Origin of the sequence: Segatella copri (assembly GCF_051861805.1) — a bacterium.
In the GTDB taxonomy this organism is placed as follows: Bacteria; Bacteroidota; Bacteroidia; order Bacteroidales; family Bacteroidaceae; genus Prevotella; species Prevotella copri_M.
In genome coordinates this window covers 1,472,572-1,570,000 of record NZ_CP146520.1, presented here as the reverse complement: position 1 = coordinate 1,570,000, position 97,429 = coordinate 1,472,572, and the positions used below count along the sequence as shown (strand labels likewise).

Here is a 97,429-nt window from a genome sequence, read left to right as displayed (position 1 = left end):
AACTGAGCTAATCCCCCAAATCGAGATATTATATAAGAATGTAGTCCCAGGCAGATTTGAACTGCCGACCTCCACATTATCAGTGTGGCGCTCTAACCAACTGAGCTATAGGACTGTGTTGGTAAAGAGTAGCATCTCTGCCGAACATTCTCTATCTCTTATTTAATTAAACAGATGGTGCGTACAAGAAGAGAAGCGAACTTTTAAGTCTTGTTCCTAAATCTTCATAGGAAATTCGTCTCTCCAGAAAGGAGGTGTTCCAGCCGCACCTTCCGGTACGGCTACCTTGTTACGACTTAGCCCCAATTACCAGTTTCGCCCTAGGCCGCTCCTTACGGTCACGGACTTTAGGCGCCCCCGGCTTTCATGGCTTGACGGGCGGTGTGTACAAGGCCCGGGAACGTATTCACCGCGCCATGGCTGATGCGCGATTACTAGCGAATCCAGCTTCGTGGGGTCGGGTTGCAGACCCCAGTCCGAACTGAGACAGGCTTTAAGGATTAGATGCGCTTTGCAGAACACCATCTCTCTGTACCTGCCATTGTAACACGTGTGTAGCCCCGGACGTAAGGGCCGTGCTGATTTGACGTCATCCCCACCTTCCTCACACCTTACGGTGGCAGTGTCCCCAGAGTGCCCAGCTTAACCTGATGGCAACTAAGGAGAGGGGTTGCGCTCGTTATGGCACTTAAGCCGACACCTCACGGCACGAGCTGACGACAACCATGCAGCACCTTCACAGAGGCCCCGAAGGGCGTCATTGTCTCCAAATCCTTCCTCTGCAATTCAAGCCCGGGTAAGGTTCCTCGCGTATCATCGAATTAAACCACATGTTCCTCCGCTTGTGCGGGCCCCCGTCAATTCCTTTGAGTTTCACCGTTGCCGGCGTACTCCCCAGGTGGGATGCTTAATGCTTTCGCTTGGCCGCTGACCTATTCAGACCAACAGCGGGCATCCATCGTTTACCGTGCGGACTACCAGGGTATCTAATCCTGTTCGATACCCGCACTTTCGAGCTTCAGCGTCAGTTGCGCTCCAGTGAGCTGCCTTCGCAATCGGAGTTCTTCGTGATATCTAAGCATTTCACCGCTACACCACGAATTCCGCCCACTTTGTGCGTACTCAAGGAAACCAGTTCGCGCTGCAGTGCAGACGTTGAGCGTCTACATTTCACAACACGCTTAATCTCCGGCCTACGCTCCCTTTAAACCCAATAAATCCGGATAACGCCCGGACCTTCCGTATTACCGCGGCTGCTGGCACGGAATTAGCCGGTCCTTATTCATAAGGTACATGCAAAAAGAGTCACGACTCTCACTTTATTCCCTTATAAAAGCAGTTTACAACCCATAGGGCCGTCATCCTGCACGCTACTTGGCTGGTTCAGACTCTCGTCCATTGACCAATATTCCTCACTGCTGCCTCCCGTAGGAGTTTGGACCGTGTCTCAGTTCCAATGTGGGGGACCTTCCTCTCAGAACCCCTACTGATCGTCGCCTTGGTGGGCCGTTACCCCGCCAACAAGCTAATCAGACGCATCCCCATCCATCACCGATAAATCTTTAATCTCTTTCAGATGTCTTCTAGAGACGTCATTGGGTATTAGTCTTACTTTCGCAAGGTTATCCCCAAGTGATGGGCAGGTTGGATACGCGTTACTCACCCGTGCGCCGGTCGACGCCTAGAAAAAGCAAGCTTTCTCTATCGTTTCCCCTCGACTTGCATGTGTTAAGCCTGTAGCTAGCGTTCATCCTGAGCCAGGATCAAACTCTCCATTGTAAAATATCATTTTTACTTCTTGCCTCATTGCTGAAGCAATCGGTGTTTGTTGTCTGTACTTAGGACGAATATCCTTTTCGTTTATTGAAGCTTAGTAAACCTGACTTGTCAATTTCTTGACGGTTCGTTTCTTTTTACCCAGTCAACGTTCTTATTTCTAAGAAGTTAACCGCTTCTTGTACTACTTGTCTGTTTATGTAAAATCTTTCAAAGAACTCTTTCTTTATCTTGCTTCAGAGTAATGCTTGATTTCTCAAAAGCGAGTGCAAAATTACAAACAATTCTTTAATCCACCAAATTTTTCTCGAAAAAAGTTTTATTTTAGCCAAATATTTAACAATTATAAACATTTAAACATTTTTTACACCTTATTATATATATAAATAGACTGAACTTTTGGCTATTCCAATATTTCTTCGTACTTTTGCCCTATCAATCAGTAAGGTTTAACAGAAAACGGAAATTCATCATGAAAATTATTGTATCAGAAGAAATCGAATCAGTATGTCCCACCTTTGTGGGTGCATGCGTAGAAGCCAATGTTGTGAACACCCATTATTGTCAGGAACTCTGGGATGAGATTCATGCACTTGGCGAGAAGTACAAGGAGACGCTGACCACGGAATCCCTGAAAGAGATGAGCGGCATCGCTGCCACTCGAAAGGTATATCGTGCCTGCGGCAAGGATCCTTCACGCTATCGCCCTGCTTCAGAAGCCCTCATCCGAAGAATGCTGCAGGGCAAGGAACTCTATCAAAGAGATACGCTGGTGGACTTGGTAAATCTGGCAAGCATTGCATACGGCTACAGTATCGGCGGTTTTGACGCCGATAAGTTTGAGGGAGACACTCTGACCCTAGGTGTGGGCAAGACAGGCGAACCATACGAGGGCATCGGCAGAGGCATAATCAACATCGAAGGCCTGCCTGTTTACCGAGACAATATCGGTGGTGTGGGAACTCCAACCAGCGACAATGAGCGAACCAAGATGAATAGCGACACTACCCACCTGGTGGTTCTCATCAACGGATATGATGGAGACGAACAGCATGTTCGCGAGAATGCTGAGTACATCATCCAGCTTCTGAAGAAATATTGCCAAAGCGATGGAGGCAACTACTTCATCTATCAATAGTACTTCATTTATAAAGGAAGAAATCTCTCTAAAAAGAAAAAGGGGACCGGCCACTGCCGGTCCCCAAGACGAGAGAGATATAAGTGTTGACATTGTCAACAACGAGGCAAAATCACTTTGCCTTATATCTTTATATTCATTATCTCTTATATGACAAGCCGCCTCACAAATATGACTTTTTGTCATACATCATCCCTCTTTTGTTTAACAACTTACAAATTCGGGTACAAAGATACATACATTTTATAAAACAAACAAACTTTTTGATAACAAAACTCCACAATTACCTTATTTTTCTATCTTTTTCGTATATTTTCCGCATGTTTATTTACTTTTAGAAACTATTTATAACTAAAAAGAGACAAAAGGTAAGGATTAATATCAAAAAGCTGCACTTTAGATTACTCCATACTTCAGCAGGGCATTCCTAACCCCATCCTCATCCACATGGGTGGTAATATAATCGGCCACCTGCTTCAGTTCTTCGCCGGCATTGCCCATTGCCACACCCACTCCAGCTTCCTTGATGATAGAGATATCGTTGCCGCCATCGCCGAAGGCCATCGTCTCTTCAATGTTCAAGCCCAGATAATCTGCCATGGCATGAAGTCCCTTGCCTTTATCAGCACCACTTGCCGTGATGTCGGTAAAGGCAGGATGCCATCTGCCGGAAGTACAATTTTCGAGCGTAGGCATCAGGAGCGCCTCCTGCTCCACGGTACAGAAAGGAGTAACCTGCAGGATAGCCTCATCACCCAAACTGTTGATATCGGTGACGAAAACGCTGCTGTCTACCCCCAATCCCTTGCAGAAAATCTCATAAACCTCGTCCGTATAATGATGAATGGCAAAATAGCTCTCGCTTACCACGATGGCAGGATAGTTATCTCTATCAGCAGCCTCGATGATTTTCTTCACGTCAGAAGGAAGAATGGCGTGCTGGCTCACCAATGTATCCTCCACAAAGCAGCGGGCACCATTGGCTGTGATGTAACCATCGATGAGATGCTCTATCTGACCGAGGTTATTGATGATCTGCTTGGGGCGTCCCGTAGAAATATACACCTCTACCCCATTCTTCTTAGCCTGTTCCAAGGCGTCCACTGTGCTCTGCGAAATCCTGTGGGTCTTGAAACTCACCAACGTGCCGTCGATGTCGAAAAACAATGCTTTTATCTTCTTATCCATAAATATGTCTTTTAAACCTTAATATATATAGAAGAGGTGTAAGCCTCATCTTACTCTGATTTTCAGGTGCAAAATTACTAAAAAACAGATAATTAGCAAAAGAAATGCAGATTTTTTAAATTTTCCTTGCCACTTTCGCAGAAAAAACGTATATTTGCTTCGACTTTCATGCACAAGAAAACATCTTGACCCATGCATAGGAAAGCAATCCAAAAACCTAAAAAGATTATGAAGAAGAAGAACTACGCTCTCGTAGCATCCTTCCTGATGATGCTAGTAGCGACGCTTACTTCATGCGAAAAGTTTGCACTCGATGAAACGAGTACTGACCCACATGATGCAAACGCCAATGTAACCTTCCATGTCTCCATGGGAAAGAACCAGTCGACAGAATTCAACACCAAGGCTGCTGAATTCAACACTCAGTTGTCTGGATTCAACACCAAGGCAACCGACAGCAATGCCATCCCGCTGGAGAAAGTATGCTCCCGACTCTCACTCGGCATCTTCGACGAAATAGGAAAGGTGAAGACCCTCAACACCCTATCTACAGACAAGGAATACGGCAAACTCTCCGTCGCTCTGGACGAAGGCGAATACCGGGTAGTCATCATCGGACATAACGGAGCCGGCAACTGCACCATCAGCTCTCCGGAAAAGATAAAATTCAGCAACAACAAACTCACCGACACCTTTTATTATTACGGCAGACTCAACATCACCAGCGAGGAAACCGAAGAGACGATAGAACTGAAACGAGCCGTGGCACAATTCAAGGTCCACATCACCGACTCCGTCATCCCTGCCAATGCCCGAAGCATCAAGTTCTACTACACGGGAGGCAGCAGCACCCTCGACGCCACCAGCGGTTACGGATGCGTGAACAGCCGCCAGACCGAAGTCTTCAAACTGACTAAAGACCAGAGAGACTATTCCGTATATACCTTCCCGCACGAAGACAGTCAGGGACTGAACATGAAAATCAGCATTCTCGACGCTGACGGCAAAACCATCAGGGAACTGGATAAAGACAACATCGAGGTGAAGTGCAACTACATCACCAAGGCAAACATCAGCATAGCCGAAAGTTCCGGCGACAATCCGGGTGGCGGCGATGGAGAAGATGAAGACGATAAAGGAAATGGCGGATTCAACATCCTATTCAATCCGGAATGGGCAGGAGAAATAAACGTTGAATTTGAATAACTTATCAAAGATAAAGAGGATAACTTATCAAAGATAAAGAGAATTACTTACCATATTATTCAGGAGAAAAAGAACAACGAGAATTCATCTTGTATGTTCTTTTTTTCCATAATATAATATATTTTTCGATTCTTAAAGATTTGATAATTAAATTTTCTTTGCCATTTAAGAATAATTCCATAATTTTGCATCCGATATTATATAATATTATTGTAAAAGGATGAAAAAAATATTAACTCTTATCATGCTGATGGGAGCAATGACTGCCGCCGAGGCTCAATCTCTGGAATTGAACCTGGACAGTTGCCGTGCCATGGCGCTGCGCAACAACAAGCAGCTCAATGCCTCTAAGCTCAAGAAAGACGTGGCGACCAACCTGAAGAAGTCGGCACGCACGAAATATTTGCCTAAGGTGGATGCCTTGGGCGGATACGAATGGTTCAGTAAGGAGATTTCACTGCTCAATGAGGGTCAGAAATCAGCATTCAGCAATCTGGGATCCAATATCCTGGGCGGCATTTCAGGCAACGCCAACAATATGATGACCGAACTGGTGGGCAAGGGATTGCTTACCCCGGAACAGGCGCAGAAGATTGGCGGATTGCTCAACGAGAAAGGTGGACTTATCCAGCAGCAGGGCAACGCCCTGGGACAGAGCGTGGTGGATGCCTTCCGCACCGACACCCGAAACATGTGGGCGGGTAGCGTGATGGTGCGACAGCCTATCTACATGGGTGGAGCCATCATCGCAGCCAACAAGATAGCCGACATCGGTGAGCAAATCGCCGACAACGACCTCGACATGCAGACCCAGCAGACCCTCTACAGCATCGACCAGGCCTACTGGCTCGCCGTTTCCCTGAAACAGAAATACAAGCTTGCCACCAGCTACCATGACCTGGTGAAGAAGCTGAACGAAGATGTGCACAAGATGATTCAGCAGGGAGTTGCCACCAAGGCCGATGGTCTGAAGGTAGATGTAAAGGTGAACGAAGCCGAGATGAAGATTACCCAGGCAGAAGACGGACTGGTACTCTCGAAGATGCTGCTCTGCCAGCTCTGCGGCATCCCGATGAACCAGCAGATAACCCTTGCCGATGAAGACAAAGAGTCACTGGCACTGTCAGGAACACCTGTGGATACTGAGCAGCAGCGGGTAGCCGCATCCGATTCTGCCATGAACACCCGTCCGGAGTTGCGCATGCTGCAGAACACCCTCGACATCTCGAAGCAGGCCACCAATCTGGTGCGTGCCGTCTATCTGCCACACGTGGCTTTAACCGGCGGATACACCATCTCGAATCCGAATGTATTCAACGGTTTCGAGAAGAAGTTTGCAGGTGTATGGAATGTGGGCGTCATCGTTCAGGTGCCGGTATGGAACTGGTTCGACGGAGCCTATAAGGTGCGTGCCGCCAAGGCTGCCAGCAACATCGCCCAGATGAATCTCGACGATACCCGCGAGAAAATCCATCTCCAGATTACCCAAAGCCAGTTTAAGGTAAAGGAGGCACAGAAGAAGCTCAGCATGGCGATGAAGAACATCGACAGTGCCGAGGAAAACCTGAGATGTGCCAACCTGGGCTTCAAGGAAGGCGTAATGGAGGTGACCGATGTGATGGCTGCACAGACTGCCTGGCAACAGGCTCAAAGCCAGAAGATTGACGCCGAAATCGACGTGAAACTGACCCAAGTGGGCTTGAACAAGGCACTGGGAATCCTGCAGTAATTATAAAAACATAAAATAAAAATCAGAAGAATATGTCTAAGAAATCACAGCATAATAACATATTGCTCGCCGTTATCGGATTTACGGCAGTAGTCATCCTCGTGGGTGTCATCGGTTTCTTCACCCTGGAACAGAAGGATGACACTATCCAGGGCGAAGTGGAAGTATCAGAATACAGAGTATCCTGCAAGTTGCCGGGTCGTGTAGTAGAGTTGAGAGTGAAAGAGGGCGACTACGTTCACGTGGGCGACACTCTTGCCATCCTCGAAGTTCCAGAGATGAAATCGCAGGAGCAGATGCTCCAGGCTACCAATGCGGCAGCCGAGGCGATGAAGGATTTGACTGATGCCGGTGCCCGCAAGGAGCAGATTCAGGGTGCCTTCCAGCTGGTTCAGCAGGCAGAAGCAGCCGCTACCATCGCCAAGAAAACCTACGACCGCATGCAGAACCTCTACAACGAGGGCGTCATCAGCGGTCAGAAGCGCGACGAGGCTTTTGCTGCCTACAAGGCTACAGAGGCTCAGGTGGCAGCAGCCAGAAGCCAGTATGAGATGGCGAAGAACGGAGCCCGTGAGCAAGAGAAGCGCATGGCAGCCAACAACACCCAGGCTTCGAAGAGTGCCGTGGATGTAGTGAAGAATCTTTTGAAGGAGACCGTCCAGGTGGCTCAGTGCGAAGGCGAGGTAAGCAATGTCTATCCTAAGGTAGGCGAGCTGGTAGGTCTCGGTTCCCCAATCATGAGCATCTCTATCATGAGCGATATGTGGGGCACCTTCAATGTGCGCGAAGACCATCTGCAGGGCTTGAACAAAGGCGATGAGTTCACCGCTTTCGTGCCAGCCTTCAACAAGGAAATCAAGATGAAAGTGTATTACCTGAAGGACCAGGGCTCTTATGCCACCTGGAAGGCCACCAAGGACAATGGCGATTACGACCGCAAGACCTTCGAGGTGAAGGCACGTCCTATCACCAAGCTCGATGGTTTGCGCCCGGGAATGTCACTCATCATTAAATAACTTCTATGTTCAAGAGATTATATCATATAGCCCTCAGAGAATGCGGCATCATGTGGAAGAACCCCATCTATCTCTTCTGCATGGTCATCTTTCCCATCGTGGTGGTGATTTTCTTCACCTCCCTGATGAAGGAAGGTGTGCCTACAGACATGCCTGTGGGCATCGTTGACCAAGACCACTCGGCCACCTCCCGGCAGCTGGTACATAAGCTCGATGCCTTCCAGACCACCAAGGTGGTGTCGCATTACGAAAACATCGCTGAGGCAAGACATGCTATACAGAAGAACGAAATCTATGCCTTCCTGCTCATCCCCGATGGTACGGAGGCAGGATTGATGGCTTCCCGACAGCCTAAGATTTCGTTCTATTACAGCAGCGTGTCGCTGGCGGCAGGTTCCCTGCTCTTCCGAGATTTGAAGACCATCTCTACCCTGGGAGGCGCTGCAGCAGGAATGGCAAAGCTTTCGGCACTGGGAAAAACGAATGATGAAATCATGACCTTCCTGCAACCCATCGCCGTGGATCTGCACATGATTGGCAATCCATACGCCAACTACAACTACTATCTCTCCACCGTGATGGTGCCGGGACTCATCATGCTCTTCATCTTTCTGCTTACACCTTATTCTATAGGAACAGAATTGAAGTTCAATCGTGCCAGAGACTGGATGCGCATGTCGGACAACAACCCATATCTCGCCATCGCCGGCAAGATGCTTCCGCAGACGCTCATCTTCCTGAGCATCTTCCTGCTCTTTGAGTTCTACATCTATTACGTGTTGGGATTCCCTCATCCGGGCGGCGTACTGCCTATCTTGCTCCTGGGCGTGATGAGCGTACTTGCCTGCCAGTGCTTCGGCATCTTTGCCTTCGGACTGATGCCTTCGCTCCGCATGTCGATGAGTATCTGTTCGCTGTGGGGCGTGGTGAGTTTCTCCATCTGCGGAGCCACCTATCCGCTCTTTGCCATGGATTCCCCTATCGAAGCCATCGGTCAGCTCTTCCCTATGCGTCACTACTACATGATTTACCAGATGAACATCTTCAACGGATTCCCGATGAGCGATGCCGTGCTCCACTGGGGTGCGCTGGTGCTTTTCTGCGCCCTGCCTATCCTCACCGTCTGGAACATCAAGAAGGCAATGCTGGTATATAAATACTTACCGTAATGAAGAAAAGTAGTTTATTATATAAGATTATCAATGGCATCTGGGACATGTGCTTCATCTGGAAGACGGAGATGCGCAATGTGTTCCGCGACGAGGGTGTGCTCATCTTCTGCATCCTGGTGCCGCTGGGTTATCCGCTGCTCTACTCGTGGATTTACAACAACGAGGTGGTGAGAGAGGTGGATACGGCGATTGTGGACCTGAGCCACAGCCATAGCTCCCGAGAGTTTATCCGCGACTACGATGCCTCTCCCGATGCCAAGGCCACCTATTACTGCAACAGTCTCGACGAGGCGAAGCAGCTGGTGCAGAAGCAGGCGGTGCACGGAATCATCTATATTCCTGCCGACTTCGACACCCGATTGAACCGTGGCGAACAGGCACATGTGGGCGTTTATTGCGACATGAGTCTGATGCTTACCTACAAGGCAATTTACCAGACGGCACAGAGTGTGGCAAGCAAGATAAACTCGGGCATTCAGATTTCGAAAGGTGGAGGTTTCACGGATAGAGACGATGAGCTTACCGCCCATCCATTGGAATTCGATGAAGTGCCGATATTCAACACCACCGGCGGATACGGCAACGCCATCCTGCCAGGCGTGCTGGTGCTCATCCTGCAGCAAACCATGCTGCTGGGCATCGGAATGGCGGCAGGAACATCGAGAGAGCTCAACAGAAACCGCGAACTGATTCCGGTGAGCAAGCATTATGGCGGCATTTTCCGCATCGTATTCGGCAAGGCTCTGGTTTATTTCATGGTCTATGCCGTATTGGGCATGTATCTTACGCTGGTAGTGCCGAAGATGTTCGGCTTCGTCAGCATGGTAACCTGGACCACCATTCTGGGTTTTCTTCTGCCTTATATTCTGTCGTGCGTATTCTTCGGACTGATGCTATCCTGCTTGGTAAGATACCGTGAGAATGTAATGCTTCTGGTGGTTTTCACCTCAGTACCATTGCTTTTCATGACGGGTATTTCATGGCCGCAGAGCAATATTCCAGCCTTCTGGCAAGGATTTGCGTGGGTTTTCCCATCCACTTTCGGTATCAGAGGATTCCTCAGAATCAGCAGCATGGGAGCATCGCTAGCCGACATTCTCCCTGAATTCCGGGCATTGTGGATACAAACCGGCGTGTATTTCCTCGCCACCTGCCTGGTTTTCAGACTTCAGTTGCGCTCAGCAAGACTCAAGGCGAATCTTCCTGCCGAAGTTGCAGAAGAAGAGGATGAGGCAGAAGAGCTTCTGGAAGCAAAAAATTAAAAGTCAGAATTGAAGAATCGGAGGGTTGACCATACAAAAAACAGCTGTTAACTGTTAACCCTGTTAACCCCCGATAGAAAAAAGTAAGCCCCATACGCCCTGAAGCTATAACGTTAAGGGGATTGGCTTCATACGCCCTGAAAGGGCAGAAACTCCTAGCCCAGGGCAACCGCCCTGGGTAAACACGTAATCAACAAAGACGCCCTGAAAGGGCAAAAGCTTTAAATATGAGAAGCTTTTGCCCTTTCAGGGCGCTTTTGTATTTGTCAATAATCCCCAGGGCGATGCCCTGGGCTAGGAGCTTCTGCCCTTTCAGGGCGTATGGGGACAATTAGTGCGTACTCACAATCTTGGTTGGAGCCTTCTCGGCATTTCTGCGGTTCACCACGGTAACGATGCTCTGGGCAAGGCTCAGGAAAGCCTGACCGGTGATGGAATCTACCTTGGTTGCAGCAGGCGCACCATCATCACCACCCTCGCAGATGCTCTGAACGATAGGAATCTGCGCCAGCAATGGCACATTCATCTCCTTGGCGAGGTTCTTGCAACCCTCCTTACCGAAGATGTAATACTTGTTCTCAGGCAACTCGGCAGGCGTAAAATAAGCCATGTTCTCAATGAGACCCAGGATAGGCACATTCACCTTGTCGTTCTGATACATGTCAATACCCTTTCTTGCATCGGCAAGTGCCACCTGCTGAGGAGTACTTACTATCACCGCACCCGTAATGGCGAGCGTCTGGAGCAAAGTAAGATGAATATCGCTGGTGCCAGGAGGCGTATCGAGGATAAAGTAATCCAACTCACCCCAATCGGCATCCGCAATCAGCTGCTTCAGGGCAGAACAAGCCATACCGCCACGCCACAAGGTAGCCGTAGTAGGACTTACGAAGAAACCGATACTCAGCAGTTTCACGCCATACTTCTCGACTGGTTCAATCAAATCCCTGCCATCCTTGTGAACAGAATAAGGACGCTCCTCCTCTACGCCAAACATCTTAGGCATGGAAGGACCGAAGATATCCGTATCGAGCAAGCCCACCTTGTAGCCCAACTTGGCAAGTGCGATGGCGAGATTGGCAGAAACCGTACTCTTGCCTACTCCACCCTTGCCCGAGCTTACGGCGATGACGTTCTTCACCTGAGGAAGCATTTTGCCCACCTCTGGACGAGGAGCCGACTTGAACTCAGTAACAATCTCCACTTCTACCTCCTTAGAGATATGATAATGGATGGCAGCCTCAGCCGCCTTCACGGTACTCTTCAGGAAAGGATCCGTATCACGAGGGAAAAGCAAAACCACCTTCACTTTCATACCGTTGATGCTAGGCGTATCCGCCAGCATCTCGCTCTCGATGAGGTTCTTCTTGGTGCCCGGATAAATCACCGTAGCAAGAGCCTCTTCTATCAATTTTGGATATAATGTCATAATTTTTAATTTTGTCTTGTGCAAAAGTAACAATAAATAATGTAATAAGCAAATAAAAACTAAATTATTTCAGATATTAAACGCCCAAGGCACCGCTTTGCCATCTCTACATCTTTATTTTATTGTTTACGGAATATAATAAGTCCAAAAATTGAGCCCTATCTTTTGGTGAAATTAAAACACTTTTCCCATCAACAAATAAGATTCTTATCCGAGATAACGACAATGCAGGAGCACTTTCCCAGGTATGAGATTCCTCAATTTGCTTTATTTTTTTTATATCATATTTAGCCCTATAAAATGAGCCACACTTGACTATAAGTATGTGATTAGACACAACATACTTGGTATTACAAAAAATATCAGCTAAAAATACAAATAACAAAGTTGGCAGTATCAAATCCCAACTATTAAAATCAATAAAGAGAATAGGAATTATGGCAATGGTTGAGAAACCAAAGCAAAATATTACCAACCACATATCAATTTTCGACTTGAATACCATAGTTCCTACTTTTTTAAACTGTGCTACAAACATAAAATCTTCTGCAAAAGTAATAATAAATAATGTAATAAGCAAATAAAAACTAAATTATTTCAGATATTAAACACTTTTATGTATCTTTGCAGAACTGCAAAATGTGAAGTTTCGCACTTAACGACGAACATCGGTTCAAATATCGAAGAACATCGGTTCAAAATATCGACGAACAACGTCATTTAATGAACAATCAACGTTTAAAAACGAAGAAAATGAATTATAAGAAGATTATAATATGCATCGCCTTGGGCTTGGCTGGATTCACTTCGAATCTTTCGGCAGCCGAACCTGCCGCAGCCATCAGGAGCCACAAGGCTGTGGATGCTTCAGCACCCAATGTTTACTGGACAGATGCCAATGGCCAGGTAAGCTACAACATCAACGCCAAGACTGCCCCTGTGGTAAAAATCGCTCTCAACCTTTTCGAGAACGACATGAAGGCAGTAACCGGAAATGCTGCCCGCCAGAAAGCCGCCGCTCCTATCCAGATATTCCAGCTCGACCAGCTCACCAACAAGGAGTTTTCAGGTTTGGAGAAACTCGGTGCGCCCGTTCAGAACATCATCACCACCAAGGACGCCTACTTCATCGGAGTAAGAAAGAACAAGCTGATTGTGGTGGGAAGCAACGCCCGAGGCACCGCCTACGCCATCCTGGAACTCTCGAAGATGGCAGGAGTTTCACCCTGGAAGGACTGGTACGATCTGAAGCCTCAGCCACGCAAGAGCCTCTTCACCCCCGTAGACCAGCAATGGACAGGCATCCCGAGAATCGAATTCAGAGGTCTTGCGCTGAATGGCAGCAAGTGGATGAATCCGCAGAACTACAGCCGCATTGCCCGCCTGATGCTGCGTCTGAAATACAACACCCTCTGGCAGGTGGATGGCAAGCACGACGCCACCTACAACAAGGCAGTGGTAGACAGTTTCGACATCTGCATCGCCGACAACTACAAGGTAACGGAATGGACGGGAAAGAAACACAAGAAGAAGCACAGAAAAACCATCGAGAACATGAAGATGGTTTGCGATAACGCCGAAATGCCTATCGAGAATGTGGCTCCGGGCCTGGTACTCGATATGCTTAACAACAGGGATTATCTGGAAACCAAATCAGAACGCCACGAGAAATCCCACCGCCACGAGGCACACAACGACGAGGACTGCGCCTGGATAGCCAACGTAACCAATCCCAAGAAGGCACCCTTGCAGCTTGCCATGATGTCGGATCTTGCCTGGAACCCGTATGCGCTCAAGGCGGGTATCAGAAACTATCTGCAGTCGTGGCTCAACCAGCTTTTCGGAAGCATTGCCGGCAAGAAGATCCAGCCGCTCATGGAGGAGTACTACCGGCTCACCAGCATCCGCCAGCCAGCCTACATGGCCATGCCATACGGCGACACCAAGTTCCATTCGGGCGAGTTCGGCAACGAGCTGGAGCGTTTCCTCTACAACTATGATTTATTGAAGACGAAGACGGTGAACATCGAGAAGACCCTGCCAGCCAACCAGCGCGACGGTTTCTTCGAGATCGTGAAATACCCTATCTTCTCGGCTGCCCTCATCGCCGAAAAGGAGCTGGAGGCACAGGAGGCAAGAGACATCGCACGTCCGGGACTGTTCCCCAATGACGATGAAGCCAAGGCTGCCGCTGCCGTGAGCCTCAGCGCCTACAACACCCTGAAGCAGCTCAACGCCTATTATATGAAGTTGGGCAAGGGCAAATGGAGCAACTTCATCAGCATCAATGGTGCCGAGATGCAAGCCCCACAATTGCCGGGAACCCTTACTGCCAACGAAATCAAGCAACTGAAGGGGGAAGCCTTCGACAGAGATCAGGACCTTCAGCCGCTGGTAAACTTTACCAAGCCGATCATCGCCAAGAACGCATACGACTATACGAGTTATACGAAAGCCCCAGTCCTGAAGGGTCAGACAGCTCAGGATATAGAGCTGAAGCCTCTGCTGGGTCACAGCAACAAAGCCGTGAAGTTGCCTAAGGGAGCGAGTCTGCGCTATAGATTTGCAAGCAGTCAGTTGGGCGATGCCCGCTTCACGCTGGCCGTGATTCCGGGTTATCTGTCGAATAAGAAGGATATGCGAGTGAGCGTGAGCATCGACAATGCCGAACCGGTGGTTTGCCAGATGATGGAGGATAACAGCAGCAAGGACGGCAAGTTTGGCATCTGGCGTGGTCAGGTGCTGAAGAGTTTCTACGTCACCCTGCTCGACGGTTATCACACCATCGATATCAAGGCATTGGATGACAACGTGATTATCGACCAGTGGGCATTGGATTTCGACGTAGATAGAGAATACTATGTATTCCCTGTGTTGAAATAAGATGGGTTCCTGTGGTGAAATAAGGAAAACGTTAAAAAAAATAACTCGCTCTAAATTGGACTTTGATTGAAAATCAAGAAGTTGGGCGTTTGCCTATATTATATAGGTAACAATATGGAAACGAGCGACCTTCTGCTCGTTTCTGTATTTTGCAATATGCAAAGAACGCCTCAATTCGGGGACAAAGATACGATATTTTTCTTAATATCCCATAATTTACAAGAAGAGAAATATGGAAATTAGGACTTTTTTACATAGAAATTTAACTTCATTTTTTCGTAAAAGCAACCAAACATAATCACTCAGTGATAGCTACATACATAATAGTTTTGCTTTTCCCACTACATATTCAAAATAGCATCAACAGAAAGGTGTTGTATATTGCTAATTGCTGTTGTGCTTTAATTTAATATCCCGTAAGGAAATTCGGTAGAATCAACATTAAAATAGTAAACGTTATTTGTGTCTAAATCAAAAGCAGTCATAACGACAGGTGATACATCTCGTGCATTAGTAGTTGTAAGACCTTCATTCGTCCATAAAAACTCTAAATAAGTAGGAATGGCTCCCCATAAAAAAGCATGTGAACTGTTTGAAATATTATAAAAACAAACCTTATCTGAAAAGACTAAAGAAAGAAAATAATTTGAGTTTTTCACAAACAGTTTGTAATTGCCAGTAGCTTTTAAATTAAAAGATTTATCATATAAATAAAATGATTTACTTTTATTATTTACTAAATAAAGTCTGTCATCTTCGTTATAAACAGAATAGTTCGGAATTGGTTTGCCTAATTGCAAACCTAAGTAACTATCCACGACCTTAACCCTAATAGTAACGCTAGTATTCTCCGTCTTATCCTTTACAACAAGATAAACAATCCCATTCTTTTTTGTCTTTATTTTTATTTTTCCAGCACCAATAGTGGCTTCCAAAACATTATCATCTGACACTTCGACTGAAAGATTGTTGCTTCCACCACTAAACATAATTTCCGATGGGTTTTCTAATAATGGCTTTTCGTAATACTCTTTTTCAAAACACAATGATGAAACATCAGTACCATTACTACAGCCATATACTATAGAAAACACAAAAAAAAGAAAAAAGTATTGAATTATTTTCATATTTGCCAATAGAATAAAGCATTTGATGTACATAACTTTGTACACCAAATGCAATTAAAACTAATTATTTCTTATGAATTTCTGTTATTTCCCAAAAATTTATATTATAAGTGCCTAATGTTGTCTCAAAATCAGTCGAAGCATCTGCATTTACCTTATAAAAGCCATTGTCAGGTCCACCCCATCCCATATTAGCATGAAAGTACAAATCGTTATTTCGTAAAATTTCTCTGCTTGTCTTAGTGCAAATTGCATATCCATCTATAACCCAAGCATGAGAACCTTTTTCTGCCTGTTCATTTGCAGTATGTGTTCCACCCATTATTGCAACGCAAGGCATCTGGCGGTTTGCATTTATCGTATTTAACAATGGATCTGGGGCATATTTATTATAATAAGTGCCACAAGAAACATACTTCTTTAAATAATCCAATAAATTAGAAACTGAAGTTGTACTACTTTTTACATAAGGTATATTCGGATCATCATAAGGCCCATACTTAAAATCCTCATCAATATTTGGTGTTGTATTTGTTTCTTCATACATATGCTTAACTACTTTGGAAATCATCATAGCCTCCTCATAATCTCCGCCAAAATACGAATCATACTTCAATTTCGGTTTTTTAGTAACAAATGCCCAGTCTATGACTGTTCCATCAATCGTCATGCTCGGAGCGATAGCTGCTAAAGTTTGAACTCCTGCTGTAATAGCACACCCCATAGGGTAATTTGTTTCCGTATGATATTCATTATAAGTTTTAGGCAACAACAAGTTATAAGGATTGTCTTGACCCCACTCGGTCTTTAAAACAGCTCCACCATTTTGAGGCATTAACGATATAATCTGGCTCAAAGGTTTGTCATAAGCTGTAGAACGGGAAGTTGTTTCATGGCTTTTTACACCATTAACCTCAATCAAATCTTTTATTTCTTCATATGTTACTGTAGATTTACCCAAACAAGAAGCTACTTTCTTCAAGGTTTTCTCTCGTAACTCAACTTTGAGCCTTTCTATTTTATTTATCTCTGAAACAGTTGAAGCTTCTGCCAATTTTAACATCAAACATGCCCCAGTACTATCTTTTTTCTCAAAATTACCATTTTCTATATATGCCAAAACACCAGCACTTCGAGAGTCGGCAGAAACTAAAGCATACCCACTCTTTTCTCCAGACTGTAAACACACCTCATAAACAGGAATACTATCAGTCGTAGTCCCTCTTGTTGTCTTGCTTGATATAATTCCGCCAATGCGATATGAGCCCACAATAGACATTCTTGGATTGGCAGCACTTCTTGTTTTTGAGCCCAACGAAGTGGAAAAATCATTTACCATTGCCAGAATCTCATCCTCTGATAAATTTGTAGGATTATCATTTGCAATACTCTTTGCCTCATCCATAGACAAATTAACATTCACGTTCTCAATAACAGGATTACTGTCATTAAGAATTTCATCTTGGCACGATGATACAATCACTGCCAATAATATTAAAACTAAATACTTTTTCATATTTATACTGTACTATTGGTTAAATGATGCAAATTTACGAAATTTATTTTAAATCGATATATAACGAATGCGTTATTTATGTATTATTAACAGTTTTTATTGTTAAGGCATTAAAATATATTGCATTTGGGCATTTTTTACTTTATTAATATATAAGAACTAACATCCTTTGCTTTTGGTTCATTACCAAACGAATCTATCAGAAAAATATGGTTGGCATCCTTCACCTTGTAGAAGGTATGCTCACCACATGAAGGATGCACAAGCATCAGGATGTTGTAGTCAAGCACTTGGAAAGTTCCTCTTAACCTTTCCTGTTTGTTCTACTTTTCATTGTATGACTGTATCAACAAATAGGTACCATCAGCATTTAACGTGAGTGTTGTTTCAACATTAGGTGGTAACACACCGTAATATGTTCCAGTAATAGAATCCAAGCTGGCTCTATTTTATAAAACATATCATTCGATTTTAATTGAAATATATGCATATTGCCAAGTTTTCTATGATGATTTAAATATAGCGTAATACGTATAAACCATTGAAAGATCAGTATTTTGAGGTAATGCTGCAATTCTATGCAATAAAATCAAATGTCAATCGTTCTTTAGATAAAACATAAAATAAAGACGTATGAAAGTATCAACAAAACAAGGCTATAAATCGCCTTAAAATTCGTCAGGGCTTATTAGAGGATATTTCCCTTGTATCTTTGAAAGTTTTTCCATGTTCAGGCAACCCATACCAATGGCAGTGGCAAGACCTTGAAGACCATCCAGAAGAGCGGTCCTGACGGTGAGATTACCACCTCGTTTGAGTATGACGGCATACAGCGCCTTGTCCGTGTCACCGACACGGAGGGCAATGTAACGACCTCTACTTACGACATGGGTGAAATGTGAATGAAAGACCTCAAACTGTAAATGTAACCATAAAATGAGAAATCACATTTGTTTAATTACGCTTTTACCTATATTTTATACTCTTGCTCTATGGAGCAAGAGTATAATTCTTTCAATATAATATGATTTGTGCAAAAATAGTTAAATAATATTATATGTTTTTAAAATTACAGTAGTCTACGTCCTCTTCTTATTAAAAAGTTGTATATTTGAAGCCAAAACAAAATAGGTTAGTGATAGTGACCTTTGTAATTTTCATTTTTGTCTAACATAAAAAATAATGAGTATGAAAATTAATTTTATTTTTTTGCTAGGATGCATGATGATTGCATTTAGTTCATGTTCTGATGATAATTTGGATTTTAAAGCGGAGAAAATGTTGGTAGAAGCATCTTCTTCAGAACAAGTCGTCTCCAATATGGCTAATGAAATGCCTATGGATAATCAATTAGAAGCAAACGAAGTGAATCAAATATTATTAAATAATTTGGTTCTTGATGGTAAGTTTATTATGCGGTCTAATCATAACAAGAAAGATTATCCTTCATTTTGGGGTGGCTCATATATCACTCCGAGTGGCATGTTGACCATTTTATTCAAAGGTGACTCTTTGGAGGTTGCTAGACGAATTTCAACAATAAAATCATCAAGACTATATCGTTTTGAACGTTGTAAATATTCTTATCAGGAATTACAACAAGTTATGGAGGATCTAGACAGACATGTAGAAAATGCAGAAGTATTTATCAAAGACAACATTTGTGGATATGGAATCTTGGATGCTCAGAACTGTGTTGAGGTAAGTCTAAAGCATAAGGATGATAATTTTATAAAGAAATTCAAAACGATATATAATCATCCTGCCATAACATTCGTTGAGTCCGGACAACTAATAGAAGAAACAGATTTGAATCCAGGTGGATACTTGACATGTTCTACAGATGGAAGCCATGGGTCTTTCGCCTTTAGAGCTAGAGAAAAAACTGGTGCCAAAAGAAATGGTATGGTAACAGCAGGGCACGTTTTAAGTGTTAACCAAAAGGTTTATGTCGCAGGTAAAGTAATAGGTACTTGCTCTGCATCTCAAAACTCAGGAAGTGTTGACGCAGCTTTTGTACCTATTGTAGACTCAGCTTTTGAACCATCAAATTTTATTGTAGGTACAGTTTACGAACTCTCTGTGGCTACAAGCCTTCCTGGAGTTGGCACTTTTGTCAATATGAGAGGTTCAACAACAGGCTCAAATGGTAAAGGTGGATATATAAAGTCAACCAATTATACTTTTACAAGTAAAGGGATAAAATATACTAATATGACAACAGCCACATATCTAAGTCAATCAGGTGATAGTGGTGGTATTATATACACATATGTGAAAAGTAGCGATACTAGATATACGGTAGGAATACATCTGGGAACGACAACAGTTAGTGGAGTCAGGGTTTTTACTAAAGCCGATCAAGCTTTAGCTGCTTTGAATGTTGAACGATATTAGGTGGAAATATGAAATTGATATTTGCATGTTTATTGTTTCTTTCTTGCTCTGTTGGGGATAAAAGTAATAGTCAAGTAACGGAAGCAAGTGCTTTAACTAGTAATGTGCAAGAGAATAAATCCGAGCAAGAGACCAAAACAGCAAAAGAGGCCAACTCTGTACAAGGAAACCTTGGCTTGGAACTCTCGCAGACGCATTTTACGAATAAACCTCAAGTTGTTACGTTGACTATAACCAACAATTCACCATGGACTTGTATCGTTGGTTATGAGTACTTTATCGAGAAGGAAAATAAAGGTTGGAAAAAGATTCCATTGAAGAATGCTGCCTTTATAGAGATAGGTCTTGGCATCCGACCAAACACTGCCAGAAAATTTCAAATTGATCTGGGCAATGTACGTCAGAAATATACGAAAGGGACATATCGCATTGGGAAGAAAATGAGAATAGAGACAACAGAAGGCTACAGAGATACAACGGGTTACTGCTCGTTCAACGTCTTATAATTAATGCCACTTTGCGCACTAAAAGGTGTGTGAAGTGGCATTGTTGTTTATGAAACTATTGTAAAGAAGTTTCCTCAGGATTAAAATATAATAATTCTTGTGGAACGATAGAATATAGAGGGGAGAAATATACTATAACTCACTCTAAATTGGACTTTGATTGAAAATCAAGAAGTTGGTCGTTTGCCTAGTAACAATATGGAAACGAGCGACCTTCTGCTCGTTTCTGTATTTTGCAATATCCAAAGAACGCCTAAATTTGCGACAAAGATACGATATTTTTCTAAATATCCAATGATTTACAAGAGGAATTTTATGGAAATTAGAACTTTTGCGTAAAATCTGATGCTTACCAACACAATATGCATCCAAAAACAAACAGCAGGTATTCGGATATAGTTTATCCGAATACCTGTTGCCATAACGTTTTATTGCTGACGATGATTCTGACATCGGCTTTCATGTACTGTTGCAATATTGGGGTATTTTGTCCCTGTGTGCTCACAGAGGCTGTAGCCATAAAATAGTTGCCATCTTCCCTATGTATGAGCTTGGCATTATGGCTTATGATGTTGCAGTTATAAGATGCATTGTTGTTGCCCTCGAAAGAAACATGAGCCGTCCTTGGCTCATCGAAAAGATACAAATACTTGTATGGCACAAATACTTGCACTGTTCCTTGATTGATGACCTCACCATTAGCCTCTATGGATATAGGATAAGGTATCTTATAGAAAGCGACTGCGAGGGCGAGGACTATGATGGTAATGATTATAGTCCCCAAGCTGACGAGGCGAGGAGGAACTTTGCCTATCACATTCCTCACCTTTTCGCTTCTTAATTCGATATTATCTGTATTTTCCACTTTTCTATTTTATTAAATGTCTTTTTTGTGCATTTTCTATGATAAATGACTGCAAAGAATACTGTACATTATCAAATACACATGGTATTGGTCTGCCAGACTTCCTTGCCTCAAAATTTCTAATTATGCAAGGTCCCATACAGATAGGTAAAGCTTTGCAGTTTAAACAACGCTCATTATCGAATGTAGAATGCGCAAACAACTCGCTAAGAAGATAGTTGTTCCATTTTATTGTTCCATCGTCATTTAATCTACCAATAACCTTATCATCGCCATAATCTTGTGCCGTGCATTTAAACACACGACCATCATAATTTATTGCATATTGGTGCAGTTTATCTGCATAACAGCGAGTGTAATGATGTGGCTTATATGCCCAATAGCCAGAATCCAAACCGTTCTCATAGAAGATTTTCTTCACCTTTGCTAATTGTTGAATTTCTTTCTCTGTACAATTTATTTGCCAAACCTTCTGAAAATCTACACGAATATGCTTCTTGGTATTTTCACTAATAAGCGGTATGACATCTGTTATTCCAAACAAGGTCTTCTTATCATAATTGATTCTTAGTGTGATATGAACGTTTGGGATAATTTTTGGCAAAAGGTTCAAATTCTGTACAACTATATCAAAAGTTCCTTTGTTCGTATTTGTAAATTTGATGGTATCATGATGTTCTGCATTTCCATCTAAAGGAATTTGAAAACTTGTAAAATTCAAGCTTTGCATCTCAGACATCATATTTTCATTTAATAATGTTGCATTTGTGGTTACATGCTGGGTTAACACAACTCCTTGGGCAGTTGTGATTTCCTTTGCGTAAGAAGCAATAGGTTTCATAACTTCTTTATAATACATCAAAGGTTCACCCCCAAACCAATCAAGGTGTAATGCTGGGATACGAACTTTATTCACAAGATAATCAATGTGCTTTTTTAATGAGTTTACTATATGTTGTGACATTCCACCATGATGTATGGCTTGGGCATATTCTGTTGAACAATACCAGCATTTTAAATTACAATCCAATGTAGGGTTTATTGTAAGGTGGTATGAGCGATTTTCGTACACACAAAGTTTATTGTTGAACTTTACAAGCTCTTTCTCATCATAATTGTCAATGATAAAACCTGCTTTTTTCATCTCGGAATATAGTAATGGATATTCCTCCGAAAAAGCAGCTAAATTATTGAGTAAAGGCTCTATTACCGAATACTCTTCATTTGTAAAAGCAATCAAAGAGTCAGACATTGTGTTATAAAGGAGGGAGTAACCCTCAAAAGGTACACTTATATTGTAAAAACTAATCTTATCCATATTTCTATATGTTAAAAGTAGGCTATGTGAAGTACACACATAGCCTACAAGTTTAAAACTATGCCTGACAAGTGTCACAAGCATTTTGAGAAAGGCAACCACAGCCAGCCAAACATTCGTCTATTGGCTGTTGGAACTTGTCATTCAGACCAACACCTCCAAGAATATTGGAAAGTGCGCCATTACTTAAACGAGAAAGAATGGCTTTTTCATCTAACTTTTTTACCTGTTTCATAATTTCTTGTTTTATAATACACTATTCAACTCTTAATAAAGAGCTATTTATACTTTTACTAATATCTTTTTCTACTTTTTTCGTCTTCCATCCAAAGTCTAGAGAATAGGCTATTTTGATATTGGCATACTGCGATGCCGTTTGGTCTTTGATGCTCTTGGTATAGCTGTAGATTGGCAAGTCAAGCCAATAATGCTTTTCTTGTTTTTTGAAAGGTGATACTACTTGCATCTCCACGTACAGGTTGCCCTTGCTATAAGAACAACTCATGCCGTAATCAACAGGCGTCTTGCTGACTACCATCGTACTTTCATTCAATGTCTTCTTACCGAAATGTAAGTATGGCTTGATGGCAAAGTCACCAACAAACATATTCACGCCAAGGTTACCTGTCAAGTTGTTGTTAAACTTTTCCCAACAGTTCTTGACCCTTCCATGGTTATATCTTATATCTCCCGATAGGCTGGCAAACTTAGCTAGCTTATATTGTAAAGCCAGAATCGCAGAGTAATATTGCGAATTGCCATCATTGGAGTAGGTCTTGATAACTTTCTCATTGCTCTCATCTAAATAGTAACTATCCGTAACAGGGTGGAAGTTATAACGGAATTGTCCGATGGCAGAAACATTGAGTTTGCCGAACCGCCCCATATAATATAAATAAGTGTTGAGGTCATGCGACTTCTTCAAGTCAGACGAGCCCAATTGTGCCATGTGGGAGTTGATGTTTATCATCGCTCTGTTGATGACATCCATGCCATGGTTGGAATTGGCAAGATTGAGTGACCACATCAGCATTCCATTCTTCATTTGGTATTGAGCGGTCGTGTTGAGGCGAGGGGATAATTGACTAAAGCGACTGTCCCCATGCAAGCGGTATAGTAGCCAATCCAAGCCTATTCGTGTTTTCAAGCTCAACTTCTTGGTTGGCTTGAAATTATAGGAGAAGAATGCCAAGGTCTCGCCTTTCCATAGGTGTTGCCACAAGTCGCAATTGCCAGAATAATCAGCATCCCAGATGTCATGATAGTGATATGCTTCGATTGTCATGGAATGCTTTTTCGCAAAATAGTTGTAGATGGCAGATAACTGGAACGATATAGCCTTCTCGTCCTCATCCGTTCTTGCCTCATAAGGAGATTCTTGGTAGAGACGATTGTAGGAGTTGGCGGAATATTTTCCATGAACACCTAATGTGAGTGATTGGTTGTTGCCCAAAGGTAAGTTTGCGTTCAAATCAATCTTGGGTGACAAGCTCTTCTTCTGCATGTTTGAGAAGAAATCTGTCAAATTGTTCTCTTGGGCATAACCTGTAGAGATGTTTCTTGGCGTGGCAATATTCACAAGCGTAAACTTGCCGACCCAATATCTCTGTCCCTTTTGGTTTTGATAGCGGAACTGCATGTATTCCTGATGGTTTCGAGAAGAAATCTTGTCATAAGTGATGCGGTTTATTTCCGATTGAGGAAAGAGATATTGTTCATGATTCCAAGTCTCAGTGTTATTGACATGCTCATAGTTCTCGCCAGCAAACAGTGTGTAAGTGCTCCTGCCTTTCACATAGTTTGCTGCGACATTGTAATCACCATGGGCATAGCCAAGTGTTTGCTGACCATCCACCTGAACATATCCACCATACCGATATTGCTTGGAAACAAAGTTGATGGCAAGTTTGTCCTTGGCATATTTTCCCGAAGGAGAATCATAATACTCTATTTTTTCGATGTCACGAGGTCTGAGCATTTGGATTTCCTTGATGTCGCATTCTTGACCGTTCAGGTACAAGGTGGCATGAAGTCCCATCACATCCACCTGCTTTGACTTTGAGTCTATCATCAGTCCAGGAATATTCAGATTCTCCAATACCCCGAAACCACTTACAGCATGTTTCCGCTGTTGACTATTGGGATAAATCACAAGGTGGTCGCCTATGCGACTGATATTTGAGGCAGACACGACAACATCTTGTAATACTTTAGAAGAGACTATAGTATCCTTTCCGATATTCTGAGCGAATATTGGAGAAAAAATCATAAGTAATCCACAAGATAAAACTATAGTCTTCATACGCAATATGTTTTTATATTCACTTTTTCTGTGGCAAAAATACCTATTTTTCTTCAAAACATCAGCATTTGTGTCGTTAAATAAGTATAATTGCATCAATTTCCCAATTCCAATTGGTTCTTTACCAGATTATAGTATGCCCCTCGCTTGGCGGTCAAAGACTCATGGTTGCCTTCCTCAACCACTTTGCCATGGTCGATGACCACGATTTGGTCGGCATTCTTCACCGTGCTTAGGCGATGAGCCACAATCACAACAGTCTTGCCCTTGTAGAACTTATCCAAGTTCTCCACGATGCTTCTCTCGTTGTTAGCATCTAGCGAGTTGGTCGCCTCGTCAAGGAAGATGTAGTCGGGATTCTTATACACCGCCCTTGCTATCAAGATACGCTGTTTCTGTCCTTGGCTCAGTCCAACGCCATCACGCCCAATCTTAGTGTTGAACTTCAGAGGCAAAGCCATCACGTAATCCTTGATGCAAGCAATCTCGGCAGCTTTCAACAACCGTTCCTTATCTATATCGCCATCATCAACAGCAATATTTCTAGCGATACTCTCCGAGAAGATAACACCATCCTGCATGACAACACCACATTGTCTGCGCCACCACTTTTTGTTGAGTTTGTTGATGTCAGTATTTCCAATGTTGATTTTTCCCTCCAAGACAGGATAATAACCAAGCATCAAACGGATGAGGGTGGTCTTTCCACTGCCAGATGCACCAACGATGGCTGTTACCTTACCTTGCGGAACGTGAATGTTCACATCGTCTATGGTTTTGCGCAAAGCATGTGGGTCGTACTTGAACATGATGTTCTTGATGTCAATGCCCTCATTCTTATCTTCAATAGAAGTTAGCAAGCCTTCCTTTCCATTCTCATCATCCATCTGGTGAATCTCGTTGATTCGCTCCAAGCTAATCTTCACATCTTGCAGAGAATAGAAGAAGTTCATCAGTTGCTCCACAGGCGAGTTGAGCTGTCCGATGATGTATTGCACGGCAAGCATCATACCAAGTGTCATTTGCCCATGTATCACAGCGGTTGCAGCCACTACCGTGATGATGATGTTCTTCACCTCGTTGATGAAAATACTTCCTGCTTCCTGTGTCTGTTGGAGTTTGAGCGACTTCATCTGTACGCCGAATAGCTCAGCTTGCGTGTCCTCCCATTCCCATCTTCTGCGCTGCTCACAATCCTGCAACTTGATTTCCTGCATGGAGGTGATAAACTCATAAGTTTTGTTATTGTTGATGGCCTGCTGCTCAAACAATTCATAGTCGAGCACCTTTCTCCGTTTCAAGAACAAGGTCATCCATCCGCCATAGAGGATACTTCCCAACAGAAAAATGACAAACACCAATTTATTATAGAAGAACAGTACCACCGAGAATACCACGAAGGTGAGCATGGCAAACGTGATGTTGAGCGTCTGCTGCGTCAAGAAAGTATTTACTCGGCTATGGTCGTTCATTCTCTGCATCAAGTCGCCCATGAGTTTCGTGTCAAAGAAAGACATCGGCAACTTCAAGAGCTTGATGAAGAAGTCGCTCACCAATGAAATGTTGATACGTAGGGAAATGTGAAGCAACAACCATCTGCGGATAAAGTCTATTGCCGTTCGGCTGACTGTAAGCATCAACTGCCCCAATAATATAAGCCAAACAAAACCTATATCTTGGTTCTTGATACCGACATCTACGATGGATTGAGTAAGGAATGGCAAGACAAGCTGCAAGAGACTTCCGACTATCAAGCCCAAGATAATTTGTCCGAAATACTTGCGGTATTTCTTTACATACCCAAAGAGAAAGCGAAACGATCTTTTTTCTTTGATGTTCTCTTCGCCCTCCATCTTATAGGTAAAGAATGCAGGGGTGGTTTCCAAGAACATAGCAATGCCCTTGTCTTCGCCATTGGAACTCGTGCTTATCCAATGCTGCTTGAACTCTTCTAAACCATAAGTGACCAATCCCTTTCCTGGGTCAGCGACATAGAACTTCTTTCCTTTCTTGACTTTATACAAGACTACAAAATGATTCTGGTTCCAATGGAGAATACAAGGCAAAGGGACTTCACCTAGCACCATAGTTGTAGCTCTAGCGCATGTAGTATGCAAGCCAAGTGTGTTTGCTGCCTCATTGATACCTAACAGAGAGACTCCTTCCGCAGTAGCAAAACAAAGTTTCGACAGAGAATCCAAAGAGTATTCTCTGCCGAAATATTTACATACTATTTGCAAACTAGCTATACCACATTGCATGCTATCATACTGATATTCTATAGGAAAATGATTCTTCATTTGTTACTTTGAAATCTACATTACCGCACTATTTTTCTCTAAGAGTTTATAAGCGATTTCTTTCTTCAGAATTTGATGACTGAAAAGTTGGCTTTGCTTTGTTAAAAACATTTCCAATTTTTTTAATTAAAGTTATTTCCAAATGTTGACTATCATAATAGTTGTTAAACTTCTGTTTAATCCCATTGGAATAATAAGAGTATTTTGGATTCGATGTTTTGAATAAATCTTCAGCTTTAATGCTAACAATCATAGTCTTATTTTTGTTTGTATACGACAGCCCTAAGTTTAATAGAAAGGCATTTTTTGCCTTTCTATAATTATAATATCCAGGTATGTCATCTTCAATGTACAAAAAGCCAGTCAATCTTTTACTTAAAAAAAATGAATTGTTCAACGAAAAATCACTTCCCCAACCTTTTACATTCTTAAAGGATGTCTGATTTGAAATATAGCTTGAATATGTAATATCTCCAGTCAAATTAGTTTCTAACCAAGAACCCAACTGAAAATTATATTCGACATCAATCCCAAAAGTAGATATGTCAAAGAAGTTTCCTGCTCGTTCTACTTGATTTTGAATATTTTCTGAATCCAAGAATACCATTTTCCCAAAATCTTTGTTGGTCTTAGTAAAATACATTTTTGTATAAAATGAATTGTTGCACATATAAGACAAGCTTACATTATGTATATAAGACGGTTTCATGAATGGATTTCCCTCTGAGTAATCATATTTACTTGTATACCATCTAAAAGGGTCTAATAGTTGGAAATTGGGTCTCTTAATTCTTCCAGAATAATCAATACTTATAGTATTACTATTATTTATTAAGTATTCTATACCTACAACAGGAAATACCCTTAAATAATGGTTGTTATTGATAGTGTTTAAAGTATAAGAGAGTCCTTTTGTATAAGTATATTCTGCTCTCAAGCCCAAACTTAGTTGAATTGACTTTATTGAACTCTCTGCATTTACATATAAAGCATTGTTGGCTTCTCTATATCCAAACAAGTTGTGTGAAGTAGAATAAACCAATTTTTCATCCTCTTCATTATATGACTTTGTGTTGATATAAGAGAATTTATATCCTTCACTAAATTTCCAATTCTTAAACGAATTGTCGAAATCCATTTTGAAAGTATATATATCATTCTTTTGGTGACCTGCACTATAAAAATTTTCATCTAATGTTGTTAATGCCGTTTTTGTAAGTGAAAGCCAATTCCTATGGTTTCTTTCATAGCTGTTAATGTAGCCAAGTGTTATATTGAGATTAGATTTGTCATTGAAAGAATGAGCATAATTTATTTCTAAATTCGTTTGATAATTAGCTGACTTTCCATATCCTTTAGATGACATTATGGAATCTTCCTGTATATTGTTTATAGAAAAATATTTCGTATCATTAGCAATGTCTCGATTATTAATTTTACTAAGTAACGGCAACTGTAACATTGTTGATATATTATCATGTTGGCCTAAAGTTAAATTTAAATTTGTTAATATTCTAGCAAAATCATCCTCGTTTTTTTTAGGACAATTTGTAGATATTATATAATTTTTAAACATATTACTATATTGACTATGCGTGAATAGTTTTTCGCAACTACCTAATACCGCGGTCTCTACACTAAACTTTTTACCTGAATAGAGAATTTTTGCAGAAGCACCATAAGATAAATAGTGGGCAATACTCCCTTTCCCCAGTAAATTAGCTTGTAATCCTGGGTTTATTTTTTTCAGTGTTTCAATTTTTAAAATGCCAATATTCTCGTTGGCTTCATATTTTGCTGGTGGAGTTGATAGTACTTGAATTTTTTGAATGTTTTCTGCTCCTAAAGAATTCAAATAAGCTATTAATTCATCACCTTTTAAATAAAGTTGGTGATTATTCAAAAAAACAAGGACTTCATTTTTACCTACCATAGATATGATACTACCTTTAATGTTAATCAAGGGTATTTGTGGCAATATGTCAGAAAACAATTTCCCATTTTTATTAATCACATCCATGTTGATAATAAAACCACCATGTGACATTTGGATAGCCTTTCTTCTACCAATTACTTCAACTTCATTAAGATTTTGTACATTGTCATCTAGGCAAAAATCTATTGTTTTTTCATCCGAGATGGATGCAACTTTATCTGCATACCCAATATAACTGCAAGTAAGGCTGTCATTTTTGTTCACTTGGATTTCAAAATATCCAACGGAATCTGATAATACGACTTGTTGAGTATTACAATTTTTGATAGATGCATACGAAAGTGGTTGCGATTTGTCATGAAAATACACATGGCCATAGATTTTGTAAGACTGCGCATCTATTGACAAATTAGCAAAAAGCATCGTAATTATGAAAAATAATATTTTATTCATAGCTAACCTTCAAAGTTTACATTATTCTTAATATATGGTTGTATCTGTATGAAAATTCTAATAATTGCTTCCCAATACACCTTGTTTAATGCACAATGATATGCTGATGGTATAGTCGTATCCTTAGATTCAAGCCATTTTGCTGCAATACATGAACCAGAGCAAAGATGTCTTAGCCAACAATCTTTGCATTTTTCATACCTGTCAACTTCTTTTGGGTAAAAATTATGTTTGTCTATTTTCTCGTAATCAATACCATTATGAATATTTCCAATACATAATTCTTTACAACTATTATGACTAGAACAAACATAAATATCTCCTTTTAGATTGAAATAAAAGGAATTGATCCCAGCACTACATCCAGTATAGCTCGTTGTCTTACATTGGATTCTTCTTATGTCTTCTATAAGTTTGCGAGCGTAAACATACTTATTGTTCTTTATCCTAGATACATAATAATCAACTAAAAGACTAAATTGTTGCTTAAGATTATTATTTACATCTTCTATTTGAGGTAAATAACTGTCATTAAATGCTCTTGTAGCGAACCCATGATAGAAAGGAATTTCGTTATCTTCAAAAAAAGTGAACATCTGTACGATATTCTTATTCTCTGGCATAATTGTTGCTTTACACGCAAATTTTATTCTAGTTTTCTTCAGGGTAAGAATATTTTTGATGACTAAAGGAAAACTTGGTGTGTTATTTAGAAATACTCGTTTGCTATCATTTTCCTTATCTCCATCAAGACTAATAGCTACAGTAAATTTTTCCTCTTCAAAAAATTTAATAACAGAAGAAGACAATAATGTGCCATTTGTCGTTATTTCAAAATGACTATTTTCAAATCCGAATTCCTTGCATAGCTTTGGAATTTGTTTTAACAAATTGAAATTTAAAGTTGGCTCTCCCTCTCCTGCAAAATAAAATGTAACATTACTAGAATTATTTTTAGCAAGGAATTTTAGTATCTCTAAAAAGCGCTCTTTAGACATCATCTCTTTTTTATGATACCCTGCTGACAAATAACAATAAGAACATTTCAAAGTACATCCGTGAGAAATGTCCAAACTAACAACATCTATTTTTCTACTTGATTTATCAAAGTTATAACTTGAAGATATTTTTACACTATTTCTTTTAGGCATAATGACACTTTCATATAAACGCTCTATATCTAATGGAGAATATATATGATACAATTCCAAATCTAGTGGGTCTAATATGTATATTTGATTATTTAAATCAAATTCTTTCAAATCTTTTTTTTTGTAAACACTTGTCATTTTTGTTTATATATTAAGGGTGTGCTAAAGCATTAGTAGCACACCCATTATACATTTTAGAAAGTTGTTATACAATCTGATTCGCAACTTTTCTATAGTCAATCAGAATTGGTTTGAGAAAAATTTATGCTTCCATGTCCAATGCCTAAAGGATTTATTTTCTCATTCTATTTCTATTTGACTATAAGACTATCCTCTATTGATGAGCAACCCTGACGAAGATTGGCAACCATGACTTCCACACGCATGATCCGTTGACTGTGACATATGGGTGTGTTTTGTTGCCTCGCTTCCTCCTTTTACATTGGACAAAGATTCTCCATTAAGGGTTTCAAACTTAAAATCTCTTTTCATTGTCTGTTTCCTTTCTTTAAAAAAAACTAATAATGTTTTAAATCTTGGAATCTAACGTTTCTTGGAAAGTATACGCCTTTTTACCCAGACGGGGCTGTATCAACCTTGCGCAAAGGTTTTTGGAACAATTGCACCAAAACAAAAGCAAACTGCAATTATTTGCCTCTTTTTGTATTCCGAATGCAAAGGTATAAATACTTTTTGAAACAGCATAATTTTAGGAGGGTATTTAAATTACATTAAACAATGTTATACGTGCTTACACTTTGCATAATAATACAAAAATAACGTTTTCATTTACTTTTCTTACTGTTTATCTGCATTTTTATCCTATTTGATTCATCAATAAGTTGTCTTGCTATACTATCTTTATATGATGCTACCTCAATCATTTTATGGTGTTGATAGACAGAATCTTCATAAACATCAACTCTGGTTCTGAGCTTGTATATCACATCTTCATCTCGTTGCACATTGAAATGCTTTTCGATGTAGCGAATATTCGGGTCATCAGATGGAAGAACCATTTTCAATGCCCTATATTTCAAATCTGCCTCCTCCCAATCTTGATGCTCTCGCCATTGGGTGAGGTTGCCCCAAATGGAGAGAACGAGAGATAGAGCCAAGCCGCCAATGAAAAGAAGAACATACTTTGATGTAGGCTCGAAGCGATGGGTGACAAGTTTCTTCTGAGGTGAATTGTTCATCACTTCAAGTTTGTCTTGCAATGCCTTCGAGGAAACATCATTCTCTTGTCTCATCTGCTTGACAGCATCAACCAAGAACCTGTTTCGCTGCTCATTTTTGCCATGTTCAATCTTGATAAGGTCAGCGAAAACAACAATGGCATCTCTTAATTTGGATAATTTACCAATGACTTCCTCCTCCTTGCCAAACATAGCAATGATTGATTTCTCCAACTTGGTTATGTCAGTACTTGCAGGAACGGTTTCCGTTCCTGCATTCTTTGGTGAGGCAGAAAGTTCATCGACTTTCTGCTCCAATCTCTCAACAGTGCCGTAGATGGCTTCTAACATTTCTTCTTTCATTTTTCTTTTCTTGTTTGAATGGTTTGTAACTTGCATCAAAGGCTAAAGCCCTTTCTGCGTTTCTTCTTTTTCTTCTTGGCTGATTCATCCTCTGGGAATGGCTCAAAGGTCTGTGCGTTGGCAGAAGCAAAAAGCCCAATGGAAGAAATGCCGTTCCAAGGGTCTTGGCTGCTTTCCGACATGGATGGCAAATGCTCGTCCTTGCGACAACCTTGCTCATATTGTCGAGCAGAGTTGTCTCTTGCTGATACTTGATTCTCCGTACCCTCAAATCTCGCATTCAGCTTGCCAAAGCTATAGCCTCGGCTAATCTGCGTACCTTTGAAGCTATATCCATCCTTGCAGAATCGGATGCCTTGCACCTTGGTTCGCTCCTTGTCCTTATAGCCTAACTCCAAGAGAACACCTCGTTTTGCAAGTTCATTCTTGAACTTCTGCCAACTATCTGCGACTTCCAATGCATCTTTGACTGCATTGTGAATCTCATATTTGGCACGCTCCGCATTGCGTAACTTGCGAGTATTAGTATTGCTCTTGTCCGTTCCGTAGGTAAATCCATACTTGGATTTAAGAGCCTTGGTCACTTGCTCATTACGCCTGTAATCATTCCTGTCTGATATGAGCTTGCCCTCGTTATTGATGCGGTTATACACGATATGACAATGTGGATTGTCGGTGTTGTGATGCCTTACGATGATGAATTGAGTATCTTTTATCCCCATCATCTGCATGTATTCAAGGGCTATCTTAGCCATGAATTCATCCGTCAAACGTGGCTTGTCCTCGGGCTTGAAGCTCAAAGCTATGTGCCCCACAGGCTTCTTAATCCTTGGATTTAGTTGCCTTTGTAGCTCGAAACTTTGCATCATCTCGGCATTCGTGCCGAGTAACACACCATCAGAGGCAAGGATTTTCGCCTCGTCCTTGCCTGTAACATAGCGGATGCAACCAGCAAATGAGCTGCCCTTCTTTAGCTTGCCTATCATGTGGCATCCTCCTTTCTGCCTATTCCGCATGGCTTCGGTTTATAACTTGCTTGGCGATACTCGCCAAGGATGGATTTCAATCTTCTCAACAAGTCCACCACATACACATGGGTTTCGTGGAAACCTCTCTGATGCGACAGCTTGGTAAGTTGGTTGAGGTTGTTCGCCATGCCTATGAGATTCTTAGCGATGGCTATCGTCTCAGCGTTGTGTCCGCTGACCACCTCGCCGTTCAAGGCGGACTCACGAATGTACTCCGCCAATTTGCGGTTGGCTTTTCTCGCCCTCAGTCTCAATGCCTCGTAGCTTGGCTTCGAGAACTTCACCGTGACAGACTTCGACAACTTGCGAACCCTGCCTGTGGGCGGTCTTCCGCCCTTTTTCTTGTCCTGTTCATGTATGCTTGTCATTCGATATACTGTTTACAGTTGGTACACTTACTTTCTGCGACCGTTGGGAGCAAAAAATCTCCGCCCTCATGGTGGAGCGAGGCGTTTTGGGGTTCCCAAAACATAACCTCGCTCCCTCTCAGAACACGTTAGTTGGAATTACAGCCTTTCAGCTATCCACGTCCAAGGTCGCAGACCTTAATTCTCACAATTTGCGCCAAGCCTCGAAGTCCTCTTCATAAAGGCTTAGGTGGTGGCGCACGATGTTCTCGATGATGCCCGATACGCTCATGCGCCTTCCTCCGAGGATGCGGACGACACGATCAAGACGGTCTCGTACATCGGAACTGACGAAGACCGGCTTGCGGTCGTCAATCCTTGGAACTTGGAGGAAGGTCTGCTGATACTCCTCCAATGTCGCCTTGCGCTGCTTGCCACTGATGCGCTTCAGCGGATTCGGTGGCGATTGAGCCTCGTTCGTTGATGTTTCCTCTCTATAGGGAGTTGTTGCAGCAACTTTCTCTACAATTGCTCTCAACTCTGGGTTCTCTACATCATCATAGAGAGAATTACAACTACTTGGATTGGCTTTGTTGCCATACGTAGATGGTTTAACAAAATCCAAATACTCTTTTTCCATCAGCTCCTTTTGCTCAGGAGCCAAGACTGCATCTTTTGTTCTTGCCATAGCTTATGCTGTTTTATTTGTTAGTATAGTGGTCACGGTTTGCACCATTGACCGATTGTCGGGTGCAAAGTAAGTGTACTGAGTGCAGCCATGCAACTGATTGGGTGTAACGTGGCAATTTAGTTGTGGCTTGCTTATTTGCATACCGAGATAGTTGTGAGAACTTCAACGTATTTCTCAACTCATCATTGTTCATGTATTCGTTGCAGTCGTGCAAGTTTTTCTTGTTGTTTTTGGCGTTGAAGTCGGCAAACCCCGGCAACATACTGCCACAGAAATTGAAAACGCTTGTTTTTAGATTGCCGTGCCTTATCTTTGCACTCACAAGCGTGGAGCACAGCATATGCGTGGAGCTTTGCGACATATAACATAGTATTAACTTAGAAAAAAGAAAAGTATGGGATTCATCGTATTCGAGGAAGAGGCATTCAACTATCTTGATGCCCAGTTGGAGAACTTCGTGAAGCGCATGGACAGAATCCGTGAGCGCAGTGAGGACAAGACCATGAACAAGTGGCTCGACACGCAGGACGTGTGTCAGACGCTCAACATCTGCCCACGGACAGTGCAGACGCTTCGGGACAACGGAACTTTGGCTTATACGCAAATCAGCCACAAGACCTACTACAAGCCGGAGGACGTGATGGCTATCGTAGCAGTAGTGGAGGACAGGAAAAAGGACATGCGCTTTCGCAAGCGCACAGGTTAGGCTGTCATATACAACAGCCACTTAATCCAAAGCAGCAAGTAAACCGAGTAACGTAAGTATCAACAATAAAACGAGACAACTATGAGCAATGAAGTAATGACAAGAAACAGCGAGTGGATGAACCACATCGTGAACCACCTCAACCGAATGGTTGACAATTTTGAACGTGCCGTGATGAACTACCGCCCCATGCTTGACGGTGAGCGCTTCATGACGGACAAGGAGCTTTGTGCCAGGCTGCAACTGAGCCGAAGAACCCTGCAGGACTACCGAAACAACGGTGTCATCCCGTATATCCAGCTTGGCGGAAAGATACTCTACCGCGAGTCCGACATTCAGAAGATTCTGATGGCTAACTATCGTGAGGCGTACAGAATGAAGGGCTTGTAGAAGAAATACATGTCCTTGATGAGTGGGGTGAAATGAACAAGGCGACAACGTATAACTTACCGAGCGTGGTTGTTATAGGTTGTCGCCTCATTTTATTGGCTATACCGAGTTGGTCGTGTTTGCCGGGTGTTCTCCGTATGGTCTGTATAAAATCTAATACCATGCTAAAACACACTGCGGTGGTTCGCCCAAGTGGCTGGAGGCGCAAAGCCTCCAAGGAACGTTGCTTGAAGGATTCCTATACAATTAGGAATCATCTCTCTTCATTCTTTTGCATTACATACTACTCATGCAATGCCAAAATATTAACATGCACCAAAATATTATATAGACTATGGAGATAAGAAAAAACACCTTTTTCTTCTTCGATTTTAAAAGGTGAAGTACAAATCCACTATAAATGGAAAAAACAGGTATTATAAGTATTTTAAACCATCCTATAACATCATAATATGAATAAAAAAAAGTACAAGCGTATGTTGCCCAGTACAAACATATCACAAATGCCATTACAAATTTCAAAAAGACAAATGTCACTTGTTTGTTTTTTAGGTACAATAGGAAATATGCTATAGGAACAACTGTTGCAAATAGCATATCTCCTCTCCATATTATATAAAAATCCAAAAGTCTCATTTTAGTTCATTATTTGTTTGACACTGCAATTTTAGAGAAATAAATTGAATAAAGCAAATGAATTTAAAACCTTTATAAAATTTTAACACATTAGTTTTCTAAGAATAGAGGTCATTGATGAAAAATGTAATTGCTACACCATTATATTCTTCGACCACAGGCAGACCAACTTCGGGCGGTTGGTCTGCTTTTTGATGATGGCTTGCATGATGAACTCACGAAAGGCTCGGCTCTCAATGCTGTCAATACGGAAGGCTACCGCAATGACGAGTTCAAGGCTATACACATCATAGCTGATGCGGTCGTTCTTCCTGATATGACGGCGTACACCCTGCTCATTCAGAATGCCATCCTTGAATACAGCCTTGACAGCCTTGCGCACATAGCAGCCGAACACATTATACATGTCGGCAATCTCCTGCAAGGTCATCCATACTGTATCGGTCGGCATGGATACCGTTCCGCTCTCGCTGATAGTTATAACTCCTCTGTTCATTTTCCAATAGTTTTTTCGTTCGACAATCTGTTCCTTTCTCGCTTGGCAATAAGCTTATCCATGTCATTTGAAATCTTCTGCTCCGTCACCTGCGCATAGACCTGTGTGCTTGTGATGTCTGCGTGTCCCATCATCTTGGCTATGCTGCCGATGGGAATGTCCTCGTTGAGCATCAAGACTCCGAATGTATGGCGGCTTGCGTGGAATCCCAACTTATTACTTATGCCAAGCACCATTCCAAGGGTATGCACATCAAGATAGATGTCTTTCTTCTCACCCAGTGGAAAAACAGGCTTGCTGTCGTCCGTGGTATTGTAGAGCGAAAGAATCTTCTCGGCTATCGGATGGAGTGGCACGAAGAACTCCACGCCTGTCTTCTCTCTTTCCTTGCGGATGAACTTCCTGCCATCGGAGTTCTCACTGATATGGTGAGGGTACAGTTTCTTTACATCTATATAGGATAAGGAGGTGAGCGAGGCAAAAATGAAACATCTGCGTGCAAGCTCTGTTCGCTCGTCAGCCATCGGGGTAGAGAGCATCTTGACGAAGTCTGCCTTGCTGATATGGGTCATCTTCGGGGCTGCCTTCTTCTCATACCCTATCTTGGCTATGGGATTGAAGCGGATAATGCTCCTGTCCACTGCCTTGTACATCAACATGTTCAGCCAGAGAAGGCAATGGTTCACGTAGCTGTCGATGCGTCCCTGGTCTCGTTTCAGGAATAGCTTGTATTCCTCTCCGAAATTCTCGTCTATGTCCTCAAAGGCGATGTCGTCCTTCTCCAACGAATGGACAAAGGCTCTCAGGTTCTTCTGCCATGTTCGCTTGTGCAGAAAGGTTTGTCTGGCTTTTGAGGTTCGATACCATTCCACGATGGTATCACCAAAGTTCAGCAAGAACCTTCCTGTCGTGTCCTTGTCCTTCAACACAGCCTTCAGCATTTCCACGGTGATGATGCCATTGGTGGTAAGAAGTGAGTTGTATTTATCCTTGACCTCAGCAAGGAAACTTGCCAATCGTCCGTTGTCCCTTGCGTTCCGTACCTCTCCCTTCTTGGCGTTCCACTCCTGTGGGGTACAGGATATGCCTGTGGAAATGGCTGCACTTTTGCCGTCAACGGTGATGCGGCAAAGTATGTTGGCTGTTCCGTCTGCCTTCACCTTCTGTCTGTTGATGTAAGGCAAAATTGAAAATGTACTTCTGCTCATAGTTGTTGTCCTTATAATATAATAATGTAGTTGAACTGTAAAAAGAAAAGTTGAAAGCCTTGTTCATAATGCGAGAATAAAGTCCTTCTCGGTTGCAGCGATGAACTTGTCCATGTCCTCAAACAGCTTCTTTTGGGTTACTCTCGCATACCGCTGCGTCATCTTCACATCCTTGTGACCGAGCATCTTGCAGATGGTCTCCATCGGCACACCTGCCTCCAGCGTAATGAGGCTGGCGAACGAGTGTCGTCCCGAATGGTAGGAATAGGTCTTGCTCGTTTCCGCCAACTTGCAGATGGTGATGAGGTCGATACGAACACGATTCGTGCTCAGCAATGGGAAAAGGGTATCTCTTGCCCCGTCCTCGTATTTCGCCATCAGCTCCAACGCCTCGGGCAGGAGTTTCACCCTGGCAAGTGTTCCGGTCTTCTTGCGGTTATAGATGAGCCATTTGTCGCCATCCTCCAACACCCTGACATTGGCTTTCGTGATGGAAACGGTGTCTATGAAGGCTGTTCCTGCATAGCAGGCGAAAAGAAACAGGTCACGGCTAACGGATAGTCTCGGCTTGTCTTCGGGCAGTTCCACATCACGGATTTTTATGAAATCAGACATGCTGAGAGCCTTGGGGGTCGTAACCTTTGGAGTGCCAACCCGATAATGGGCGAACAGCAGGTTCTTGCACAAGCCTCGCTCAAAGGCAATGCGGCACATCTTCTTGAAGAGCGACACATAGATGGTGATGGTTCCTGATGAAAAGCCTTTCTCATCAAGCAAGTAATGGTGAAAGTCACTGATGAAAGGCTCGGTCAGCTGTCCGAAAGCCAAATCAGTCAACCTATACTTCTCCCCGATGAACTCAGCGAGATTCTTGCGAATCTTTCTGTAAGTCCAGACACTGCTCTTCGACATATCGATGCCCTCATGGGTGCTGAGTTCACTGATATGCTCGTCCACGAAGGAGAGAAGGGTGGTCTGTGTCTTGACGCTGCCCTGCAAGGCCTCCTTGACATCCTTAGCCTCGAAGTCCGTTCTCTTTTCCACAAGCACATCGAAAGCCTTTTGGATGGAAAGCAACAACTGCTCGATGTCCTTGTTGGTCTCCACGGCTTCCTTGCTCTTGCCCTCCAATCGGCTGGCACGAGGATTCCAAAGCGATGGAGTGCAAGACAACTTGCAGGAGAACTGCGCCATAGTCCTGTTCACCGTGATGCGTCCCATGATGGGAGCTTTTCCATTCTTGTCCAATCCGCTCTTTTTTAGGTAGAGCAACACCTTGAATTTTTCGATTTTCATAACGCTTACATTTTGAGTGTGCAAATATAATCATTTTGTAAGCGCTCCTTGATACGCAAATCATTGAGAATCAGTGCAATAAAATCCGTTGATGCACAAAGTTGCCTTTCCGTATTGTTACCTGCTTTGCATAGGTAACTGTGGCTCACGATTTAGTAACTGAACTACTTCAATATTCCTCACTCGCTTGCTTTATGCCGATTTGGCAACTTTGTGCAAATCTACTCATTCCCAACTGTTTACGTTCCAACCTCTCTTATTCTCCTTTGGCTGCTTTAGAGCTTTATGTTAAACAATCCAACTCATAGTTTTTCTGCCCACAACTCATAGTTTTTCTGCCCGCAGCTCATGGTTTTCTGCTAGCTTAAACTATATATGAAGCCTCTTTCTGGTCTTCAATGATGCCTCTCCTTGGTCTCCAATGATGACCAGGGAGAGGCATATTTTATTAGACAGAATTGACAGTTAACAATTGACAGTTGACAGTTGATAGTTGGCAGGGTTAACAGGGTTAACAGTTAACAGCCCAAAAATGCATGGTTACCCCTCCCCTTACTATAAAAGAAGTATATATATATTATAATATAATAATGTACGCGAGGGGGACCCTTGAAAAATCAGCTGTTAACTGTTAACCCTGTTAACCCTAGTGCAGAGAGAAAGAAGATAAGAGAAGAGAGAAAGAGGATAAGAGAAGAGAGAATTGAAAATAAAAAAGCACTCCAAGAAGCGGAAACTCCTCAAAGTGCTCTGATCTAAAAATTATCTCTTATTGGTTTTTTACGCAATAAAGAAACTCTCGGATTATCCGAAAGCTATCGGATTACTCGATAACTACGGTTGTCCAACCGTGCTTGTCCTCGATGGTACCATACTGGATTCCACGGAGGGTATCATACAGGTGCTTAGAGATAGGACCTGGCTTCTTACCGAAGTTGTAGCGTTTGCCTGTATCCAAATCGTCGATGTAGCTGATAGGACTGATTACGGCAGCCGTACCGCATGCACCAGCCTCCTCGAAAGTATCCAGCTCATCCTCAGGAATCTGACGGCGCTCTACCTTCATGCCCAAATCCTCAGCCAACTGCATCAAGCTCTTGTTGGTGATAGATGGGAGGATAGAGGTACTCTTAGGAGTAACGTATGTATTGTTCTTGATACCGAAGAAGTTGGCAGCACCACACTCATCCATGTATTTCTTCTCCTTGGCGTCGAGATAGAACTCGCAGGCGTAACCCTTTTCGTGAGCGATAGAGTTGGCTCTGAGGGAAGCAGCGTAGTTACCACCCACCTTATAAATACCTGTTCCGAGAGGAGCAGAGCGGTCGAAATCACGAATGATGACGTATGGGTTGGTAGAGAATCCACCCTTGAAGTATGGACCCACTGGGGTTACGAAAATCAGGAAGCAATACTCCTTAGAAGGATGCACACCCACCTGAGGACTTGTACCGATGAGCAAAGGACGGATATAGAGTGTAGCACCACTCTCGTAGGTAGGAATCCACTCCTGGTTCAGGCGGACCACCTTCTTGACCATCTCCTCAAACAGTTCTGTTGGCACCTCTGGCATCAGGATACCACGGCATGTGCTCTGCAAGCGGGCAGCGTTCTCGTCCATACGGAACACGCGCACCTTACCGTCTGGACAACGGTAAGCCTTCAGGCCTTCGAAAGCCTCCTGACCATAGTGCAGGCAGGTGGCAGCCATGTGCAATTTCAAATACTCATCAGAGCAAACTTCTATTTCGCCCCATTTGCCGTCGCGATAGTAACAACGAACATTGTAGTCAGTCTGGCGATAGCCAAATGACAAATTAGACCAATCTAAGTCTTTCATAACATCCTATTTTTAAAATGTTCTACTAATATTTATCTGCAAAAGTACAAAATATTCTACTAATCTGCAACTATTTTGCGATAAATTTAATAAAAACGTTATCATTTTATGGGTTTACACCATTTTCGGGCATGATTTTGCCATTTTTATGCCTGAATATAGCATTTTGAGGAATCAATCTTCGCTGAGCAGCTTCTTGATTTCCTCATCAGTCTTGGTGAGTTTATCCTTGCAGAGTTTCACCAGGACCTTGGCACGTTTCAACTGTTCGGAGAGCTGGTCGATGTCGAGTTCATCGTTCTCCATTCTTTCTACGATTTGTTCAAGCTCTCTTACGGCTTGCTCGTATTTCATTTCTTCTTTTGCCATAGTTTCATTTTGTTTTGGAGTTAACAGTTAACAGTGGATATTTTAAAGCTTTTGCCCTTACAGGGCGACAGGATTGCGGCCTTTATTACCCAGGGCGCTGCCTTGGGCTAGGAGCTTCTGCCCTTTCAGGGCGTGTGGGTGAGATACTTGCGAAAGTTCAGTTAACTATAAATTATTCATTACTTCTGCCTTCACGCTGCCTTCGGCGAATTTCGTTTCGATAATATCCCCGGATTTCAGCTGCGAGGCGGAGCGGACGCTCTTGCCATCTTTCAGCGTGATGCTGTAGCCACGTTTCAGCAGCAGGGCGGGGTCTTGCGACTGGATGCGCTGCTCAAGGAGCTGGAGACGATGGCTTTCGTTGAGCATCTTTCTTTCCAATACCGGCTGGATATTCTGGGAGATGATTTCGAACTTGCGCTGGGCATTTGCAACCCTGGATTGCAGATTCGTGGTGAGACGATTCATCAGACGGTCGAGATAGGCTCCCTGACGAGTCTTTACCAGCGAGAACTGAACGGGGATAGTGGTGCTCAATCTCTCTAGCCTCATCTTCTCTACCTGCAGGCGGTGCTTCACGTTCTGCACGATGGCTTCCTGCGCATTCATCACACGGGCATAGACCTCAGTGAGATGGTTGATGAGGAAGGCGGCTGCGGCAGTCGGCGTTTTGACACGCTGGTAGGAAATCATATCGAGCACGCTTTCGTCTCTTTCGTGACCTATTCCCGTGATGATAGGCAGCGGGAAGTTGGCCACATTCTCGGCCAGTGCCAGGGTGTCGAAGCCCGAAAGGTCGCTGGTGGCTCCTCCTCCTCGGATGATGACCACGCAATCGTATTCCTCCCATTCGGCATTGATGCTATCCAGGGCAGCGATGACGCTCTGCTCCACTCCCTCACCCTGCATCGTGGCAGGAAAGAGACGGGTGGTGAACTGCAAACCGTAGTCATTATCGGCTAGCTGATTGCAGAAATCGCCATATCCGGCGGCAGTGGCACTCGAAATCACGGCGATGCGCTGGCAGAACATCGGGAACACCAGTTCCTTCTGCAGGTCGAAGACGCCTTCTTCCTTCAGCGTATTGATGATTTCCAACCGCTTGCGCGCCATATCGCCCATCGTATAGTTAGGGTCGATATCGTCCACTATCCAAGAGAAGCCATAGTTTTCATGAAACTGGGCGTGCACCTTGAGCAGCACCTTCATGCCGGCATGAATGCGCTGTCCGGTAACCCGCTCGAAATTCGGCTTGATGAGCATCCAGCGGTTTCGCCAGCAGTTGGCATGAGCCTTGGCTACCGGCGTATTGGAACGCTCATCTTTCTGGATGAGTTCCAGATAGCAGTGCCCGCCGTAACCCTCGCGAGCCTCGGAGAGTTCCGCTTCCACCCAATAGCTGTCGGGCAAGGACATCGAAATGATTTCGCTGACTATCGAGTTTAATTCAAAAAGGGACAATCGAAGTCGTTCCATACTGTCTATAGTTTAAAGTTTACAGTTTAAAGTTTATAGTTTATAGCTAACAGAGCAAGTTGCCCTATAAACTATAAACTATTAACTATTAACTATTTTATCGCTTTCCCCGTCTGATAAGCTTTCCAAAAATCAGGAACACCATATCCAAAGACATTATCGGGATGCTGCTGATTATCGCCTGCCAATCTTACGAGTTTGATAATCTGCTTGGCAGTCTTGTGGGGAAGCGCCTGCCAGAGACAGGCTACCATGCCGGCTATCAGCGGCGATGAGAACGAGGTGCCGTTATCGTTGATGATGCTGCCCCTGCCCGTTATCACGCAGGTAGGACTGCCATACGCCATCACATCCGGTTTGATTCTGCCATCCGCCGTAGGTCCCACGGCACTGAATGCCGCATTCGTGCCCTGCTCGTTGATGCTGCCCACCGTCAGGATATCCTTGGCATCGGCAGGAAAATTGATTTTCTTCCAGGCACCCATGCCATCATTTCCGGCAGAGTTCACGCAGATGATGCCTTTGTCTGCACACATCGATGCCGTGTGTGAAATCATAGCGGTGTTGCCATCCTGCTCATAATAATGATGGTTCATCGAAGCATCATCAAAGCCATGATAGCCGAGCGAAGAGTTGATGATATCCACGCCACAACTGTCGGCATATTCTGCCGCACTCGCCCAGTAATCCTCCTCGGCAAGGCTCTCGGTGCGCTCATCCTCGCATCTTATCAGCAGGTATTCAGCTTCCGGCGCCACTCCCACATAGAAGTTAGGCGCATTAGCAGCCATGGTAGAAAGCACCATCGTGCCATGTTCCATCTCAGAAAAGATGTTCTTGGACTGCGGCACCACGAAGTCCTTGATGCCCGCCAACTTGATATCGTGCAGTGCAGGAATCTTATCCGCATTCATGAATCCGCCATCGAACACGGCAATCATCATACCCCTGCCCTGATGGTTGTTCTCGTGGAGCCGCTTGCCGTTCATCGCCTTCAGCTGGGCATCGGCAGCTCCATAGAATCCGGCACCGTTGCCCCATTCGTTCAACTCCTTTCTCACCCCCGACCGTATTCTCTGGCTCACGGAATCGGGAGCGACGAATACCTTCATCATCTTGCGGATGAAATCGAAGCCGTCCAGCTTGCGGAGTTCCTTCTCCTTGTGGATGCGGATGAGCAGGGTGTTGTTCCACTTGCTCTTGCCCACTATCTCGATGCCGGCATCAGCCACCGCCTTTTCGTAGGCAGGAGCCAGGGGCAGGTCGGTGAGGTCGACAGAAAGTCCCTGTCGCTTGCGCCTTTCGATGGATCGTGCCGAGAGGAACTCCTCCGGGCGGTTCACCGAATAGGGATTATGGTCGAGGTCTTTATCCTTGAGGTAAAGACGAAACAACATACATTTGCCGCCTGGGTAGGACACCATGTCGATGCCAGCCACCCTATTATTGTGGGCAAACAATGTAAATGCAGTTAGTAAGAATGCATAAAGCATCAAAAATCTTTTCATCATTATATCGGTCTTTCGATTGTAAATGTTGTCTGTTCTAAAATGCAAAATTACTGATTTTGCATGAGAATGCCAAAAGAAAAGGGAAGTTTTTATCAGGAAATGCAAGTTTTTCCTATATATATAATAAGGTATCAGATATTTTTTGTAATTTTGCAGACAAGTAGTCGACGCTGCTGCTTTCTGAAAGGAGCAGGGCGATGGGCTATGAGGAAAAAACAGATATAAATGGAAAATAAACAAGCGACATTAGAATTAGGGACGAAGCCGGTGGGCAAGCTGCTCGTTCAGTATGCCCTGCCAGCGATGATTGCGATGACCGCAGCCTCGCTCTACAACATTGTTGACCGTGTATTCATCGGTCAGGGTGTGGGAGCCATGGCCATCTCGGGTCTCGCCATCACCTTCCCCTTCATGAACCTCACCGCCGCCTTCGGAGCCGGCGTTGGCGTGGGAGCGTCCACAGCCATCAGCGTGAAGTTGGGACAAAAGGATTATGCCACAGCGCAAAACATTCTGGGTAACACGATTTCACTGAATCTCATCATCGGTATCGGACTGAGCATCATCTGTCTGCTCTTCCTCGACCCCATCCTGAGATTCTTCGGAGCCAGCGACCAGACGCTCATCTATGCTCATGAGTACATGGTCATCATCCTGCTGGGTAATGTGGTGAGCCACATGTATTTCGGCATGAACGCCCTGCTCAGGGCGGCGAGCAAGCCCAAGCAGGCAATGTACGCCACCATCTTCACGGTGGTGATGAACGTGATATTGGACGCCCTCTTCATCCTCGTGTTCAAATGGGGAATACAGGGTGCCGCCATCGCCACCATCCTATCGCAGTTGATGGCGCTGATGTGGCAGTTCAAGCTCTTCAGCAACAAGAACGAGCTGCTCCACTTCAAGAAAGGCATCTACAAACTGAAGAGGAAACTCGTAGATAACATCCTCGCCATTGGCATTTCGCCGTTCCTGATGAACGTGTGCGCCTGCATCATCGTCATCTTCATCAACAACCAGCTGGTGAAATTTGGAGGCGACCTCTCGGTGGGTGCCTACGGAATAGCCAACGGTATTGCGATGGTGTTCATAATGTTCGTGTTCGGCGTAAACCAGGGGATGCAGCCTATTGCCGGATACAACTATGGTGCCCAGAAACTGGATAGACTGATGCGCGTGCTGAACCTGAGCATCATTGCCGCCACCGCCATCATGGTGACGGGATGGCTGATAGCGATGTTCCTGCCTTACTATTGCGCAAGAATGTTTACTACCGATAAGCAGCTGATAGACTTGGGCATCAAGGCAATCAGAGTGGTGATGTTCTGCTTCCCGATCATCGGATTCCAGATGGTCATCACCAACTTCTTCCAGTGCATCGGAAAGGTGAAGATCAGCATCTTCCTCTCCTTGTCGAGACAGTTGCTCATCCTCCTGCCCCTCCTGGCTTTCCTGCCGATGATATGGGATATTGATGGCGTATGGTACAGTATGCCTATCTCCGACTTCTCAGCCGCAGTCATCGCCGCAATCGTGATGGTATGCTACATGAACAAGTTGAAAAGACAACATAGAGAAAACATGAAAGTTAACGGTTAAAGGTTAACAGTTAACAGTTAACAGCTAAATTTTTAAGCTTATGAACAAGATTATCATAAACGTGGGTCGCCAGATAGGAAGCGGCGGCCATATCATCGCCGAGAAGCTGGCTGAGGATTTCGGTTGCAAGTGCTACGACCGGGAACTGCTGAACCTTGCTGCCAAGGAGAGCGGTTTTTCGGAGAAATTCTTCGAGCAGAACGATGAGCAGAAGGGATTCTTCAAGTCTCTCTTCCATTCCCATCTGCCTTTCCTGAACGACAACAACTTCTATCACAACGACTTCTCGCAGGAAGGCCTGTACAAGTTCCAGAGCGACGCCATCAGAAAGGCTGCCGATGAGGGCAACTGCGTGTTTGTGGGCAGAACCGCCGACTATGTGCTGCGTGATTACAAGAATGTGATCAATATTTTCATCACCGCCAACATCGACGACCGCATCAAGGCAGTGTGCAAGCGAAAGAACATCGACAGAGCCACCGCCCGCAAGTTCATCGAAAGCCACGAGGAACAGCGCGCCTCCTACTACGATTACTACACTGGCAAGAAGTGGGGACACAGCGAGAGCTACGACCTCTGCATCAACAGCAGCCATCTGGGAATCGAAGAGACAGAGAAGTTTATCGCAGAATTTATCAGAAAAAAGTTCGGACTTAGTGATTAATTATTAGTGATTAATTATTAGGGATTAGTGATTAATTTTAGGGACATAAAATATTAAACATCATATAAATGAAGAAGATTATGCTTTTGGGCTCAGGCGAACTGGGCAAGGAATTCACCATCGCCGCAAAGCGAGCAGGACAGTATGTCATCGCTTGCGACAAGTATGACAATGCACCAGCCATGCAGGTAGCCGACGAGCGAGAAGTGTTCTCGATGCTCGATGGCGACGCATTGACCGCAGTGGTTGAGAAACATCACCCAGACATCATCGTGCCTGAGATTGAAGCTATCCGCACCGAGCGCCTCTTCGACTTCGAGAAGGAGGGCATCCAGGTTGTGCCTTCTGCCCGCGCCGTGAACTACACCATGAACCGCCGTGCCATCCGCGACCTGGCTGCCAAGGAACTGGGTCTGCGCACAGCCAAGTATTTCTATGCAAAGACTTTCGAGGAGTTCAAGAACGCAGCCGATGAAATCGGATTCCCATGCGTAGTGAAGCCACTGATGAGCTCCAGCGGCCATGGTCAGAGCTATGTGCACAACGACGATGAGCTGATGGAGGCTTACAAGGAGGCGATGGAAGAAGGCCGTGGCGACGTGAAGGAAGTGATTATCGAGGAATTCATTGATTTCGACTCTGAGTTCACCCTGCTCACCGTAACCCAGAAGAATGGTCCTACCCTCTTCTGCCCACCTATCGGCCACGTACAGAAGGGCGGCGACTACCGTGAGAGCTGGCAGCCATTCCACCTCCCTGAGGAGGCTCTGAAGAAGGCAGAGCACATTGCCGGCGAAGTGACCAAGGCATTGACAGGTGCCGGACTCTGGGGTGTAGAGTTCTTCCTGAGCAAGCAGGGCGAAGTAATTTTCTCAGAGTTGAGTCCACGCCCACATGATACGGGTATGGTTACCCTCGGTCACACCACCAATCTGAGCGAGTTTGAGCTCCACTTCCGTGCCGTGATGGGCTTGCCTATCGCCGGAATCCACCTGGAGCACATCGGCTGTTCTGCCGTGATCCTCTCGCCAGAGGAAAGCACCGAGCCATTGAACTACAACATGCTCGATGCCTTGAAGGAAGACCACACCCGCATCCGCATCTTCGGCAAGCCAGAGGCTCACGTGGGCAGAAGAATGGGTGTAGTGCTCTGCTACGGCGAAAAGGGCGACGACCTCAATCAGCTTCGCGACAAGGCAAAGCGCCTGGCCAAGACCGTATTGGGCACAGACCCTTATATGAAGAAATAAGATTCATGAAAGAAATAGGAAAAATCATCAGTTTCCAGAACACGCATCAATCTGAAGGCTTCCATACCAAGGTGGAGGATTTCAAGGATGTGCCGTTCGACATCAAGCGCACCTACTGGACTTACGATATTCCAGCAGGTGCGGCTCGTGGCGGTCATGCCCACAAGGAATGTCTGGAAGTAATCATCGCTGCCAGCGGATCTTTCACAGTGACCCTGAACGACGGAAAAAAACAGGAAGACTATCTTCTGAACCGCCCAGACCAAGGACTGCTGGTAAACACGGGCATCTGGCGCACCCTCCACGATTTTTCATCGGGGTCGGTCTGCTTTGTCTTGGCTTCAGAGCTATACGATGCAGAGGATTACATCTATGAATTCGAAGATTTCCTGGAATACGCAAAAGAGAACAATGGCATTTGAGATTAGAAGATACAACAAGACAAGTGATCAAGAGGAATGGAACCAGTTTGTGGCATTATCCAAACAAGGAACCTTCCTTCTGAACCGATTGTATATGGATTACCATAGCGACCGTTTCACAGACCATTCGCTGATGATATGGAAGGATGGCAAACTATACGCCATACTCCCCGGCAACCAATCGGGACAAACTTTTTATTCCCACCAGGGGCTAACCTACGGGAGTCTTCTTACTACCGGCAAGGCTTCGGCAAAGGATGTTTGCGACATCTTCGTAGCCATCAACTCCTACCTGCAATCAGAAGGTTTCCAAAAGGTAGTCTATAAGGCAATACCCTGGATCTACCAGCAAATACCGGCTGAGGAAGATTTATACGCCATCGTCAAGGAATGCCATGCTCAACTGACGGTACGCAACATAGCCTCCGTCATCGACATGAGCCAACCACCGAAATGGAGCCGCGACCGCCACTATGGTGCCAACAAGGCACGCACAGAGGGCATCATCGCTGAAGAAAGCAATGACTTTGCTGCGTTTTGGAAGATTTTGGAAGACAACCTGATGCTGACCTATCAAGCCAAGCCTGTGCATAGCCTGGAAGAAATATTGCTGCTGAAATCAAGATTTCCAGAACAAATACGTCTTTATGTAGCCAAACTGGGAGAAGAGATTCTAGGCGGTTCGTTACTTTACATCACGCCTCAGGTGGCTCATTCCCAGTACATATCAGCCACCCCAAAAGGCAAGCACATGCATGCTATCGATGCGATATTCAGAAAGATTCTTCAAGAAGACTACAAGAACTGCAAATACTTTGATTTCGGTACGTCCAATGAAGAAGGAGGAAAGGTTCTCAACACCAGCCTCATCTACCAGAAAGAAGGTTTTGGAGGAAGAGGAGTGGTTTATGATACCTATGAATGGACATTATAAGAAAATGTAAAATCCCGAAGTTCACCAAGATGATGAGCTTCGGGATTTTTTATGGCTGGAGTTAACAGGGTTAACAGAGTTAACAGTTAACAGCTGTTTTTTTATACTAGCACTACGGTTACGCCTCTGGCTGCCTGCGCACCCATCACCAATGCCTGCTCAATATCGGCAGTTTTGGAAGGACCCGAGATGAAGGTACCGAAATTGTACTTCGGATCCATCTCGATGCGGGCATAAGCCTCGTGCATATTGTTCACCACCTTATCTTTCTCTAAGACGATGACGAGATATTCAGAGATGAAAAGCACGGCTTTCTCCTTCATGGTCTGAGGAATCCAGATGCAGCCATTCTCGGCTACACCCACTTCTCCACGGACGACACCTACATCGGTACCATTCAGATCGTTGGCCTCAGCCACGGTATCAGGATTCTTCTGTGCGATGGTGATTTCAGGCAGATGAGAGGCAAATACCTTGGCTTCAGGATAAGCCTTCTTCACCAGTTCATCCAGGCTTTCGCCCTCCTTCGCCTCTATCACATGACCTCCCACAGACTCAGTCATCTCAATAAACTGCTTCAAGGTATCCTCATACTGGATTCCCTTGACATCTACGGCAGGCATATCGAATTGAACGTGCGTATTCTTACGCAACTTGTTCAGGAAATCTTCTTTTTTCATTTTACCTTACCCTCCTTCCATAATTGATGAAAACTCTTCTTCGCAAACTCAGGCATGGCGTGACCGATACCCCACGCATTCCAATTGCTGAAGTGCGTGCAGCATTCAGGAACCAGGTTGACAAGCGGAGCAAACTTCAGGGCGGTGGTGTAGAGCGCAGGACGATCGAAGAGATACTTCATACCATTCGACATCGCTCTCTTCACAGGATTAGCCTTGCCCAATCTCTCCAGACTCTGGCGCCAAGCGTAAATCTGAGAACCAGGGCCCACCTTGGAAGGGCAGACATTGTCGCAAGACAAGCACAAGGTGCAGGCAGAAACATTGTCGCTGTACTTCTGAGGATTCTTCAGCATTCCCAGGTTCACACCGATAGGACCCGGAATGAAATAGGTGTAACTGTATCCGCCCGAACGGCGATAAACCGGACAGGTATTCATGCAGGCTCCGCAGCGCATGCACTTCAAGGTCTGCCAGTGGTCCTTGTCGGCAAGAATATCGCTTCTGCCATTATCCACCAATACCACATGCATCTCAGCACCCGGACGAGCCTGGCGGAAATGAGAAGTGAAGGCGGTGGTAGGCTGACCGGTTCCGCAGCGGCAGAGCAGACGCTGGAATACAGCCAGTGACTTATAGTCAGGAACCAGCTTCTCGATACCCATCGCCACGATGTGGAGCTTAGGCATGGAAGTGGTCATATCGGCATTACCCTCGTTGGTGCAGACCACGCAATCGCCAGTGGCAGCCACGCCGAAGTTGCAGCCAGTCATACCTGCTCCTGCTTCCATAAACTGGTCGCGCAGATGATGGCGAGCGCAGCGGGTCAGATAAGTAGGATCGTAGTTTCCGATTTCCTTGGAGATTCCCTTCTCCTCGAACATCTTTCCCACTTCCTCACGCTTCAGGTGGATGGCAGGCATCACGATGTGACTTGGCTTCTGGTGCAGGAGCTGGATGATGCGCTCACCCAGGTCGGTCTCCACCACGTCAATGCCGTGCTGCTCCAGGTAAGGATTCATCTCGCACTCCTCGGTGAGCATTGACTTCGACTTCACCATCTTCTTCACATTGTGATCTTTCAGAATGCCGAGCACAATCTCGTTAAACTCCTGTGCATCCTTTGCCCAGTGCACCTTTACCCCACGGCTCTCCAGGTTCTTGGAAAACATATCGAGGTAATCGGCAAGATGGGTGATGGTATGCATCTTGATTTCAGACGCATGCTCGCGTAGGTCTTCCCACTCAGGAAGTTCCTGCGCCATCTTATCTCTCTTCTGACGAACAGACCAGAAGGTAGCGTCGTGCCAGGTGGTCTTCTCTACATTCTGCGTAAACTTCGCAGCTCTCTTGGAATGTTCTGTACTCATAATCCTGCAGCTAAAATTTGAACAACATGGATAAACTTAATCGGCATCTTCTCCTTCTTGGCAATACCCGCCATGTGCATCAGACAAGAAGAATCCGGTCCGGTGACATATTCGGCACCCGTAGCCATGTGGCGCTTGATCTTATCCTCTCCCATTCGGATAGAAACGGCAGGCTCCTCGATAGAGAACATACCGCCGAATCCGCAGCACTCATCCTTGCGCTCCGGCTCGTGGATGGTAATGCCTTCCACCATATTCAACAGGTCGATAATCTTGTTGAACGGCTTGATGTGTCGCTCAGACGGAGACGACAAGCCCAGTTCCCGCACACCATGGCAACTGTTGTGCACACTCACCACATGCGGGAATTTGCCCGGCACATGATCCACCTTCAGCACATCGTGAAGGAACTCCACAACATCCATAATCTTCTTTGATGAAATACACTCGTGCTTACCCTCCAGAATCTTAGGGTAATACACCTTTACGTAAGCGGCACATGAAGCTGAAGGAGCTACGATGTAATCGTAATCCTTGAAAAGCTCATCAAATGTCTCTATGACCTTCTCCGACTTGTCCTGAAAACCCGCATTAGCCATCGGCTGACCGCAGCAAGTCTGCTTTTCGGGATAGCCGACATCCAGTCCGTAGTGCTTTAATAACTTGTATGTAGCCACACCCGCTTCAGGGTATAAAGCATCCACATAACAAGGGACGAATAATCCGACTTTCATTGTTGTTATCACTTTATCTTGTAAGCTATTGTTTAATCTAATTCTACATTGACTATAAGCCGCTGCAAAAGTAATAAAAAAAACGGAAAAGACGAATCTTTTATCTCAGAAATATGAATAATTCATGTTATTTAACTGTAAAGATTTGCAGAAAATTTGGAGAAACGAAATAAATAGCGTATCTTTGCATACCGAAATAGAAAATAAACTTATAGTTAAATAACATGATGAAGAAACAGCTTAAGAAAGTCCTCGTTCTGGGTTCCGGTGCTTTGAAGATCGGCCAGGCAGGTGAGTTTGACTATTCCGGTTCGCAGGCTCTCAAGGCGCTGCGAGAGGAGGGTATTAGTTCCGTCCTTATCAATCCTAATGTTGCTACAATTCAGACGAGTGAAGGTATTGCTGACAAGGTTTACTTCTTGCCGGTGACACCTTTTTTTGTAACTGAAATTATCAAGAAGGAGCGCCCAGACGGCATTATGCTGGCTTGGGGTGGACAGACGGGTTTGAACGTGGGTACAGAACTTTACCTCAGCGGCGTACTCAAGGAGTATGGTGTAGACGTACTGGGTACCTCTGTCGAGGCTATCATGAACACAGAAGACCGCGACCTCTTCGTAAAGGAGCTTAACAAGGTTGACCTCAAGGTTCCAGTAAGCCACGCTTGCGAGAACATGGAGGAGGCTGTGGCTGCGGCCCGCAACATCGGCTACCCTATCATGATCCGTTCTGCCTATGCGCTGGGTGGTCTCGGTTCTGGTGTCTGCAAGACAGAAGAGGAGTTCAAGGAGATTGCTGAATCGGCATTCACTTTCGCACCTCAGGTACTCGTTGAGGAGAGCCTGAAGGGATGGAAGGAGATTGAGTTCGAGTGCATCCGTGATGCGAACGACCGCTGCTTCACCGTTGCCTCTATGGAAAACTTCGACCCACTGGGTATTCACACGGGTGAATCTATCGTTGTGGCTCCTACCTGTTCTCTCACCGACGAGCAGGTGAAGATGTTGCAGGACATCGCCGTGAAGTGCGTACGCCACCTCAACATCGTGGGTGAGTGCAACATCCAGTATGCTTTCAATGCTGAGACCAACGACTACCGTATCATCGAGATCAACGCTCGCTTGAGCCGTTCTTCTGCCCTCGCTTCTAAGGCTACAGGTTATCCGCTCGCCTTCGTTGCTGCCAAGATTGCCCTCGGTTATACACTCGACCAGATTGGCGAGATGGGTACTCCTAACTCAGCTTATGTGGCTCCATCACTCGACTATATGATCTGCAAGATTCCTCGTTGGGACCTTACCAAGTTTGCCGGTGTAAGCCGCAAGATTGGTTCTTCCATGAAGTCTGTAGGCGAAATCATGTCTATCGGCCGCTCATTCGAGGAGATGCTCCAGAAGGGTCTCCGTATGATTGGTCAGGGAATGCACGGTTTCGTTGGCAACGATCACACCAAGTTCGACAACCTGGATGAGGAGCTTTCCAACCCTACCGACCTCCGTATCTTCGCCATCGCCCAGGCTCTGGAGGAAGGCTACACCATCGAGCGCATCGAGGAGCTGACCAAGATTGACCCTTGGTTCATCGAGCGCATGAAGAATATCGTAGATTACAAGCACAAGCTTTCTGAATACAATACTCTGGAGGAGATTCCTGCCGAGGTATTGCGCGAGGCTAAGGTATTGGGCTTCTCTGACTTCCAGATTGGCCGCTTCGTATTGAAGACTCAGAACACCAATATGGAGAAGGAGGTGCTCGCAGTTCGTGCCCAGCGCAAGAAGCTGAACATTCTGCCTGCCGTAAAGCGCATCCCTACTGTGGCTAGCGAGCATCCTGACCTCACCAACTATCTCTACATGACTTACGCAGTAGAGGGTTACGACATCAACTACTACAAGAACGAGAAGTCTGTCATCGTTCTCGGTTCGGGTGCTTACCGCATCGGTTCTTCCGTAGAGTTCGACTGGTGTTCAGTAAACGCCATCAACACAGCCCGCAAGTTGGGTTACAAGTCAATCATGATCAACTACAACCCGGAGACTGTATCTACCGACTACGATATGTGCGACCGTCTCTACTTCGATGAGCTTTCATTCGAGCGTGTACTCGATGTCATCGACCTGGAGTCACCACGTGGTGTGATTGTTTCTGTAGGTGGTCAGATTCCAAACAATCTGGCTATGAAGCTCCATCGCCAGTCTGTGCCAATTCTGGGTACATCTCCTGTCAACATCGACCGTGCCGAGAACCGTGGTAAGTTCTCTGCCATGCTCGATAAGCTGGGCATCGACCAGCCTAAGTGGAGCGCCCTCACATCAATGGAGGATGTTCAGAAGTTCATCGACGAGGTAGGCTATCCTGTTCTCGTTCGTCCATCCTACGTTCTTTCTGGTGCAGCCATGAACGTTTGCCACGACGATGACGAGTTGCGTCGCTTCCTGGAGGCAGCATCTGAGGTTTCCAAGGAGTACCCAGTGGTTATCTCTCAGTTTATGACAGAGACCAATGAAATCGAGTTCGACGGTGTGGCTCAGAACGGTGAGATTGTAGAGTATGGTATTTCAGAGCACGTAGAGTATGCAGGTGTTCACTCCGGTGACGCTACCATGACCTTCCCTGCTCAGCAGATTTCCTTCGCTACAGCCCGTCAGATCAAGAAGATTTCACGTGCCATTGCCAAGGAGCTCAACATCTCGGGTCCTTTCAATATCCAGTATTTGGCTAAGGGTCGCGATGTAAAGGTTATCGAGTGTAACCTCCGTGCATCCCGTTCATTCCCATTCGTGAGCAAGGTATTGAAGCGCAACTTCATCGAGACAGCTACCCGCATCATGCTCGACGCTCCATACCAGAAGCCAGATAAGTCTGCCTTCGATATCGACCGCATGGGTGTGAAGGCATCACAGTTCTCATTCGCCCGCTTACAGAACGCCGACCCAGTTTTGGGTGTGGATATGAGTTCTACCGGTGAGGTAGGTTGTATGGGTGATACTTTCGAAGAGGCATTGCTCAACTCATTGATTGCCACCGGCTACAAGATTCCTTCAAAGGACAAGGGCATTATGCTTTCAAGCGGTGGTGCGAAGGAGAAGGCTTCTCTGCTCGACGCTGCCCAGGCGCTGGTGAAGAATGGTTACACCATCTACGCTACTGCCGGCACAGCGAAGTTCCTGAACGAGAACAACGTGAAGGCTACAGCCGTAGGATGGCCTGATGAGGACCACAAGGATATTCCTAACGTGATGCAGATGATTGCCGACCACAAGTTCGACCTCATCGTCAATATCCCTAAGAATCACACCAAGCGTGAGTTGACCAATGGTTACAGAATCCGTCGTGGCGCCATCGACCACAACATTCCTCTGTTCACCAATGCCCGTCTGGCTTCCGCCTTCATCGAGGCATTCTGCACATTGAGCCAGGATCAGCTTCAGATTAAGAGCTGGCAGGAATACGAGTAATCTCACGCAAGGATTTACCCACACGCCCTGAAAGGGCAGAAGCTCCTAGCCCAGGGCAGCGCCCTGGGTTAGATAACAATCAGCAAGGTCGCCCTGTAAGGGCAAAAGCTTTATATATTTGCTAGGTATTTTAAAGCTTTTGCCCTTACAGGGCGACTTGTTTGCGCCATAAGGTTACCCAGGGCGCTGCCCTGGGCTAGGAGCTTCTGCCCTTTCAGGGCGTGCTGCCAAAAACTTGCTTCTGTCCTTTCCCTTCAACAGATGACCATTGGTTCAGGGCAGCAACCTTACGGGGCTTTTTTATTCCCCACCATGAGAAAAAGAAGGCGAAATGATGGCTATCTCATTATTTTATTGTACCTTTGCAAACAGAAATAAGAATAAAGAATGATAGTTTGTATAGCAGAGAAACCTAGCGTGGCTAAGGACATCGCCCGAATCATCGGAGCTACGTCGGCACGCGACGGTTATATGGAAGGTAATGGTTACCAAGTAACATGGACTTTCGGCCACCTTTGTGAGCTGAAAGAACCGGATGATTATACTCCGATGTGGAAACATTGGAGCCTTGCGGCGTTGCCGATGATTCCACAGCGCTTCGGCATCAAGCTCATCAACGATGAAGGCATCAAGAAGCAGTTTGCCACCATCGAAAAACTGATGCAGGCTGCCGACAGCATCATCAACTGCGGTGACGCCGGACAGGAAGGAGAACTCATCCAGAGATGGGTGATGCAGAAGGCACAGGCAAAATGCCCGGTCAAGAGACTGTGGATTTCATCCATGACCGATGAGGCCATCAAGCAGGGATTCCAGGAACTGAAAGACCAGGGGGAATATCAGTCGCTCTATCTTGCCGGACTTTCCCGCGCCATCGGCGACTGGATTCTCGGCATGAACGCCACCCGACTTTACACATTAAAATATGGTCAGAATCGACAGGTGCTCAGCATCGGTAGAGTGCAGACCCCTACCCTTGCCCTCATCGTAAACCGCCAGAAGGAAATCGACAACTTCGTTTCCGAACCTTATTGGGTACTCGCCACCATCTATCGCGACACCCAGTTTACGGCTACCAGCGGCAAGTTTACCAGCAAGGAGGAAGGCGAGAAGGCTTTCAGCACCATCGCCGGCAAACCCTTCACGGTTACCGACGTAAGCAAGAAGAAGGGAAACGAGGCACCCCCTCATCTCTACGACCTCACCTCACTGCAGGTGGATTGCAACAAGAAGTTTGCCTACTCTGCCGATATTACGCTGAAGCTTATCCAGAGTCTCTACGAGAAGAAGTACACCACTTATCCTCGTGTAGATACCCAGTTCCTGACAGACGATATCTATCCGAAATGTCCGCAGATTCTGAATGGTGTGAGCCAGGCAAGAATAGCCAGTCAGCAGAAATACCTGCCGCTCATCCAGCAGCTCGCCGCCACCGGAAAGAAGTTGCCTAAGAGCAAGAAGGTATTCGATAACAGTAAGGTGACCGACCACCACGCCATCATCCCAACCGGTGTTCCGCCAACCGGACTCACCGATATGGAGGCGAACGTGTATGATCTCATCGCCAAGCGATTCATCAGCGTGTTCTATCCGGATTGTAAATTCTCTACCACCACCGTATTGGGCGAGGTAATCAACGAAGACGGACCCAAACCGGAAAAGATAGAGTTCAAGGTGAGCGGCAAGGAAATTCTGGAACCAGGCTGGCGAGTGGTTTATGCCAAGGATGCGAAGAATGCCGATGATGACGATGCCGATAATGCCAACGGAAACGATGGCGGAAATGCAGGCGATGGAAACGGAAACGGTGCCAAGAAGGAAGTGGTAGAAGAAAGAACCCTCCCCTCTTTCGTGAAAGGCGAATCGGGCGACCATCAGCCTACCCTGACGGAGAAATGGACCACGCCGCCTAAGTATTACACCGAGGCAACCCTGCTCCGTGCGATGGAGACAGCGGGTAAATTCGTGGAAGACGAGGAACTTCGTGCAGCCTTGAAGGAGAACGGCATCGGCCGTCCATCCTCCCGTGCCGGCATCATCGAAACCCTCTTCAAGCGCCACTACATCCGCCGCCAGCGCAAGAATCTGATGGCAACTCCAACAGGCATCGAACTCATCGACACCATCCACGAGGAACTCCTGAAGAGCTGTGAGCTGACGGGTATCTGGGAGAAAAAGCTCCGAGACATCGAGCACAAAACCTACGACCCTGCCGAATTCATCAATGGTTTGAAAGAGCAGATTAACCAGATTGTCATCGATGTCTTATCAGATAACAGCAGCCGAAGAGTCACCATCATGACGGAGGAAGACCTAAAGAAAAAGCCGGAAAAGAAGAAAACGGCGGCGAAGAAGGCTGAAGCAAAGAAGGCTGAAGCAAAAAAGGTTGAAACAAAGAACGCTGAAGCCAAGAAGCCAGAAGCAAATAAGCCAGAAGCCGACCCAATGGTAGGCAAGCCATGTCCGCTCTGCGGCAAGGGCGTCATCATCAAGGGCAAGACCGCCTACGGTTGCAGCAACTGGAAATCAGGCTGCCAATATCGCCAGCCATTCTCGCAGATGTAATAAGATATAGCTCAAGTTTCGCATATAAGCTCCACACGCCCTGAAAGGGCAGAAGCTCCTAGCCCAGGGCAGCACCCTGGGTAATCATGGACGCAAGCCTGTCGCCCTGTAAGGGCAAAAGCTTCAAAGCACGAGGCAATTTATAAGGCTTCTGCCCTTACAGGGCGACAGGCTGACTGCTACTATACCCAGGGCGATGCCCTGGGCTAGGAGCTTCTGCCCTTTCAGGGCGTGTGGGAGAGTTGCTTGCGAAAGTTCTGTAAAATAATTAAGTTGTTCCATTATGAAGCAAATAAGATTTTATCAAATCACAACAGCCGTCTGTTGCCTCCTCCTGATCAGTTGCGGCATCGACAAGAACCTGAAGAAGGGAGAGAAGTTCCTGGCTTTGGGCGAATACTACGATGCTGCCGACCAGTTTAAGCAGGCTTACACCAAGACGCCTTCCAAGGAACGTGCCAGCCGTGGCAAGATAGCCCTGAAGATGGCGCGCTGCTACGACAAGATTAACTCCACCCCCAAGGCGATTGCCGCCTATCGCAACGCCGTGCGCTACAACCAGGCTTCCATCGACGACCGTCTGGCTTACGCCCGTCTGCTCCTGAAAAACGGAGAATACAAGCAGGCGGAAAAGGAATTCAGAATCCTCGTCGATTCGCTTCCCGACAATGTGCTTGCCCGAAACGGCTTGAAATCAGCACAGCTCGCCCCTACCTGGAAGAAGGAAGGAAGCCGATATAAGGTGAAGAAGATGGATGTGTTCAACTCCCGAAGAGACGATTATTCGCCGATGCTTCTGGGCGATGAGGCCGACCAGCTCTATTTCACCTCTACCCGCAACGAGGCGCAGGGCGATGAACTCAGCGGAATCACCGGCACCAAGGCAGGCGACATCTTCCTTTCTGAAAAGGATGACAAGGGAAAATGGAGCAAACCGGAAGCCATCGCCTCGGGCCTCAACACCGCCTACGACGAGGGAGCCTGCTGTTTCGCTCCCGATGGCAGGGAGATGTATCTCACGCAATGCGTCACCGATGCATCTGCTCCCCGATTCGCCCAAATCGTCACCTCCAGCCGCTCGGATGCGGCATGGGGAAAGCCGAATCCACTGGAACTCACCAAGGATACCCTGAGCACCTACGCTCATCCGGCTGTCAGTCCGGATGGCGAATGGCTCTATTTCGTATCAGATATGCCGGGCGGCGTAGGCGGATACGACATCTGGCGTGTGCGCATCACCGCTGCCGGACTGGGTGGTGTGGAAAACCTCGGCGAACCCATCAATACCCCGGGCGACGAGATGTTCCCTACCTTCCGTCCTAACGGCGACCTCTATTTCAGCAGCAACGGTCATGTGGGCATGGGTGGTCTCGACATCTACATCGCCAAGGTGGATAAGAAAACCAAGCAATATAAGGTAACCCATCCCGGTTATCCGCTGAATTCCGAGGCCGATGATTTCGGAATGACCTTCGAAGGTCCGCACAACCGCGGTTTCTTCTCATCTAATAGAAAGGATGGACGCGGCTACGACCACATCTATTCCTTCGAGAATCCGGAGATTGTTACCACCATGAAGGGTTGGGTTTACGAGATGGATGGCTACGAATTGCCTGCCGCACAGGTTACGGTGGTGGGCAACGACGGAACCTACAAGAAGTTGCCTGTAAAGAGCGACGGTTCCTTCACCATGCCTATCAACACCAAGGTTGATTATCTGGTGATGGCATCCTGCAAGGGATTCCTCAACCACAAGGAGGAGCTGCGCGTGGATTCGGCGAAGGAAAGCAAAGAGTACGTACTCCAGTTCCCGTTGGCTTCCATCACCGCCCCTGTGCTCATCGACAACATCTTCTACGATTTCGACAAGGCTACGCTGACACCAGCCAGCACCAAGTCGCTCGACGAACTGGTAGGACTGCTCAAGGAGAATCCTAACGTTACCATCGAGTTGAGTGCGCATTGCGACTACAAGGGCAATGCCGAATACAACAAGCGATTGTCTCAGCGCCGTGCCCAGTCGGTGGTCAACTATCTGATAGCCCATGGCATCGAGAAGGAGCGCCTTACCCCTGTGGGATATGGCAAGGAGCGACCAAAGAAGGTTCGCAAGAAACTGACCGAGAAATATCCTTGGCTCAAGGAGGGCGATGAGCTTACCCAGGAGTTCATCCTGAAGCAGAGCAAGGAACATCAGGAAATCTGCAACCAGATCAACCGCCGCACCGAGTTCATTGTGCTCCGCACCACCTATAATATGTTTGATGAGAAGGGTAATCTGAAGAATCCTCCAAAGCCGAAGCCAAAAAAGGAGGAGGAATCCGAAGGAAACGGCTTCGATTTCGAATTTGATTTGGAATAAAAAAGAATGTGCTGAAGTTTGGAGGAGGGTGTGTCATAAGTCCATGACACACCCTCTTTTTCTTTTCTTTATCGATTTTCTTCATCGGATTGCGCGGAGTTAACGGAACATTCTTGCTTCACGGATTACGCACGGAATTTAAACGGATTTGGCCTTACGGCCATTGGGCTAGCGCATTAGCGTTCCAGCTTTAGGGGGTATCGCCACGACCGTCAGGTCGAGTTTCCGTTTAAAATCCGTGAGTAATCCGAGGAAGGTGGTTAAGGTTCCGTTTATTCCGCGTAATCCGATGAATAATGACACACCCTCCTCTTATTTTTTTCCTTAAGGCTAAATTTATTTTCCCTTAAGGCTAAATTTATTTTCCCTTAAGGCTAAATATTTCGTGCAATCCGTTCCTTATCTATTCCTGGCATCCGCCAGTTCATTATATCCCCACACCATGATGAGGACAACGATGCCTGCCAGCATCATCCAGAGATTCTGCGAATTTCCGAAAGAATCTATCCCGTGCCTGATGGCATGGAAACCCGTAAGCAGGAAATCAATCTTCATGCCATAGAGCCAGCCCTGAATCTGCTCCCAGCCCTGACAGAGCACGGCAGCAATCACTCCTATCGCCACGCACACAGCCGTCCACAGATGTTCCAGGCGATGGCGCTTCGCCAACGCAATGTGAAATTCCAGCAACGACTGCTCCGTTTCCATAGCCGGCAAAGCCTGCATCACCCTGTCTGAAAAACCATCGTCAGGAATCTCAGCCATCTTGTTATCGGCAAAGAATGCCTGCAAGAGTTGCTCGTCTGAAGCACCCAGCAGGTCAACATCCATGCTCTGTATCTTATCATTCTTTTTATCGGTCATAACCATTATGCTTTAAGTAACTTGCAAGTTTCTGTTTTCCACGCGAGAGATGCGACTTGATGGTGCCTTGCGCCATCCCCGTCACCTCCGCAATCTTATCTATAGAGAGTCCATCCATCAGCTGCAGCGTGATGCATGTTCGTTCATTCTCGCTCAATATCTGCAGGGCATTGAGCAAATCCATCTTCAATCCGCTATTCACGCCCTGCGCATTCTGCCGGGCCACCGCCGGCGTATCAATATCCTGCGTCGCCTTATGACTGCGGTTGTAATCATACCACACGTTATAGGCGATGCGGTAAAGCCAAGTGGAGAACTGTGCCGTACCCTTGAAACCAGACAGATGGGTATAGGCCTTCACAAAGGTATCCTGAGCCAAGTCGTCACTCAGCTGCACATCTCCCAGCGTCTGACGCAGGAAAAACCCACGAATAGGTGATTGATACTTCTTGACCAGCAAGTCGAACGACTTGCGGTCGTGAAGCATCACCACCTTCGTGACGAGAGAAATATCGGATAACTTTTCCACTATATATTAACTAATAATTATTCTATCTTTGATTCTTTATACCGGAGTTCCATTATACCCCGTACCCTGGTTGCCATGACGGTTCTTCCACCAGTCCTTGATGGCTGGAAGCAAGCCTATCAGGGTCTGCCCCAATCCATAGAAGCCTATCAAGGCTCCTATGCCGGCAAGGAAATCAACAGACCACCACGAGAACATGGCGCACAAGCCGGCTCCCAGGAAGACGTTTCTCAATCCGCGCTTCACCAGATATTCATCACTCTGCTTGTCTATCGGACGGTCGCTCTCCGGAACATTGATGCCCTTCTCCATCGCCATCTCAGCCAGTTTGATTCGGTCGTTATGGCGGCGAACCAGATATCTGATAAGCAGGATGAAGACAATCAGCGGAGCCAGGATAAAAAGCAATCCGAAGATGACGCAAAAGATGACCACCACACCCAGCATACCGCTGCCGAATACCGAACCGATGAAATCGAACGGGTCATCATAATTTTCCAAACTGTACTTGGAATGATAAGCACGGGTATCATCATAGTCGCAAGCATCATTGATGGCAGTATCCGCACAGGCGGTATCCGAGTAAGCCTCCAGCGGCCCGTCATCCTGGGCAGAAGCTTTCTGCTCAGCCGAAGCAGTCTTCCCATCTGCCGTCTTTTCCTGCGCATCCTGCTGATCCACCTGCTGCGCAGTAGGATGATAACGATGTTTCGGAGCAGAAGACGCCCAAGACACCTGCGTAGCTCCCATGCTCATAACGAGCGCCAATGCTAATATTGCTTTCTTCATATCTATCAATATTTTTATGGTTTTACCTTATTTTTTATTAATTTTTCTATGTCTTAGACGCATCTCTTCCCGATTTAGTTGCAAAGGAACGAAATTTTTCTTATTTTTGCAAAGGATTAGAGATACTTTTGCTCTTTTTGGGGCTTATTTATACTCTTCAAATAGATATTTACACATTATTATATATAATAGATGGCTAAGATTTTACCAGAAGATTTCAGAAAATATACCCTTGGGCTGATGGGCGAGGAATTGTACCAGCAGCTGGAACAGGGAATTACAGAGGGCGAAGCACCTACCAGCATCCGACTCAATCCTTTTAAATGCAAGGAGGGAGAGGATGTTAAAACTCCTAAAGAGGAAAAGGATGTTAATTCTCAAAAAGAGGGAGAGCAGAAAGTGATGGGCGAACCTATCCCTTGGTGTCCTTCCACGGGCAGATACCTGGCTACCCGCCCCAACTTCACCTTCGACCCATGGCTCCATGCCGGAAAATATTACGTGCAGGAAGCCTCATCCATGTTTGTTGACCTGGTGATTCGCCAACTGGTTCACGAACCCGTGATGATGCTCGACCTCTGTGCGGCTCCTGGCGGAAAGTCCACTGCCGTACGTGCTGCCCTGCCAGAAGGAAGTCTGCTCTTCAGCAACGAACCGATGCGCACCCGTTCGCAGATTCTTGCCGAGAACATTCAGAAATTCGGTCATCCCGACATGATTGTCACCAACAATTATCCACGTGACTACAAGAAGTCGAAGCTTCAGTTCGACGTGATTCTCACCGATGTGCCTTGTTCGGGCGAAGGCATGTTCCGCAAGGACGATGGAGCCATCGCAGAATGGAGCCTGCAGAATGTGGACAACTGCTGGCATCTGCAGCGCGAAATCGTGAGCGACATCTGGGGTAGTCTGAAACCGGGCGGCATCCTCATCTACTCCACCTGCACCTTCAATGCCCACGAAGACGAGGAGAACATCGCATGGATTTGCGAGGAACTGGGTGCTGAACCTGTAGCCTTAACCGGCATCGATGATTCCTGGAACATCACGGGCAATCTCACCGGTTCCAGCATCCCCGTCTATCGCTTCCTCCCAGGCAAGACCCGAGGCGAAGGCATCTTCCTCGCCGTACTCCGCAAGGAAGGCGAAGAAGAGGAAAACGTGCTCCTGAGCTATGCTGCCAAAGCAGAAAAAGACAGAAAGAAAGGAAAAGCCAAGAAGGGAATGAATGCCGACCAGAAGGGAAAAGCTGGAAAGGGAAACAAGAACAACGCAGGAAAAACTGGAAAAAGCAACAAGAATGTGTTGACGATGATTCCCGGCAACTGGATTCGCAGCACCAGCGATGCGCTGGAGGAAGGCGAATATGGCATGGGCTACGACTATCAGAAGACAGAAGATGGCGATGTCTATGCCATTCCGCAAAGATGGCAATACATCCACGAACTGGCCAAGAACAGTCTGAAGGTGATTCATGCCGGCATCAAACTGGGAACCGACAAGGGCAAGGGTCTCATCCCCGACCAGTGTCTCGCCCTCTCCACCATGCTCAACACAGATGCCTTCCCGCAGGAGGAGCTGTCGTACGAAGATGCCATCCGCTATCTGCGCAAGGAAGCCGTCACCCTGCATGTGGATTCTCCTAAGAAATATGTACTGGTCACCTATCAGGGAGTGCCGCTGGGCTGGGAAAAGAACATCGGCAACCGTGCCAACAACCTCTATCCGCAAGAGTGGAAAATCAAGAGCACCCACGTGCCGGAAGAACAAATTATAATTAATAGTTTATAGTTAATAGTTTATAGTTTATGCTCAGCATCATCGCCTGCATATCGCAAACCAATAGAGCAATCGGCTATCAGAACCGGTTGCTCTATCACATAAAATCCGATTTAACCCGCTTCCGCGAACTCACCACGGGACATACTATCATCATGGGCCGCAAAACCTATGAGTCACTCCCCAATGGTGCCCTGCCCCATCGCCGGAACATCGTTGTTTCCAATAGTATGAAAGAGATGGAGGGCTGCGAAGTGTATCCCAATCTGGATGCGGCATTAAAGGCTGCAGAAAGTCCCCAAGAGATTTTCATTATCGGAGGCGAAAGCATCTACCGCCAAAGCCTTCATGTTGCCCGCAAACTCTATCTCACCGTGGTAGATGATACCGCTGTAAATGATGCGGAAGTAAATGATGCCGCTATAGATGCTACCCCGCAGCAAGCCGATGCCTTCTTTCCGGAAATCAATCCCGAAGAATGGGAACTGATAGAAAAAGAAATGAGGAACGAAAACGGATTATCGTTCTCATTCCTCACCTATTTAAAAAAGTAACTTCTATTTTCGCAAGAAAGCCCACACGCCCTGAAAGGGCAGAAGCTCCTAGCCCAGGGCATCGCCCTGGGTAATCATGGACGCAAGCCTGTCGCCCTGAAAGGGCAAAAGCTTTAAAGAATCTACAGAAAATCTCTTTATTCTGCAGAAGTCTCGCCCTCTTCCTCCTCATTCTCCTCTTCAGGAGCCATCGTCTTAAGGTCCTTCATAGACAACTGACGGTTGATGGCTGCATTGAAAGAGATGATGGTCTCGCTGCGAGACAAGCCCAGAGGCTGCAACTTGTCATGGATAATCTCCAACAGATGATGGTTGTTGATGGCATAAATCTTGATGAACATATCAAAACCACCCGTGGTATAATGACACTCCACTACCTCAGGAATCTTCTTCAGCTCTTCCACTACCTGGTCGAACTTCTCCGGTTCCTTCAGGAACAAACCCATGTAGGCACAAGTCTCATAACCGATCTTCTCCGGATCGATGATAAACTGTGAACCCTTGATAATGCCTAGGTTTGATAGCTTAGCCACACGCTGATGAATAGCTGCACCGCTCACATTGCAAGCGCGTGCTACTTCCAAAAATGGAATACGGGCATCCTGAGAAATCAGCTTCAGGATCTGCCTATCTAATGAATCTAATACTTGTTTTGCCATTTCGATATTATTATTTGAGTGCAAAGTTAGCACTTTTTTTTAAAAAATGCAACTTTTTAAAAGAAAATGACAACAAATTAATATTATTTTTCCTTTCTGACCACTTTATTGCCCTTTTTCCACCGCCGAATAACTAATTTTTAGTGCTTTTGCCTCGCGCAAAGCCTGCTTCACATCGGTAATCACACCCATCTTCGTCTCCCTGTCGGCCTTGATGGAAACGGTCATCAGTTTCTGGTCTTCCGGCGACATGCGCTTCTTCTCGGCACTGATGTAATCCATCACCTCGGGAGCCGTGGCAAACTTATCGTTCAGCTGTATCTGCGTTCCCGTTCCCACCTTGCCCTGCTGGTCCTTGGTAGGCTTACCTATATAGATATGGCTCACCGCCGATTTCTTGGTCAACCGAGTAAGATGCTTTCCCTCGGGCATGCGGCATTCCACCTTCAGGGTAACCTGTCGCATGTGGGTAACAATCATGAAGAAGAAGAGCACGGAGAAAATCAAATCAGGCAGGGATGAAGTGTTCAGTCCCGGCACCTCGTGCGATTTCTTGCGGAAATTCATCATTTCGTGCCTCCTTTCTGCTTATTCTGCCCAGACTTCTCAGTCTTCGCCTCAGCATCCCCCATCTTCGCCTCATCGCCCTTTTTCTCCTCGGCATTGGCATCAATGCGCTTGTCAGAATAGGTTGTGGCATTGGCATACGATTCCGTGATGCGCTGCGGACAGAGCTTTCTCACCTCCTCCTTCTGGTCATTGCCCAGTTGGGCATAATCCATGTGATATTTCTTCTGCGAAGTCTCGTTTCTCAGTTGGCTGTAAGCCTCCATCAGTTCGTTCTGCATCTGGAAATAGAGATTGTAATCCGCATCCCTGTCGCTCTCCACGGAAATCAGATGCTTCTTTCCCAGGCGATGCACCAGTCGGATTACCTCGTCTTTCAGCTGTCCCACCTTCATCGGGCGGTCGTTAACCAGCAGGCTATCTCCAGCCGTAAGATGGATAGCCAGCAGATTCTCCTTATCCACCACCGATTCCTGTCGCTCCTTGTTCTGAGGCTCAGGCGAAGGAAGCTGGCGCAGCAATCCCTTATCCACATCCATCGATGTGGTGACAAGGAAGAATATCAGCAGCATGAACGAGATGTCGGCTGTTGAGGTGGTATTCAATCCCGGGGTTTCGTGACTTTTCCTTCTAATCAGCATTTTCTTGAATTATTTTTTCTTACGAATATAACGGGTGGCACCAAAGCACACGGCGCCGATGCCTGCCACCAGCATCAGAAGCGAGGTGATGACAAACATATCTGAAAGCTTCAGCCATATCCAGTCGGCATAGTCCTCACCATTGATCAGCATCGAATCAGAACTGCCCAAGAGGAAGGATAGCACCAGGATGGCGAGTGTGCCCAACCAGGTGATGCGGAAGATGCGGCGCACAGGCACCCCATTCACCACCGCCTCCGACTTGGCGCCCCGATAATCCCTGACCATCGAATAGACCGCCAGCCCCACGCCTCCTATCAGAAAGAGCCACATCAGGATGATGAGCACATCCGTAAAGAGCGGCGCATTGAAGTCGGGATTCTCCAGGAAAGGCATGTCGTAGCCCACCAGGAAGAACAGAGCGAACACTACCACCGACAGACCTATCAGAATGAAGAACACCTGCTGTGATATCTGCTCGGCAGACTTATGCTTCGCATTTAATTTCGACTTTGAAAATTGAAATTTACCCATTTCTCTCTTCGATTATTTGCTCGTTTATTTGCCCTAGGCAATCATTATTTGCTCTTGGCAATAATATCCATTAACGTTACAGCCGATTCCTCCATCTGGCTGGTAAGATGCTCCACCTTCGAGAGGATGTAGTTATAGAACACCTGCAGAATCAGCGCCACGATGATACCGAAGATGGTAGTAATCAGCGCCACCTTCATACCCGAAGCCACAATGGTAGGACTGATATCGCCTGCCTGCTGAATCTGGTCGAACGACATCACCATACCAATCACCGTGCCCAAAAATCCGAGCGATGGTGCCATGGCAATAAAGAGCTTGATCCAGGAGCATCCCTTTTCAAGGTTGGCAGCCTGCACCGTGCCATAACCGCTGACAGATCGCTCGATGTCGTCGAGGCTCTCGCTGATGTGCATCAGTCCCTGGTAGCAGATGGAAGCCACTGGTCCGCGGGTGTTGCGGCAGAGGTCTTTCGCCCCCTCCAAATTACCAGCCGTCACCTTCTGGTCGATATCCGCCATCAGTTTCTTGGCATTGATTTCCGAAAGACTGAGATAGATGATTCTCTCGATACAGAACGCCAGACCCACGATAAGGGCGATGGCAACGAGCGACATAAAGCCGGCATTACCCTCTATAAACTTCGTTTTAAGAGCCTGATGGAATCCCATGTTCTCCTCCTGTGCCATCATTGGCAGAGAACACATACAAGTGAAAATGAATATTGCGAAACGCGCAATAGCTGTATTTTTCTTCATAATCATATATACCTTATTATATATATAAGCGGAAAGAGGGGGATTCGAACCCCCGATTCCCTTTAGGGGAATACACGCTTTCCAGGCGTGCCTCTTCAGCCACTCGAGCACCTTTCCGTGTTTCGGATTGCAAAATTATCACTTTTAATTCAAAATGCCACATATTTGCTGTATTTTTATATATCTTTAACCAAAAGGAAAAAACATGGTGATTCCTGAAGAAAAACTAGTCAACAAAAAATATGACTAAGTTTTAACTAGTCAACTGGTTTTATAAATAAGTATTAACCGAGTCAACTCGTCTTATAAGTAATTGAAGTTTCGCAAGTGGTTCAAGTACGGGCTGAAGGCCCAAAAGCTCCAGAAGCAGCACGCCCTGAAAGGGCAGAAGCTCCTAGCCCAGGGCATCGCCCTGGGTATAATAGCAATCAACAAGGCGCCCTGTAAGGGCAAAAGCTTTGTAAATTGCCTGATTCTTTTGAAGCTTTTGCCCTTACAGGGCGACAAACTTGCGTCCATGATTACCCAGGGCGCTGCCCTGGGCTAGGAGCTTCTGCCCTTTCAGGGCGTGTGGAGCTCACTTGCGAAACTTGAGTAAGTAAGATAAAAAGTGGTCAACCAAAATCGTTAAACCACAAGGCATAATTTGCCCGTGTACATGAGGATTCATGCCCACGGACGTGAGCACAGACGCCCGAGAACGCGGGTACACTTAACCGACAATTTCGGGCATAAATACCCAAAGCCTTGGGCAAAGTTGGGCAAAGCCTTGGGTAAAGTTGTTCACTGCCTTGGAGTAGTTTTGTTAACATAATCTGCCAGTATGGATATACGTGTCCCATAACTTTTTCTCAACTTTTATAAGAAATCTCTTGCAGATATGAAAATAAAACCGTAACTTTGCGCAAAAGTTGATTTTAAAGACAGATTAGGAATTATGGTAGAGACAAACGATAGAATATTGCCAGTAGGCATCCAATCTTTTGAGAAAATCAGAAAGGGTGGATATTTGTATGTTGACAAGACAGATATTATCTGGCAACTTGCCAACAGAAATAAAACGTATAATTACCTGAGCCGCCCACGCCGCTTCGGTAAATCCATCCTTGTCGATACGCTCGAAGCCTATTTCTTGGGCAAGAAGGAACTCTTCGAGGGATTAAAGATTATGAAGCTGGAGACGGAATGGGTAAAGAGACCAGTCATCAGACTGGATATGAGTCAGGCAGGAGCAGAGCCGGAAAGTATACAAAGCTACTTGGACGATATTTTCAATACTCTTGAAACGGAGTACGGAATAGTTGTGCGCCAGAATAGTTCTCTTGCCGTAAGATTCAAGAATATCATTGAAGCAGCTTACAACAAAACCGGACAGCAGGTTGCCATTCTTATCGATGAATACGACTCCCCTTTGCAGCATTCCTGGAAGACTCCACAACATAAAGCATGTACCGATATCTATAGAGAAGTATTTGCAGTCTTGAAAGCACAGGATAAATACGAAAAGTTTGTCTTCATCACCGGTATCACCAAGTTTACGCAAATCTCTCTCTTCTCTGTGCTCAACAATCTGAGCAACATCAGCTTTGAGCCGGAATATGCTGCCATCTGCGGTATTACCAAGGAAGAACTATTACGTGATTTCAAGCCGGAAATCAACAAGTTGGCAGAATATGAAGACTGGACTTACGACGAAGCAGTAGCCAATCTGACGGCATATTATGACGGCTATCATTTCAGTCGCCGCAATATGGTGGATGTCTTCAATCCGTTCAGCCTCATCAATGCCTTGGCAGATTCTGATTTGAAGAACTACTGGACTTCATCGGGTGCCACCACGCTGCTGCCAAAGTTTGTGGATGACATGGAAATCAAATTGGGTAATTTTGACCCATGCGCCATTCTCCGTCAAACCATAGAGACATCGGATGTGACAGGTGGCGGAGCTGAATTGTTTCTCTATCAGTCGGGCTATCTTACGATTAAGGGTTATCAGATGGGAGTCTATATTCTGGGGTTCCCTAACACAGAAGTAAGGCAAGCACTTTATGAGACGGTGTTGCCTGCACTTACTCTGCGAAGCAATGGTGATATCCAATCTACCCAGTCTGCTTTATTTCTTGCTCTTCAGCTTGGCAATCTATCCGAAGCCATGAAATGCCTGAAGGCGCTCATAGCGGACGTTCCCTACAGCAACAAGAAGCTTGCCAGCATGGATATGGAGGAACGCTACCGCCTGATTCTGAGCACCATCTTCAATGCCATCGGTTGCCGGGTGGAAGTAGAGAAGATGATAGCTACGGGCAGGATTGATATGGTGGTGGAAGTCACCAACTTCATCTATGTGCTGGAGTTGAAGTTGAGCAACAACGGTGGCGTGGATGCTGCCGAGGAGCAGATGAAAGCCAGGCAGTATGCCGAGCCTTTCAAGGCGGATAAGAGAAAAGTTATCGCCCTTGCCATAGAACTGGATGATATGGGAAAGGGATTGGTAGATTGGAAGGAAGTATAATATTGCAAGAAGGGTCTATACGCCACCTGTTCATCGTGGCATATAGACCCTTGTCGCTGTATCTGTGTAAATCTGTGTAATCTGTAGGACAAAGAACAAGTCCCACAGATTTACACAGATATTTACCTTATAATATAAAATATGTGGGTTCCTAACTTTTCCTGAAACTTTTCCTAGAAATCTCTTGCGGGTTTGAAAATAAAGTCGTAACTTTGCGGCATGGATTTTTAAAACAGATGATTATGAAGCAGGTAGAAGAAAGATATATCAGCTTGCTGACCGACTTCGGTTTCAAGCGAATTTTTGGAACAGCAATGAACAAGGATTTGCTCATTTGCTTCCTCAATAGCTTGTTTAATGGCAAACAGGTTGTCAAGGACGTGAAGTATCTGAACCCAGAGCATGTGGGAGATGTCTATTCCGACCGCAGAGCCATCTTTGATGTATATTGCGAAGGCGAAAACGGCGAGAAGTTCATCGTAGAAATGCAGAATGCCTACCAGACGTATTTCAAGGATCGCGCCCTTTTCTACTCAACCTTTCCTATTCGTGAACAGGCACCTAAGGGGAATGACTGGGATTTCAAGATCAATCATGTCTATACTGTTGCGCTGCTCAATTTCAACATGTATGAGGATACCTTCGACAAGGAGAAAACCCGCCATCATGTACAGTTGTGCAATACCGCTACCCACAAGATTTCCTACGACAAGCAGGAGTTTATCTATGTAGTACTAGCTAAATTCAATAAGACACTAGGAGAATTGGAAACGCTCTACGAGAAGTGGCTTTATGCGCTGAAGAACCTCTATAAACTTACCCAACGCCCAAAGGAGTTGTGCGACAAGGTTTTCGACCGTCTATTTGAGGAAGCCGAGATTGCCAAGTTCACACCTCAGGAAATGAGGGAGTATGAAGCAAGTAAGATGGCATATCGGGATATCAAGAACTGCATTGATACGGCGAAGCAAGAAGGTCTTGCGGAGGGTATAGAACTAGGGAGGAAAATATGTATGGAATTAGGAATGAACCAGAAAGCCCTGGATATTGTCAGGAACATGCTTGCTGATGGCGTTGACATCAATCTGATTATGAAGTATTCCGGACTTACCCAGGAACAGATAGAAAATTGAAATAAGATATTATCTTAGAGGTAACAGATAAGAATTTCCCCCATCCTGCTTTCTCAAGCTGGATGGGGGAAATTTCTTTAATCATATCTATGATATCAACTTTCTGATTTCTTCTTGGGTTAAACCCGTTATTTCCATGATGGTATTTTCATCCATGCCCTTTGCCAACATTTTTCTGGCAATTTCCAGGCTTTTATGATGGCTACCTCTTGCTTCACCTTTGGCAATGCCCTTGGCTTCACCTTCATCAATACCATTCATGTAATAACTCATCAGGACGCCGTAGTAATCATCGGCAGCCTTTAAGCTCTCATCATATTTTTCTTGCTCTTCCTGACTCAGGCAGTGGGAATCTGCCAGTTCAGCGAGGCGCTTGAAAATTTTCTTCTGTGCCGTAAAAGGCATTCTCTCTAATGCTTCCATATGTTTTAATACATAAATCCATTTGTCAAAATCACTATCACATTCTTCTGCTTTCTTGTCGAAGAAAGGAAGAGATAAGTAGATGAAGTGAAGATTGTCAGAAAAGACATCTCGACTTCCTTTTTCATACAGGGCAACATCGGTTCTGAATTTCGTCACCGTATTGTCTTTTGGCATGAAGTTCATCAGGCAGACTACATACACGGGCATAATCTGATAGAGTGCAGGTTTCTGCTCTTTTGTTTTCTTACGTTGCCCGACAATAGCCTTGCTGGCATAATAGATGGAGCGGTTTACGAAAAACGGAACCCATCTGTTTTGCATCTCAACGATGAAATGTTTTCCATCGTCGGTTTCACAATAAATGTCAAAGATGCAGCCACGCAAATCTTTTGCATCTGCCAGCTGCTCTTTGTCCTTGAAGGTGACATCCCTGATATGCATTTCGTCAACCAACAAGTCGTTCAAGAAACTAATCAGCAAGTCTTTGCTGAATTCTTGTCCGAAGAGGCGTTTGAAGCCCCAATCGGTAAAGGGGTTAATATATTTACCCATGGCCAAATATTGAGATAATTAATATCTGTTGGCAAATATACGATTTTTCTCTGAAAATACCAAGGAAAAACTGTTTTTTTTGCAGAAACGCTAGTATATAGTTTAAATTTTCCATCTGTCAGGAGAGTCTGACAATACTATAACAGCCCTGAAAATTTGGAAGTTACAAATATTCAGCGTATCTTTGCAGAAGATTGTGCGGCGCTCGGCAATCAGAAAGCAAGCTTTCATTGCGCTCGCTGGCATAATCTTTGCATAACAAATAAAAACATAAAGCGTATGAAGCAGGTAGAAGAAAGATACATCAGCTTGCTGACCGACTTCGGTTTCGACCGCCTCTTCGAGGAAGCCGAGATAGCCAAGTTTACTCCGCAGGAAATGAGGGAGTACGAGACCAGCAAGATGGCATATCGCGACATTAAGAATCTGAGCAATTCATAATAAATATAATAGCGGAAATATAGATTACGAAAATCTCCATATAATCAAGGGTCTATACGCCACTTGTCATCGTGGCATATAGACCCTTGTCGTTTCCCGTGAGGTGCGGGTAAATATAATTGCTGAGCACCTAATACTCCTGCCCAGCTTAGGAGTTTATCTAATGTTATTAATTTCTAAATTGTTATTTAGGATATGTATTACGTCCACATTTTATGGAGTGGAATCTTTTTCCAAGAAATTGTGGTCGTTTATGATCCGAAGAATTTGCATACGGCTCAGATTCATCAGATTTCCACCCATCAATATCTCTTCCTGTCATAACCTTTTGATCTTTTGACAAAGTTAAATCTACAGCTTCAGTATATACATTATCAAAGATACTGATACCTGCAGCGGAAATATTACCTAATGTCACCGATCTTAGTTTTGGACAATCGGCAAAGGCAAAGTCACTTATAGATGAAACTCTCGGAGCATAGATTGTTTCAAGATCAATACAATCCTGAAAAGCCACCGACTCTATACTCTTTACATCTTGCAAGTTAATAACTTTCAGCGGTTTACAATTCAAAAATGCACTAGACGGCAAAGCCTCAACTCCGTAAACAGTTAATTCTATACTGCCATCATTTGCACCTTTTAGAGCTTCTCTTATAGCATCAAACACACTCTTATCTGCATTTGCAGGCAAATTTCTGATTACAATGTTCGTATTGCCCACAGCCAAAGCATTTTTTATAATTAGTACGGCATTTTCTGTAGTTGTTACAGCATCGCCACCGGTAATTGCATCTCCTTTACCCCAATCCGCAACACTTACACTTCCGATTGTAGCTTTGTCCTTACCTATTCTTACATCATAGGTATAGCTCTTGGCTTTTTCTAGAGCAGGAATTCCAGTTACATCCAGAACTTTAGTCTGAGTAGGTTTGCCCTCACTATCATTGTATGTCACAGTGAGTTTGAGGAATTTCTCTGTAGAATTGGCAGCTCCAGGGGATACCAAAGCATAGAATACATTTTTGCCACTTTCGTCTGTTGCTTGATATGCTTTGATAGCTACGTAGCTGTCACCATCTCCTGCAGGAACTTTCAGCTTAGAATAAACTTCTACGGCAGAAAGTGTAGGGTTAAGATCTTTGAACTCATCTCCAAACCCACTTACATTGACAATGACACGAGCCGTCTGACGTTCCAAGTTCAATGTCAACTGTCTGTCGGTAGGAATATCTTTCTTTTCTATCTCTTTTCTGCATGTCATATAATCAGACTTCTCTATTTTGTCAACTGTAGATTGGTCTGCTGAGACATAACCTACAGAGAAAGAATTGGTGGTACTTTCATCCGCCTTCTCAGGATAACATGCCTCGAAAGTCTGGGTATTACCCGTCCAGACCAGATAGTCACCAGCATTCGCAGGTGCCCATACCTCGCCCGTCTTCTTATAAATCACGGTTTTACCCTCAGTAGTTACGCTGACAGCATCGTTCTCATTAAAACTCGTTTGTTCCTCTTTTGTACCCAATGGATTACTACGGGTAAAAATACTGTTTCCACCAACGGTGGCAGCAATCTTTACCTCATTGGCGGCAGTGTTAGCGCTCTGCTCGTCATCAGTAGAGCAAGCGGCAAGCATTGCTATAACTGCAAATGCTCCCATATATCTTGTAATCTTCATATCTTGTCTATTTTAAATATCAAACAAATCTTTAATCAGTCTCTCCTTGGGTAATGTTTTCTTTTCCCCAAGGCGTTGCAGTTATACCTTTTACCTGCACTACATCCTTACCAACCAGCAGACACAACTCATGTTTCTTACCAGATACAAAATTCACATCGCTGGTGGATGTCCAGATGTAATCATTGCCATTCACCTTAAACGAGATACAGAATGTTCCTGCCATAATCATCTGTGGAATCACAATGGCAGAATATTTGAAGGTGGCATGGTCGGTTGTTTTATCCGCCTTCGTGAAGGCTACAGTTTCAGGAGTAATGGCTGCTGATTCCTGACCGTCACGTAGAACACTTATAGGGTCTGCTGCAAAATTCACCTTACTGCGGATAAAGGTGCCATCCACCTTGACATCAGTTACGGTTGCTGACGTAACAGGCTTTTTTTCATCCTGATTAAACTGGTCTCTCAACTCGATAGTGAGATTCAGCTGGCTGAGAAGATGGGTGAATGCGACATCAACCGCTTTGCTGGTATTCAATTCCGAACCAGGCGTGAATCCTGTTTGCTTATATACAATAAGGTCGGAAGAATAGTCTTCAGCATTGCTTTGGTCTTCTTTTACAGAAAAGGCATAATCAGTCTTTCCGAAGACTTTAACTTTGCCACTTGCATCTTCTGTAGTCTCCTGATATGGCGCATAAGCCAGAATATCAACAGCGGTAGTTGAATTCTGCCACAACATCTGGGTAGCAGGAATCCAATTGCTGCCTTCCTTTGTTACCTTGATATTATCATAGGTATATTTTTCGCTATTAGCATTCTTGATGCAGAAGCCAAACGAATTAAGGTTGTCGGTGCTGTTTCCGTAAGAGGCACGGGTATTCATGCCATCTACGCTTGTCATGATTCTGACCACATTGTCCATTGGATAATTACTCTGTGGTAATCCATCCTCATTTGAGCAGCTGGCAAAAACTGCCGTTGCCAAAGCTGCCATTGCTAATGTTTTAATTGCTTTCATATTGTCGATTTTTATGTTTTAATTTTAAGAAAGTTAATCATAAGCCTCACCCTTGATAGGTTCGCCTGTAGAACCCCAGTCGGAGATGCTTACATCGCCAAGTTTTATGACATCACGTCCTACCTCCAGGTTGACGGTGGTAATCTTGCCACTCTCAAATTTGAAAGGTGTGCCGTTGTCGTAGATGAAGTCCTTGCCGCCAATGGTGATGGTAATCTTCTGAACGCCATCCTGCGGAATGATGATGGAAGCATATTGCTTGTTAGCGGTTAAAGCAGGCATGTCGAAGTCGGCTTTGTCTTCTGCTACAGCAGATGGGGTGACAACCTTGGTCAGATAATTGACGGTTGCTTTTTTTGCGGCATTGCCTACAGCTACCTTATCTACGGTAGGTCCCTCTGTTCCCCACTGGTTCTTATAGGTAAGGTTCACCACAAGTTTTGCCATTACATGGGTAAAGGTAAGAGGAACTGTTTGCGGTTCATCGACATTATAGGATAAGCCATCTTTGTTGACTGCCACCAAGAGGTCGCTTTCCACTTGCTTTGTCTCATCGAATGTATATTCTCCGGCAGAAAGGTCGGATATTGCTGCAGTTGGATACACACCGATGAAATAATGCTTGTCACGGTTGTTCTTCCAAAGCATCTGTGGAGTGGATACCCATGAACCGTTAGTCAACTTGTTGATGGCGTTATTCACCACACGCTCGCTTGTCTCTGGAGCAACAGTTGCATCGCCAGTCCAGGCATACACACTGATTTCATCACCCTCCTCAAAGGTTTGACCGCCTTTCGCATCTGTGGCAACACGTGTCATATTGCCGATACTGGTAGAAACGGTGATGTACTTGGAGGTCTCGCCTCCGATACCATTCTCGTTGTCAGAACAACTGCCCAATGTCAAAACCATTGCCATCAGGGCAAAGAGATAAGTTTTCTTTTTCATTGTCTTTTACTATTATATGTTTATATTCTTGTTTTGATTCTTGCTTAAATGAGAGGGTCGCTTAATCTTCAGGATTCAGGATTTCACCACGGTATATCCATTCCTCAGTCCAATCATCTATCTTCGTGCTCGTAAGATACATGTAAGGTTTCATCTCCTCAAATTCCAAGTTTATCTTGTACTTGCCGCCAGATTTCATGACGGGTGCTTCGATGTCGTAGTTGCTAACTACTCCCCCAGGAGAAATCAGTTGGATAAACAACTTGGTGGTATGTAAACCGTTGGCTGTCGGCATCAAGCGTAATGTTTCCGTTTTTAAAGTTTCGCCAGGCACTGCGATTCTCAAAGGTATATCACACTCTTCCTTGGTATAGCTTGCCGTCCCAAATGTTCCATCCTCATTCTTTTGCAGGGGAAGGAGTCCGGTTGCCACATTCAGAACCTTGCCTATCATTGCAAAATTGTCAGGAACTCCTTCAATGAAGATGGTCAATTCTGCAAGTATATGTCGCATTTCATTTTTTGTTATGTAGTTGACATTTGATTTGTCTATACCGATGTCCGTGACACCATAATAGGCATGGTCGGGAGAGGCACTTGGATTAGACAATCCAAACATGAGTTGGTTCATGTTGAGGGTCGCCCTTGTAGCCTCACCGATAAAGAATGGTTCTATAAGGTTAGTGGCAGCCAGAATCTGATAATGCCCTACAGGAAGAGCAAAGCGTTGGCTTGCCACCTCCTTAGTACTACCATCATGTTTTTCCTCAACTAAGGAACCGTCATCGGCATTGAATATCCAGAGCTTCACGTCTTTCACTTCCGTACCTTGGTCGGCCTCATCTGCCCAAGTGAGCGATACCGACAAACCACCCTCATCCTCATCAGAATGAACATCATGGTCGCAACTTGCCAACAGGCATGGGACGCATAACAGCACCCATAACCAAATATTAAATCTTCTTTTTGCTTTCATTTTCTATCTTGTTTTATGGGTTACTGATGTCGTGTCCGAAACTCGAGAAGGTAGAGAAGCCGAAAGGCATTCCTGCCTCTACACCGGCATACCAGCCTTGCGAACCAGTCATTCCATCTTCTTTTTCTTCTGCTTGCGCAACCGAAAAAGGAAGGATGATTGCAAGCATCGCTATCAATAGCTTAATCTTTGTTGTCAAATAATTCACCATTTTCATTTCTTTAGTTTATATTGTAAAGGTAAGAAACGTTGTTCTAACTTTCATGTTGCAAATATACAAAAAAAAATTCAAAAGTGGCGTCAACAAAATATACTTAGGTGTCCATTTGCCTAGGAATGCGACAGCAATTTAAACAGAATTTACCCCCCCACAAACAAAATTTCCCCCTCTTTTTCTGCGTTTTTCAAATTAAACAAAGGGGCTATACACCACCATTTTGTGGCATATAACCCCTTATCAAAACAAAAAAGATGACCTGGCAAAATGCGAGATCATCATTTTTGTTATATAATAATCCTATTTCTCAGGAATAATCTCGAAGATTTCGGCAGAACCATCCAGCTGAATCTTCGCTGCCTTCTTCACCAATTCTATCTTGCAGAACGACTGGTCGATGAGGGTTGTTGCCAAAACCTTGCCCTTGGCATTCAGCTGGCGACATACCAATGATTTGCCTGGAGCCAACTTCAAGAGCAGGGTGTAACCCTTTACATCCTTCTCAACACCAAACGAAAGTACACCATCGTTGGTGAAAGAAGTGCATGGATTCTCATCAAAACCATACATCGCTGCCTGCAGATTGCCAGCCTCAACAGAGAAGTTCAGACGCTCTGGGGTGGTTGGGTTCACCTCGAAGGTACGGACAGCAGCCCAGTTGCGCTTGTCTGACTTCAACTTCTTGATGCGGATATAGCGCGCCTCAACAGGGGTGTCAGTCTTCCAGTTGATGATATACTGTTTTTTCAACTCGCCTGTGAGCGCCTTCCATTCCTTTCTGTCCAGAGAATACTCCAATACGGTGTTGTCGAAGTAATCTACATCATCCACGGAGTTGCGGCCCTGGAGGATTCTTACCTCTGATACCTGACGCACGCAGCCCAGGTCGGCACCAATCCAGTCGCCTGTATTCTGACCGTTGCCCGATGTATAATAGGTAGTAGAATCGTTGTCGAACATCGCCTTGCTCTGGGTGGTTCTCAAAGTGGCATAGGTACCGATGCCCTTATAGAAGGCAGGAACCTTGCCGGTCAACTTCTTGAAGAAGCCAGATGCCATGTCATCCATCGACTGCTCGTAGAATGGCTGCAATACCATGGTTCCAGACTTATGCTTCTCGTAGGCAGCCACATCTTCCTTGCTCATGCGGTTGTTGACATAGCCATCCCAGAATGCCTGGTCGTTGCCAGCCTTGTATTCCTTGATGAGAGTCATGGTCTTCAAGCCACGGTCGCCCAACTTGCCAAACTCTGTGAGCCATGGGCGGAGTTCCTTCATCAGCAGGGCATTCTTGCAGTTGGCCTCCATTTGGGCAGGCGCATTCTTCACTCTTACAAACTCACTCTGCAGGGCATTGAACTCTGCATCTGTAAAGTTATCGATGCGGAAACTCTTGGTCTCCCATGATTCGATGCGGCGATAACCGGTCTCGGTATCGCAAGAGTGCATGGCGAAGGTGCGATATGCCTCGTGTGCTTCTGGGGTGAGATCTACCAGACCACGCTCCCAGTTGTCGAGCGGATTATAGTTGGCGATGTTCCAGGTATAGTCGGCTACACCATAGAGTGCCAGTTTGGATGCCTCTCCGTGCTCCATCGGGTTGCTGACGAATCCGCAGAGATCCTTGTTGGTCAGGTCGGTCTGCAAACCGTAGGTAGGACCCTGCATGATGATATGGCGGGCATAATCGGTTACAGGGAAGTTCCACCAGTAGTAAGCTGGGCGCTTGATGCGGGAATTCACCCAGTCGAGGGTTTCGCGGGTCAGGTCGCTGCAAACCACATCACCCGTCCAGAATACATTGATGGATGGGTCGAGGGTGTTGCCGAAGATGGCGAGAGAACCGGTTGGCTTTGGATTCGCCCAGAGACGGGTGTAATCGGTAGGACACATCACGAGCGGAGTAACATCGCCCTTAGCCTTCACAAATTCCTTTTCGAGGCGGTTGAGAAGTTCCGACTGCTTTACCGGGTTGGCACCCTCGCCGGAAATATCATCGAAGAAGATGGCGAAAGAACGCACACCGAGGTCGTACATCAGATCGAGCTTGTGAACCAGATTCTGATAGTCTTCCTCGTTCCACTTGATATCCTGTCCCGGATGGATAGCCCACACGAAGTCTACTCGGTTGCGGCGACAAGCCTGAACGAGTTCGCTGATGTTCTTAGCCTCTTTCTCCGGATAAGGCAAGCGCCAGTTTGGACAACTGTGATATGGGTCATCCTTTGGACCATAGAGATAGGTGTTCATCTTGTTCTTTCCATAATAATCAATGAGGGAAAGACGCACCTGATGAGACCAAGGCTCGCCATAGAAACCTTCTACCACACCACGGTTTGGAAGATCAGGGTAGTCATTACAGGTGGTGTAAGGCATCTGACCCTTCGCCATCTCGCTGCTTACAATCTGGCGCAGAGTCTGCAGACCATAGAAGGCACCACGCTCATCGTAGCCCACAATCTGGATTCCCTTGGCATCAGCCTTCAGGCTGTAGGCACCGGAAACAGGCTTAACGCCAGCCTTGGCTGCCAGTTTTCCACCGAAATCGATGGTCAGGCGAACGCCCTTGGCGTTGGCGGTAAGGAACTTCACGTCGTCGGCAAACTTGCCTTTCTTGTCGATTACCTTGACTCCATTCTGCAGGTCGAGTCGGTTAGCAGCATCCACATTCAGGAGATGTGGTGTAGGACTCACGATGAGTCCGTGATGATTCAGTTTCTTGCCCGGAATCATGTTCACGTCCTGCTTTTCAGAACGCTGGCCGCTCAGGTCTTGTGCCTGAGTGCCCTGTGCAAATGCAGCCATCAGGAGGGCTGCCATCAACATTTTTCTAGTCATAATGAATAGTTTGGTTAAGGATTTATTTTTATTAAATTTTATATATTTACTAAAGCTTTTGCCCTTACAGGGCGCTTTGCTGATTGTCATTATACCCCAGGGTGTTGCCCTGGGCTAGGAGCTTCTGCCCTTTCAGGGCGTGCTGCTTCTAGAGCTTTGAGTCTTCAGGGCGTGTGGGGCATTTCCCTAGAAGTGAAAGACGCTTTCTACATTTTTATTCGTCTGTTCTGCAAACTCTTCTTCGCTCACGTTGTAGGCTTTCGCCAAGGTTTTAAGAACTTCTACTACGAAGGCGCTCTCATTGCGCTTTCCGCGATATGGAACGGGAGCCATGTATGGAGAGTCGGTTTCCAAAACAATACGGTTCATCGGAACCACGGCAGGGAGGTCTTCACGCAGATGACTGCTCTTGAAGGTAGAGACTCCACCGATGCCCAGCACGAAGTTGTCGAACGAGAGAAGTTCCTCGGCTTCCTTCTGATTGCCGGTAAAACAATGGAACACGCCGCCCGGCAGGTCTTTCTGATACTGTTTGAGCAGATGTACCATCTCGTTCTGCGCCTTGCGGCAATGAATCATCAATGGCAAGCGGGTATCTACCGACCACTTCACCTGCTCTTCGAAAGCCTCCAGCTGCTCATGTTCGAACTCACGGCTCCAATAGTAATCCAATCCGATTTCGCCAATGGCGATAAAGTCAGAAACCTGTGGAGAATCGCCTGCAGGATTAGCATTCCCTGTTATGCGATGTTCCTCTAATATTTTCCTGAGTTCAGCCAGCTGCTCCTTCCAGTCAGCCTTCACCTCTTCGGGATGCAGACCAATCATAGGATAGGCGTAGCCCGGATATTCCCGGCTCAGGGCGAGCACAGCGTGCGTAGTCTTCACGTCGATGGCAGGCAAGAACACCTTGCCTACCCCCGCTTCTCTGGCACGAGCGAAAGCTTCCGCTCTATCCTCATTAAACTCTTCTGCATCGAGATGAGTATGCGTATCTATTACTTTGAACATTGAACTGTCAACTATTAACTATCAACTTTAAACTATTAACTAGTACTGGCGCTTCATCATTTTCTGTGCATACTTCGCCAACTCCTCCTTGCGCTCGGCAGGCACATTCACGGCATCCAGATACTTCTTGCTCTGCTCGAAGTAGTAGGCTATCTTATCCTGCGCCAACTTGTCTATGCCAATCTCGTTATAGAGACGGGTTACGGCTGCCACCTTCTCCTCGCGGTCGAACTCCTGGGCATCCACCCACTTCTGCAGTTCCGCACGCTGGGCATCGTTGGCATGATTGAAGGCGTTGATGAGCATGAAGGTCTTCTTGTTCGACGTGATGTCGCCACCAATCGCCTTGCCGAATACCTTTGTATCGCCATAGACGTCCAGGTAATCATCCTGCAACTGGAAAGCCAGACCAATCTGCTCGCCAAACTTATAGAGATTATCAGCATCCTCCTCAGAAGCATCAGCCAGGATGGCTCCAATCTTCAGGGCACAAGCCAGGAGTACGCTGGTCTTGAGGCGGATCATCTCGATATACTCCTCTTCCTTCACGTCGTTGCGGGTTTCAAACTCCATGTCATACTGCTGCCCCTCTCCTATTTCCAGGGCTGTGGTGGTGAAGAGCTTCATCACCTTGGCAAGATGCTTGTCGTCGCACTGAGCCATGCGGTCGTAGGCGAGCACCAGCATACTGTCGCCCGAAAGGATGGCGGTATTGGCGTCCCACTTCTTGTGAACGGTTTCATGACCACGGCGAAGATCGGCATTGTCCATCAGGTCATCGTGGAGCAAGGTATAGTTGTGATAAGTCTCCAAAGCGATGGCGTTCATGAGGATTTTCTCCGGGTCTTCCTTGAAGATGTTGTAGCCCAGGAGCATCAGAACCGGACGAATGCGCTTGCCTCCCAGAGAGAGAACATACTTCACTGGCTCATATAGAGAATATGGTTTGCGGTCGTATGGCAAGTTAGCCAGGAACTCATTCACCATGCTTAAGAATTCATCAGATGTCTTCATAATCAAATATAATTTAGAATATATAGTTTATAATGTATAAAATGTACAATTTATAGTTTGAACACCACAGGGACGGCAATCATCGTGCGGCATACCTTGTTGCGGTCCATGCCCGGCTTCCACTTCGGCATCATCTTCATCACCCTCAGCGCCTCGGCATCGAGCACGGGGTCAGCCGATGTGCTTACCTTGGTGCTGGCGATGCTGCCATCCTTGTTCACGATGAAGGAAACCACCACGGTGCCCTGAATCTTGTTCTTCCGTGCCGACTCAGGATATTTCAGGTTCTTGGTAAGCCACTGCATGAAAGCCGACCAGCCACCAGGGAACTCCGGGATTTTCTGCACCACGGTAAACTTGATGGGCTGTTCCTGTCCGGCGGCGTTGTCTACTGCCGTTTCGGGAGCCGCCTCCTTTACGTCGGCACCTTCCACCACTCCAGAACCGTCGCCAATCACCAGTTCGCTGGTGGTGGTACTTATCTTCTCGGGAGCCTTCTGCACCTGCTGCTGTTCGGTGGGCTTCACTTCCTGCGTGATAGCCTCCGAGGCAGGAGCCTTCGACATAGCCTCAGCACTCACCATATCCTTCTGGTCGGGTGGCGTCTGCATATCCAGGTCCTGCGCCAGGTCTTCAAAGTCCTCGGTCAGGTCTTCCTCTCCCTGCGGTCCTCTCTGATACTGGAGTCCCACGAAGAGGAGTGTGAATGCGATGAGCAATCCGATGAGGAAGAAGGTAAGCCTCTTGTCCTCCAACTGTGCATTATTTGATTTTTTTATTTCCACTTTTCAATCGTCATTAACTTAACCTAATTGCATGTCCGCAGCTGCTTTTTCAGCCGGAATCTGCAATATTTATCGATTCATTTCGTTATTTTCTACGAAAACAATGCAAATTTACGTCTTATTTCTCAAAAAAGCAGTATCTTTGCCAAAGAATTAAAGTATTTAAATGAAAAAAATCGTTTTTTTCCATTATATTGACGCTTTTTGCGACAAAAATGGGTGCTCAAGAGAGCCAAACTGGATATAACTTCCTCCGACTGCCCGTAAGTGCTCATGCCGCAGCCTTGGGAGGCGACAACATCACCTTGATAGAAGATGATGAGGCCCTCGTTTTCCATAATCCGGCACTGTTGGCTTCGGTAAGCGACAAGACCATCAACCTCAACTACATGAACTACATGTCGGGGGTGAACGTGGCATCGGCTTCCTTCAACCGCATCGTGAAGGAGAAGGCGTCGTGGGCGGTATCGGCAAACTATGTGGATTACGGAAAGATGAAGCAGACCGATGAGAACAACATCCAGATGGGTGAATTCTCGGCGAAGGATATTGCCCTGGCAGGACATTTCTCCTACATGCTGGGCAAGAACTTCGTGGGTGGTATCACGGCAAAGTTCATCACATCATACATCGGCGACTACAATTCCATCGCTGTGGGCTTCGACCTGGGTCTGAACTATTACGATCCCGACCAGGAGCTGTCGCTTTCTGCCGTGGCAAAGAACCTGGGCGGACAGCTGAAGGCTTACAACGAGGATTACGAAAAGATGCCGATAGACCTGCAGGTGGGTGTAACCAAGGGATTCGAGAACATGCCGTTCAGGGTATCGGGCACACTGGTGAACCTGAACCACTGGGACAAGGGATTGAAGAACCATCTTGTGGTAGGTGCCGAACTGCTGCTGGGCGACAACCTCTGGCTGGGCGGCGGCTACAATGCCCGCAGAGCCGACGAGATGCAGATTTCTAACGGCACCGAAGGCGAGGAAAGCAGTCATGGAGCCGGTTTCTCGTTTGGTGGCGGTATCAACCTGGAGCGCTTCCATCTGAACGTGGCTTACGGAAAATATCATGTAAGTAGCAGCAGTCTGCTGATAAACGTAAGCTATAAACTGTAAATTACTGAACTTTCGCATGTGGTTCGAGAACGGGCTGAAGGCCCAAAAGCTCCTAGCCCAGGGCATCGCCCTGGGTATAATGGCAATCAGCAAGGCGCCCTGAAAGGGCAAAAGCTTTGTATATTGCCCAGTATTTTAAAGCTTTTGCCCTTACAGGGCGACAAGTTTGTGTCCATAATTACCCAGGGCGATGCCCTGGGCTAGGAGCTTCTGCCCTTTCAGGGCGTGTGGAGCTTACATGCGAAACTTGAGTAAATTATAAACTATAAAATAATAAACTGTAAATTATAAACTATAAATAATAATGAAGAAGATTACAATCGCAATAGACGGTTACTCTTCCTGCGGAAAGAGTACGATGGCAAAGGATCTTGCCAAGGAGATAGGTTATGTGTATGTGGATACAGGCGCCATGTACCGTTCGGTAACCCTCTACGCCCTGCGCCATAACCTCTTTGAGGAGGATGGCAAGGTGAAGGTGGAGGAACTGGAAGCCGAGATGCCGAATATCCAGATTTCGTTCAAGTTTAACGCTACTACCGGTCGCCCAGACTGCTATCTCAACGGCGAACTGGTGGAGAAGGAAATCCGTTCGTTGGAGGTTTCCAACCACGTAAGTCCTGTGGCAGCCGTTCCTTTCGTAAGAGAGGCGCTGGTGGCTCAGCAACAGAAGATGGGCGAAGACAAGGGCATCGTGATGGATGGCCGTGACATCGGCACCACCGTATTCCCTAACGCCGAACTGAAGATTTTCGTTACGGCAAGTTCGCAGGTGAGAGCACAGCGCCGCTTCGACGAACTGAAGGAGAAGGGCATGCCAGCCGACTTCGACGCCATTCTGAAGAATGTGGAGGAAAGAGACTACATCGATACCCATCGTGAAACCTCCCCACTCCGCAAGGCAGATGATGCCATCACGCTGGACAATAGCGAGATGACGATTCCTGAGCAGAAGGCATGGCTCATGGAGCAATATCAGAAAGCTATCGCAGAATAAAAGATTGAGAATTCAATCGCTATCGCAGAATAAGCGGTTTTCCCGTAATATTTTTGCAAAAATATCTTAAAATAAAATATTTGTGCTTTAAAAATGCCATTTCAAAGAATGAGTGTTGTGGATACCCAAATTATTTTTTATTTTTGCAAACACAATGACAAGGTAGTAATGATATAGATTATAAATTTTGAGTTAATTACTGTTTTTTAAAGGTGATAAGTCCTCGGGAGAAGATTTATCACCTATTTTTTATTTTATACTTTTTCTGTCTATATCTTATTATAATGTTTCGTTGATGATTTTCTCCTTGCATTCTTCCATCAACCATTTTGGTGTACTGGTAGCACCACAGATGCCCACGGTGTTCACACCCTTGAACCAATCCATGTTGATTTCATCAGCACTCTCTATCTGATAGCTGTTGGCATTCACGCTCTTGCATTCCTTGAAGAGCACCTTACCATTCGAACTCTTCCTGCCGCTGACAAAGAGGATGACATCATGCTTGCTAGCAAAGTTGGCAATATTCGGCATGCGGTTGGCCACCTGTCTGCAGATGGTGTCGAAGCTCTTGAAGCTGGCACCCTCCACAATATGTTCCTGGCAATATTCAATGATGCGATGGAACTCGTCGAGACTCTTGGTGGTCTGGGAATAGAGAGCGATGTCGCGACTGAAATCCAGTTTACCTATCTCCCCTAGATGCTCCACATCCTCCAACTTCTCTACCACGATGGCATGTCCCTCGGTCTGACCCACCAAGCCCAGCACCTCGGCATGTCCCTTCTTGCCGAAGATGATAATCTGCGCCTCGGGATTGTTGACATACTGCTTCTTGATGCGGCGCTGAAGCTGGAGCACCACAGGACAGGTGGCATCGATAATCTCGATGTTGTTGCGTTCGGCAAGGGCATAGGTCTCGGGTGGCTCTCCGTGGGCACGAAGCAAAACCTTCACACCGTGGAGTTCCTTCATCTCATCATGGTCGATGGTGGTCAGACCAGCCTCATGCAGGCGCTCCACCTCCATACCGTTGTGCACGATGTCACCCAGACAGTAAAGCTTACTGCCCTTCTCCAACTCTTCCTCAGCTTTCTTGATGGCAGTGGTCACGCCAAAGCAGAAACCACTGCCGTTATCTATTTCTATCTGCACGTTTTTTAAAGTTTAATGTACATGAATCTTTACTACAATCTTGGCATTGTCCGGATCATTCGTAATCATCAGGATACGTGGATTCTTCTTGGCACGCGACTTCTTCAAGTCGGCCTTCACCACGGTCACCTTCATCTTCACGGATTCTCCCGGTTCAATCTTGCTCTTCTTCAAATTCACCTGCAAGCCCATGGTAAACATCTGCATGCTTCTGATTTCGAGCGTCGACTTACCGTTGTTGGTAATCAGCACCTCGCCCTTCAGTTTCTTCTTGCTGCCGAAGCTGCCCAGGTCGAGGTCGGTGGTTGAAAGTTCAGCCTTTGGAGCCATCTCCTTCTTCTCTGCCGTCATGTTTTCGAAAGCAGGCAGGAGAACGGAAGAAACCACGATTTCCTTCTCTGGGGCAATCTTGTCGCCAGGGCGCTCACCCAGATAGATGGAAGTCTGGTTCAAACCGAAGTCACGCAGTTTTTTGGAATCCAGCATCAGGATGACCTCGGCAGCACGATGCGGTGCCACCTTGGATGGAGACACCTGTGCCTGCAGGTAGCTAGGCAGATGCATTACCACCGGCTCCATCATCTGCTCGGTAGGGTTGAAGATATGGATGCGCTGAACAGGGCGGTCGCCACGGTTCACGTCATCAAACTCCACCTCCTGGGCATCCGACTTGATCTCTCCCAGCATCTCGTCATACGGACCAGCGAAATCCACCACATTGCTCACCACTTTGCCTCGCATCGTAAGAATGAAAGGTTCGTCGGCGGCATTGGTGTAGAGGCATACCTGCTTGTTGAAGGTACCCATCTGCTTGGCATCATACACCGCCTTTACCACGAAGCTCTCGCCTGCAGCAATGCTCTTCTTAGGGTATTGCACCTCGGTGCAGCCACAACTTTTCAACATGTTGTGGATAACCAGAGGTCTGTTGCCCTCGTTCTTCATCATGAACTCAGCCGTTACGGGATGGCGAAAAACCACCTGTCCGCAGTCTACCACCTCGTGCTGGGTTGCAATCTTCTGTGCCGATGCCGGCAGCGCCAACAGCGCTGAGAGCATCAATATATTCATCCGTTTCATACTATTCTATTCTTAATTATCAATCTAATAACTATTAACTTTTAATTGTTAACTTTCAACTCATAACCCTCCGTGCGACCACCAAATTCCGGACTGTAGGCACACTTTGCACTGCAAGTTCCGCCCTGATAGTCGCCCTTTCTATCCACGTAGTATTCCATTTCTACGACGTGCTTACCTTTAGATAAACGATCGAAATAGAAATTTGTTGTGTTGTCTCTTGGAGAAACATAGCAGCCCAGATTCCACTGATAGCCACTCAGCTGGTTGACTGGTTCCAGGCAGGCGGCACGCTTATCCATGATTTGCACGAAGTCGTAGTCACGGTCGGCAGTGATGATGAGTGTTACCTTCACCTTCTCTCCCACCTTCGCCTGTGCCGTTCCCCTGCCCTGCGATTCGGCAGGAACGATGACACGGCGCACCTTGATGCCCGATTCGGCAGAGGCTATTTCGCTAAGCGGCTGCTTAAACTCCGCATACACGGCACCCCAACTGGTGTAATCGCTCTTCTTGCTGATGCTCAGGGTAGATGCCTTACCCACCTTTTCGGTCTTGACATAACCCAGCGTAGTAGAATCCTGCGGCATTGGCAACAGCTTGCCATCCAGTTTCAGCACGGCATTCTCAGCCTTCCTGCTCCAGTTGCTCTCATTGCCCTTCATAAAGGCGTAGACAGCATCCACGGTGTTCACCGGCGTATCCCAAACCTGAGTACGCTTCGACATCAGGAGCCAGCGCTGCAGTTCCTCAATGGTCTGCTTGTCGTTTGGCTTCAGCATCTGCATCGCTTCTATCACGGATACCTGGGTAGGAATCTTATAGTTTCTCCAGCTGTAGAGTGCCTTGCGGGTATCGTAGTAGCGGCCCATCTCCTCTCGGTAAACGGCATATTCGTTCACGCTCTGCAGATATTCGCCTGCCTTTTCGCGATAGGCAGCATTCTGCTGGCAGTTCTTGGCGAGCACCACGGCAGCACGTGCCTTGCCATAGATGGTGAAATCGCCGGTCATCTTCGACATCTTTTCCAGCAGATAAGCCTTGTCAGCTTCCAGATTCTGCTTCATCTTTCTGCCATCCATCGAGAGGATGTAGAGATAATGCAGCGCCTGCTCGCTAGGACTCACCTTGTGCTTTTTCTCCTCCTGCTTCTTCATTTCTCTTACTTCCTGAGCGGTCTGAAGAGAGAGATAGTTCAAGGCGGAAGTCAGCATCTTGGCGGTGGATTTCTGAACACCGGCAACGGCATTCAGACGAACCATCATTTCGGCTACCGACGTTGTCATATATCTGCTGCCCTTCATCCCCTTCCACCAGGAGAAGGAACCGTTAGGGTTCTGCAACTTCTTCAGCTTCTCCACCTGATTCTGCAATCGGATAGTCTCCTGAGAGAGATTCTTCTCTGACTGATTTTCCAGCGAGAGATGCTTCTGGATATGGGTGGTGATGGTATTGGCGTAGATGGCAGACATCAGCGAGATGGCATTCTCCTCATCCGGATTGCTGATAGCAGGCAGCGCCTTGATCATCAGCCAACTCGGGTCGTTGGTATATTCCACGGTCACCTTCGCATCCGCTGCTCCCTTCGCCTGCTTACCTTCCTTGTTTAGGAAGAGCTTGCTCAGGTCGAAACTCTGCTCGCCCTGCTGATGCAGGGTGATAGGCAGGGTATTGGTAACGAGTTCCCGGTTGCTCAACACAGGCAGATAGTGCTGCTCACCATCGCTGTAGCCATTGCCGGCAGCCACCACCTTATTTATATATACGCCCTCTTTCAGTCCCTGGACATCGAAGGCTACGGTAGCAGAACCATTGGCATCGATGTGATAGCCCTGGGTCTTCTGCCAAACCACCTTGTTGGTCTCCGGGTCGATAATCTGCATACGGGCGTTGCCGCTCACCTTCTTGCCGGAAGTATTGGAGAGCTTAGCCACGATGGTAGCCTTGTCGCCTTCACGCAGGAAGCGAGGCATGTTAGGCTGCACCATCACGGTTTTCTGAGCCACAGCCTCATCCACCAGCAAACCGTTGCGCATCTCCTTGTCATGAGCCAATCCCATGAACTTCCAGGTAGTCACGCTCTCCGGCAGGGTAAATCTGATGGCTACGTTGCCATTGTTGTCGCTCTCCAAGGCAGGATAGAAGAAGGCGGTCTCGTTCATATTCTCACGCACCTGCACCTTGTCGAGGAATTGTCCTGCATCTGAGCCAGAACCGCCGGCAAACTGCGGCATCTCCTCTACTACATCAAAAACCTTGTTGGCAGATGGAGCAGCCGCTGCAACACGAACCATCTTAGAACCGCGAATCCTCACGACTTTCGCTTCTTCTCGAACCACCTCGTCTTTTTGTATACGAACAGACTCAACGGTTCCGCCAGAAGAACGTTCCAACTTGCTCAGTTCCACCGCTTGCATATAAGCATAATAGCTAAAGAATTTGCCATCAAACTTATCTACATCCAGTCCCCTCTCGTCATAATACTTGGTAGGATAAACGCCATTCAAGTAAAATGAACGGAAAGTGAGGTTGTGCTTCCAGTAGCAGTTTGGCAAACTCTGAAAGAAGCCCAGGGAGAAATTCCAGGAATGCGGGGCTATCTGGTCGAGCGACTTGTCATAGAGTACACTCATCAGCTGCGCCTTGGCTGGCTTGCCGTCAGGGGTGGTAATCTTCAGCGTCCACTCCTCCTTCTGTCCTGGGGTCAGACGGTTGCGGAAGGTCTTCCAGGCGATGTTCAGTTTCTTCTCAGGCAAAGGACGGGCGATGCTCATCATTCGGGTATAGCACTTGCCTTGCTTCACGAAACTATAATTCAGTACGATGCCCGACGCATATTCCTCCTTGTAGGTGAAAGGCAAGGTCACGATGCTGTCGCCCAACTCCCAGGCGCCCTTCTCCAGCAATTTGTTGCCGGCGATGATGGAATATACGATGTGCGCTCCGTTCTCCGAAGAGCCCACCTGGATATAGACCGGCTTGCCATCACGAGGGAAAGTCTTCGCCGTCTGGTAATACCATTCGGTAGTTGGCTCCACCGGATGGGTATCCTTCATACTGAAGAGCGTGAACTTCTGCTGCAGGGTATCCTGTCCGCAGATTGCCTCCAACTGATGAACGCCAGATTTCCAAACGAGGGAAGAAGAGGCAGAAGATGCAGAAGAAGCATATTCCTTGATAGAAACCGGGATATTCGCCTCGGCGTCCTTCCATTCGCCTTCATCAATGCGATATTTCAACCTGCTCGAAATCGGCATTCCACTGGCATTGCGGTAAGCTAAGGTCACCATCTTCAGACTGTCTGTTTCGATACGCTTAGGAAGATCCACCGTGAGAATAGTTGGCTTGGTGCCCAGAGGCAGACTCATCACGCCCTCATGGCTCTCACCACTGATGTCGGTAACGATGGCTGAGACCTCGAAGTTGAAGAAACGGGCGATGCGCATGAAATCGCTCATATCAGCCCCGTCTTTTCCTGACAAGGAAGCCTCCAGCGGAATTTCTACGTCGAAGGTTCCGTCCTCACGAGTCACGCAACTGTCTGTCTTTACCAACTGTCCGGCAGAGCCTGCGCCCCACCACCAGAGCTGGTTTCTGCGGGTCACCTGATACGCTACCTTGGCACCCTGCACAGGCACGCCGGCGTAAGTCTTGGCTGTAGCTTTCACCACTACGGTGTCGCCCCAGTTATATTTCTCGTTCACCTTCGGGAAGGTAATCTCGAAGGTTGGACGCTTGTATTCCTCCACACGGAAGAAGCGGTTGGCCTGGTCATTCACGACTACATGATACATGCCCGTCTGTCCCTCCTTCGGCAATTCGAAATCTACCGAAGCCGTACCATACTCGTCAACCTTCGCCTTCTTCATCTCCACCTCTTTCCAACTGGCATTTACGAGTTGGAAATCCAGTTCATCTCTGCCAACAGGCACCTTTGCATCGACACCCTTCATGTTGACAAAACTGATAGCCGTAACATGCACGGTCTGTCCCGGACGATAGATGCTGCGGTCGGTATAAACCTGATATTTAGTCTCATTATCTTTCTGTTCATAATAGCGGGTACGGCTGAGATAGATGTACTTGGCAGGCATAAACTTGTCATTGTTGGTAGAAATCAACACCCTTCCATCCACATTCTTGAAGTAAGCCTCTCCGTTTTCATCGGTCGTCAAGCGGGCATGAACTGTTCGCTTGTCCTTCTTCGTCTTGAAATCATACCGCTGGTCATAAAGTTCAATCTTCGCCCCGGCGATAGGCTGGCCATCAGTAGCATTCACCACTACATAGCGATGCTTATCATCCGGCAACTGCTGGATCATCACCGCCAGATTGCTCACATAGAAGAGCTGTCGCTGCGGAGCGATGCCTGAATTATCCGAAGTCACCTCCATCAGATAGGCACCCAGCGGCAGATTGCCACCGATTTCGATGGAATCCTTCACCTCTTCGTAATCCGGGCGACCATAGTAGTTGCGACTGAAATCCTTCTGATGCAGCTTCGTGGTCTTCTTCAGGAGCATCTTATAGGTAGCCTCATTCTGGGCATCATATTCATTATCCGCCGTGATGTTGATACGGGAGATGCCCACCTTCAGGTTCTGCAGATTGCGCACGTTCAGATGCACCCACGCCTTCTCTCCAGGTCGCAACACCTGTGGCATTTTCTTCACCTGGAACATCGGTTCGGTGAGTCGCTTCTGCGCATTTCTCAGTTCGTTCATTCTCGACCATCCTCCCCAGCGGCTCAGCGCATAGTTGATATAGTTGAGCTTATCCAGCGGTTTGGCATCGGTGGCACCTTCCATAAAGCGGAAGTGCTCCACGGCAAGTTCGCCTGCCTCCGGAATATCCTGATATACGTGGATGAGCGAGTCGATGGTATGGAGATACTTCGACTTCTTCACCTCTCTCACGTCGTCCTGACGGTATTTCTCGATGAGTTTGTAGGCACAGAGACAAGCCGCACCTCTATTTCCCACCTTATTATAATAGGTATACAGCTGCAGATACGCCTCCTTGCTGTCAGCCTCGAAACCGATGAGATGCAGCAGATCGTTGTTGAAGGAACTGCCATCCACGCCCTTCAGCGTCAATGGTATATACTCGGTAGAAGTATGCTTGGCAAGAAGTTCAGGCTGCTCCAGGGCTTTCTTGAAGAACTCCTGGCTCTTCTTTTCGTCCATATCACGATACACCTTGCCCAGCACGGCATATCTCACAGCCTTCAATGCGGGGTCCTTCGCCTTCAGCACCTCGGCTTCCATCCGCTCCACGTTCGGTGTCAGCGAGTCGGCAGAAATCTCTTTCCAGAGAATCATCTGCCTCATCTCAGCAGCCAGCAGCTGTCCGTAGTCTTTAGCCGCAGAAGCCTTGGAGATGATTTTCTTCATCACCCCAATCTCGCTCTTAGGCTGGTCCTTCTGAGCGATGATGCCAGCTTGCTTCCACAAGTTGTCGTATGTCTGTGCCGCTGCTTGCATCAAGGCAAACACGGCAATGATGAGTGTTAGAATGTATCTTTTCATAAGCCAACTGTATATTATGTTAATTATAACCTGTTAAACATCAAACTTTCTACTGCAAAAATACAAAAAAATATCTGTTTTCTAACCTTTAAGCTGAAACTTTTTGCTATCTTTGCACCAAAATAATATAAATTACCTAAAAATAAACATTAAAAAAACAATGGTAGAGAAAAAGTACGGTCATTTTGATGACGCCAATCGCGAGTACGTGATTACAGATCCAAAGACTCCATGGCCTTGGATCAACTATTTGGGTAACGAGGATTTCTTCTCGCTCATCTCAAACACAGCAGGTGGTTATTCCTTCTACAAGGATGCCAAGTTCCGTCGCATCACCCGTTACCGCTACAACGGTGTGCCGATGGATAACGGCGGTCGCTATTTCTACATCAAGGATGGTGATACCGTATGGAACCCAGGGTGGAAACCTTGCAAGACACCACTCGACAGCTACGAGTGCCGCCACGGCATGAACTATACCCGCATCACGGGCAGCAAGAACGGCGTGGAGGCAAGTGTGCTCTTCTTCGTGCCACTGCACACCTGGGCAGAAGTGCAGAAGATGACGCTGAAGAACCAGTCGCAGGAGGTGAAGACCCTCAAGGTATTCTCCTTTGCCGAATGGTGCCTCTGGAACGCAGCCACCGACATGGAGAACTTCCAGCGCAACTTCTCTACGGGCGAGGTGGAGGTAGAGGGTTCTACCATCTATCACAAGACCGAATATCGTGAGCGCCGCAACCACTATGCTTTCTACACAGTGAATACCGAGATTCAGGGCTACGATACCGACCGCGAGAGCTTCATCGGACTCTACAACGAGTTTGCCGAGCCGGAAGCTGTGATGGAAGGCAAGCCACGCAACAGTTTTGCCCACGGCTGGAGCCCTATCGCATCTCATTATATAGAGGTTACCCTGCAGCCAGGCGAGAGCCGCGACCTCATCTTCCTGCTGGGCTATGTGGAGAACGAGCAGGACAAGAAGTTCAGCGCCAAGAAGGTGATCAACAAGGAGAAGGCTCATCAGCTTATCGCCAAGTTCGATACCACCGAAAAGGTGGATGCTGCCTTCGCAGAACTCAACCAGTACTGGGATAACCTGCTGAACATCTTCACCGTGAAGAGCGGCAACGACAAGTTAGACCGCATGGTGAACATCTGGAACCAGTATCAGTGCATGATTACCTTCTGCATGTCGCGTTCGGCAAGTTTCTTCGAGAGTGGCATCGGTCGAGGCATGGGCTTCCGCGATTCCAACCAGGACCTCGTAGGTTTCGTTCATCAGATTCCTACCCGTGCCCGCCAGCGCATCATCGATATCGCCAGCACCCAGTTCCCAGACGGTGGTTGCTATCACCAGTATCAGCCACTCACTAAGCGTGGCAACAACGATATCGGTGGCGGTTTCAACGACGACCCATGCTGGCTCATCTTCGGCACCGTGGCCTATATCAAGGAGACGGGCGACTTCTCCATCCTCGCCGAGCAGGTGCCTTTCGACAACCAGCCAGGCAGCGAAGTAAGTCTCTTTGAACATCTGAAGATTTCGATGAACCATGTAATCAACAACCTGGGTCCGCATAAGCTTCCACTCATCGGCAGAGCCGACTGGAACGACTGTCTGAACCTGAACTGCTTCTCCTGGGATCCCAACGAGAGTTTCCAGACCACCGAGAACAAGGGCGAAGGCAGCAAGGCAGAGAGTCTGATGATAGCCGGACTCTTCGTTGTAACCGGAAAGGACTACGTGGCGCTGTGCAAGCAGCTTGCCAAGGAAGCCGCGAACAGCCATGAAGGCACTATCGCCGGACTTGCCGAGGAAGATTATCTCGTAGAAGCCGAGCGCATGCAGCAGGCGGTGGATGCGATGAACGAAGCCGTGAAGCAGCATGGCTGGGACGGCGAATGGTTCCTGCGTGCCTACGATTTCTTCGGCAACAAGATTGGTAGTGATGAGAACGAGGAAGGCAAGATCTTCATCGAGAGTCAGGGCTGGTGTACCATGGCTGGCATCGGACTGGAAGAAGGTCTCTGCGCCAAGGCATTGGACAGCGCCAAGGAGCGCCTGGAATGCGAGCACGGAATGGTGCTGAACAACCCAGCCTACACCACCTATCATGTAGAGATGGGCGAGATTTCATCCTATCCTGAAGGTTACAAGGAGAATGCCGGCATCTTCTGCCACAACAATCCTTGGGTCATCATCGGCGAAACCGTTGCCGGACGTGGCAATGATGCCTGGAACCATTATACCAAGATTCTGCCTAGCTATGTAGAAGAGAAATATCAGACTCTGCACAAGGTAGAACCTTACGTAAACTGCCAGATGGTAGCCGGCAAGGATGCCGCCAAGCCAGGCGAAGGCAAGAACTCATGGTTAACAGGCACAGCCGCTTGGATGTGGTACACCGTGTCGGAGTTCATCCTCGGCATCAAACCGGATTACGAGGGCCTGAACATCGACCCATGTCTGCCAAGCACCGCCCATGAATACGAGGTAACCCGCAAGTTCCGTGGTGGCGAATACCACATCGTGGTAAAGAACCCAGAAGGCAAGGAGAAAGGCGTGAAACAGATTACAGTGGATGGCAAAGCCATCGCAGGCACCATCGTTCCTTGCCTGGAAGGCAAGCACGAAGTGGTGGTTGAAATGTAAGAATAATGAATCGTGATTCGTGATTAGTGATTCATTGAAGTTTCGCAAGTGGTTCAAGTACGGGCTGAAGGCCCAAAAGCTCCTAGCCCAGGGCATCGCCCTGGGTATAATAGCAATCAACAAGGCGCCCTGTAAGGGCAAAAGCTTTGTAAATTGCCTGATTCTTTTGAAGCTTTTGCCCTTACAGGGCGACAAACTTGCGTCCATGATTACCCAGGGCGCTGCCCTGGGCTAGGAGCTTCTGCCCTTTCAGGGCGTGTGGAGCTCACTTGCGAAACTTGAGTGATTCATTATCAGTGATGATAAAAGAACTCCCATGACAAGCTTCAGCAGCGAGCCATGGGAGTTTCTAGTTTTTATAATCTAACCTATTTTTTTATAATCTAAAATCTAACCTATAGTCAATACAGATATACTTGGTCTAAGACCATACCATCATCCAGAGCCTTGATGCTGAGGAGATGTTTCTTCAGTTTGGCGATAGGCAGCTGGATGCGCACACGAGCCTGGCATTGCAGGGTGTTCACCTTCCACTGCTCGCTTCTTCCCTTAGTCTGATACTCCTTGACGACAGGATTTCCACCATCCAGCGAAAAGGCGAACCGTAACTTGTTATCCACAGGATGAGTCGGAACCCAACGAACTTCGATGGTAACCGAATCATCCTTCACCTTCTTACCTTCGAAAGCAAAACCTATTTTCTGATTTCTGACTATGCCAGCCGCCTTGCCTTCGTAGCCCAATCCATACCATGCGATAGGATTGCCCACGGTGGCATCTGTGGCGTTCCATTTCGCAATATATTCAGGCATTTTCACCATCGGCTGGGTAGCCTCCGTATGCGGCACGCGGCGGAACACCGGCTGCTTGCGAGGCTCGAAATCCATGATTCTGTTCCACTTGCCGTGGTTGTAATACCCCCGGTTGTAAATCTTGGTCAGGCTCACGATGCTGTCGTATGCCGCATCGCTCTTGGCCCAATATCCTGCGCCCCCGTCCTTGGATGTTTCCTTTCCGTGGCGGGCCAGTTGCCCATAGAGCAACTTATTGTTCATCTGGGCAGCCGCCTGCACGGGATATTTGAATAGTTGATAGAACTCATCCTTTCGCTCCTTAGGCAGATTGCCTTTGGCTATCGCCTTGTTGAGCATCTTTTCAATTCTCTCAGATTCATCTGCCAGCTCCTTGTAATCTGCCAGGCGGGCGTTGATATACTCCTCGCTCCAAGGCAGGTCGCTGATAATGCTGTATTTCTTGTCTCTTTCCTCGCATCTCGTGTTGCCCAGGAACTCCGGCTTGCGGATGTATGCCAGACGATAGCTCTCCTGCATCACAGGCAGCATCTTCTCTGCCAACTGCTTGCCGAACTCGCGGGTCCAGAAGTTCATCTCGTGCTGAGCCAGCCAATCATTATTAGGCAGCA

Annotated in this window: 75 protein-coding genes, 3 tRNA genes, 1 rRNA gene and 1 pseudogene (2 of these 80 running past the window's edge); 28 read left to right on the top strand and 52 right to left on the bottom strand. The window is 46.2% G+C overall.

Translation table 11 applies throughout. The features are described 5' to 3' along the window. From V8Z93_RS05990 to V8Z93_RS05980, 3 genes are all read right to left on the bottom strand, one after another. Positions 1-17, bottom strand: a tRNA-Ala gene (locus tag V8Z93_RS05990) (it extends 60 nt beyond the left edge of the window). A gap of 24 nt (positions 18-41) precedes the next feature. After that, positions 42-115 (bottom strand) — tRNA-Ile (locus V8Z93_RS05985). A gap of 132 nt (positions 116-247) precedes the next feature. Continuing rightward, positions 248-1,779 (bottom strand): 16S ribosomal RNA (locus tag V8Z93_RS05980). 469 nt (positions 1,780-2,248) lie between these two features. On the opposite strand from V8Z93_RS05980, the gene V8Z93_RS05975 reads away from it, so the two are divergent. Then, the gene (locus tag V8Z93_RS05975; protein ID WP_439432681.1) at positions 2,249-2,914 is read left to right on the top strand and encodes a B3/B4 domain-containing protein; all 666 of its coding nucleotides are present in this window, start codon (positions 2,249-2,251) and stop codon (positions 2,912-2,914) included. A gap of 396 nt (positions 2,915-3,310) precedes the next feature. On the opposite strand, the gene V8Z93_RS05970 is transcribed toward V8Z93_RS05975, so the two are convergent. Further along, positions 3,311-4,102 carry a Cof-type HAD-IIB family hydrolase gene (locus tag V8Z93_RS05970; protein ID WP_439432680.1) on the bottom strand — a complete coding sequence of 264 codons (792 nt, stop codon included), beginning with the start codon at positions 4,100-4,102 and terminating at the stop codon, positions 3,311-3,313. Between the two features lie 228 nt (positions 4,103-4,330). Between V8Z93_RS05970 and V8Z93_RS05965 the strand changes: the two genes are divergently transcribed. From V8Z93_RS05965 to V8Z93_RS05945, 5 genes are all read left to right on the top strand, one after another. Beyond that, positions 4,331-5,308, top strand: coding sequence for a FimB/Mfa2 family fimbrial subunit (locus V8Z93_RS05965; RefSeq protein WP_439432679.1), 978 nt, complete (start codon positions 4,331-4,333; stop codon positions 5,306-5,308). A 220-nt stretch (positions 5,309-5,528) separates the two neighbouring features. Then, complete coding sequence (locus V8Z93_RS05960) at positions 5,529-7,037, top strand: TolC family protein (RefSeq protein WP_439432678.1); 1,509 nt, start codon at positions 5,529-5,531, stop codon at positions 7,035-7,037. Positions 7,038-7,069: 32 nt separating this feature from the next. Next, positions 7,070-8,053, top strand: coding sequence for an HlyD family secretion protein (locus tag V8Z93_RS05955; RefSeq protein WP_203051720.1), 984 nt, complete (start codon positions 7,070-7,072; stop codon positions 8,051-8,053). A 5-nt stretch (positions 8,054-8,058) separates the two neighbouring features. Continuing rightward, positions 8,059-9,222 carry an ABC transporter permease gene (locus V8Z93_RS05950; protein ID WP_439432677.1) on the top strand — a complete coding sequence of 388 codons (1,164 nt, stop codon included), beginning with the start codon at positions 8,059-8,061 and terminating at the stop codon, positions 9,220-9,222. Then, positions 9,222-10,487: an ABC transporter permease gene (locus tag V8Z93_RS05945; RefSeq protein WP_439432676.1), complete on the top strand. Its 1,266-nt coding sequence runs from the start codon at positions 9,222-9,224 to the stop codon at positions 10,485-10,487. The genes V8Z93_RS05950 and V8Z93_RS05945 overlap by 1 nt, the downstream gene beginning before the upstream one ends. A gap of 331 nt (positions 10,488-10,818) precedes the next feature. Here V8Z93_RS05945 and V8Z93_RS05940 read toward each other — a convergent pair whose 3' ends face one another. Beyond that, positions 10,819-11,916 carry an Mrp/NBP35 family ATP-binding protein gene (locus tag V8Z93_RS05940; RefSeq protein WP_153095906.1) on the bottom strand — a complete coding sequence of 366 codons (1,098 nt, stop codon included), beginning with the start codon at positions 11,914-11,916 and terminating at the stop codon, positions 10,819-10,821. A 106-nt stretch (positions 11,917-12,022) separates the two neighbouring features. Then, positions 12,023-12,454 (bottom strand): PH domain-containing protein, encoded by a 432-nt coding sequence (locus tag V8Z93_RS05935; protein ID WP_439432675.1) that lies wholly within the window; start codon positions 12,452-12,454, stop codon positions 12,023-12,025. 215 nt (positions 12,455-12,669) lie between these two features. On the opposite strand from V8Z93_RS05935, the gene V8Z93_RS05930 reads away from it, so the two are divergent. Further along, positions 12,670-14,799, top strand: a complete 2,130-nt coding sequence (locus V8Z93_RS05930) for a glycosyl hydrolase 115 family protein (RefSeq protein ID WP_439432674.1) — start codon at positions 12,670-12,672, stop codon at positions 14,797-14,799. Positions 14,800-15,200: 401 nt separating this feature from the next. Here V8Z93_RS05930 and V8Z93_RS05925 read toward each other — a convergent pair whose 3' ends face one another. After that, positions 15,201-15,926, bottom strand: coding sequence for a hypothetical protein (locus V8Z93_RS05925; RefSeq protein WP_153093591.1), 726 nt, complete (start codon positions 15,924-15,926; stop codon positions 15,201-15,203). A 64-nt stretch (positions 15,927-15,990) separates the two neighbouring features. Then, positions 15,991-17,442, bottom strand: a complete 1,452-nt coding sequence (locus V8Z93_RS05920) for a C10 family peptidase (RefSeq protein ID WP_439432673.1) — start codon at positions 17,440-17,442, stop codon at positions 15,991-15,993. Positions 17,443-18,206: 764 nt separating this feature from the next. Here V8Z93_RS05920 and V8Z93_RS05915 point away from each other — a divergent pair. From V8Z93_RS05915 to V8Z93_RS05905, 3 genes are all read left to right on the top strand, one after another. After that, entirely contained in the window at positions 18,207-18,344 is a 138-nt protein-coding gene (locus V8Z93_RS05915; RefSeq protein WP_117588107.1) for an RHS repeat domain-containing protein, read from the top strand. A 286-nt stretch (positions 18,345-18,630) separates the two neighbouring features. Beyond that, on the top strand, positions 18,631-19,839 hold the full coding sequence (locus V8Z93_RS05910) for a hypothetical protein (protein WP_317511120.1): 1,209 nt from the start codon (positions 18,631-18,633) through the stop codon (positions 19,837-19,839). Between the two features lie 8 nt (positions 19,840-19,847). After that, positions 19,848-20,345: an immunoglobulin-like domain-containing protein gene (locus tag V8Z93_RS05905; protein WP_117587933.1), complete on the top strand. Its 498-nt coding sequence runs from the start codon at positions 19,848-19,850 to the stop codon at positions 20,343-20,345. A gap of 400 nt (positions 20,346-20,745) precedes the next feature. On the opposite strand, the gene V8Z93_RS05900 is transcribed toward V8Z93_RS05905, so the two are convergent. From V8Z93_RS05900 to V8Z93_RS05850, 11 genes are all read right to left on the bottom strand, one after another. After that, a complete protein-coding gene (locus V8Z93_RS05900) occupies positions 20,746-21,162 on the bottom strand; it encodes a hypothetical protein (RefSeq protein WP_439432672.1) in 417 nt (138 codons plus the stop codon). Positions 21,163-21,214: 52 nt separating this feature from the next. After that, entirely contained in the window at positions 21,215-22,528 is a 1,314-nt protein-coding gene (locus tag V8Z93_RS05895) for a radical SAM/SPASM domain-containing protein (RefSeq protein ID WP_181992452.1), read from the bottom strand. A gap of 58 nt (positions 22,529-22,586) precedes the next feature. Next, positions 22,587-22,763 carry a hypothetical protein gene (locus V8Z93_RS05890; RefSeq protein ID WP_317511122.1) on the bottom strand — a complete coding sequence of 59 codons (177 nt, stop codon included), beginning with the start codon at positions 22,761-22,763 and terminating at the stop codon, positions 22,587-22,589. Positions 22,764-22,784: 21 nt separating this feature from the next. Continuing rightward, on the bottom strand, positions 22,785-24,626 hold the full coding sequence (locus V8Z93_RS05885; protein ID WP_439432671.1) for a hypothetical protein: 1,842 nt from the start codon (positions 24,624-24,626) through the stop codon (positions 22,785-22,787). 299 nt (positions 24,627-24,925) lie between these two features. Next, positions 24,926-27,130, bottom strand: coding sequence for a peptidase domain-containing ABC transporter (locus V8Z93_RS05880; RefSeq protein ID WP_439432670.1), 2,205 nt, complete (start codon positions 27,128-27,130; stop codon positions 24,926-24,928). A gap of 46 nt (positions 27,131-27,176) precedes the next feature. Further along, entirely contained in the window at positions 27,177-29,519 is a 2,343-nt protein-coding gene (locus V8Z93_RS05875) for an outer membrane beta-barrel family protein (protein ID WP_317511125.1), read from the bottom strand. Positions 29,520-29,521: 2 nt separating this feature from the next. Continuing rightward, a complete protein-coding gene (locus V8Z93_RS05870) occupies positions 29,522-30,808 on the bottom strand; it encodes a radical SAM/SPASM domain-containing protein (RefSeq protein WP_317511126.1) in 1,287 nt (428 codons plus the stop codon). A gap of 647 nt (positions 30,809-31,455) precedes the next feature. Continuing rightward, positions 31,456-32,211, bottom strand: coding sequence for a hypothetical protein (locus V8Z93_RS05865; RefSeq protein ID WP_317511127.1), 756 nt, complete (start codon positions 32,209-32,211; stop codon positions 31,456-31,458). Between the two features lie 35 nt (positions 32,212-32,246). Further along, positions 32,247-33,197, bottom strand: coding sequence for a relaxase/mobilization nuclease domain-containing protein (locus V8Z93_RS05860; protein ID WP_317511128.1), 951 nt, complete (start codon positions 33,195-33,197; stop codon positions 32,247-32,249). Then, complete coding sequence (locus V8Z93_RS05855; RefSeq protein ID WP_215682764.1) at positions 33,194-33,607, bottom strand: plasmid mobilization protein; 414 nt, start codon at positions 33,605-33,607, stop codon at positions 33,194-33,196. The genes V8Z93_RS05860 and V8Z93_RS05855 overlap by 4 nt, the downstream gene beginning before the upstream one ends. A gap of 184 nt (positions 33,608-33,791) precedes the next feature. Continuing rightward, on the bottom strand, positions 33,792-34,274 hold the full coding sequence (locus tag V8Z93_RS05850) for a DUF3408 domain-containing protein (RefSeq protein ID WP_317576570.1): 483 nt from the start codon (positions 34,272-34,274) through the stop codon (positions 33,792-33,794). Positions 34,275-34,671: 397 nt separating this feature from the next. Here V8Z93_RS05850 and V8Z93_RS05845 point away from each other — a divergent pair, with 397 nt between their 5' ends. After that, positions 34,672-34,983 (top strand): helix-turn-helix domain-containing protein, encoded by a 312-nt coding sequence (locus V8Z93_RS05845; RefSeq protein ID WP_008628599.1) that lies wholly within the window; start codon positions 34,672-34,674, stop codon positions 34,981-34,983. Between the two features lie 81 nt (positions 34,984-35,064). Then, entirely contained in the window at positions 35,065-35,373 is a 309-nt protein-coding gene (locus tag V8Z93_RS05840) for a helix-turn-helix domain-containing protein (RefSeq protein WP_025066990.1), read from the top strand. A gap of 769 nt (positions 35,374-36,142) precedes the next feature. Here the strand turns inward: V8Z93_RS05840 and V8Z93_RS05835 are convergent. The 7 genes from V8Z93_RS05835 to V8Z93_RS05805 form a co-directional block, all read right to left on the bottom strand. Continuing rightward, on the bottom strand, positions 36,143-36,505 hold the full coding sequence (locus V8Z93_RS05835; protein WP_439432669.1) for a hypothetical protein: 363 nt from the start codon (positions 36,503-36,505) through the stop codon (positions 36,143-36,145). Continuing rightward, on the bottom strand, positions 36,502-37,713 hold the full coding sequence (locus V8Z93_RS05830) for a tyrosine-type recombinase/integrase (protein ID WP_439432668.1): 1,212 nt from the start codon (positions 37,711-37,713) through the stop codon (positions 36,502-36,504). The genes V8Z93_RS05835 and V8Z93_RS05830 overlap by 4 nt, the downstream gene beginning before the upstream one ends. A gap of 63 nt (positions 37,714-37,776) precedes the next feature. Further along, positions 37,777-39,009, bottom strand: coding sequence for a phage integrase SAM-like domain-containing protein (locus V8Z93_RS05825; protein ID WP_439432667.1), 1,233 nt, complete (start codon positions 39,007-39,009; stop codon positions 37,777-37,779). Between the two features lie 823 nt (positions 39,010-39,832). Then, positions 39,833-40,849, bottom strand: coding sequence for a branched-chain amino acid aminotransferase (locus tag V8Z93_RS05820; RefSeq protein ID WP_439432666.1), 1,017 nt, complete (start codon positions 40,847-40,849; stop codon positions 39,833-39,835). Between the two features lie 174 nt (positions 40,850-41,023). Next, positions 41,024-41,218 (bottom strand): exodeoxyribonuclease VII small subunit, encoded by a 195-nt coding sequence (gene xseB, locus V8Z93_RS05815; RefSeq protein ID WP_203041291.1) that lies wholly within the window; start codon positions 41,216-41,218, stop codon positions 41,024-41,026. 165 nt (positions 41,219-41,383) lie between these two features. Beyond that, on the bottom strand, positions 41,384-42,694 hold the full coding sequence (xseA, locus tag V8Z93_RS05810) for an exodeoxyribonuclease VII large subunit (RefSeq protein ID WP_439432665.1): 1,311 nt from the start codon (positions 42,692-42,694) through the stop codon (positions 41,384-41,386). Between the two features lie 92 nt (positions 42,695-42,786). Beyond that, a complete protein-coding gene (locus tag V8Z93_RS05805) occupies positions 42,787-44,205 on the bottom strand; it encodes a S8 family peptidase (RefSeq protein WP_439432664.1) in 1,419 nt (472 codons plus the stop codon). Between the two features lie 225 nt (positions 44,206-44,430). Here V8Z93_RS05805 and V8Z93_RS05800 point away from each other — a divergent pair, with 225 nt between their 5' ends. The 5 genes from V8Z93_RS05800 to V8Z93_RS05780 all read left to right on the top strand — a co-directional run bounded on the left by V8Z93_RS05800 (position 44,431) and on the right by V8Z93_RS05780 (position 49,074). Beyond that, on the top strand, positions 44,431-45,804 hold the full coding sequence (locus tag V8Z93_RS05800; protein WP_439432663.1) for an MATE family efflux transporter: 1,374 nt from the start codon (positions 44,431-44,433) through the stop codon (positions 45,802-45,804). Between the two features lie 40 nt (positions 45,805-45,844). Further along, positions 45,845-46,468, top strand: a complete 624-nt coding sequence (locus V8Z93_RS05795) for an AAA family ATPase (protein ID WP_439432662.1) — start codon at positions 45,845-45,847, stop codon at positions 46,466-46,468. Positions 46,469-46,536: 68 nt separating this feature from the next. Further along, the gene (purT, locus tag V8Z93_RS05790; RefSeq protein ID WP_218413103.1) at positions 46,537-47,718 is read left to right on the top strand and encodes a formate-dependent phosphoribosylglycinamide formyltransferase; all 1,182 of its coding nucleotides are present in this window, start codon (positions 46,537-46,539) and stop codon (positions 47,716-47,718) included. A gap of 5 nt (positions 47,719-47,723) precedes the next feature. Beyond that, positions 47,724-48,140 (top strand): sugar 3,4-ketoisomerase, encoded by a 417-nt coding sequence (locus V8Z93_RS05785; RefSeq protein ID WP_203051085.1) that lies wholly within the window; start codon positions 47,724-47,726, stop codon positions 48,138-48,140. Further along, positions 48,130-49,074, top strand: coding sequence for a GNAT family N-acetyltransferase (locus V8Z93_RS05780; protein WP_439432661.1), 945 nt, complete (start codon positions 48,130-48,132; stop codon positions 49,072-49,074). The genes V8Z93_RS05785 and V8Z93_RS05780 overlap by 11 nt, the downstream gene beginning before the upstream one ends. A gap of 101 nt (positions 49,075-49,175) precedes the next feature. Here the strand turns inward: V8Z93_RS05780 and V8Z93_RS05775 are convergent, their stop codons facing one another. Genes V8Z93_RS05775 through V8Z93_RS05765 form a run of 3 tightly spaced genes read right to left on the bottom strand, consistent with a single transcriptional unit; the run spans position 49,176 to position 51,858 of the window. Next, positions 49,176-49,754: a LutC/YkgG family protein gene (locus V8Z93_RS05775; protein WP_439432660.1), complete on the bottom strand. Its 579-nt coding sequence runs from the start codon at positions 49,752-49,754 to the stop codon at positions 49,176-49,178. After that, positions 49,751-51,124: a lactate utilization protein B gene (locus V8Z93_RS05770; protein WP_203041300.1), complete on the bottom strand. Its 1,374-nt coding sequence runs from the start codon at positions 51,122-51,124 to the stop codon at positions 49,751-49,753. Before V8Z93_RS05770 ends, V8Z93_RS05775 begins: the two co-directional genes overlap by 4 nt. After that, the gene (locus tag V8Z93_RS05765; protein ID WP_117661276.1) at positions 51,121-51,858 is read right to left on the bottom strand and encodes a (Fe-S)-binding protein; all 738 of its coding nucleotides are present in this window, start codon (positions 51,856-51,858) and stop codon (positions 51,121-51,123) included. Before V8Z93_RS05765 ends, V8Z93_RS05770 begins: the two co-directional genes overlap by 4 nt. A 227-nt stretch (positions 51,859-52,085) precedes the next feature. On the opposite strand from V8Z93_RS05765, the gene carB reads away from it, so the two are divergent. The 3 genes from carB (at position 52,086) to porE (ending at position 60,243) form a co-directional block, all read left to right on the top strand. After that, positions 52,086-55,316, top strand: coding sequence for a carbamoyl-phosphate synthase (glutamine-hydrolyzing) large subunit (gene carB / locus V8Z93_RS05760; RefSeq protein WP_439432831.1), 3,231 nt, complete (start codon positions 52,086-52,088; stop codon positions 55,314-55,316). Between the two features lie 387 nt (positions 55,317-55,703). Then, positions 55,704-57,881 (top strand): DNA topoisomerase 3, encoded by a 2,178-nt coding sequence (locus V8Z93_RS05755; protein WP_439432659.1) that lies wholly within the window; start codon positions 55,704-55,706, stop codon positions 57,879-57,881. A gap of 283 nt (positions 57,882-58,164) precedes the next feature. After that, positions 58,165-60,243 (top strand): PorE family type IX secretion system protein, encoded by a 2,079-nt coding sequence (gene porE, locus V8Z93_RS05750; RefSeq protein ID WP_439432658.1) that lies wholly within the window; start codon positions 58,165-58,167, stop codon positions 60,241-60,243. Positions 60,244-60,642: 399 nt separating this feature from the next. Here the strand turns inward: porE and V8Z93_RS05745 are convergent, their stop codons facing one another. Genes V8Z93_RS05745 through V8Z93_RS05735 form a run of 3 tightly spaced genes read right to left on the bottom strand, consistent with a single transcriptional unit; the run spans position 60,643 to position 62,425 of the window. Next, positions 60,643-61,107, bottom strand: coding sequence for a DUF5056 domain-containing protein (locus V8Z93_RS05745; RefSeq protein WP_439432657.1), 465 nt, complete (start codon positions 61,105-61,107; stop codon positions 60,643-60,645). Then, positions 61,097-61,636: an RNA polymerase sigma factor gene (locus V8Z93_RS05740; protein WP_439432656.1), complete on the bottom strand. Its 540-nt coding sequence runs from the start codon at positions 61,634-61,636 to the stop codon at positions 61,097-61,099. The genes V8Z93_RS05745 and V8Z93_RS05740 overlap by 11 nt, the downstream gene beginning before the upstream one ends. Before the next feature lie 36 nt (positions 61,637-61,672). Next, on the bottom strand, positions 61,673-62,425 hold the full coding sequence (locus V8Z93_RS05735) for a DUF6249 domain-containing protein (RefSeq protein ID WP_439432655.1): 753 nt from the start codon (positions 62,423-62,425) through the stop codon (positions 61,673-61,675). Between the two features lie 192 nt (positions 62,426-62,617). On the opposite strand from V8Z93_RS05735, the gene V8Z93_RS05730 reads away from it, so the two are divergent. Both V8Z93_RS05730 and V8Z93_RS05725 read left to right on the top strand, forming a co-directional pair. After that, positions 62,618-64,216 (top strand): methyltransferase RsmF C-terminal domain-like protein, encoded by a 1,599-nt coding sequence (locus tag V8Z93_RS05730; protein ID WP_439432654.1) that lies wholly within the window; start codon positions 62,618-62,620, stop codon positions 64,214-64,216. A 17-nt stretch (positions 64,217-64,233) separates the two neighbouring features. Continuing rightward, complete coding sequence (locus tag V8Z93_RS05725; protein ID WP_439432653.1) at positions 64,234-64,758, top strand: dihydrofolate reductase; 525 nt, start codon at positions 64,234-64,236, stop codon at positions 64,756-64,758. Positions 64,759-64,895: 137 nt separating this feature from the next. Here the strand turns inward: V8Z93_RS05725 and V8Z93_RS05720 are convergent, their stop codons facing one another. The 6 genes from V8Z93_RS05720 to V8Z93_RS05695 all read right to left on the bottom strand — a co-directional run bounded on the left by V8Z93_RS05720 (position 64,896) and on the right by V8Z93_RS05695 (position 68,034). Then, on the bottom strand, positions 64,896-65,417 hold the full coding sequence (locus V8Z93_RS05720; protein WP_439432652.1) for an Lrp/AsnC family transcriptional regulator: 522 nt from the start codon (positions 65,415-65,417) through the stop codon (positions 64,896-64,898). Positions 65,418-65,522: 105 nt separating this feature from the next. Then, positions 65,523-65,987 carry an ExbD/TolR family protein gene (locus tag V8Z93_RS05715; RefSeq protein ID WP_203041309.1) on the bottom strand — a complete coding sequence of 155 codons (465 nt, stop codon included), beginning with the start codon at positions 65,985-65,987 and terminating at the stop codon, positions 65,523-65,525. Then, complete coding sequence (locus V8Z93_RS05710; protein WP_439432651.1) at positions 65,984-66,625, bottom strand: ExbD/TolR family protein; 642 nt, start codon at positions 66,623-66,625, stop codon at positions 65,984-65,986. The genes V8Z93_RS05715 and V8Z93_RS05710 overlap by 4 nt, the downstream gene beginning before the upstream one ends. Positions 66,626-66,634: 9 nt before the next feature. Further along, on the bottom strand, positions 66,635-67,159 hold the full coding sequence (locus V8Z93_RS05705; protein WP_439432650.1) for a hypothetical protein: 525 nt from the start codon (positions 67,157-67,159) through the stop codon (positions 66,635-66,637). A 44-nt stretch (positions 67,160-67,203) separates the two neighbouring features. Further along, positions 67,204-67,866: a MotA/TolQ/ExbB proton channel family protein gene (locus tag V8Z93_RS05700; RefSeq protein WP_439432830.1), complete on the bottom strand. Its 663-nt coding sequence runs from the start codon at positions 67,864-67,866 to the stop codon at positions 67,204-67,206. An 80-nt stretch (positions 67,867-67,946) separates the two neighbouring features. Beyond that, positions 67,947-68,034 (bottom strand) — tRNA-Ser (locus V8Z93_RS05695). 820 nt (positions 68,035-68,854) lie between these two features. On the opposite strand from V8Z93_RS05695, the gene V8Z93_RS05690 reads away from it, so the two are divergent. Then, entirely contained in the window at positions 68,855-70,429 is a 1,575-nt protein-coding gene (locus V8Z93_RS05690; RefSeq protein WP_439432649.1) for an AAA family ATPase, read from the top strand. Between the two features lie 242 nt (positions 70,430-70,671). Next, on the top strand, positions 70,672-71,562 hold the full coding sequence (locus tag V8Z93_RS05685; protein ID WP_439432648.1) for an Rpn family recombination-promoting nuclease/putative transposase: 891 nt from the start codon (positions 70,672-70,674) through the stop codon (positions 71,560-71,562). A gap of 87 nt (positions 71,563-71,649) precedes the next feature. On the opposite strand, the gene V8Z93_RS05680 is transcribed toward V8Z93_RS05685, so the two are convergent. Beyond that, positions 71,650-72,540 carry an Rpn family recombination-promoting nuclease/putative transposase gene (locus V8Z93_RS05680; RefSeq protein ID WP_217762957.1) on the bottom strand — a complete coding sequence of 297 codons (891 nt, stop codon included), beginning with the start codon at positions 72,538-72,540 and terminating at the stop codon, positions 71,650-71,652. 279 nt (positions 72,541-72,819) lie between these two features. Here V8Z93_RS05680 and V8Z93_RS05675 point away from each other — a divergent pair, with 279 nt between their 5' ends. Continuing rightward, positions 72,820-72,981 (top strand): hypothetical protein, encoded by a 162-nt coding sequence (locus V8Z93_RS05675; RefSeq protein WP_439432647.1) that lies wholly within the window; start codon positions 72,820-72,822, stop codon positions 72,979-72,981. Positions 72,982-73,165: 184 nt separating this feature from the next. Here V8Z93_RS05675 and V8Z93_RS05670 read toward each other — a convergent pair whose 3' ends face one another. From V8Z93_RS05670 to V8Z93_RS05630, 9 genes are all read right to left on the bottom strand, one after another. Next, complete coding sequence (locus tag V8Z93_RS05670; protein ID WP_439432646.1) at positions 73,166-74,662, bottom strand: fimbrillin family protein; 1,497 nt, start codon at positions 74,660-74,662, stop codon at positions 73,166-73,168. A 31-nt stretch (positions 74,663-74,693) separates the two neighbouring features. After that, positions 74,694-75,683: a fimbrillin family protein gene (locus V8Z93_RS05665; protein WP_439432645.1), complete on the bottom strand. Its 990-nt coding sequence runs from the start codon at positions 75,681-75,683 to the stop codon at positions 74,694-74,696. A 33-nt stretch (positions 75,684-75,716) separates the two neighbouring features. Further along, on the bottom strand, positions 75,717-76,631 hold the full coding sequence (locus V8Z93_RS05660) for a fimbrillin family protein (protein ID WP_439432644.1): 915 nt from the start codon (positions 76,629-76,631) through the stop codon (positions 75,717-75,719). A 61-nt stretch (positions 76,632-76,692) separates the two neighbouring features. After that, positions 76,693-77,547, bottom strand: coding sequence for a FimB/Mfa2 family fimbrial subunit (locus tag V8Z93_RS05655; protein ID WP_439432643.1), 855 nt, complete (start codon positions 77,545-77,547; stop codon positions 76,693-76,695). 73 nt (positions 77,548-77,620) lie between these two features. Next, a complete protein-coding gene (locus V8Z93_RS05650; protein WP_203041318.1) occupies positions 77,621-77,818 on the bottom strand; it encodes a hypothetical protein in 198 nt (65 codons plus the stop codon). Between the two features lie 306 nt (positions 77,819-78,124). Beyond that, positions 78,125-80,662, bottom strand: a complete 2,538-nt coding sequence (locus V8Z93_RS05645) for a beta-N-acetylglucosaminidase domain-containing protein (protein WP_439432642.1) — start codon at positions 80,660-80,662, stop codon at positions 78,125-78,127. Positions 80,663-80,848: 186 nt separating this feature from the next. Further along, positions 80,849-81,673, bottom strand: coding sequence for a TatD family hydrolase (locus V8Z93_RS05640; protein WP_439432641.1), 825 nt, complete (start codon positions 81,671-81,673; stop codon positions 80,849-80,851). 39 nt (positions 81,674-81,712) lie between these two features. Beyond that, entirely contained in the window at positions 81,713-82,687 is a 975-nt protein-coding gene (locus tag V8Z93_RS05635; RefSeq protein WP_218411735.1) for a polyprenyl synthetase family protein, read from the bottom strand. Positions 82,688-82,737: 50 nt separating this feature from the next. Then, entirely contained in the window at positions 82,738-83,472 is a 735-nt protein-coding gene (locus tag V8Z93_RS05630) for an energy transducer TonB (protein ID WP_439432640.1), read from the bottom strand. Between the two features lie 170 nt (positions 83,473-83,642). On the opposite strand from V8Z93_RS05630, the pseudogene porQ reads away from it, so the two are divergent. Together porQ and cmk are read left to right on the top strand one after the other, a co-directional pair. Further along, positions 83,643-84,590, top strand: a pseudogene (gene porQ, locus V8Z93_RS05625) (type IX secretion system protein PorQ); the annotation flags it as partial. 304 nt (positions 84,591-84,894) lie between these two features. Further along, positions 84,895-85,587 carry a (d)CMP kinase gene (gene cmk, locus V8Z93_RS05620; protein ID WP_203051062.1) on the top strand — a complete coding sequence of 231 codons (693 nt, stop codon included), beginning with the start codon at positions 84,895-84,897 and terminating at the stop codon, positions 85,585-85,587. Positions 85,588-85,866: 279 nt separating this feature from the next. On the opposite strand, the gene V8Z93_RS05615 is transcribed toward cmk, so the two are convergent. Genes V8Z93_RS05615 through V8Z93_RS05605 form a run of 3 tightly spaced genes read right to left on the bottom strand, consistent with a single transcriptional unit; the run spans position 85,867 to position 93,350 of the window. Next, on the bottom strand, positions 85,867-86,742 hold the full coding sequence (locus V8Z93_RS05615; RefSeq protein WP_203051061.1) for a 4-hydroxy-3-methylbut-2-enyl diphosphate reductase: 876 nt from the start codon (positions 86,740-86,742) through the stop codon (positions 85,867-85,869). 12 nt (positions 86,743-86,754) lie between these two features. Then, the gene (locus tag V8Z93_RS05610) at positions 86,755-87,822 is read right to left on the bottom strand and encodes a DUF1573 domain-containing protein (protein ID WP_203051060.1); all 1,068 of its coding nucleotides are present in this window, start codon (positions 87,820-87,822) and stop codon (positions 86,755-86,757) included. 41 nt (positions 87,823-87,863) lie between these two features. Beyond that, positions 87,864-93,350 carry an alpha-2-macroglobulin family protein gene (locus V8Z93_RS05605; RefSeq protein ID WP_439432639.1) on the bottom strand — a complete coding sequence of 1,829 codons (5,487 nt, stop codon included), beginning with the start codon at positions 93,348-93,350 and terminating at the stop codon, positions 87,864-87,866. Between the two features lie 160 nt (positions 93,351-93,510). On the opposite strand from V8Z93_RS05605, the gene V8Z93_RS05600 reads away from it, so the two are divergent. Beyond that, positions 93,511-96,006, top strand: coding sequence for a GH36-type glycosyl hydrolase domain-containing protein (locus V8Z93_RS05600; RefSeq protein ID WP_439432638.1), 2,496 nt, complete (start codon positions 93,511-93,513; stop codon positions 96,004-96,006). A 401-nt stretch (positions 96,007-96,407) separates the two neighbouring features. Here the strand turns inward: V8Z93_RS05600 and V8Z93_RS05595 are convergent, their stop codons facing one another. Continuing rightward, positions 96,408-97,429, bottom strand: partial view of a glycosyl hydrolase 115 family protein gene (locus V8Z93_RS05595; protein WP_439432637.1) — the end only. It continues 1,420 nt past the right edge of the window; the window shows 1,022 of its 2,442 coding nt (coding positions 1,421-2,442); its start codon lies off the right edge, out of view; it ends in the stop codon at positions 96,408-96,410.

Coding starts and splice junctions, on each gene's coding strand:
- V8Z93_RS05975 (WP_439432681.1), top strand. CDS start 2,249: ATGAAAATTATTGTATCAGAAGAAATCGAATCAGTATGTCCCACCTTT.
- V8Z93_RS05970 (WP_439432680.1), bottom strand. CDS start 4,102: ATGGATAAGAAGATAAAAGCATTGTTTTTCGACATCGACGGCACGTTG.
- V8Z93_RS05965 (WP_439432679.1), top strand. CDS start 4,331: ATGAAGAAGAAGAACTACGCTCTCGTAGCATCCTTCCTGATGATGCTA.
- V8Z93_RS05960 (WP_439432678.1), top strand. CDS start 5,529: ATGAAAAAAATATTAACTCTTATCATGCTGATGGGAGCAATGACTGCC.
- V8Z93_RS05955 (WP_203051720.1), top strand. CDS start 7,070: ATGTCTAAGAAATCACAGCATAATAACATATTGCTCGCCGTTATCGGA.
- V8Z93_RS05950 (WP_439432677.1), top strand. CDS start 8,059: ATGTTCAAGAGATTATATCATATAGCCCTCAGAGAATGCGGCATCATG.
- V8Z93_RS05945 (WP_439432676.1), top strand. CDS start 9,222: ATGAAGAAAAGTAGTTTATTATATAAGATTATCAATGGCATCTGGGAC.
- V8Z93_RS05940 (WP_153095906.1), bottom strand. CDS start 11,916: ATGACATTATATCCAAAATTGATAGAAGAGGCTCTTGCTACGGTGATT.
- V8Z93_RS05935 (WP_439432675.1), bottom strand. CDS start 12,454: ATGTTTGTAGCACAGTTTAAAAAAGTAGGAACTATGGTATTCAAGTCG.
- V8Z93_RS05930 (WP_439432674.1), top strand. CDS start 12,670: ATGAATTATAAGAAGATTATAATATGCATCGCCTTGGGCTTGGCTGGA.
- V8Z93_RS05925 (WP_153093591.1), bottom strand. CDS start 15,926: ATGAAAATAATTCAATACTTTTTTCTTTTTTTTGTGTTTTCTATAGTA.
- V8Z93_RS05920 (WP_439432673.1), bottom strand. CDS start 17,442: ATGAAAAAGTATTTAGTTTTAATATTATTGGCAGTGATTGTATCATCG.
- V8Z93_RS05910 (WP_317511120.1), top strand. CDS start 18,631: ATGAAAATTAATTTTATTTTTTTGCTAGGATGCATGATGATTGCATTT.
- V8Z93_RS05905 (WP_117587933.1), top strand. CDS start 19,848: ATGAAATTGATATTTGCATGTTTATTGTTTCTTTCTTGCTCTGTTGGG.
- V8Z93_RS05895 (WP_181992452.1), bottom strand. CDS start 22,528: ATGGATAAGATTAGTTTTTACAATATAAGTGTACCTTTTGAGGGTTAC.
- V8Z93_RS05890 (WP_317511122.1), bottom strand. CDS start 22,763: ATGAAACAGGTAAAAAAGTTAGATGAAAAAGCCATTCTTTCTCGTTTA.
- V8Z93_RS05880 (WP_439432670.1), bottom strand. CDS start 27,130: ATGAAGAATCATTTTCCTATAGAATATCAGTATGATAGCATGCAATGT.
- V8Z93_RS05875 (WP_317511125.1), bottom strand. CDS start 29,519: ATGAATAAAATATTATTTTTCATAATTACGATGCTTTTTGCTAATTTG.
- V8Z93_RS05870 (WP_317511126.1), bottom strand. CDS start 30,808: ATGACAAGTGTTTACAAAAAAAAAGATTTGAAAGAATTTGATTTAAAT.
- V8Z93_RS05865 (WP_317511127.1), bottom strand. CDS start 32,211: ATGAAAGAAGAAATGTTAGAAGCCATCTACGGCACTGTTGAGAGATTG.
- V8Z93_RS05860 (WP_317511128.1), bottom strand. CDS start 33,197: ATGATAGGCAAGCTAAAGAAGGGCAGCTCATTTGCTGGTTGCATCCGC.
- V8Z93_RS05855 (WP_215682764.1), bottom strand. CDS start 33,607: ATGACAAGCATACATGAACAGGACAAGAAAAAGGGCGGAAGACCGCCC.
- V8Z93_RS05850 (WP_317576570.1), bottom strand. CDS start 34,274: ATGGCAAGAACAAAAGATGCAGTCTTGGCTCCTGAGCAAAAGGAGCTG.
- V8Z93_RS05845 (WP_008628599.1), top strand. CDS start 34,672: ATGGGATTCATCGTATTCGAGGAAGAGGCATTCAACTATCTTGATGCC.
- V8Z93_RS05840 (WP_025066990.1), top strand. CDS start 35,065: ATGAGCAATGAAGTAATGACAAGAAACAGCGAGTGGATGAACCACATC.
- V8Z93_RS05835 (WP_439432669.1), bottom strand. CDS start 36,505: ATGAACAGAGGAGTTATAACTATCAGCGAGAGCGGAACGGTATCCATG.
- V8Z93_RS05830 (WP_439432668.1), bottom strand. CDS start 37,713: ATGAGCAGAAGTACATTTTCAATTTTGCCTTACATCAACAGACAGAAG.
- V8Z93_RS05825 (WP_439432667.1), bottom strand. CDS start 39,009: ATGAAAATCGAAAAATTCAAGGTGTTGCTCTACCTAAAAAAGAGCGGA.
- V8Z93_RS05820 (WP_439432666.1), bottom strand. CDS start 40,849: ATGAAAGACTTAGATTGGTCTAATTTGTCATTTGGCTATCGCCAGACT.
- xseB (WP_203041291.1), bottom strand. CDS start 41,218: ATGGCAAAAGAAGAAATGAAATACGAGCAAGCCGTAAGAGAGCTTGAA.
- xseA (WP_439432665.1), bottom strand. CDS start 42,694: ATGGAACGACTTCGATTGTCCCTTTTTGAATTAAACTCGATAGTCAGC.
- V8Z93_RS05805 (WP_439432664.1), bottom strand. CDS start 44,205: ATGATGAAAAGATTTTTGATGCTTTATGCATTCTTACTAACTGCATTT.
- V8Z93_RS05800 (WP_439432663.1), top strand. CDS start 44,431: ATGGAAAATAAACAAGCGACATTAGAATTAGGGACGAAGCCGGTGGGC.
- V8Z93_RS05795 (WP_439432662.1), top strand. CDS start 45,845: ATGAACAAGATTATCATAAACGTGGGTCGCCAGATAGGAAGCGGCGGC.
- purT (WP_218413103.1), top strand. CDS start 46,537: ATGAAGAAGATTATGCTTTTGGGCTCAGGCGAACTGGGCAAGGAATTC.
- V8Z93_RS05785 (WP_203051085.1), top strand. CDS start 47,724: ATGAAAGAAATAGGAAAAATCATCAGTTTCCAGAACACGCATCAATCT.
- V8Z93_RS05780 (WP_439432661.1), top strand. CDS start 48,130: ATGGCATTTGAGATTAGAAGATACAACAAGACAAGTGATCAAGAGGAA.
- V8Z93_RS05775 (WP_439432660.1), bottom strand. CDS start 49,754: ATGAAAAAAGAAGATTTCCTGAACAAGTTGCGTAAGAATACGCACGTT.
- V8Z93_RS05770 (WP_203041300.1), bottom strand. CDS start 51,124: ATGAGTACAGAACATTCCAAGAGAGCTGCGAAGTTTACGCAGAATGTA.
- V8Z93_RS05765 (WP_117661276.1), bottom strand. CDS start 51,858: ATGAAAGTCGGATTATTCGTCCCTTGTTATGTGGATGCTTTATACCCT.
- carB (WP_439432831.1), top strand. CDS start 52,086: ATGAAGAAACAGCTTAAGAAAGTCCTCGTTCTGGGTTCCGGTGCTTTG.
- V8Z93_RS05755 (WP_439432659.1), top strand. CDS start 55,704: ATGATAGTTTGTATAGCAGAGAAACCTAGCGTGGCTAAGGACATCGCC.
- porE (WP_439432658.1), top strand. CDS start 58,165: ATGAAGCAAATAAGATTTTATCAAATCACAACAGCCGTCTGTTGCCTC.
- V8Z93_RS05745 (WP_439432657.1), bottom strand. CDS start 61,107: ATGACCGATAAAAAGAATGATAAGATACAGAGCATGGATGTTGACCTG.
- V8Z93_RS05735 (WP_439432655.1), bottom strand. CDS start 62,425: ATGAAGAAAGCAATATTAGCATTGGCGCTCGTTATGAGCATGGGAGCT.
- V8Z93_RS05730 (WP_439432654.1), top strand. CDS start 62,618: ATGGCTAAGATTTTACCAGAAGATTTCAGAAAATATACCCTTGGGCTG.
- V8Z93_RS05725 (WP_439432653.1), top strand. CDS start 64,234: ATGCTCAGCATCATCGCCTGCATATCGCAAACCAATAGAGCAATCGGC.
- V8Z93_RS05720 (WP_439432652.1), bottom strand. CDS start 65,417: ATGGCAAAACAAGTATTAGATTCATTAGATAGGCAGATCCTGAAGCTG.
- V8Z93_RS05715 (WP_203041309.1), bottom strand. CDS start 65,987: ATGATGAATTTCCGCAAGAAATCGCACGAGGTGCCGGGACTGAACACT.
- V8Z93_RS05710 (WP_439432651.1), bottom strand. CDS start 66,625: ATGCTGATTAGAAGGAAAAGTCACGAAACCCCGGGATTGAATACCACC.
- V8Z93_RS05705 (WP_439432650.1), bottom strand. CDS start 67,159: ATGGGTAAATTTCAATTTTCAAAGTCGAAATTAAATGCGAAGCATAAG.
- V8Z93_RS05700 (WP_439432830.1), bottom strand. CDS start 67,866: ATGTGTTCTCTGCCAATGATGGCACAGGAGGAGAACATGGGATTCCAT.
- V8Z93_RS05690 (WP_439432649.1), top strand. CDS start 68,855: ATGGTAGAGACAAACGATAGAATATTGCCAGTAGGCATCCAATCTTTT.
- V8Z93_RS05685 (WP_439432648.1), top strand. CDS start 70,672: ATGAAGCAGGTAGAAGAAAGATATATCAGCTTGCTGACCGACTTCGGT.
- V8Z93_RS05680 (WP_217762957.1), bottom strand. CDS start 72,540: ATGGGTAAATATATTAACCCCTTTACCGATTGGGGCTTCAAACGCCTC.
- V8Z93_RS05675 (WP_439432647.1), top strand. CDS start 72,820: ATGAAGCAGGTAGAAGAAAGATACATCAGCTTGCTGACCGACTTCGGT.
- V8Z93_RS05670 (WP_439432646.1), bottom strand. CDS start 74,662: ATGAAGATTACAAGATATATGGGAGCATTTGCAGTTATAGCAATGCTT.
- V8Z93_RS05665 (WP_439432645.1), bottom strand. CDS start 75,683: ATGAAAGCAATTAAAACATTAGCAATGGCAGCTTTGGCAACGGCAGTT.
- V8Z93_RS05660 (WP_439432644.1), bottom strand. CDS start 76,631: ATGAAAAAGAAAACTTATCTCTTTGCCCTGATGGCAATGGTTTTGACA.
- V8Z93_RS05650 (WP_203041318.1), bottom strand. CDS start 77,818: ATGGTGAATTATTTGACAACAAAGATTAAGCTATTGATAGCGATGCTT.
- V8Z93_RS05645 (WP_439432642.1), bottom strand. CDS start 80,662: ATGACTAGAAAAATGTTGATGGCAGCCCTCCTGATGGCTGCATTTGCA.
- V8Z93_RS05640 (WP_439432641.1), bottom strand. CDS start 81,673: ATGTTCAAAGTAATAGATACGCATACTCATCTCGATGCAGAAGAGTTT.
- V8Z93_RS05635 (WP_218411735.1), bottom strand. CDS start 82,687: ATGAAGACATCTGATGAATTCTTAAGCATGGTGAATGAGTTCCTGGCT.
- cmk (WP_203051062.1), top strand. CDS start 84,895: ATGAAGAAGATTACAATCGCAATAGACGGTTACTCTTCCTGCGGAAAG.
- V8Z93_RS05610 (WP_203051060.1), bottom strand. CDS start 87,822: ATGAAACGGATGAATATATTGATGCTCTCAGCGCTGTTGGCGCTGCCG.
- V8Z93_RS05605 (WP_439432639.1), bottom strand. CDS start 93,350: ATGAAAAGATACATTCTAACACTCATCATTGCCGTGTTTGCCTTGATG.
- V8Z93_RS05600 (WP_439432638.1), top strand. CDS start 93,511: ATGGTAGAGAAAAAGTACGGTCATTTTGATGACGCCAATCGCGAGTAC.